Genomic DNA, 112,969 nt, shown 5'->3' with positions numbered 1-112,969 from the left:
AAGCCACGCGAGAAGGGTATCACCGAGATCCGCGGCCCGTACTACGACCCGATGGGACCCCGGGAACTCCGGGACATCCTCGAGACGATGGGTCGCTACGTGGACATCTACAAGTTCTCCGGCGGGTCGTTCGCGCTGATGCCCGAGGACGCCGTCGAGGAACTCATCGACGTCTGCCACGAGTTCGACGTGAAGGTCTCCACGGGCGGGTTCATCGAGAACGTGCTCGTGAAGGACAACGACAAGGTCGAGGAGTACGTCGCCGAGTGCGCCAACCTCGGCTTCGACATCGTGGAGATCTCCTCGGGGTTCCTCGCCATCGACACCGACGACATGGTGGCGATGACCGAACTGGTCGCCGAGCACGACGGCGTCGAACCGAAACCAGAGATCAACGTTCAGTTCGGCGCGGGCGGCGCGTCGAGCCCCGAGGACCTCGAAGCCGAGGGACAGCAGGACCCCGAAATGGCCGTCGAGGAGGGCAGGCGCCACCTCGAGGCCGGCGCGGAGTTGCTCATGGTCGAGGCCGAGGGCATCACCGAGGAGGTCCACGAGTGGCGCACCGACGTCGTCTACACCATCGCGAACGAACTCGGGATGGAGAACTGCGTGTTCGAGGCGCCCGGTCCCGAGATGTTCGAGTGGTACGTCAAGAACTTCGGGCCGAACGTCAACCTGTTCGTGGACAACTCCCAGATCGTGGAACTGGAGTGCATGCGCTCGGGCCTCTGGGGGAAGAAGTCCAGTTGGGGGCGCATCGTCACGTACAGGGAGTGAGCCACGCAGCCGCCCCAAGCTTATATTCGCCAAACGCCTATCTCTGTCCAACGTGAGCACCCGTACGAGTGCCCTCGACGCCCTCGTCTTCGGCGTCGACGTGCAGAGCGGTGACGTGCGCGGGGACGCACCATCCTACGCGCTCGTCGTCTTCGACGGAGAGACGGTCGAACGTGACGTCGTGACCCGCCGGAAGCTCCTGCGGCGCGTGGAGAGCGAGGAGCCGGCCATCGTCGCGACGGACAACATGTACGAACTCGCCGCGGACAAGGACCAGCTGGTCCACCTCCTTCGCGGGCTGCCGGCGGAGACGAAACTCGTCCAGGTGACCGGCGACGAGCGCCCGGAACCCCTCTCCCGGGTCGCGAAGCGCCACGGCGTGCCCTACGGGAAGCCCGCGATGGAGGAGGCCGAGGCGTCGGCGCGCCTCGCCGCGCAGAACGTCGGCTACGAGGTGTCGGCGTTCACGAACGAGACGACGGTGAAGGTCTCCCGCGGCCGCTCCACGGGCGGCGGTGGCGGATGGAGCGAGGACCGCTTCACGCGGCGCATTCACGGCTCCGTGAAGCGCGCGAGCCGCGAGGTCGAGTCGAAACTCGACGACGCCGGCCTCGACTACGAGGTGGACGTCACGGAGAAGTACGGCGGCTACGCGAACGCCGTGTTCACGGTGGAAGCGCGCGCCGAGGACATCCCGGTTTCCTCGCGGCGCTCCGGAGACACCCGCGTCGAGGTCGAACCGGTGCGCCGCGACGGCATCGAGTTCCGGGCGCTCGCGCGCCGCCGGGACCGCGTGTTCGTCGGCGTCGACCCCGGCACGACGACAGCGGTCGCACTCGTCGCGCTCGACGGCCGCGTCCTCGACGTGACGAGCACGCGAACCGCCGACACCGCGGACGTCATCGAGTGGATCATCGAACGCGGGCGGCCCGTCATAGTGGCCGCGGACGTCACGCCGATGCCGAACACCGTAGAGAAGATCCGCGCGAGCTTCGACGCCGCGGGCTGGGCGCCCGACAGCGACCTGCCGGTCGACGAGAAACAACACCGCACCCGCGAGGAGGGGTACGACGACGACCACCAGCGGGACGCGATGGCGGCGGCGCTGTACGCCCACGACGCGCACGCCGACCAGATCCAGCGCGTCACCGAGCAGACGCCGCCGAACGTCGAGCGCGGCGAAGTGGTGGCTCGCGTGCTCGGCGGTGAGGAGTCCGTCGAGGGCGTGCTCGCGGACCTCACAGCGGACGACCCCGAACCCGAGACGACGGTCGAACACGAGCCCCGTGAGCTCACCGACGAGGAACAGCGCATCCGCGACCTCGAAGCCCAGGTCGAGCGCCTCGAATCCCACGTCGCGGACCTCGAGGCCACCGTCGAGGAGAAAGACGAGGAGATCGAGCACTACGAGGAGGAGCTCTCCGAGGCCCGCCGAGAGGAACGCCAGCAGGCCCGCGAGCGCCGCGAAGTGACGAAACTCGAGTGGGAGAACGACCGCCTCACGACGGAGCGCGACGAGGCTGTCGAGCGCGCCGAGGAACTCGACGCGAAACTCGAGCGGCTCAAGGACCTCTGGAAGCTCGACCACTCGAACTTCGCGGACGTCGACACCGAGGGCGACCTGGTCGCGGTCAAGCCCGTCGAGCAGTTCACCGTCGACGCCATCGAGGCCGCGGACGACGAGTACGGCATCGCGTCCGGGGATGTGGTCTACCTCCGCGACGCGTCGGGAGCGGGCGAGCGCACCGCGGAGCTGCTCGCCGAGTTCGAACCCCGCGTCGTCCTGCGGTCGGGCGGCATCTCGGACGCCGCCGACGAGGTGCTGTTCGAGCACGAGATTCCGGTGGGGCCCGCGGACGACGTGCCGATTCGCGAAGTCGACGAACTCGCGGTCGCCGAGGAGGCGGACGTGCAGGCCGTCCTCGAAGACTGGCGGAAACGCCGCGACGAGCGCGAGCGCGAACAGAAGGAGAGCATGGTCGATTCCATCATCAGCGAGCACCGCGCTGACCGAACGTAGCGCGCCCGAAAGCACCGTTTCGCGTGGAGTTGTCGGGCCGTCTGGGCGACCGTAGCGGCGTGGGGCGCCGGACTCCCGTCCCCCGCAGCCGCGTCTGGCATCGACTCTCAAAACCGCAGTACTGCGTCGACTCGAACGGGGAAAGCTGGCCGGTAGGTCGCGATGACGGCGTCGCTATCGTCGCCGATTCCAGCGCGCGTACCGGCCGCTGACGCACCCGAAACCCTCGGGTTCGCTGGAAAGGGCGTGACACGCATCCAGAACGCATAACCCCCCGCGCCGACTCTCCCCGGACATGGACGCCTACGAACTCGTCACTCGGAACGCGACGGAAGTCGTGACCGAGGAGGAGGTGCAGGAGCTAGCCGACGACCCCCAGGGCAAGCGGGCGTACGTCGGCTACGAGCCCTCCGGCGTGCTCCACCTCGGCCACCTCCTCGCCGCGAACAAGCTCATCGACCTCCAGGACGCGGGCATGGACGTCGTCGTCCTGCTCGCCGACGTCCACGCCTACCTCAACGACAAGGGTACGTTCGAGGAAATCCGGGAGACCGCAGAGCAGATGAAGGCCCAGTTCCTCGCGTTCGGCCTCGACGAAGACGCCACGGAGTTCGTGCTCGGCTCGGACTACCAGCTAGACGAGGAGTACGAACTCGACCTTCACGCCCTCCAGGTGGAGACGTCGCTGAAGCGAGCCCAGCGCGCGATGGCGGAAATCCAGGGCGGAGACACCGCGAAGGTGAGCCACGTCGTCTACCCCCTGATGCAGGCCCTCGACATCGAGTACCTCGACGTCGACCTCGCCATCGGCGGGATGGACCAGCGGAAGGTCCACATGCTCGCCCGCGAGGAGCTCCCGAGCGTCGGCTACGAGAAGCGGCCCGCGCTCCACACGCCCATCATCGGCGACCTCACCACGGGCGAGGGGAAGATGAGTTCAAGTTCGGGCGTCACCATCTCTCTCGAGGACTCCACTGAGGACCTCGAGGAGAAGGTAAACTCGGCGTTCTGCCCGCCGGAGCGCGACCCCGAGGGCGACCTCGTGAACCCGGTGCTGGAGCTGTTCCAGTACCACGTCTTCCCGCGCTTCGAGGCGGTGGTCGTCGAGCGCCCCGAGGAGTACGGCGGCGACCTGGAGTACGACGACTACGAGGACCTCGCGTCGGACTTGGAGTCCGGCGAACTCCACCCCGCGGACGCGAAGAGCGCGCTCGCTGACTACCTGGATCGGCTCATCGCGCCGGGACGGGAACGCCTCCGAGAGATCCGCGACGAGTAGCGTTCTCGGAGAGTTCCCGTCGGGTTCGTCCTGGGAGCGGGTGACGTTGGCCGTCCGACTTTTCCGCCTTCCGTCGAAAGACCCGTTCCCCATGGTCGAATACTGCGACAAATGCGGCACGGAACTCGACCCGGAGCAGCCGCGCCACCAGCGCTACGCGTTCGAGGCCGCGAGCGACGGCACCGAGACCACGACCGGGCGGCTCTGTTCGGACTGTTTCTTCGAGTTCGAGGAGTGGCTCGAGACCAAGTCCATCACCGAAACGACGTGAGGCGTTCGCGCCGTCCCAGTGAGACACGGGAAGCGTTGGTTGGCGTTCGGACAGTCGTTGCGTCGCGCGGGGGTGACTGTCGCGTTCCGATTCCGAATCCCGCGCGCTCGCTCTCAGCGCACGAGGCGGGTTGGTCCCGTTCTCTTACTTGAATCTTCGTCGGAGCGTCAGGGGTAGCAGAATCAGCCAGCAGCGACGTCGTCAGTTGCCCGTCCACCGGAGCAGCGCGAGCGTCCCCTCGAACAGGACGATCATCGTGATGGCGACGAGCACGGGGACGACGCCGGTCGGGTCGATGCTCCCGAACGCGAAGGAGATGCCGGCGAACGCGCCCCAGAAGAGCAGGCGGCGACCCTCGAGCCACTGCCGGGTGACGACGCCGAGCATGATGGCGAGCATGATGAACAGCGGAATCTGGAAGACGATGGCGAGGTACCCCATCACCATCAGGATGAGGTTGAACGTGGTGCCGAGCGCGAACGCGACGTTAGCGGTGCCCGTCGTGTACCCCTGGAAGTAGCTCATCGTGTACGGGAGCACGACGAAGTAGGAGAACGTCACACCGAGCACCGCGAGCACCAGGCTCGTCGGGACGGCGGCGAGGTAGTAGCGGCGTTCCTGCTTGTACAGACCCGGGCGCATGAACACGTAGGATTGGTAGACGAGAACGGGGAGCGCGATGACGAGGCCGGCGAGGCTGGCGACCTTGATCTGCGTGATGATGAGTTCGAGCGGGTGGTAGATGCGGGGGTCGATGGCCTCCACCCCGGGGAGAACGTGGTCCCAGATGGTGGTCACGAGTCCCTCGGTGACCGGGAAGACGGCGACGCTGACGAGGCCGGCGACGGCGATGACGATGGCGAGGCGCTTGACCATCTCCTCGACGTGCACGGCGAGTGGCTGTTCGACGTCCGAGTCGGGCGCACCGCCGCCGAGGCCCGTCGTCGGGTCGGGCATCTCCTCGGTGTCGAGCACCGTCGCGTCTTCCGACTCTGCGGTCGGCCCGGCGGAGTCCCCAGGACCCGTTGCCGGTTCCACGGGGGCGACGGAGTCTGCCGGTTCCGCGGAATCGGTGGCGTCCGCTGGTTCCTCGGTGGCGCCGTCGACACCCGCGCCCTGCTCGAGGGACGTGGGGCCGACGCTCTCGAAGTCGTCGTCGCTCCACTCCCACTCGTCGCCGGTGTCGCCGTCCGAATCGTCTGTCGAGTCGTCGCCCGGACTGTCGGTCGAACCGTCATCGACCGCTCGCTGGTCGGCCGCCTCGTCGACCGTCTGGTCGTCCGAGGAGTCGCCGTCGCGCTGGTCGTCACCGGCGCTGTCGGCGGGCGCGAGACCCGAACTGTCGCCGTCCTCGCTGGCGCGTCGAACGGCGGGAGTGAGGTCCCCCCACTCGTCGTCTCGCTCGGCGGGTTCGCCGGCCGTGTTCCGCCCGCCGTCCGGTTCCTCGGGCATTCCTACCCATCATTTGGCGATGGGGTCGTTATAGGCTTTCTTTTGGCAATCGACGAGAAGATTGATAACCGCGAGCGGGTTACCCCGCACCAATGAGTGGCTCCGGTTCGGGTATCGTGGACCCCAGCACGGCCCGCACCATCGACACCGGACGGGAGACCATCGGCGTACTGCTTCGGTCCGCGCAAAAGCGCCTCCAGCACGTCTTCATCGCGTTCGTGGTCGGTCTGCTGGTCGGCGTCTACGGAATGCGGGAGGTCATCTGGCCGCAACTCAGAGCGGACCTCCTCGTGCAGGCGGCCTCGGTCATCGCGAAGACGCCCTTCGACGTCATCCTGATGCAGGTGAAAATCGGGCTGTTCACGGGCGTCGCGTTCGCGGTTCCCGTCCTGCTCTACCACGCCCGGCAACCGCTCGAGGAGCGCGACATCATCCCCGAGGTGCACGTTTCGCGCCTCCAGATCGCGGGGTTCGTCGTGCTCGGAGCGGGACTCGGGCTGATCGGCATCGCGTACGCGTACCTCCTGTTCTTCCCGCTGATGTTCGACTTCCTCGCCGCGAACGCGGTCGGCGCGGGCATCGCGCCGAAGTACTCCATCGTGAAGTGGACGGAGTTCATCCTCTTCCTCGCGCTCTCGTTCGCGCTCGCCGCACAGCTCCCGCTCGTGATGTCCGCGCTCTCGTACTCGGGCATCGTGTCCTACGAGACGTTCCGCGACCGGTGGAAGGTCGCGGTCATCGCCATCTTCACGTTCGGCGCGTTCTTCTCGCCGCCCGACCCGTTCACGCAGATTCTGTGGGCAGCGCCGCTCATCCTCCTCTACGGCCTCTCGCTGTACCTCTCGAAGATCGTCGTGACGATGAAGCGAGGGCGCGAGCACGTCGACGTGCGCGGCGTGTTCCGGGAGCGCTGGAACCGCGTGCTCGGCGTCGGCGTGCTCGGGTTCGCCGCCGGGTACGCGGCCGGGAAGTACGGCGCCGTCGCGGCGTTCAACGAGGGACTCGAGTTCGTCGGTTCGTCGTTCCGGGTGCCGACGGTGGCAGAAGCCGTCGGCGTGCCGCCCGAGACCGGCTACCTGCTGCTCGCCGGTCTGTTCGCGGCGCTCGCGCTCGCCGCGGCGCTGTTCTACTACGTCTACGTCGCCATCGAACGCGCCGCACAGGCGGTCGCCGCCCGCGGCGGCGGCGACCCCGCGGACATCGACCTGGAGATGCTCGACGCCAACGGCGTCCGGGCGGCGCCACCGGAGACGTTCGCGTCGATGAGCGAGGACGACGCGCTCGTCGCCGCAAAGCACGCGATGGACGAGGACGACGACGAGAAGGCCCAGGCCATCCTCGACCGCTACGACGAGGTCCAGGAACGCCTGGACGAGCAGGCTGAAGGGGAGGCGGACGACGAGGAGTCCAACACCGTCCAGAGCACGGCAGCGGGCATGATGGACGCGTTCACGGAGGACGAAACCACTGAAGACGACATCGGCGGCTACTACCACGACATCCGGTTCATCTTCGACAGCCTGCGCTCGCGGGCGTTCCACATCGTGGGGTCGTTCATGGCGATGCTCGTCGCCATCTTCGGGTGGCTCTACTACGGCGGGTTCGCGCAGTTGCGCGACGACTTCATTGCGCGCATCCCCCAGAACGTCCAGCCCACGGGCGCCGTCGACTGGCCGATCGCACAGCACCCGGTGGAGGCGCTCGTCTTCCAGGTGAAACTCTCGACGGTGCTGGCCGCCATCGGCGTGCTCCCCATCGTGGTCTACTACGCGTGGCCGCCGCTTTCCGAGCGCGGGTTCGTGACGGGCGACCGCCGCACCATCGGAGTGTGGGGTGGCGGTATCGTCGGCGGCCTCGCGCTCGGGAGCTACGTCGGCTACGCGTTCATCGCCCCCGAGGTCATCTCCTATCTGGTGTACGACGCGCATCGCGCGGACATGGTCATCAGTTACACCATCAGCAACTTCGCGTGGACGGTGTTCCTGCTGACCGGGGGTATCGGCCTGCTCGCGGACATCCCGGTGACGATGGTGCTGTTCCACCTCGGCGGCATCGTCTCCTACGACACGATGCGCCGGCGCTGGCGCGTGCCCGTGCTCTCGATGTTCGCGTTCGGCGCGCTCGTCACGCCCGACAGCCTCTACACGATGCTCGTCATCGCCATCCCGATGGTGGTGATGTACGGCATCGGCCTCGCGTTGCTGTTCCTGGTCACACTCGGCGGACGCCGCGGCGGGTCCGGGACCGCCGTGGGCGAGTAACGCGGTCGCTTTCACGGCCGGTTCCGCGGCGCCGTCACGGCGGGACGAACGAGTTAAGGTATTCGCACAGTATTCTCGTCGTATGCCCAAGATAAGCGTCGAGATTCCCGGGGAGCTCCTCGGTGACCTCGACGACCACGTCGGCGACGACGGCAAGTTCGTGAACCGGAGCGACGCCGTCCGCGCGTCCGTCCGGAAGACCCTGGACCTGCTCGACGACATCGACGACCGCCACGGGAGGTTAGACGATGGTGAGGAGTGACGCCCGCACCGAGACGGGCCGGGTCGCTCTCGTCGGCCTGTTCGTCACCGCGCTGGTGACCGCCCAGTTGACCGCGTCGAAACTCCTCATGTTCGACGTGCCGTTCGGCCTCACGCTCCCGCTCACGGGGTCTGCGCTGGTGCTCCCAGGCGCCGCGCTGGCGTACGCCCTGACGTTCTTCGCGTCGGACTGCTACTCGGAGTTGTACGGCCGGCGGGCCGCCCAGGTAATGGTGAACGTCGGGTTCGCGATGACGCTCGTGATGCTCGGCCTCGTCTACACCACCATCGAAGCGCCCATCGCGCCCTTTTCGGGCGTCGGTCAGGACGCGTTCGCCCGCGTGCTGTGGTCGAGCGCGAACATCGTCGTCGGGAGCCTGCTCGCGTACGTCGTGAGCCAGAACTGGGACGTGCTCGCGTTCCACGCCATCCGCGAGCGCACCGACGGCGAGATGCTGTGGCTCCGGAACGTCGGCTCCACCGCGACCAGCCAGGCCATCGACACGGTCATCTTCGTCACCGTCGCGTTCGCCATCGCGCCCGCCGTGCTGGGCGTCGGTACCGTCTACTCGACCGACCAGATCCTCTCGCTCGTCGTCGGCCAGTATCTCCTGAAACTCGCCATCGCGGTCGTCGACACGCCGTTCGTCTACGCCGTGGTGGGGGCGTTCCGCGAGCGCGACCCCGCGGCCGTCTCGACGGCGGACTAAGCGCGCCCGTTCGGCCACGCCCACACCCATTCCCGTCAACGAGCTGAAATCGAGGTTTATTATCTGACGCTGCACACGGTTCGAAAATGACAGACGTCAGATCCCTCGTGCTCGTCCTTCTCGTCGCGCTCGCCGGCTGTAACGGCGCGCTTGGACCGATTGCCAGTGATAACGGTGGTGACGCCGACGGCGGCAACCCCTCGCTTCCCCCAGGCGTCACCGATGACAGCGTAAACGCCACGACCCTCATGGACGCGCACGTCGAATCGCTCGACGGGGAGAGTTTTACGCTCGAGTACAACCTCTCCGCGAGTAGCGCACAGGCCGACGTCGTCGCGACCATCGGGCCGAACCGCGAACGCGCAGCGATTCACATCGAGAAGTCCCACCAGACGGAGGCGTACTTCTTCGTGGACGGCGTGCAGTACGAACTCGACGAGCGCGACGGCGAGACCCAGTACCGCGTCGTGAACCGCTCCGGCGCCGACGGCGCGCCGTTCGCCGACCGGTACGTCCGGCCGCACGAACTTCGCATCCTGCTCGCGGCCGGAGAGTGGAAGACGAGTGGCACCACGGACTGTCGCGCCGGCACGTGCTGGGTGCTCGACGCCACAAGTGTCAACGAGTCCAGCCAGCTTTCTGACGCGAGCCGCTTCGACGGGCGTGCAGTCGTCGCACCGTCCGGCCGCGTCGAGAAGATCAGCGTCACCATCGAACGGCCGAACGACACCGGCAACGTCACTATCACCATCTCTGACGTCGGCGCGACCACAGTGACCCGTCCGGAGTGGGTCGACGAAGCCAACGAATCGGGGACGCGCGTCGGGTTCGAGTAAGCTCGACGTCCGAACCCGTACGTGTCAGTATTGCTGACTGGGAGTTTATCACACAGCGGCGCGCACAGCCCGAATATGACAGGAAGAAGAGTTCTCGTGATCACAGCACTCGTGGTACTCGCCGGCTGTAGCGGCCCGCTCGGGCCGTTCTTCGGAGGGAATGACGGCTCACCGTCACTCCCCCCGGGTGTCACCGAGGACGGCGTGAACGGGACGCGACTCCTCGAGGCGCACAGAGCGGCGCTCGCCAACCAGTCGTTCACCGTCGAGACCAGCGGCAGCGTCGCGGGCGCCGAGACCGGCCAGCAGGTGCGGGTCGGCGCGAACGACACCGCCGTCGTCGGAACGATCACGCCCAGCGTGACTATCATCGTCGTCGACGGCCGGCAATACGAGCGCATCGACGGTCCCCGCGGCGTCGAGTACACAGTCACGAACTGGTCGAGGGGCGGACAGACCGTCCACGAGGCGTACGCCGAACCGACTGCGCTACGGATTGCACTCGACCCATCGAGCGGGGTCACGGGCAACCTGACACTGAACGGTACCGTGGAGCGCGACGGACGCACCCTGTGGCGACTCACCGTCGAACCGCGCGGCGTCACCGAGGGGGACGCCCCCAACGGCACCGTGCTCGTCACGCCGGCAGGCCGCGTCGTCAGCGCCCAGCGGACGCTCGTGACTGGTGGGAACCGAGTGGCCGTCTCGGCCACGTTCTCCGCGGTCGGCGGGACCACCGTCACGACCCCGGACTGGGTGGCCGACGCACGCCGCCACGGCGAGTACGAGGGGTTCAGGGACGACCAGCGCCGCGTCACCGACCCCGTTCCCCTGGGGTACTCCGGCGACTCCCGCGGCCTCGTGACGCTCGTCGGCGTGCCGGGACACGCCGACAGCAGCGACCTCGATGTCGGACCCATCGCCACCGCCGACGACCCGCTCTCCGACGCCATCGTCGGCTGGTACGCGTACGTCGAGACGTCGACCGACCACGACCACGCGTACGTCACGCTCGGGTACAACGAATCGCGACTTCCGGCGAACGCCAGCGAGTCCGAACTCGCGCTCTACCGACTCGGACAGAACAGCGACACCTTCGAGCGCCTCGACGGGAGCGCCGACGCCGACGAGAACGAGGTCTCGGCGCGCGTCGACGACGCCGCCGGTATCTACGTCGTGTTCCACACACCGACGTTCGAACGTCTCCGAGACGAACTGGAGACGGAGAACTGAGAACTCAGACCTGCTCAGCGAACCCGAAGTTCGGCTTCACGTCCGTGACCTCGACGTCGACGGTGTCGCCCTCCTCGGTGTCCGCCACGAACAGCGTGTAGCCATCGACTTTCGCGATGCCGTCGCCCTCGTCGCCCTCGCCGACGATTTCGACCGCGAGCGTGTCGCCTTCTTCGACCGGCGCGTTCAGGAAGTTCTTCGCAACGACGTACAGTTCAGAGGAGGAGTCCCGAGACGCGTCGGGGCTGGTGACGCGCGTGAACGCGAACTCCTCCTCCACGTCGGCGAGGAAGTCCTCGAAGTCCTGGCCGTCGAACACCTTCACCGCGAAGTGGCCGCCGTCGACCAGCACCTCGCGAGCGGTGTCCAGCGCCATCCGCGCGAGGTGGACGGAGCGCGCGTGGTCGGTGCTGTACTCGCCGGTCATGTTCGGCGCCATGTCCGAGAGCACGACGTCCACGCCGCTCGGTCCGGCGACCTCCCGTATCTCCTCGCGGGTGTCCGCCTCGGTCATGTCCCCGCGGAGCGTCGTGACCGACGCCTTCGGGTCCTCGAGGTCGTCGATGCGCTGGAAGTCCACGCCGACGACCTTCCCGTGTTCGTTCGCCTCCTCGGCGGCGACCTGCAGCCAGCCGCCCGGCGCGGCGCCGAGGTCAACGACCGTCGCGCCGCCGAACAGCAACCCGAGTTCGTCGTCGAGTTGCTTGAGCTTGTACGCGGCCCGCGACCGGTAGCCCTCTTGCTTGGACTTGTTGTAGTAGTGGTCCTTTCCGTTTCCCATGGTCAGTTACTCGAAACGAGGAGTCGAAACCTGAAAATCCCGTCGCTCCAGCGCCAGCCACCCGGAACGCGGCGCTACTTCGGGCGGACACAGTCACCGACGACGGACAGGGTTACCGCCGGACGGACACGGTCACCGCCGGACGAACACCGGCGTTCCGGGGTTACCCCCGTCCCGGTAGCCCAGCGAGCGCAGCGCGTACACGAGGTCTGCGAGCGCGTAGTCAGCCGAGTCGGTGGCTGGCCGGCCGTCGTCCGTGTGCGCGGTGGTGCGCTCGCGAAGGTCGTCGAGCGCGATTCGGTCGCGGCCCTCGCGTTCGGCCTCGTCCAGCGCGGCGCGCACAGGGTCGTCAGAGCCGTCGAGAGCGTACGCCTCGCGTTTCCCGTCGACGCGCTCGCGGAGGTCGCGGAGGGTGCACTCGGCGGACCTGTCGGGATCGCGGACGCGTTCGACGTGGGCGACTAGCCGCCGGTTCGCGTCGACCGCATCCTGCCAGTTCTCGACCGCCTCGACGGCGACGTCCGCGAGGTCGTTGAGACCGCCGACGAGCGGGTAGTCCTCGGGTACGCAGTCGTAGATCCAGAGTTCGTCGCGGAGCACGAGCACCTGCCCGCTGGCGGCCTGCTCGAAGGGCGTTCGGGCCATCGTCTCGTACTCGCTCGCGCAGACCGTGAGGTCGCCGCGGTCCAGTGCGGCCTCGTACGTCCCCCGGTCGGCCTCGGGGTGGGCTGTCACCCAGTCGCGGTCGGCGTACGCGTCAGGAATCGGGTCCATGCTCGTCAGAATGGTCTCGATTCCGAACTCCGCGTGGAGGTGCTCCCCGACCGCGAGCAGTTCGTCGACGCCCTTCTTCTCCCACATCGACCCCGCGAGATGGAGAAACCGGGGTTCCTCGCGGTAGCGCTCCTCGAACGCCAAGAAGTCTATAGGACTCCCGGTTTCGAGTGCGCCGTCGAGCGTCTCGTCGACGACCTCCTCGCGAAGAATCTCGGTCGCGTGCTCGCGGAACTGGCGGGCGTCGGCGCCAGCCTTGAACCAGACGCCGTCGGCGAACGCTGCGCTCGCGAGTTCCATCTGGCTCTGGAACGCGCCGCGGTACGCGCAGTAGCGGTACTTGAACGGCACCTGGAGGTCGTGGACGTTCGCGACGACGTCGAAGGGGGTTACGTCGGCGGCCCACCGGTCGGTCTGCCAGCAGAGCCACTTGTGGAGCGTGAACCGGCCAGTTCGGCGCTGGTCGACGACGCAGTCGAGATACGCGCCGCGGTCGTAGACCTCGCGCTCGATGGCCCGCAGTTCGTCCCAGGTGTACCCGCCCTCGGTGAAAATGTCCGGCGCGTCCGAGTGGCCAGGCCCATCCGAGTCGTCAGTCGCGTCCGGGTCACCAGCAGCGAACGGGTCGGCCCGGATTGCGGTGACGCGCTCTCGTCCCGCCAGAAGCGCGTCGTCGGGGACGTTGGGAGCCACCAGCCAGTAGACGTGGAGCGAGTCGTCGCGGTCGAGCCACCCGCGCACCCACGCCGCGGCGTCGCCGAGCGTGCCGTTCGCGCTCGGGTCGTCGGGCCGGTAGAGCTCCGGTATCAGGAGAACGCGCATCGCCGTCGGTCGGACAGAGAAACGGCGGCGAAGGCCTTCAACGTCCCGGGCGGAGCGGTCAGCGAGGTGCGGCCGCTGGTCAGTCAACGGTGGCCACTGGACGGTCAGTCTGCCGTCGCGGCCGCCTCCGTCCCGCCGCCCGACCACACGCCCGTCGTGAAGTCGATGGCGTCGTTGTACTTCGCGGCGACCGTCGACACCGCGAGGTCACCGGTGACGTTGTTCATCGTCGCGACCGCCCCCAGAAGCGGGTCCACGCCGGCGACGAACCCGACGACCGTGAGCGGGAGACCGAGCGACTCGAGGATGATGGTGAGCATCACCAGCCCCGCACCGGGCACGCCCGCCGTGCCGATGGAGACGAACACGACCGTCGCGAGCAGCGTCACCTGTTCGCCGAGACCGAGCGGGACGCCGAAGAGGTTCGCCGCGAACACCGCCGTCACGGCCTGTCGGATGGCCGCGCCGTCCATGTTCACGGTCGCGCCCAGCGGCAGCGAGAAGCCGTACAGGCTCTCGTCGATGCCGAACGCCTCGTCCGCGCGCTGCATCGTCACCGGCAGCGTCCCCGACGAGGAGCGCGTGGCGAACGCCGTCACCATCGCGTCCTTCGCGCCGGCGAGGAACTCTACGGGCGAGCGCCCGAGCACGCCGACCGTGATGATGCCGAGGTACGTGACGGTGATGTGGACGACGACGCCGAGCGTCACCGTGAACACCAGCGTTCCGAGGGTCGCCACCGCGTCGAGTCCGAGTCCAGCAACGGAGGTCGCGGCGAGCGCGAACACCCCGACGACGCCGTACTCCATCACCGCCCACACGACGTTGAACAGCGCCTCCGTGAGCGCCGCAGCGCCCGCGAAGATGGCCTCCGCGTACGTCTCGACCTCCTCGCTGTCCGCGCGGTCGCGGGCAATCACGAGTCCGAGACCGAGGGCCGTCACGAAGAAGATGACCGACAGCACGTCCCCGGACGCCATCGCGTTCACAGGGTTCGTCGGCACGATGCCGAGGAACACGTCGACGAGACTCGGCGCCTCCGCGGACACCGCCTCGCCGCCCGTGAACTCCACGCCCGTTCCCGGCTGAACCAGGTTCGCCACCGCGATGCCGATGACGGCAGCGACAGCCGTCGTCGCGAGGTACAGCGCCACCACGGACCCCCCGATGCGACCCATCCGAGACGGCGTCAGGCGCCGGATACCCGACAGCAGTGTGAACACCACGAGGGGCAACACGAGCATCTTCAGGAGGCGCACGAACAGCTCGCCGAGCGGCGCTATCGCCTCGATGGGCGGCCCGACCGCGAGTCCGGCCACCACACCGAGCGCGAACGCGGCGGCGAGACGGTACACCAGCGGCACGTCACGGTACGCGCTCCACGCGCTCCGAGCGGCACGAACAGCACTCATACTGCTCGGCTACACACTGCGCGAACTCAAGAAGGAGGGCCGCGTCGGTCGCCGCCGGTACTCCGGCCACACCGTCCCGGATGACGGCAGGTATCGCCGGCAGAAATCCGCGGTCGGCGTCTGGAGTGGTGGCGACGCCGATTCGTCGCCCGCGCCAGCCCCACACACCCTGGAGTTGGCCAGTATGATTCGCTTACTCGTGGAAACGACCGCTTTCTACCCTCTCGATCGGTGCAATTGAGGTAATTACTCTGTAATCGATTGGCCTGTTCAACGTAACCAATCTCAGTGTGTCTCCGTGTAGCTGGTAATCGGCTGGTATGCAGTTCGTCAATATCCTCTTGAGGTAGGTCTGTCCTACCCGAAGTGACGATGATTAACGCTTCCAGCGCGGACCGTTTGGTAACGATTACTCGACGCCGCGGCCCGGCGTCGACGACCGACCAACAGACCGTTTCGACTCGCTTCAGCACACCGCCATCTAGCGGTCGGTGGTAAGTAGATGCCGACTAGACGGAGTTACCTTCAGGGGGTGGCGGCACTCGGGGGCATCGGGAGTCTCAGCTACGTAGCCGACCGCGGTAGCGGGGCGACAAAGACGTTCTCCAGTTTCGTCGACCGGGACGGGACTCAGTTCACGCTCGACGGGGCGCCGTTCTACTTCAACGGCGCGAACGCGCCGTGGCTCACCCACACCTACCCGTCGAAGGACACCGTCGACGCGGTGATGGCGTTCGCCAACGACCTCGACATCGACGTGCTCCGAACGGGCATCCACTCCGTCGACGTCGGCGGCGTCGTCCACTCACCGGAACCCGGCGAGCTCGGTGAGGAGGCGTTCCAGCACGTCGACTACATCTTGCAGCAGGCCGAACAGCACGGCATCCGCATGGTGTTCTCGCTGGTGGACAACTGGGACTACTACGGCGGAATGGCCGCGTACGTCTCGAACTCGCCGACGGCGAGCCAGCACGACGACTTCTACACCGACGCCCAGTGCCGCGAGTGGTATCGAACGTACGTCGAGAAGGTGCTCACTCGGAAGAACACGCTGACGGGCCGCGTCTACCGCGACGACCCGACGGTGTTGATGTGGGAACTCGCGAACGAGGCGGAAGCCAAGCAGGCAGGTATAGACCCACTCCAGTCGTGGACCGAGGAGATGGCGGCCCACTTCAAATCCCTCGACGGGAACCATCTGGTCTCGACGGGGAGCGGTGGGAACTTCAACAGGGACAGCAACGTCTGGGAGTACAGCGGCGGCAACGGCGTGGACTTCGTGCAGAACCACTCGATTCCAGAGGTCGACGTGTGCTCGTTCCACCTCTACCCCGAGTGGCTCAACGAGAACACGAACGCGTACGGCAAGCAGTGGATTCGCGACCACGTCACCGACGCCCACGACACCATCGGGAAGCCGGTGTTCATGGGCGAGTTCGGGTGGGCCGCGGGCCGGAGTCCGGACCGCGCGTCCGTGTATTCGGACTGGTTCGGCCTGCTAGACGAACACGACGCCGCGGGCGCCGCGACGTGGCAACTCGTCAAGGAGAACCGCTCGGAGACCAGCAAACACGACATCCGTCGGAACGACACGGCGACGACGAACGTGCTCGATGACTTCTCCGCCACGCAGACAGCGAAGCGCGGGTCGTCGAGCAGCGGTGGAGGGAGTGGTGGCACGGCCACCGATACGTCCTCGCTCGCGGGTGAACGACTCGACGTCACCGGCGCGGGCGCAGACATCTGGAACCAGTACGACGAGTTCCACTACGCCCACGAGCGGGTGTCCGGTGACGCCACGCTCGCGGCGAACGTCACCGCCCAGGACGACACCCATTGGTGGGCGAAAGCGGGTCTGATGGTGCGTGGTTCGACCGCGCCGGACGCTGCCCACGCGATGATCGTCGTCACACCCGACAACGGCGTCGCGTTCCAGTACCGGACGGACGCCGGCGGCTGGAGTTCGAGTACGGGAGCCAGTGGGTCGGTGCCACAGCGCCTGAAACTCGAACGGCGCGGCGACACCGTCACCGGGTACGCCGAGCGGAACGGCTCCTGGACCGAGGTCGGCAGCGCGACGATTCCGGTGACCGAACCCCACCTCGGCCTCGCCGTCACCAGCCACCGGGCCGGTACCGCGTCCACTGCGCGCTTCGAGAACATCACGGGACAGACTGACTCCCGGCTCTCGGCGTGGACGAACGAGGACGTCGGCAGCGTCGACGTCGCGGGCAGCGTCAGTTCCGTCGACGCCGCCGGCCCCACCGTCGAGGCTGGCAACGCGACGGTCGACGATACGTCGGCCACCCTCACCGGGGACCTCTCAGCCCTCGGCGGCGCCGACAGCGCCACGGTGTACTTCGAGTGGGGGCCCGTCGGAGACGGCTTCCCGAACGTCACCGCCACCCGGGCCCTCGACGCAACCGGGAGCTTCAACGAGACGGTTTCGGGGCTCGCGACCGGCACCCGGTACGAGTTCCGTGCGGTCGCCGAGACAGCGGCGGGCAGCGACCGGAGCGCTGCCACACAGTTCCAGGCAGCCACGTCGCCGCCGGTGGTCGACGACCTAGTGGCGGCCGGCTACGAGTCGTCGAGCGGCGGCCAGTACTGGGTGTCGTGGTCGGTGACGGACCCCAGCGGCGACCTCTCGGTGGTCACCGTCGAGTTGCTCGACGGGAACGGTAGCGTCGTCGCAGACGCGACTACGCAGGTGAACGGCGCGAACCACGGAGGCAGCGACGCGTTCAGCACCTCCGGGAGCGTCAGCCAGTACCGGCTGACTGTCGTCGACGCCGCCGGCAACGAGACGACTGATACCCGGGACATCACGCAGTAGGTGGTAGCTGGTAGACCGGGCTGACGTCGCGAGCGGTCAGCCGAGTGAGACTCGGACCTCGGCGGCCGTCTCCCTCGACGGGTCGGTGACCAGGACTCGGTCCACGTAGCTCTCGCCCGCCACGGAGACAACGAGTTCGTGTTCACCGAGGAAGACGGACGTCTCGAACCGCCCCTCGCTGTCGGTTCGGCCCGACTCGGTCGTCCACCACTCGTCGAAGACGAGCGACCGGTAAACGTCGCACGCGGGCTTCGCCGACCAGTCCTCCCGGAAGAACGGCGCGTTGTCCGCCCAGTGCGCGCCGTCCCAGAACCCCCACGTCAGGAACCCCGTGGTCGCCGGGTGCGCGAACACTGCCGGGAGGAACTGCTCCAGGTGGGTCGCCGCCTCGGACTCAGTCCACTCGTCGCCGTACGTGTCGTACTCCGTCACCTTCAACTCGAGACCGAGGTCGGCGTACCTGTCGAATCGCTCGCGGACAGTGGCCGGCGAGATGGTCTCCCCGGGGGTCTTGTAATGGCCTTGAACGCCGATTCCGCCGAGGTCCGCGCCCTCGTTCAGGAGGAATCGTGCGAGTGTCTCGTAGTCCTCCCGGACGCCGGGGTGGTCGTCAGTGAGCACGTCGTGTTCGTTGAGGTAGAGCGTCGCATCGCCCGCGGCCTCGCGGGCCAGTTCGAACCACTCTACGAGCGCCTGGGCGCGCGTCGGCGGCGCGTCCGGATTCAACACGTCCGTCAGTTCGTGGACGTGGATTTGTTCGTTCACCACGTCCCACTCCGCGACGTCGCCAGCGTAGTGCCCGACGATGTCCGAGACGTGTTCGCGGCTCCGCCGAGCGACGTACGCGGCACGGTTCTCGTCGTCCGAGCGTACTTTTGCCACCACGTCCTTCGGGACGACCGGCTGGTCGAACCGCTGCCAGATGACTGCGTGGCCGCGCAGTCTGAATCCCTGGGAAAGGAGCCACGTCGTCGCGTCGAGCGCGTACTGACGCTCGCTCGACTGCTCCCACGGCCGCCACTTGTTCCGGTGTTCAACCACGGCCGTGTTGAACAGGTTGCGGAGTTGCTCCCGGTACGGGCCGCCCGGGCCTGCTTCGTCGACGAGATAGTACGCGTCGACGGACGACCCGAAATCGAACGCGTGGGCCTGCATCGTCACGGACACTCGGGCGTCCGATACCGGGTCGCCGTTCTCGTCCCGGGTAGTCACCACCAGCCGCCCCGTCCGGTTGGCTTCGATGCGGTCCGACGTCTCCGAATCCGGGTCGCTGACTCGCGTCGTCGACCCGCCGCCCGCGTCGTCCGCTTGCTCCTCGCTCGCGTCCCGAGTGCCGGGCCAGAGTTCGGAGCAGCCAGCGAGCAGAACGCCGCTGGTGCCGGCGACGCCGGCACGCAGGAACCGGCGCCGACTCGTCGGGCGGTCACTCATTCGCCGGCACCTCCACACGACCCCGCGCTTACGCCGGGGAACTCGGCGGCGTAGGGGTCAGTGGGCCACGTTACGGGGGGCGATGGGGCGCGTTCCAGGCGGTAGACGTACATCGGGCCGTAGTCGCGGACGAGCGTGATGGAGTGGGTCTCCCGGAGCGTGGACAGCAGGCGGTTGGCCGCCGACGGCTGGTACTGGAACAGCCACACTTGGTCGTGGTCGGCAGCCGCCGCCCGGACCTGCGTCAGGTTGAGGGCGTACTCGCGGTTCGCCGTCGGCTCGTCCGGGGATAACACGCCGCGTTTCGTCACCCCGGGAGACTGCTGGTAGTACTCGACGTAGTTCTGCGTCCAGAACGTCTGGTACAGTACCAGATCACCTGGTTCGGTCCCCTCGGTGAGGCACTCACCGCTGGCAGCCCAGTCGGCCTCCGTACTCGTCGTGTGATACTGGCCGACGAGCACCCCCGAACACGCCACGATGACGACCAACACGGCAATCTGGTGTTTGCGGGCGGAGATGTTCGTAATTCCCGCTGCGACCAACAGGAACAGGGCCAGACTCGCCGGAATAGTGAACCGCGGGAAATAGACGGGCGTCACCAGATAGGAGACGAGGAACGGCACCACGATCGGGACGGCGAGGAGCACCGAAAGCTGGCCGACGGCGGAGATGTCCGCGAACTGCCACTCCCGGTCGTCGGTGTACGTCGCGACTGCAAGGACAGCACACACGACGTACACGACCACGAGAACTGCAGCGACTAGCCGCGACCACCCGGACTCCACGAGCAGCGGGAAATTGTGCGGCCACCCGACGTACCGCAGGACGGTGTTCGTCACGATGCCGATGCGTGGCGGCGGCACCCACGAGATGATGCCCCCCTCGCGGACCCCGGTCAGCAGCGCCCACACGTGGAAGGTCAGTCGGGCTACCCACGGTGCCGTCAGCACGCCGACGGCGGCCTGTACGCCCGCCCAGCGCCGCCAGTCGAGGCCCGCGTTCGTCTCCGAGAGGAGGACGTACACGTACTGGGCGGCGACGACGAACAACCCAAACACGTGAGTGTACACCAGCAACGCCGTCGAGACGACGTACACCACCGAGGCGCTGGTCGAGCGAGTGCGGAGTCGGGTGAATCCGTACCAGGACGCCAATGCCAGTAGGACGAACAGGCTGTACATGCGGGCGACGCGGCTGTAGTGGATGTGGAACGTGGAGATGGCGAGAAGGAACGCCGCGAGCAGGCCGGTCCGTGAATCGTACAGTTCGGTGCCGAGGGCGTACATTATCAGTATCGCGCCCGCCCCCAGGAGGACCGACATCGAGCGTATACTCGCCACCGAGTTCCCGAACAGGTCCATCCAGTAGTGCAACAGCAGGTAGTAAAGCGGCGGGTGGGAGTCAAGGGGTAACGGGACCATGAGCAGTTCCCGGACGGGGAGTGCTGCTCGCGATGTGACGGAGTACAGTTCGTCCCCATACAGGCTCCAGTCCGTGAGGCCGTAGATTCGCAGGCCAACGCCAACGAAGACGACGCTGGCGAGGGCGAGCAAGTGTTCGGTGTTCACCCACCCTGAGTTTTCCGCGTCGGCGGTCGGTTCGCCGTCGGCCGGGTACGCTGTCGTTCCCGAGATTGCCGTGGCGTCCGGGTCGACGTTCCGCCCGAAGTGGGTCGTCTTCGCCCAGTGGAGTTCGCCAGCGTACGTCTGTCTGAGTGCGCGAACGTCCGCCACCCACTGCATGAACCAGTACATCGGCAGCGTCAACGCCACCACCGTCGAGCGCCGCAGCCGCATCGGCCACGGCTTCTCCGACACCGTCCAGTAGCCGTACGCGTACAGTGCGACGACCACCGTGGCCATCAGAAACCCGGCGATGAGTACGGTGCTCGTGATGGGGTGGAGTGGGTATCCGAGCAAGTTTGCGCCAAGCAAGAGGACCGCCGTCGCGACGAGACTGACGGGACCGAGGTGGGGGACGGCGGACTGCGTGTACACGTGGAACTTCCCCTCGGTGGTATCGGGTGGGTATCGGAGGTACTGGAAGAACGTGTAGATCTTCCCCTTCTTCCAGCGCGTTCGCTGTCGCACCCACGCGTGCATCGACAGCGGAGACTCCTCGTCGGTTGGCGTGTCCCTCAGGTAGCCCGCGTTGTACCCCTCCTGCCAGAGGAACAGCCCCAGTTCGAAGTCCTCGGTGACGTTCTGGGGGTCCCAGGGGCGGTATCCCTGGAGGGCGTGGTCCTCGACCCACGCCCAGTCCGTCTCCGACCAGGGGTCTTCGTACTTCTCGAGGCGGCGCTCGCTCATCGTCTCTAGGAGTTCCCGGGGGAAGAAACACGTCGTTCCACCCAGCGGGATGGGATAACGGCGTTTGTACTTCGCCCACGTGTTCACGAGATACCAGTAGCCGTACTCCGCGCGGAACAGGAGGTTCATCCAGCCGTCGTTCTCGTTCACCATATCGAGGCGACCCTGGACGTAGTCGTGGCCGGCGGCCAGTTTCTCCGCGACGCCCCGGTAGAGTTTCGGGTGGACGACGTCCTCAGCGTCGGTGATGCTGACGACGTCACCACTGATTTTCTCGAAGCCGTAGTTGAGTGCGCGGGGTTTGTTCTGGTCGCCAGGGTACTCTGGAGGGACAGTGAGGGCGTCGAACTCGTAGTCGTCCTCGATGCGGTCAAGCACCTCGGTCGTCTCGTCGTCGTCAGGTTCCAGGAGGACGGTGACGGTCAATTTGTCCTGTGGGTAGTCCGCCTCCCGGATAGACCCGATAGAGTGTTCGATGACGCTCCCCTCCCGGTAGGCGGGGAGCAGCACGTCGATGGACGGGAGTTCCTGCTCGGGAATCGTCAGTGTGAGACTGTCGGGACTGGCTGGTTGGCTTCCGTTGGCGACGAGGTCCTGACCCGTCGACGCCGGTCCCGTGGCGCGTTGAAGGAGTGACTCCAGGGCGGTGACGACCATCGGGTAGTAATGATAGGAGTTGACCCAGATCCAACTGAGGCAGATGAGAATAGCAACCCCCTCGAACACCATCGACACCACTGTCGCATCCATGGAAGTACAGACAGGGTGATTGCATCCTTTGTTATAATTGAGATATTGTCATAAATGGTAGCTTGTGCTTCAGGTGGTTTATCCCCGGCGTCAGCGACAACGTGGCGACCTATACATTCTGACAGTTACTGCCGATTACACGCCACCGCCGCCGCAGAAGGCGCGCCGGCTTGGCTCCCCGTCCCGGGTGGGTTCTCATCGCGACAAGGCGAGATTACTCGCCGTTCGACCCCTGGCGGACTGCCAGGTACGCCGCCAACCCGGCCACCCCACTGAGCAAGAACGCCCCCGCGGCCCGATCGATACTCGAACCACCTCCGGACTCGTCGCCGGTACCACCCGGCCCACCGCCTGCCGTGGTTCGTCGCCCAGTCCCGCTGGAAGACGCGCTCGTCGCCGTCGTCTCCTCTAGACCGCCCGGCGGTTCGATGCGATGGATGGCCCCGGTGTCCCCGTTCGGGCCGCCCGTCTCGTTCGTCAACACGTACAGTTCGCCGTCGCCGCCACGCCCTAGCGAGAACACGAACCGTCCGAGGCGGCCGTCTGGTTCGTTCTCCACTACGAGTTTCTCCACCGACCACAACCCATCGCCGTCAGGCGGCGTCGCGACCAGCAACGACCCAGACGCCCGCCGGTAATCCCTGCTAAAGTCCCCGAACACGTACTTGTCTGCGAGCGCGTCCACCGACCCCGACTCCGACACGTAGCCGCCGATGGCAGCCGTCCCCACGGGGTTGCCGAAGTCGTCCCAGTGGGGATACTCAATGATAGGGTCGAGCAACGGCTCTCCGCCCCGAACGTCATCGGGCGTCGAAGATGGACACTCTGCGGGTGGCTCGCCAGGGTTCTCGGCGTCGAAGCAGTGGGTTCCCTCCCGCACGTTCCACCCGTAGTTCCCGCCCTTCTCCACGATGTTTATCTCCTCGAAGCGCTGCACGCCGGGGTCGCTCACGAACAACCGACCCTCGCTGTCGAAGGACAAACGCCAGGGGTTCCGCAATCCCCACGCGAAGAACTCGTCGTGCCCAGGCTTCCCCACGAGCGGGTTGTCGTCGGGAATCGCGTAGCCTTTCTCACCCTCCCGGCCGTCCACGTCGATGCGCAACACCCCGCCGAGCCGGTTCGCACGCACGTTTTGCGCGTTTCCGCCGGCGTTCCCCTCGTACCAGTCCTCTACGTGTCCCGGGCCGACATCGTTCGTGCTGCTCCCGTCTGACAGCCCTATGTAGAGATAGCCATCCGGCCCGAATCCCATGCCGCCACCGTTGTGTACCGGCCCCGGCATCGGCTCCTCGAGTACGATTCTCTCGCTCTCCGGATCGCCGTGTAGCCCGTCCTCGGTCACCTCGAACTCCGACACGACTGCCGTGTGGCCATAGTCCTGGAACGGCGCACCCTCTCGGGGCGGTGCGCTGTACCGTAGATAGAACCGCCCGTTCTGTTCGAACGCTGGGTGAAACGAGAGCGCGAGCAGTCCTCGTTCGTCGTAATCCGCCCACGTTCCCTCTCCGATGGCCACGAGGCGGTCCCGAACGTCCAGAAACGGGTCGTCGGCCAACCCGTCCTCGAGGCGGTACGCGACCCCGACCTGATCGAGCACCACCTCCAGTCTGCTTCCCCCTGGCGCCGCCTCCAGCCCCACTGGCGACGTCAGACCGCCAGCAACCTGCTCTAGGTGTACCGATTGTCCCATCGGGATGGCGCGCTGCTCACCGAGCGGTTCGTCCCCGCTACTAGTTTCGTTGTGGCCACTCGTGGTCACCTCGCCCCGCATCGACGACGGGTGGACCTCGCAGTAGTACGTCGACATCGCGTCGGTCGCAGTGAACTCGACGGTCTGAGTCGCGCCTTGCTCAGAGACGATGTCGCTCCGCACGAGCACGCCCCCTTCACCGTCCTCGATGGTCACGTTGTGCGGCGCACCGTCGCTGTTCTCCCAGACGATAGCGTACTTCGTCCCCGACTCGAGCGTGAGCGTCGGATTCCGCTCGCTCTCGATAGACGCCGGCGATCGACCCACCCAGCCGTCGGCTGCACCCAGGAGTTCGATGGTCTTCTGACGCTCTGCGCGGGCGGTTCGTACTGCGAACGGTCCGGAAAGTGCCGCGCCGAGGAACGCACGACGGCCGATTCCTCTGGACGCCGATGCGTCCGGCGTCCGCTGTTCGTACGACGGCATCGATACACACGAGCGGGGCTGCTCTATTTAGTATAGGCCGCTTATCCAGTGGCTACTTCAGCCCATCACGCTGGCCGGCACCGCCGCGGGGCGACAGACCCCGCAGCCTGACGGACTATCACAGGTCTCGCCACGACTCACGATTCGTGGACGCGCCAGGTGACCAGCGACTCGAGCGTGTAGTTGAACAAAAACCCTACTCCGATACCCACGATGTTCGCGGCGACGTACCAGATGCCGGCCCACTGGTAACACGCGTATAGCGTCGCCACCTCGACGACCGCTCCGATAGACCGCACGGCGTTCGACTTCACCAGCCGCCACACTACCTCCCCGATGTCGCCGTCGTCGTAGCCGACAAACGTCCACCGCTCGTTTAAACCAAACATGAACAGAATCGACGCCTCCTTCGCGAGCAGCGCCGCTACCACCGGCCCGAGCACCGTCAGTTCTACGAGGCCCACTAGGACGATGTTATCGAGGACGGCGCCGACAGCGCCGACCGAGAGAAACTGTCCGAACCGGGTTGGTGCGAGCAGCGTCCGGTAGCTCATCTCCCCGTGAGGGAATTGCGCTCCCTTCCGGTCCACACGACTGACGGTATCAGCCCGTGGTTACAGTCGAGTCGGAGCGCTGCCCACACCTCTACCTTGACAACCCAATACACGGGGCAAAAGTTGTGTAGACTACACGTTACTCGTTTCGACCAGTTACCTACGAAACCCCGGAGGAGCTCGCGAAAAAGCCGGTCACCACGGCCGACTGGCTACTTCAAGCCGCCAGTTCAGTGAATCAGTTCGCTGCCGCGACGGTGCCGGCCGAGAGCGTCACCCGCTCGCCGTCTGCGGTCACGACCAGTTCGGAGTCCAGACTCACGTCCGCCGTTCCGTCGAGAGTCAGTTCGCCGCCCGCGTTCGTCTCGCCGACGACCGTCCCGTCGACGGTGACGGTCGCGTTCTCGACCGGGTCGCCGTCGCCGTCCGTCACGAGGATGGTCGCGTGCTTCTCGGTAGCGAGCGAACCCTCGATGGCGACCGCGAGGTCGGCGGACGCGTTACCGCTCGCGTCGCCGCCGTTGTCTGCATCGTCGCTCTCACCGCCGGCCGCCGCGCCAGCGCCAATCTCGACCTCCAGTTCGCCGTCGAGAACGGCACCGTCGCCGTTCTCGCCAGCGTTACCGCTGGCACTCGCGTTCGCGGTCGCCTCGAGTTCCAGTTCGCCGTCCGCGGGAACGTGCACCTGCGCGGTGCCGTTCGCGTTCGTCGTGGCGACGACCTCATCGTCCGCGAGCAGTTTCGCGTTCGCGACCGCGTCGCCCTGGTGAGTTACCTTCACGGTGGCGTTCTCGCCGGCGGACGCGTTCCCGAGCACGCTCACGTCGAGTTCCGCGTTCGCCGCGGCGCCCGCAGCGCCAACGGCCTCGATCTCGACGTCGGTGCCGGACTCGCTCGCGACCGGCTTCAGGATGTACTTCCCGCTCTTGCCGGCCTCGACGACCGTGATGTCGAAGACGAAGTCCACGCTCCCCGACGCGTTAGTCGCGAAGCCTTTCTTCACGTGGAGTTTCTGGCTCGGGAGTTTGACGTTCACCGACTCGCCGTTCTGCAGCGTGGCGTTGACCTCGCTCACGTGCACGAACACCTTCTCGTACTCGCCAGCGGGCACGCTGACGTTCCCGAGCAGGGTCGCGTTCGCGCCCTGGAGGGTCGTCAGGTCCACGGTGCGGTCCTCGACGTCCCGCGTGACGAGGCCCGCCTCGGCCTCCGCAGAGGCTTCAGCGTCCGCGTCAGCCGACGCCGTTCCCGCAGCGCCGCTGGTTCCGTTCGTGCTCGCGTTCCCGGACGCGGTCGCCGAAGCGTTCGCCGTGGCGTTGGCCCCGACGGACGCGTTCTCGACGCCGGCGAACGCGACCTCCGTCACTGTGACGTTCAGGTGGCTGAACTGCTCGATCGCGTTCTGCTCGTCGCTCACGTAGAACGCTACTGTGCCACTGTCCGACGCCTGCGTGCCGCCGGGGCCGCCGATGGCGCCCGCGCAACCCGCGAGCACCACCAGCGAGGCCACCAGCAGACTAGATGCGATTCGGCTCATTGCACTCGACCTCCACGTCCCACCACCTCCTAAAAGGGGGAAGTCCTCAACCCGGCTTTCGGGCTCGAGAACCCCAATTAAGCCCAATTAACCCGGGTGCTTCGGGGACCCCACGCGGTAACCAGCCTGCAACCTTGCTGTCGAACCTCCCACCAGGCGGTCTCCGGTTGCGCGCGACAAACTACCCCCGCTAGACCGTCTACACTAACTGGCCACACTAGACTGATCACACCAAACTCCCGCATCAGACCGCGCGCACCAAACTGGCCCAAACAGCCCACCAAAACGCTGCGATTGCCGCTGGCAGTCACCAGTCGAGGACACGAACCCGCCCGTCGAGAACCACCGGACGAAGGCGTCCACGCCAAGCCGGCTCGCGCGCACGCGTACCGCAGGGGTTTTTATTCCCGGATTTCGTAGCGATTGGCAACATGTTCAAGGCGATTGTAGACGCCGACACGCTCCGGACCGCACTCGACTCCGTGAGCGTTCTGGTGGACGAATGCAAGATCCACCTCGACGAGGACGGCATCTCCATTCTCGCCGTCGACCCCGCGAACGTCGGCATGGTCGAACTCGACCTCGGAGCTGCTGCGTTCGAATCCTACGAGGCCGACGGCGGCGTCATCGGCGTCAATCTCTCCCGACTCGAGGACATCGCCGGGATGGCCGACGCCGGCCAGCTCGTCCAGCTCGAACTCGACGAGGAGACCCGCAAACTCCACATCCAGATCGAGGGCCTCGAGTACACGCTCGCGCTCATCGACCCCGACTCCATCCGCCAGGAACCCGAGATTCCCGACCTCGGCGACGACCTCTCCGCGCACGTCGTCCTCGAAGGCGCCGACCTCGACCGCGCCGTCCGCGCCGCCGACATGGTCTCGGACCACATCGCGCTCGGCGTCGACACCGACGCCGAGGAGTTCTACGTCGAGGCCGAAGGCGATACCGACGACGTCCACCTCGAACTCGGCCGCGACGACCTCATCGACCTCGACGTCAGCCCCGCCAACAGCCTGTTCAGCCTCGACTACCTCAAGGACATGAACAAGGCCATCCCGAAGGACGCCGAAGTCGAACTCGACCTCGGCGAGGAGTTCCCCGTCAAGCTCCACTTCGATATTGCGGAGGCCCAGGGCCGGGTCACCTACATGCTCGCGCCGCGCATCCAGTCCGACTAGGTACCTTTTGCTGCGAGCGCGCCTACGGCGCGCTCTGGCAAAAGCTACGATAAAAACACTCCTCCTTCGGTCCGTTCGTTTCACTCACTCCCCTCAGTCGTCGGCCTCTGCTCACTCGCTCACGGCACTTCGTGCCGCTCGCGCATTCCGAGGCGCGTAGCGCCTCGCGACGTTCCCAGAGTGAATCGCGTGCCTCGGGTTCTACCGAACCGCTCGGCCCGCGAATGCTGGTGGCTACCGGCTAATTCGACTGCCGACCACTACCGGCTGCGTAGATTCAAATAGGAGGACGGAACCAACCCCGGTCATGCGTTGACTGCTTGTCTAGGTCGGCCGAGGCGGGAGCGCGACGACCCGGCCTGAAGAACGGATACCGTCGTCTGTTCGCAACTATGTGAGTCCGAGCAAGCGTTTCGGTCGGTGAAACCGACCGAGCTACTTCGAGCCGTACCACTCCGCCTCGAAGCGCTCGACGAACTCCTCGAGGAAGGCGTGGCGCTCCGCAGCAATCTCCCGTCCGGTCTCCGTGTTCATGTTCTCGTGGAGGCGGAGGAGTTTCGAGTGGAAGTGGTGAAGCGTGCTGGCCGGCTGGTCAGAGTCGGCGAAACCCTCCTTCTCGTAGGCATCGTCGTCGGGGAACGGGCGGTCGGGGTCCCAGAGGAGGTTGCCGTGCGAGCCGCTGAACTGGAACGCGCGAGCGACGCCGATGGCACCGATGGCATCCAGATTGTCGGCGTCCTGGAGTACCTCGGCCTCCACGGTTTCGGCGGCCATCGGGTCGTCCTCGAAACCGTACTCCTCGTGGACGGCCACACAGTGGCACGCCGGGTCGACGAGTTCCTCGGGCACGTCTGCCGCGGCGAAGATGTCGCGGACCTCGGGGATGGTCTCCTCGGGGTGCGTGAAGTCGTCGCCACGCACGCGGTGAAGGTCGTGGACGAGCGCAGCAACGCCGACGATTCGTGAGTCCGCGCCCTCCGCCTCCGCGATGCGCGTGCCGACGCGGCAGACGCGCCACACGTGGTGCATGTCGTGGCCGGTGCCGTCGTCAGCGAGGTGCGCCGCCATCTCGTCTGCGACCCGGTCGAACACCGGGTCGTCGGGTCGAGTCATGGCACAGCGTCTAGCGCCCCGGTACAAAGTTTACTCGCCCGGACAGCGCAGCGTCCCACCGGCAACGTTCCGGACGCCATCCTGCACGCGCCGGCACACGAACTCGTCACGACGCCTTTCGGCGACGGACCCGTCAATCCGGGCGTTCACTATGCCTCCAGACGACGACACCATCAGTCCGTCACTGTCCCGCCGAGCGGCCGTGCAGGCGGGTGCGCTCACCGCCGCGGCGCTCGCGTTCGGACTGCCGGGCGTTCGGGGCGCCTCGACCGAACAGGAAGCCGACGCGCTGGCGCGGATCTACGCCAGTGACTTCCACCCGGACGCGCGCTTCGAGGTGGTATCGAACCCGCTCGACTACACGCCCGAAACGCCCATCCAGGAGGGAGAAGCGTTTCTCGTGGACCGCTACTGGCGGGGGTACGAGACGCGCGTCATCCGGTACGGAAACACGAACGAGCGCGTGCTGTTCTTCGTCCCGGAGTCTGCGGACGTCGAACCCGGACAGACCTACGAGACGGGCGAGATCCGGTCGACGGACGAGCTCGCGGAGGGTATCGTCGGCGTGACGTTCGTGTGACCGCGTCGGTGACGGGACGCGGACCAGCACTCACGCCTCGCGTTGTGCGAGACAGGTTTCGCCCGCGGTGACCGAGTCACCGTCCTCGACGAGTACGTCCGCGCGGTCGTAGCGCTCGGGCAGAACGACGTCGGCGCGACTCCCGAAGGAGATGTGCGAGATCCGGTCCCCGCGCGCAACGGTGTCGCCCGACTCGACGTAGGGGTGGATGCGACGGGCGAACGCGCCCGCGATGAGCACGACCGCGAAGCCGTCGAACTCGACGCGGACGCGCTCGTTGTGTTCGGACTCCTTGTCGAAGGCGGGGCGGTGGCCGCCGGCGCGGTGGTCGACGGCTTCGACGGTGCCGTCGAGCGGTGCGCGGTTGACGTGCACGTCGTGGACGTTCATGAACACGCCGACGCGCACGCGGCCGTCCTCCTCGCGGATCACGGACACCTTGCCGTCCGCTGGCGCGACGACGCCCGCCTCGACCGGGGTGGTGCGCTCGGGGTCGCGGTGGAACCAGACCACGAACCCCGCGAGCGCGAGCACCGGCACCCCCCACAGTGAGGAGAGGCCGAGCAGCGCCAACCCGACGACTGCGAGCGGGAGCGCGTACGTGTACCTCCAGGACCCGCGGGCGAACATACGCGACGTGACGGCGCCCAGGTGGGATAACGCTTCGGTCGGCGCAGACCCGGGGCGTTTATCGGCGTCCGCTCGCAAACGTGCGAGCGATGAACGCGCGCCACGCTCGATATCCGTTCCTCGGTGAGTCCCGCGCGGCCGTCCAGGAGGCCGGCGTGGACCTCGGACGCGTCGTCGCGGAAGACGACGCCGTCGTCGAACGCGCGCGAGAGCGCGTGGTCGGCGCGCTCACCGCTGGCGACATCGGCGAGCGCGCGCGCTCGGACCGCGTGGAACTGCTCTCCTATCCGGTTGCGCGCGTGCTCGTCTCCGTCGTCGACGAACACGTACTCGTGCGGAAGTACGCCGACGCGGAGGCAGATGCAGCCCACGACCGATTCACGACGGACGAGACTGACGAGACGGAGCTCAAGAGCGTCGGGAGTGACGCGAGTCTCTCGCGTGCGGCGTTGCTCCGCGAGTTCGACCTTACGGACCACGTCCACGCGACCGACCGCGGGTACAACGTGGACGTGCCGACGTACCTGCTGTTGGCGTCGTCGCTGCGCGCGGACGGCTGGCGACTCGTCAATCGCGCGCTGGACGGGGGACGCGTCCCGGTCACGGAGAACGAACTCGACGCGCTCCTCGAGCAGGCGGTGCGGGACCGCGTCGCCGAGGACCTGCCGCTGTCGGTGCCCGAGGGCATCGAGGAACCACTGGAGACGGAGGCGAACGCCATCCGTGACGTGCTCTCGGACATGGACCTCACGCGGGAGATTGACACCGTCGTTCCGGACCTGTTCCCGCCGTGCATGCAACACCTCCTCGACCAGGTGCAGCGCGGCGAACATCTCCCCCATCACTCCCGGTTCGCCATCACGGCGTTCCTCGCGAACGTCGGCTTGACGACCGACGAGATCGTCGAAATTTACTCCGTGAATCCGGGGTTCGGCGAGGAGATGACGCGTTACCAGACCGACCACATCCGCGGCGAATCCAGTCCGACGGAGTACACCGCGCCGTCGTGTGCGACGATGAAGGCCTACGGGGACTGTACGAACCCGGACGACCTGTGTGACGCTATCAGCCACCCGCTGTCGTACTACGAGGCGAAACTGGACGACGCCGACGGCGAGGAACTGGAAGATTGGCGGGACAGCGACGAACGGGCGGAAAGCGAGGCCGACGACTGAGCGCAGCGAAGGAGTGAGCCTCGAGGTGGAAAAGCAGGCGCCAGAAGAGTTCTATAGCCATCCATGATGATAATTTTATATAGAACATTTATCTGTACTAAGGTCGTTTCGCGTACGAAGTTCGGGAGTCGGTTGCCCTCAAAGCACTATGTCCACGTCGACACTGGAGAACTACGAAGAACTGCTCGCGACAGTAGACCTGAGCGACACCGAACGGTACAGGTTGCTGTCGGCGAAGCGGCGGCGGATCGTCTGTGGCGTTCTCGCGGACGCAGACGGCCCGGTCCGGTTCGAACGACTCGCTGAAGCAGTCGCCACCCGTGAGGCCGCCCCGGATGGCCGGGAGGAAGCAGACGACGTTGCGGTTGCGCTCCACCACGTTCACCTGCCGCGGTTGGCCGAGGTCGGCGTCATCGAGTACGACCCCGAGACGAAGCAGGTGGGGACGGACCAGACGGACCTGGAGCGTCTCAGAGACGGCCGCTCCGTCGACAGAACAGAGTGAGGCGTTCGGAAGCCGGAGTCACTCCTTCGTAGAGATCCAGTAGCCGACGCCGGCCATCAGCAGGATGAACGCGACGATGCCGCCGACGACGGTGAACGCGCCCGTCTCCGTGAGGCCGTTGTCGCCCATCGTGCCGGCGACGGAGAGGATAGCGACGAAGACGGCCACGGCACCCACGGCGATACCCGCCTCGGTGAGGGCGGACAGCGACTCGGACATACCCCGGGATTTCCGCGGCCCGGGCAAAAGCGCTTCGAAGCCGTACCCGCCGTTCGCCGGAGTGATAGCCGGGGGAGGTTGACGAGAGCTGATCGTCTCTTCAGGCCTTCTACGGCAGGTTTTCGACGCCCTCTCGGCCTTAAGCATCTTCCGAATTTGGGGTCTTTAGGGCGCTCGAGGGCGTACAGTGGAGTATGAGTGAGACGGGAGCGCGCAATCGATCGACCGACGAGCGCGCCCGACGCGCGCGCCAGGAGCCCATCCGGGTCACCGCCATCGGGGGCGGTATCTACGAGGTGTCGACGCCCTCGGGACACGAGTACACGGTCGACCTCGAGGAGGGGCGGTGTACGTGCCCGGACCACCAGTACCGGGGGACGCGCTGCAAGCATCTTCGCCGGGTCGCCATCGAGGTGACCGCAGGCCGCGTTCCCGCGCCCGGCCAGCGCGAAGCCACCTGCGCGGACTGCGGCCGGCAGTTCTTCGCGCCCGAGAACAGCCCCGACCCCGTCTACTGTGGGCGGTGTACGCTCCGGACGGGTGAGACGGTCGTGGACCGCGAGACGGATAGCCTGCTCGTGGTCGTCGAGAGCACCGACGACCGCGCGAACGAGGTCCGGATTCCCGAGCGCGGGTGGTCGGTCGCGGACCACTTCTCGAACCAGAGCTACGACCCCGAGGACGTCGTCGTGGACGTGCTCTACCCGCTCCGCCGGGGCGTGTCACCCGACGACGTCTCGCCGGGCGACCTGAAGCGGTACTCGTTCCCTCGCGGCCGGCTCCGGCGCGCCGGCCAGTAGCGCGACGCCCGAGCAGGTAGCGGCGCCGGTCAGTAGTCGTCGAGGTCCGCCTTCTCCGGCCCGCCGGTGAGTTCCTCCATGTCCGTACCGTCCGCGAGCGCCGTCTCCTTCTTGACGCGGTAGTTCCCGCCGTCTGTGACGTGGAGGTCCGCAGGGTGGAAGAAGTACCAGCCCTCGCGGTCGAAGCGCACGCCGATGCGGGGTTTCGCGCCGAAGTTCCGTGAGAAGTAGACGAGCGCCTCGACCTCCTCGCCCGTGAGGTAGATCGGGTCGCCCGAACTGGATTTCGCCTCGATGGCGTAGAACCGGTCGGCGTTCCCCGCGAGCACGTCCGGGAGTTCGCGGTCCGTGGCGCTGCCGCTGGCGGGCGCGCGCATCACCGCAAAGTCGCGGTCGTCGAGTTCGTTCACGAGTTCCCGCTCCCTGCGGTCGCCCTTGGCGTTCGAATTAGCCATCGCTACCCCATCCGTTGGCGGGTTCGCGCACCGCGTGCGCTCGAGGCCGGCGTCGCCGCGAGCGTGGAGTCGGCAGACGAGTCGTCCGGCAGTGGTCCGTCGCGTCGGTCACACGTGGACTCGGCTCTTCGGCGTGTTAAGTGCCGCGCAAGCGCAGTGGAAGTGAAGCTGCCGGCGGGTCACGCGCGCAACATCAGGTGCTCGAATGCGGTTCCGGGTGCGCGAGGGCGAACTGGAGACTGCCGCGCCGCTTTTCCGCAAACACGTAGACTGTTGGGGTAGTGGCCAAAGAAGAACTCAACGAACGCATCGGCGGTGAATCCACCGGGGGTGGCCAGAAATCGAAACAGGAGATTCTCGCCGAGGAGATCGAGGAGGGACTGGAGGAACTCGAGCGGCGGTCCAGCGGGCTCTTTCTGTCCGGACTGTCGGCGGGACTCGACATCGGGTTCGGGCCGTTCTTCATGGCGGTCCTGTTGACACTCGTCGGGGGTGCGTGGGGAGAGCCGCTGACCCGCATCGTCCTGGCCAACGCGTACGCGGTCGGCTTCATCTTCGTCATCGGCGGTCGCTCGGAGTTGTTCACGGAGCACACGACGCGCGCCAGTTTGCCGGCGATCGACGGACGGGCGAGCGTCGGACAGGTCGGTCGGCTGTGGGTGCTCGTGTACGCGGGGAACATCCTCGGCGGGTCGATATTTGCCGTCGCGATGGTGTTCCTCGCCCCGGCCTACGGCACCGTCGACCCGGCGGTGTTCGCGGACATCGCCACAGATCTCGTGGATCACCGGGCGTGGATCCTGTTCGCCGGGGCCGTCCTCGCGGGGTGGATGATGGGATTGCTCTCGTGGCTCCTCACCGCCGCCCAGGAGACGCTCGCGCGCATCTTCCTCGTCTGGCTGGTGACGTTCGGCATCGGCATCGCACACCTCCCGCACTCCATCGCCGGGAACGTCGAGGTGCTGGCCGGCGCGCTCGTCTCGCCGAGCATCACGTTCGCCGAGTACGCTGGGTTCCTCGCGCTCTCGACGGTCGGCAACGCGGTCGGCGGGACGGTGTTCGTCGCCCTTCTGAAGTACGGCCACACGGTTCGCGGCAGCGACTAGCCAGCCAACGGTTTTCCGGCGCCCGGCCGTATCTGCGCCCGCGTATGACTGCCTCCGACCTCACTGAGCGCGTCGAGGGCATCGTCCACGAGGACACCCAGGTACACGAGCGCGGCCTCGACCTCACGGTCGCTGACGTCTACGAGGCCCGGAAACCAGGGCGCGTGGACTTCGGCGGCGGCGAACTCGAGCCCACGGACATCGACGCCGTCGACACCGAGCTCCACAACGAGGACGACGACTACGAGTGGTGGAATCTCGACGGCGGTACGTACCTCCTCGAGTACAACGAGTCCCTGACCGAGGGTGACCCGCTCCGCGTTCAGACTCGCGACGAACTCCGTCACCGCGGCGCCTTCCACCCCGGTGTCTACACGGCCACGCTCGACCCGATGCCGCTCACCGTCGCCGACGGCGGCATCCGACTCAAAGAGAACGCGCGCGTCTCTACGGTTTTCGAGGAGTGAAACAACCGGCAGCCACCAGCATCCGCGAGCGAGCGGTTCGGTAGAACCCGAGCGAAGCGGTTCACTCTGGGAACGTCGCGAGGCGCTACGCGCCTCGGAATGCGCGAGCGGCACGAAGTGCCGTGAGCGAGTGAGCAGAGGCCGACGACTGAGGGGAGTGAGTGAAACGGACGGACCGAAGGAGGAGTGCTTTTGGCCGAGCTTTTACCGAGCGAGCGGCGCTTCGGGCCGCGAGCGCAGCGTAAACGGTCGCTAGGTGCCGTGTTGCCAGGAGTTCACGTATTCGGCCTGTTCGTCGGTGAGTTCGTCGAGTTCGACGCCTTCCGCGTCCAGTTTGATGGCGGCGAGTTCGCGGTCGAGTTCGTCCGGGACTTCGTGGACGCCCGGGCCGTACTGGTCGCCGTTCTCGACGAGTTCGCGCACGCAGACCGCCTGCACGCCGAAGGACTGGTCCATGACTTCGACGGGGTGGCCGAGGCTGACGGGGGTGGCGAGGTTGACGAGGCGGCCTTCCGCGAGTACGTTGATGCGGGTGCCGTCCGCAAGTTCGTACTCTCGGACGCCGTCCCGGACCTCCTGTTCGGCGTCGGCGAGGTCGGAGAGGGCATCGAGGTCGATCTCGACGTCGAAGTGGCCGGCGTTCGCGAGCACGACGCCGTCCTGCATCGACTCGAAGTGGTCGGCGGTGATGATGTCTCGGTTGCCGGTGGTGGTGACGAAGACGTCGCCTTTCTCGGCGGCCTCGTCCATGGGGAGCACCTCGTAGCCCTCCATGTGGGCTTCGAGCGCGCGGCGTTCGTCGATCTCGGTGACGATGACGTGGGCGTTCTGGCCGGCGGCCTTCTTCGCGACGCCCTGCCCGCAGTAGCCGTAGCCGGCGACGACGACGTTCTTGCCGGCCCACGAGAGGTTCGTGGTCATGGCGATGCTCGCGAGGGAGGATTCGCCGGTGCCGTGGACGTTGTCGAAGAGGCGCTTCATCGGCGTGTCGTTGACGGCGAACACGGGGTAGTCGAGCGCGCCGTCGTCGTCCATCGCGCGGAGGCGGTGGACGCCCGTGGTGGTCTCCTCGGTGCCGCCTACGATGGTGTCGATGAGGTCGGGGTGTTCCTCGTGGATGCGGAAGACGAGGTCGCCGCCGTCGTCCACGGTGACAGTGGGTTCGTGGGCGATGACGGCTTCGATGGCCTCGTAGTAGGCGTCGTCGTCGACGCCGTGCTTGGCGTAGGAGGTGATGTTCGGGTGCGCGTCGAGCGCGGCGCTGACGTCGTCGTGCGTCGACAGCGGGTTGCAGCCGGTGATGGCGACCTCGGCGCCGGCGTCGGCCATCAGTTCGACGAGCGCTGCGGTCTTCGCTTCGACGTGGAGCGCCATCCCGACCGTCTCGCCGGACAGGGGCTGGTCGGCCTCGAACTCCTCGCGGAGCGCGGTGAGGATCGGCATGTGTTCGAACGCCCAGTCGATCTTCTTGCGCCCCGACTCCCGCGCTGTCTCGGGGTCCTCGAGGCGGTCGCTGAGTGGCGACGCGGTGTCCATACCGGAGGAAGGCGGAGCGGCTTGAAAACGCTACCGAAGGTGTCAGAGCGTGCGGCGAGCGAGCAGACCACCGTTACTCGGAGCGGGAGGGCGACCGCGAGAGCAACCCGTCGAACACCTTCTTCTGGGCCTTCCTGAGGTGCTGGTGGAACGTCGGCGGCGCGACGCCGAGTGACTCGGCGACATCCTCCCCGGAGGCGTCGCGGGGCCACTCGAAGAACCCCGCGTGGTAGGCCGCCTCCAGCGTGGTTCGCTGGCGGTCCGTGAGGTCCGACGCGAGGCGTCGCTGTGCGTCGATGGCGTCGTCGCGTGCGAGGCTGACCTGCTGTCGGCGTCGCATCTGTACCCCCGGATAGGTCCGCTCGACGGTGTCGATGACGTGGCGGACGTCGACGGTCGGCGCGAGGTGGATCGTCAACTGGCAGTCGCCGCTGGCGAAGACGGCGCTGTCGACGTAGCCGCCCAGCGACGCGACCGTGGAGAGCACCGGCGGGTCGTTCAACCGGAGTTCGAACGACACCGGGTCGCCCTCCGAGCGGACGGTCACCGCCGTCCAGTGTGGGATCGCCTCGACGAGGGCGGTGACGGTGTCGACGGCGTCCGGCGTCGCGGTGCCGTAGACGAGGAACTCGCCGTCGCCGACCGGGATGGCTTGGTCGAGCGTGACGTTCCCGTCCTTCGGCGCCGGCACGTCGAGCGCCTCGAAGAGGTCCGGGATGTGGAACGCGAGTTCGACGACCTCGTCGCTCATGAGCGCACGCTTGCGCTCGGTCGCGGCGATGGCGTGCCCGACGATCTCGCCGAGTTGTCCGACCACGGTTCGCTCCTCGCCGACGAACGCCGCCGGCCGTTCCGAGTAGACGCCCAGCACGCCGTACAGGGTGCCCTCGTGGACGATGGGGATGGCCGCCGACGTCTGGTAGCCGTACTCCTGAGCGTGCTCGCGCCACGGCTCGAAGTCGGCGTCCTCGAACGCGTTCGCGACCTGTATCTTCCGCGTCCGGATGGCGGTCGCGGCGGGGCCCTGTCCGGTCGAGTCGTCCGGGTTCAACGAGAGCGAGATGTCGTCGAGATACCCCTCTACGCCGGCCTCCGCGCGTTCGACGATCGACTCCGTCCGCGGGTCGACCTCGCAGATCCACGCAAACTGGTAGGAGTCCGACGCGGCCAGTCGCTCGCAGACGACGGTCTCGATCTGCTCGCGGGTGGACTGGTCGATGACCGCGTCGGTGACGTCGCGGACGGCGTCGTTGACGTTGTTCAGCGCGGCGAGTTGCTCCCTGTGTCGCTCCAGTTCGAGTTCGGCCTGTTTCCGCTCCGTGATGTCGGTGATCGCGCCGGGGAACGAGACGGGGTCGCCATCGTCGGCCGCCACGTGTCCGCGAGCGACCACCCACCGGTACTCGCCGTCGATGTTCTCGACCCGGTACTCGGTGTGGTACTCGCCACAGGACTCGACTGCCGCCTCGATCTTGCGTTCGACGCGTTCCCGGTCGTCCGGGTGGATGGACGAGAGGAGGTCGTTGAGCGGGACGCCCTCGCGGGCGACCTCCGGGGCGAATCCGAACTGTTTGGCGAACGACGGCCCGCCGACCACCTCGTCGTCCCGGACGTTCCACTCGAAGGTGCCGACGGTTCCCGCCTCGGTCGCGGTCTCCAGTTGTGATTTGGCCTCCTGGAGGTGTCGCTCGTACTCCTTCTGGTTGGTGACGTCCTGAAGCATCACCATGCCGGCGAACACGTCGCCGCTGTCGCCGGTCACGGGGGCGACCTGTATCCGCAGAACGCGGCCGTTCCACTCGAACTCGAACCGACTGGTTTCACCGTCGAACGCGGTTCGGTAGTGCGATTTTATCGTCTCCCGGAGTTCCGCGTCGTCGACCACCGTCCCGACCGGGTCACCCATCATCTCCCCGGGGTCGACGTCGAACTGCTCGAAGAGGGTGCCGCCGGCGAGCGTGTACTCGAGCGTCTCGTCGAAGAGCGCGATGACCGCGTTCGGGAAGTGTTCGACGACCGCCCGGTATCGCTGCTCTGACTCCTCGAGTTCCTGTTCGCGCTGTTTGCGCCCGGTAACGTCACTGAAGTAGACCGAGAGCCCCGACTCCGAAGGGTACGCTCGCACCTCGAACCACGCCTCCAGTGGTTCGTAGTACTCCTCGAAGGAGACGGGTTCCTGGTGCTCCATCGCCCGCCTGTACGCGTCCTCGAAGGTCGAACCGACGGCCTCGGAGAACACGTCCCAGACGCGCTGCCCGAGGAGTTCCTCGCCCGGACGGTCGAGGAGCACCTCGGCCCGGTCGTTGACGTGCGTGAACCGCCAGTCCTCGTCGAGGGCGAAGAAGGCGTCGTCGATGCGTCGGTACACCTCGTCGAGTTCGGCGGCCAGTTCGTCGCGCTGGCGTTCGAGCTGTCGGGTCTGTGACTTGAGTCGGCTGACGTCCTGGCCCACCCCCGTGAGACCGATCGTCTGGCCTCCGCCGTCGGTGAGTGGCGCGGCGCTGAACTGGTAGGGGATGGTGTCTCCGTCGGCGGTCGCCAGCGGCAGTTCGACGGTGACGGTCTCCCCGTCCTCGAGCACCGCATCGATGGCGGCGGTCATCTCGTCGTTCGCGTCGTCCGTGATGAACTCGCGGGGACGCATGTCGGCGATCTCCTCGTCGCTGTAGCCGGTCACCTCGGAGAACTGGTCGTTCCACCGGAGAAACTCCCGCTCGGTGTTGTACGCGTACACGAGACCCGGTTGAGCGTCGAACAGGCTCTCCGTGAACGACTTCTCCGCCTGGAGTTCTCGTTCGCGCTCGCGGAGTTCCTGCTCGGCCGTCTTCTGCTCGGTGATGTCCGTGACGATGCCCTCGATGACCGGCGCGGAGCCGTCCGCGTCTGGGTCCACCCGCCCTCGCTCCCACACCCAGCGGTCGTCGCCCGCGGGCGTCCGAACGCGGTACTGGACGGTGAACTGTTCGCCCTCGTGGAGCCCTGACTGGACTTTCTCTCGGACGCGGTCGCGGTCACTCGGATGGATGACGTCCCCGCCCCAGCTGACCGTCCCCGACTCGACGGCGCCGGCGTCGTACCCCGTGAGGTCACGACAGCCGTCGCTGACGAACTCCATCGGCCACCCGGGTTCGTTCGTACACCGGTACACCACGCCCGGGATGTTGTCGACCAGTCGCTGGTACTGCGCGCGGTACTCCGTGCTCGCTCCACCTGATTCCCCCTGGTCTGCGTCGCTTCGGGGAGTGGGCTCGTCGGAGGCCGTCCCGGCAGTCGGTGCGTCTGGCGCCGGGGCGGACGCTGTCGACGGCCGCCACCACACGCGGGCGTTCGCCCCGACCTTCTTCGTCTCGAGTCGGTGCTGGTCGACAAGACGCTCCAGTCGCTCGTAGGTGCTCCGCCGCCCGAGGTCCAGAGAGTCCGCCACCTCGGGCGTGCTCAGCGGCGTCCCGGACGCCTCGAAGACGTCGAGCGCCTCCCGGAGCGCGTCGGTCAGTTCTCCGGAGGTCATTGACAACCGTACTGGCTGTCGAGCAACTAAACCTCCGTCGATGGAGGGGACGTACCAGGGAGTTGGTGGAAACGACCCGGCAGCTAGCTCGTGACTACCCAGTAGGTAACTGACTCTCGAATTCCGGTCTCCGGGCTAGCGCCGTCGACGACGACACCTAATCACTTACAGAGCAGCCTTAGGGGTGAGGAGCAACTTCGTCCCTACGTCTGGCTGGCAGACGCCAAACGAGAAACACAATGTCCCAATCTACTGCCGAAACGATGGAGGAGTGCGTTCGCACAGCCGACCTGTCAGCGAGTGACAAGCACCGCCTGCTGGCGGAGGAGCAACGCCGCCTGGCGCTCGCGCTCCTCGCACAACGGCGGGACACAGTCGAAGTCGAAGACCTGGCAGCGGAGATCGCACGCCAGGAAACGGGCGGCGAACCGGTCGGCGAGCAGGTCGTAGACCGCGTAGTGATATCGCTCCACCACAGCCACCTGCCGATGATGGACGGCCTGGGCGTCGTCGACTACGACGCCGACCTGTGTCAGGTCGACCCCGCCGGGATTCCCCGCGTCGTTCAGGACGGGCGACTAGAGTGGTAGAACCAGACCGCCTTCTGCTGCACCGCTAGCACCGTTCGGACGGCGTGTTTCGACAGCGTCGGTAGCGACGACTGGGACTACTTGTCGCCGGACTCGGTGCTGTTGCCGGGTGCGTTACCGTGGCCGTGGCCGTTGCCGTTGCCGTTGCCCGCGTCGTCGGGCTTCCCGTGGTCGCCGTCAGGGCCGCCATGGCCGTTACCAGAGGTTCCCTCGGGTTTGCCGTGGCCATTGCCGGGAGCCTCACCGGAACCGTCCTTCGGACCGGGGTTGGCGTTCTCCGAGCGGTGGTCGGCGCCGGGGTTGTTCGACGTGACGAAGTCCGCGATGGTCTGCCCGCTCATGTTGCTCTCGTTCTGGAGCACCTGGACGTAGTTCGACACCAGGAGGCCGAACGAATCCGACTGGTTGGCCGCGTCGTCGGTCTCGTTCCCCGTGGACGCGACGAGCGACAGCGTCGTCGTGTCGGAGGAGTTGTGCGCGAACGCGGTGAGTTCGACTGTGACGTTTCGCTCGGGCGCCGTCAGTCCCACCGTGCCGTTCTCGCCCGTGGTGTAGGTGCCGACGCCGGCGTAGGTGGTGTTGTTCAGCGCCTCGACCTCGACGGTCGCGTTCGACACTGCGGTGCCGTTCTGTGTGACGGTGACCGTCACCGTTCCGTCGTCTGCCTGTTCGCCGTCGACCGTCACCGCGCTCGCTGCCGCAGCGCCCCCGGAGACGGCAGCGATGCTCCCGACGACGACGAGAGCGACGACCAGTAACGTGTGCCTCTGTTCTGACATTGTAACCAGTTCATTACCAGACAATCCGAAATAAAGGTTTTGGCCAACGGATAGAGATATTTACGGAATGCTATCGCCGAAACAGAGAGCGGTCGGGCCGACTATCGCTCCTCGGCGCGGTCGACCACACCCGCGGCCTGTTCGGCGGCGCGCTTTCGGACGCGGGTCTCGTCCAGTGTCAGTACCTCGCGGTCCCGCATCAGCACGCGCCCGTCGCAGACCGTGTGGCGCACGTCGCCCCCGGTGACGGCGTACGCGAGGTGAGAGACGTGGTCGTGGACGGGCGTGAGGTGCGGCGCGGAGAAATCCACGACCGCGAGGTCGGCGTTCGCGCCCGGTTCGATGCGCCCGCTGTCGAAGCCAAGCGCCTCGGCGCCGCCCGCGGTCGCCATCTCCACGGCGGCCTCGGCGGGCACCGCGGCGGCGTCGTCTGCTGCGAGTTTCCCGAGCATCGCGGCGTCCCGGAGTTCGTCGAACAGGTCGAGGTCGTTGTTCGACGCCGCGCCGTCGGTGCCGAGCGCGACGGTCACGCCCGCCTCGCGCATCGCCTGCACGGGCGCCATCCCGGACGCGAGTTTCATGTTCGACGCCGGGCAGTGGACGACGCTCGTTCCGCGCTCGGCGAGCAACTCGATCTCCGTCTCGTCGGTGTGGACGCCGTGCGCGCAGAAGTCAGTCGCCGTCAGCATCCCCACATCGTCGGCGTACTCGAGCGGTCGCTCGCCGCGCTCTTCCAGAATGGGGTCGACCTCGTCGCGTGTCTCGTTCGCGTGGAAGTGCACACTCACGCCAGCCTCGCGGGCCTCCGCGACGTACTCGCGGAGGAGGTCCTCGTCGACGGTCGTGAGACTGTGGGGCATGTACGCTGTCTTGATGCGGCCGTCGGCCGCGCCGTCGAACTCCCGCGCTATCTCCAGGCTCTCCTCGTTGTCGAGTCGCGCCGCCTCCTCGTCTTTCCCCACAGTGACGACGCCGTGTCCGAGTTTCGCGCGCATCCCGGACTGCTCGACGGCGTTCGCGACCTCCGGGACGTGGAAGTACATGTCCGCGAACGCCGTCGTCCCCGACTTGATCAGTTCCACGAGCGCGAGTTCCGCGCCCGCTCGCACGTCCTCGGCGGTGAACTCGCCCTCCGCCGGCCAGATGTCCTCCTGGAGCCAGTCACCCAGCGGCTTGTCGTCGGCGTACCCGCGCAGCAGCGTCATCGCGGCGTGCCCGTGGGCGTTCACCAGCCCCGGCATCACGAGACAGCCGTCCGCGTCGAGCGTCTCGTCGCCCGCCTCGACCTCCCCGACGTCCAGAATCTCGCCGCTGTCCTGGTCGACGAGCACGTCGGCCTCTTCGACAGTCATGTCGGGGTGGAGGACGCGCCCGCCCGCGACTCGTAGCGTGGTCATGTACGGCCGTTCGGCGCTGCGGAGTGTGAATCTGTGGATTTGGCCCTGTTGAAACACTATTAATCATACACTACATCTGGTGAAATTCGGTAAGTAGGGTTGCGAACCAACCGCCGAGAGTTATATTCGCCTGGATCTCCTACTGGTGTACATGGCAGATGATAAACAGGGTCGAGATGAGCAAGCGGATCGTGAAGAGAATCGTCAGCGTGAGCGAGAATTAGAGGAGGCCCAGGCCCGCGGCGATGAAAAGGAACCGCTGTTTGATGACGAAAGCCGGCGGCTTGGTGATCTTGATGAAGCGCTCAAGTCGCACGACTATCCAGCCACGACAACTGAGTTGGTTGCGGCCTATGGCGAGTACGAACTTGAAACGCAGGGCGGCAAGAAACCCCTGCAGGACGTACTCTCTTCAACTGATGACCAAACATATGACTCGGCCGAGGACATTCGCAGACGGATACTGGAACTCATAGGCCGATAGCACAGTGCCCCAACACACTCATCTCGCGAATTAGACCGCCTGTACTGGCCGAAACCGGGGCAACATGTATCAATTGATGAGGGCTTCAACAGAGTCGCGGATTTCCAACCGACGGCGGAACACACCTAACGCGGCCGTCTATCCGTCATCGTGAACGTTTCAGCCGTCCGTTCCGGCCCGAACCGCGCAAGCCGCCCGTTCACGGATTGAGCCGCGTCAGCCGCCCGTCCGTGGCCCGGACTGCGGCGGTCCGGCGATAGCCCCCTCTTCACCGCCACCCTCCTCGCCACCGCCACCCTCCTCGCCACCGCCACCTTCGCCGCCTCCGTCGCCACCTTCCCCGCCGCCACCGTCCTCACCCTCACCGCCGCCGGGGAACCCACAGCCGGCGACGACGGCCGTCGTAGCAGTTGCGACCGCGGCGACGAACTGTCTCCGTTGCATGTGCCGTTCGTCGCTTCGCATCTCGTTAACCGTTGTTGCGGATACGCATCCGATACCTGCCGCTGGCCGCTCCCGCCGCGCTCGTTCGGCGCACGGTTTAACCCGGACGACGTGTTAGCAATCGTATGGAATGGCGGACGGACTGGGGGTTGCGGGCTCGGATGGCACTCACGATGTTCCTGCTGTTCGCGCTCTTCCTCGTGTTCGCAGCCGTCGTCACGGCGTACGCCGGCGGCGGTATACTGATGATAGCCGTGCTGATGGGCGGGTTCTCTGTGGCGCAGTGGTTTTTCAGCGACCGCCTGACGCTGCTGAGTATGGGTGCCGAGACGGTCAGTGAGAACGAGTACCCCGAGTTGCACGGGGCGGTGACGCGGCTCAGCCAGCAGGCCGACCTGCCGAAGCCGAAGGTCGCGGTCGTGGAGTCGAACAACCCGAACGCGTTCGCCACCGGGCGCTCCGCGGACCACGCCGCCGTCGCGGTGACCACCGGCCTGCTCGGATTGCTCACCCGGGAGGAACTCGAGGGCGTGCTCGCGCACGAACTCGCGCACGTGAAGAACCGCGATATGGCGGTGATGACGTTCGCGTCGCTGTTGTCGACGCTCGCGTTCATCGTCGTGCGCTGGGGGTGGCTGTTCGGCGGGCGGAACCGCCAGCAGGGGTCGTTCGCGGTGGCCATCGTGGCGAGCCTCGTCGTCTGGGTGCTGTCGTTCGTGTTGATCCGCGCGCTCTCCCGGTACCGCGAGTTCGCGGCGGACCGCGGCGGCGCGCTCATCACCGGGCGACCGTCGGCGCTCGCGTCCGCGCTCATGAAAATCGACGGGCGGATGGACCGGATTCCGGAGGAGGACCTGCGCAATCAGGCCGAGATGAACGCGTTCTTCGTCATCCCCGTCCGCCAGGGGTTCGTCGGCAGTCTGTTCCGCACGCACCCCACCACGGAGAAGCGCGTGGAGCGACTGCGCGACCTCGAGAAACAACTCGAAACCGTCGGATGAGCCTGCTCTCCCGCCTCCGCGAACTGCTCGCGGTCGCTGCCGAATCCGACGCCACGCGCCCCGGTGACCCCGAGGACCTCTTCCAGTTGGCGAGCGCCTCGGTGACGATGGAGGCCGACCTCGGGTTCCCGCCGATGCCGGTCGCGGGCCTCTGTTTCTCCGCGATGGACGCAACGGACTTTCGGGATGCGATCCGGGACGTGGAGGCCGTCCTGGAGGGCGACGGCTTCAGCGACGTGCGAGTCGACGGCCACGGCTACACGTGGGCGGTCGCGGAGCGCGAGGGGTTCGAGAGCCTCGTCACCGACATCTACGTCGCCGCCGACACCCTGGAGGAGCGTGGCTACGGTAACCGCGTGCTCGCCGCGGTGTTCGCGTTCGAGTCGGAAGGCGGAGGAACGGAGGGCAGCGACGGCGGCGAGAACGACGGCGAACGCGTCTACTGGGTGTACTCGTTCCGTCGCGGGACGTTCTACCCGTTCGCGCCGCGACCGGGCAACGAGCGGGACTCGACGCTCGAGGTGAAACTCCAGTCGGTGCTCGACGGTGAACTCGACGTGGAGGACGACACCGCGTACTGGTACCCGCTGTGGCCGGACCACGACGGCGGCCACCCCTGGGAGTGAGTCGGCTCCGTAGCCCGAGAGCCACCCCGAAGCAGCCACCGGCGACGCCCAGTTTCACTTTCACTTTGGTGTATACGAGTGTTTATACGGTGGTGGGGACAAGCCAGGTGTACATGCCCGAAGCTGACCTCGAAGAACTACCTGGAGTCGGTCCCGCGACAGCGGAGAAACTGCGGGAGAACGGGTTCGAGTCGTTCCAGAGCCTCGCCGTCGCGTCCGCCGGTGAACTGTCGAACACCGCGGACGTCGGCGACAGCACCGCTGCGGACATCGTCCAGGCGGCGCGCGACGCCGCCGACGTCGGCGGGTTCGAGACCGGTAGCACCGTCCTCGAACGACGCGAACAGATCGGGAAGCTCTCCTGGAACATCGACGAAGTCGACGAGATGCTCGGCGGCGGCGTCGAGACCCAGTCGATCACCGAGGTGTACGGCGAGTTCGGCGCCGGCAAGTCCCAGGTCACCCACCAGCTCTCCGTGAACGTCCAGCTCCCCAAGGAGCAGGGCGGCCTCCACGGCCGCGCCATCTTCGTCGACTCCGAGGACACGTTCCGCCCGGAGCGCATCGACGACATGGTCCGCGGCCTCGAGGACGAACAGCTGCAGGCCGCGATGGACGAGCGCGAAATCGAGGGAACGCCGGACGACGAGGACGCGATGGACGAACTCGTCCAGAGCTTCCTCGACATGATTCACGTCGCGAAGGGGTTCAACTCCAACCACCAGATGCTGCTCGCGGAGAAAGCCCAGGAGATCGCCGGCGAGTACGAGGAGGACGACTACCCCGTCCGACTGCTCTGTGTCGACTCACTGACCGCGCACTTCCGCGCGGAGTACGTCGGCCGCGGCGAGCTCGCGGACCGCCAGCAGAAACTCAACAAACACCTCCACGACCTCGACAAGGTCGGCAACCTCTACAACGCCGCTGTCGTCGTTACGAACCAGGTGCAGTCCAACCCGGACTCCTTCTTCGGCGACCCGACGAAGCCCATCGGTGGCAACATCCTCGGCCACAAGTCCACGTTCCGCATGTACCTGCGGAAGTCCAAGGCCGACAAGCGCATCGTGAAACTCGTCGACGCGCCGAACCTCGCGGACGGTGAATCCGTGATGCGGGTGCAGAACGCCGGCCTCAAGCCCGAGTGAGCACCCGCGACCGCCGTCAGTTTCGGGGCATCGACTCGTCCGGCCCGTACACCCGTATCTGGGGGTCGTCGGCGTCCAGCGAAGCGACCAGTTTCGCGTCCGGATGCCGAAGGATGACGGTGTCGTTGGCCCACTGCTCTCGGTCGGGGCCGCTGACTGCGACCCGGTAGACGCCGGTCTCCGGCAGGTCGGCGAGTTCGAATGGCCCTCTTCCCTCGCGCTGGACGGTGTTCCGGTAGACGAGTTCCCCCTGGTGGTGGACGACGATGGTCGTGGCGAAGTGGAGGTCGGAGTTCTTCCGGAAGCGCAGCGGTTCGTTCATCTCCTGGCGAGGAAGGCGAAGCGACCGGAACTCGATGCCGCGGTAGGTCACGTCCACGACCGTTTCGGTGCCGAGCGTACCGTTCACGCGGACGCGCTCGCTCATGTTCCCGCCACCCGCCGCGGGCAGCGTCGTGTTCACCGTCACCGTGTACGGCCCGGACTCGTTCAGCGACGAGAGGTCGACGTGGGTTCCCGTGCCGTCGCTCCCCACCTGTCGCTGGAGCAGTTGCGTGCCGTCTCTGGTGACGGTAACAGTCGCGTCGAACGATTTTCCGTCCGTGTCGGAGACGAACGTGAATCCGTGGAAGCCGGGGGCGTCGCGGGTCGTGGCCGGGGTTTCGGTTCCGCCGAGCATCGAGCACCCGGAGAGCAGGAGCATCGCTACGACCGCCAGCGCGGCTCGTCTGGAGGGCATACGTCCCCGCCCTTGTGAACAGATACCAAAAGTGTTTGGTCGGCCAGACGGCAGCCCAGGCCGGCGGGTTCGAGAGTGTGCGTCGGTGTTCCTCTCAGAGTGCTCGCGGCCGCTACGCACTCTGCACGGCGTCAATCGCCGCCCGGCGCTGCTCGACGACGGCGTCGATGCGCTCTTTCTTGTCCTCGGGGTCCTGGAGATCCCGGAGCCAGTACAGCGACGCGTAGAACTCCACGAGCGCCTCGACCTCGCGTTCAGAGAGGCGGCCGAGTTCGCCCGCGTTCGCCTCGTACACCACCGGCGTCTCGACTGCGGTGGTCACGCCCTCGTACGCGCCGGACTCGACGAGTTCGTCCAGATACTCGAGTGAGTCGAGTTCCTGAGCGAGCGCGACGCGCAGGTGTGACGTTTCGGCGCGCTGGCGCCGCCAGAACACGAAGTACGACCCCGCGGCGGTGGCGACGGCGCCGATGAGCGCGCCCACAACGAACCCCGTGACGGTCGTCGAGACGGCCATACTGGAGAAACGCGGGGAGAACAGAAAGGAAGCGTGGCCGTTAGTGTAAGACGGACAATCAACTGACCAGCATCCGCGAGTGAGCGTTAACGAGACGCCTGCGGCGTCTCGTTCGCACATCAGAAACGCGCAGCGTTTCTGAGGACGGCTCGAAAAGCCCGAGCGAAGCGGTTCACTGCGCGAACGGAGTGCGCGCAGGCCGACGACTGAGGGGAGCGATAGCGAGGTTCGAGCGAAGCGGACCGAAGGAGGAGTGCTTTTCCCCAAGTTTTTGCAAGCGAGCGGCCGGAGGCCGCGAGCGCTGGAAAAAGTGGGTCAGTCTTCAGTCGTCGTCTGGTCGACGTCCGCCTCGCCGCGGTAGATCTCCGCGCCGTCCTGGACGACCTTCTCGCCGAGCACCGCGCACTTGATGCGCATCGGCGTCACCTCGACGCCGAGCATCTCGAGGACGTCGTCGCGGTCCAGTTCCTCGATCTCGTCGAGGGTCATGCCCGGGAGTTCCTGGGAGAGCATGCTCGCCGAGGCCTGACTAATGGCGCAGCCGTCGCCGCTGAACGCCGCGCGTTCGACCGTCTCGCCGTCCTCGGCGAGTTCCACGTCGAACTCGAGTTCGTCGCCACACGACGGGTTGTACCCTTCGTGGCTGAACGTGGGGTCCTCGAGGTCGCCGTAGTTCCGGGGGTTCCGGTAGTGGTCGAGGATCTGCTGTCGGTACATGTCCGAGCCAGCGGTCATATCGATTCGATAGGGCAGAACGGCGTAAAAGGGTTCCGCGGAGACGCCCCACACCCTTTGAACCGGGGCGCCCGCAGTCAGTCTCGTGCACGTCGCGGCGACACTCGGGAACCTCGTCGTGAGCTACCTCGTCATCGAGGCCGTCGCCGCGAGCGCGGTCTCCTGGGTCGAATTCGCCGTCGTCGGCTTCCAGACCACGGCGACGTACAACCTCGTGTTGCTCGTCGAGGAGCGACTCGGGCACGCGCTCGGCTGAACCGCGGCGGTGGAACGAGCAGCAACGAAAGCGAGAGCGGAATGTGGCCACCGAAGTTTTCTGCGCGTTTGCCATCAGCACTCACCAGATGCCAAGCGAGGACTCAATGCGCACGCTCAGCAGTCGCATGGACACGCAGCGTGCGCACACCCAGATTCTGCAGGCCCAGATCGAGGAGGGGCTCCAGACCATCGACCGTCCGACGTCGGGGCAGTTCCTCTCCGGCCTCTCGTGTGGGCTCGACATCGGCTTCGGGCCGTTCATGATGGCCGCGATGTACGCCGTCACCGCGGGTACGATGGTGGCCGCGGGCACGAAGATCCTGATGTCCCTGATGTACACGCTCGGGTTCATGTTCGTCATCCTCGGGCAGTCCGAACTGTTCACCGAGCACACCACACTCGCGGTACTCCCCATACTGGAGGGCGAACGCAGCCTCCGTGACCTCGGCGGCCTCTGGGGGACCGTCTGGGTCGGGAACACCATCGGCGGCGTCGTCGTCGCGCTCGGCGCGGCCTACGTCGGGCCGGCGCTAAACCTTGTGCCGCCCTCGGCGTTCCGCCACCTCGGGAACACGTTCATCGGCCTGCCGGTCGGCGGCGTGTTCGGCGGCGCCGTCCTCGCCGGGTGGCTGATGGGGCTGCTCTCGTGGATTCTCACGGCCGCCGGGGACACCATCAGCCGCATCGCCGTCATCGTCGCGACGACGTTCGTCATCGGGTTCGGCCACCTCCCGCACTGCGTCGCGGGCAACATCGAGGTGCTCGCCGCGATGTTCTCCGGGGCGTCCATCTCCGTCGTCGAGTGGGCGCGCTTCCTCTCGATTACGACCGCGGGGAACGCGCTCGGCGGCGTCGTCTTCGTCTCCCTGCTGAAGCACGCGCACGTCCGGCGCGGCGGCCCGGAGACCACGTTCGAGATCGAGCAAAAGGAGGGCGTTGGCGTCGAGCGCTCCTAGTTGAAGATGTCGCGGGCAGCATCGATGGCGTCGACGAGCGCGTCCACTTCCTCGGTGGTGTTGTAGACGTAGAAGGAGGCGCGCACGGACGCCGCGATGCCGAGTTCCTGGTGGAGGGGCTGCGTACAGTGGTCGCCCGCGCGGATGGCGACGCCGTGGTCGTTCAGGATGGAGGAGACGTCGTGGGCGTGGATGCCCTCAACGTTGAACGACACGACGCCGCCGCGGTCGTCGCCCGGCGGCCCGTAGATGTCGACGTCGTCGAACTCGCTGAGTCGGTCGTAGGCGTACTCGGTGAGGCGGTCCTCGTGGGCCTGCACGGCGTCCATGCCGAGGTCCTCGAGGTAGTCGACGGCTTCGGCGAGCGCGATGCCCTGCGCGATGACGGGCGTGCCGGCCTCGAACTTCCAGGGCAGTTCGGCCCACGTCGAGTCCTCGTAGGTGACGCGCTCGATCATCATGCCGCCGTAGAGGTGCGGTTCCATCTCCTCGAGGAGGTGGCGCTTCCCGTACAGGCAGCCGATGCCGGTCGGGCCGAGCATCTTGTGGCCGGAGAACGCGTAGAAGTCGGCGTCGATCTCCTGGACGTCCACGGGGCGGTTGGGCACCGCCTGCGCGCCGTCGACGAAGAACAGCGCGTCGTGGTCGTGGGTGATGTCCGCGAGCTCCGAGACGGGGGCGATGGTGCCGAGCGTGTTCGAGACGTGCGCGACGTTGACGAGTTCGGTGTCGTCGGTGATCAGTTCGGCGGCGGCCTCCATGTCGAGGTAGCCGTCCTCGGTGACGGGGATGTACTTCACCTCTGCGCCGGTCTTCTTCGCGACCTGCTGCCACGTCACGAGCGAGGCGTGGTGTTCCAGTTGCGTGAGCACGACTTCGTCACCGGGGCCAAGTTCGTTCAGTCCCCACGCGAACGCGACGAGGTTCTCTGCCTCCGTGGTATTCTTCGTGAACACCATCTCCTCACGGCCGTGTTCGGCGCCCACGAACTCCGCGAGACGGTCGTGGGCGTCCTCGTAGGCGACGGAGGCCTCCTGGCTCAGCGTGTGGATGCCGCGGTGGACGTTCGAGTTGTACCGCCGGTAGTAGTCCGCGATGGCCTCGACCACGGGCTCTGGCGTGTGCGTGGTCGCGGCGTTGTCGAGGTAGACGAGTGGCTCGCCACCGACCTCGCGCTCGAGGATGGGGAAGTCCTCGCGGACGCGCTCGACGTCGAGGGACTGCTGCTCGGTCGCTTCCATTGGGGGCGTCTAGGGAGTGTGGCCACAACTGTCCTTCGGTGGCGCGAGAACCCGCCGGGGCGTGGTGTAGCCGGGAGCCGAATGTGGCCGGGGCGTGGTTCGAGCGCGCGCCCGTTCGATGCAACGACCGGGACACGACCAGTCGGCGACGACGAGCCGACCAGTTCCCGTCATCGAACCCCATCGAAGGAGGCGAGAAACATCAGGTATAGCGCCCGAGACGCCATCAGACGACGGAAAGCCGTATGAGAACGAGGAGCAATGGCACACACATGGGCGACCAAGGAGGCACGTCAGGAACCGGGTCCAGAACCCGGGTCATCGCGGCCGTCGTCGTAAGCGTCCTCGTCACCGTGTCGGCGGCGGGGGCCGTCGGCGCCGTCGCAGAGCTGTCCGACCCGGAGACGTCCGTCGTCGACCAGCTCGCGACTCCCGCGTCGGAGGAGACGCCGCCGCCGGAGTTCCCGCCGGGGACGAACGAGAGTGGCGTCACGAACGCGACGGCGCTCCTCGCGGCGAACAGTCACGCACTGAAGAACACGACGTACACCACGCGTCTATCGGTCGAGGGCGCGACGGCGACGACCATCGGAGGAACGCCGGCGACCACCGGAAACGACAGCGAGGCCGAGCGCAACGCGTCGGCGCTCACCGTCACCGTCGAGAAAGGCGCGACGGGGACGAGTGTCAACGTCGTCTCGGCGGGGGGCAGCGCCGAGTACTGGATCACCGGGAACGTGACGGCGACGCGCAGCGTGCAGGCGACGGGGAACGCCACCGCGGCAACCTACCTCTACGAGGAGCGCGGGGACGGACTACCAGACCGCCGCGGCGGCCCCGATGTGACGCCGACGGACGTGATAGCGCCGTACGTGTCGACCCTCGACTTCGACTACCAGGGCACAGTCACGCGCGGTAACGACACCCTCCACAGGTTCACCGCGACGGGCGTCGACCGACGCACCGACGCTGTCACGGGCGAGCTCCCCGGCGTCGTCGAGAACACGTCGGCGACGCTTCTCGTCAGCGAACGCGGCGTCATCCGCCACCTCGACGTGTCGATGCAGTACACCCGGAACAACCAGACGGTGGCGACGCAACTGCGCTACTCGGTCGACAACCTGGGCAACACCACCACGACCGAGCCGGCGTGGCTCGCGGACCAACTGCCGCGCTTCAACGCGTCGCTCACCGAGAACGGGAGCGTCGTCGCGCTAGAGTACACCGACGGCCCCGACCTGTCGAACGGAACGCAGTCCCCGACCGGCGTGCTCGTATCGACGCCGTCCGGAGACGCGTACACCACGTTCAACGCGTCGCTCGAACCCGGGGACACGGTGTACCTCTGGAACGCGAGCGGCGGCCCGGAACTGAACAGCAGCGTCAACGATCCGCCAGCGGTCGACGAGTCGTTCACCGCGTTCAGTGGTGAGCGCGTGTCGGTGGCCGTCGCCCGCCTTCAGCCCGCGCTGGGCGTCGACGGCGACACGAAGTCCCTGATAGTGCTCGACGTGCGCGTGGCGAACGGGACGGTGACGAACAGCGGCGAGACGGCGGAGAACGGCAAGACGACAGCAGCGAGCGACGGAACGACGACGGCGACCAGCGGCGGAGCGACGACCAGCAGCGAGACAGCGACGAGTAGCGGCGAGTAGCGATAGAACAGCGGGGCCAGCGACAGGACAGTGGCGACCAGCGGCAGAACAGCGGCGAGCAGCAGTCCGTAGCCGGGACGGCGAGTCGAGCGGTCTCGTCGCGAGCGACGGCCCACCCGCTACAGTCGCATGAACTGCGCGTGCACCGTGCCCTCGAGGTCGAGGACGTTCGCCTCCTCGACGAACCCCGCGTCGATGGCGAGTTCCACGACGTCGCTCCCCACGAGGTTCGCGATGTTCGCGCGAGCGAGCGAGTCGCGCACGGCCTCCTCCTCGGCCTCTTCGCCGCCGTAGAACTCCTCGTTGACGGTGAACTCCACGTCACCGTTCTCGAAGGTCTCCCCCAGCACGTCGGGGTCGCAGACGGCGACGAGCAGTCCGCGGTCGGTCTGACGCTCCGAGAGTATCATTCCTGGACGAGGTCCTGTTCCTGTTCCTCGCGGAGTTCCTCGGCGTGCTCGGCGACGTCGGCGGCCTCCTCGTCGCGCCCGAGTTCCTCGAGCGCGCGAGCCTTCTCCTCGTAGACGTCGACCTGCTGGAAGCCCAGGCGGATGGCGTTGTCCAGGGCGTCCAGGGCCTGCTCGTGGCGTCCGCGCTCGTTCTCGATGTAGCCGAGGTTGTACCAGCCCTGCGGGAGGCGCTTGTCCTCGCGGACGGCCTCCTCGGCGTGCTCGAAGGCGTCCTCGTCCTCGCCGTGCCGCCAGAGCGAGTACGCCAGGTTGGTGTGCGCCTCCGCCTCGAAGTCGCCGTCCTCGGCGACGAACAGCGCCTCCTGGTGGGCGCCCACGGCGTCGTCCCACTCTTCCATCTCGCCGTGCGCGATACCCTTGTTCACCCACGCCTCCTGTTCAATGTTCTCGTCGTCGGTGAACTGGGCGGCGCGCTCGAAGGCGTCTGCGGCCTGCTCGTGGCGCTTGATGCCCATGTAGCTCATGCCCACTTCGATGAGTTCGTCGGCGTCCACGTCATCGTTCGAGGTGTTGCGCTCGTCGAGCGTGTCGGTGACGACGCGGGAGTCGACGGGGTCGACCTCGGACGGGTCGACGGCCAGCTCTGGCGGGTCGAGGTCGAAGCCCTCGTAGGGTTCGTCGAACCCTTCTCCCTCCGAGAAGTCGTGGTCGCGCTCGGGGTCGACTGGCGGGTCGTCGCCCTCGGCGTCCTCTCGATCGGTCATGCGTTCGGCTATGTGAGGCGTGGGGTTAAGGGCACCGCACGGCGAATCACCGGGTATGCGACTGTTCGTCAGCGTCGACCTGCCCGACGACCTCGCGGACGCAGTGGCCGCCGTGCAAGACGAGTTTCGGGACGCCTCCGGCCTGAACTTCGTCGACCCGGGGCAGGCCCACGTCACGCTGAAGTTCCTCGGCGACGTCGACGACTCGCGCGAGTCCGAGCTCGCGGACGCCCTGGAGTCGGCGGTCGGCGCGGCCAGCACCGATGCCGGGAGCGTCGGCCCGTTCGACGCCGTGCTCGCGGGACTCGGCGTGTTTCCAGACCTCGACTACATCTCGGTCGTCTGGCTGGGCGTCGAGGAGGGAAGCGAGGAACTCACCGCGCTCCACGACGCGGTCGAGCACGAGTTCGTCCAGGAGCGGGGCTTCGACCCCGAGGACCACGAGTTCACGCCCCACGTAACGCTCGCCCGGATGGAACACGCGGGCGGCAAGGAACACGTCCAGGACGTCGTGCGCTCTCAGCATCCCGAGGTCGGAACGATGCGCGTCACCGAGGTGCGCCTCACGGAGAGCCACCTGACGAGCGAGGGGCCGGAGTACGAGACGGTGCACGCCGTCGAGTTGTGAACGCAGTCGAGCCGCGACACAGACCAACCCGGGTACAGGCGGAGAAGAACAACGTTTTAACGTCGGCGAAGGTAGAAACGGGCACTATGGGTAAGAAATCGAAGGCACAGAAGAAGCGACTCGGGAAGCTCGAGCGCCAGAACAGCCGCGTTCCCTCCTGGGTCATGATGAAGACGAACCGCGACGTCCAGCGCAACCCGAAGCGCCGCAACTGGCGGCGTAACGACACCGACGAATAATGAGCGCCAACGACTTCGAGGAGCGCATCGTCACCGTGCCGCTCCGCGACGTGACGAAGGTCCCGAATCACGAGCGCGCCGGGCAGGCGATGACCATCGTGCGCGAGCACCTCGCCAAGCAGTTCGCGGTCGACGAGGACGAGGTCCGCCTCGACCCCTCCATCAACGAGATCGCGTGGGACGGCGGCCAGAAGAACCCGCCGCGGAAGATCCGCGTGCACGCTGCTCGCTTCGTCGAGGACGGCGAAACCGTCGTCGAAGCAGAGTACGAAGCGTAAACCGTTGCTACGCGCTGCCTTCTTCGGGTCGCCGTACGTCGGCGTCTTCGCCCGCGCGACCCCGGAGTGCGTCGTGCTGCGTCGGGACCTCGAGGACGGGTTGACCGACGACGTCAGCGACGAGCTCGGCGTGCCCGCCGTCCGCACCACGGTCGGTGGCTCCTCGACTGTCGGATCGCTCGTCGCTGGGAACGGAAACGGCCTGCTCGTGAGCGGACGCATCCGGCAGCGCGAGCGCGACCGTATCAGCGACGAGGTCGGCGTCGCTGTCGGCACGCTCCCCGGCCGCATCAACGCCGCCGGGAACGTCGTCGTGGCGAACGACGAGGGCGCGTACGTCCACGCCGACCTCTCCAGGGACGCTGTCCAGGCCGTGAAGGACGCTCTCGACGTGCCCGTCACCCGGGGCACGCTCGCGGACGTGAACACGGTCGGCACCGCCGCCGTCGCGACGAACGACGGCGTGCTATGCCACCCGAAGTCGACGGACGCGGAACTCGACGCCATCGAGGACGCCCTCGGCGTCCCCGCGGACGTCGGCACCATCAACTACGGCGCGCCGCTGGTCGGCTCCGGCCTCATCGCGAACGACGACGGCTACGTCGTCGGCGAGGACACCACCGGCCCCGAGCTGGGCCGCATCGAGGACGCGCTCGGCTTCATCGACTGACTGCTGCGTCGGCGAATTCCGGTGACGGATTTTTCTGCGAAACACCACGAACACCCGTAACGACAGCCGACCAACCACCCAGTACCATAGCCCGACCAACCACCCGGTGGCCTGGTGGTCGCCGGAAGAGCGTAGCTCTTCCGAGACGCCGAAAATCGCTTCGCGATTTTCGGAAGAATCTCCAAGGGCGACCGAGCGAGCGAACGGCGTAAGCGAGGGAGGGAGGGCTTGGAAGTGAGAAGATACTTCCCGCTCGCAGCCGGAGTTCTGGGTATGAGTCTTGGAGGCGGCGGTCAACAGCAGCTGCAGCAGTTGTCCCAGGAGATTCAGGAACTCGACGAGGAGATCGAGGAGCTCGAGGCGGAGGTCGAGGACCTCCAGAACGAGAAGACCGAGATCGACGAGGCGATGGAGGCCCTGGACGTACTCGAGACGGGGTCGACCGTGCAGGTCCCGCTCGGCGGCGACGCGTACGTGCGTGCCGAAGTCCAGGACATCGACGAGGTCGTCGTCAGTCTCGGCGGTGGGTACGCCGCAGAGCAGACGAGCGACGACGCGACGGACGTCCTCGAGGAGAAACAGGACATGGTCGACGACCGCATCGACGATGTCCGAAGCGAGATCTCGGAGGTCGAGGAGGAGCAGTCCCAGCTGGAACAGCAGGCCCAGCAGGCCCAGCAACAGATGATGCAACAGCAGATGCAGCAACAGCAGGCCCAGCAGCAGGACGAAGAGTAACGGTATGTTCGACGGGCTGAAGGACAAGCTCTCGCAGTTCCGCGAGGACGCCGAGGAGGTCGCCGACGAGAACGCCGAAGCGCTCGACGAGGAGGAAGTCGAGGGCGAAGACGGGACGGCGGGCGGCGAAGCGGCGACCCCACGCGACGAACCAGCGGACGCGGCGACCGGCGAGGAGCCACCAGCCGGAGACGCCACGGAGTCGACGGCCGACGACGGCGTCGACTCCGACGAGGAAGCGACCGAGTCCGCGGACGCCGATTCTTCCGACACCGACTCGAACAACGGCGGGTTCGTGAACAGGGCGACGTCGTTCGCTCGCGGTCGCGTCGTCATCGACGAGGACGACCTCGAAGACCCGCTGTGGAATCTGGAGATGGCGCTCCTAGAGAGCGACGTGGAGATGAGCGTCGCGGACGAGATACTCGACACCATCCGCGACGATCTCGTCGGCGAGGAGCGCAAGTTCACGGAGAGCACGGGCGCGCTCGTCGAGGACGCGCTCCGCGACGCGCTGCTTTCGGTCATCGACGTCGGCCAGTTCGACTTCGACGAGACCATCGCGGCTTCGGAGAAGCCGGTGACCATCGTGTTCACGGGCGTCAACGGCGTCGGGAAGACGACGAGCATCGCGAAACTCGCGAAGTACCTCGAGGACCGGGGCTACTCGACGGTGCTGGCGAACGGCGACACGTACCGCGCCGGCGCGAACGAGCAGATCCAGGAGCACGCCGACAACCTCGGGCTGAAACTCATCAGCCACGAGCAGGGCGGCGACCCGACCGCGGTGGTCTACGACGCCGTGGAGTACGCGGAGGCCAACGACGTCGACGTGGTTCTGGGCGACACCGCGGGTCGCCTGCACACGTCGAACGACCTGATGGCGCAACTGGAGAAACTTCACCGCACCGTCGGACCCGACATGACGCTGTTCGTTGACGAGGCGGTGGCAGGCCAGGACGCCGTGAATCGCGCCCGCGAGTTCGACGACGCGGCGGCCATCGACGGCACCATCCTCACGATGGCGGACGCCGACAGCAACGGCGGTGCGGCGGTTTCGGTGTCCTACGTGACCGGGAAGCCGATTCTGTTCCTCGGCACCGGTCAGGGGTACGACGACCTCCAGTCGTTCGACCCCGAGACGCTGGTCGACGACCTGCTCGACGCCGACGAATAACCAGCCCTCGGTTTCCGATTCGGAGGGACCCTCTTCTCAGAAGTTCGGCGCGTCCTCCGACGGCGTCGTGGCGTCGACGAGCACGAGCGACTGGCGCGTGCCGTTGCGGTCGTACGCCCGGAGGTGGTCGGGGTTCCACGGCGGCACGGCGACGAGAAGTCGCACGTGCAGGTCGTCGGCGAGCGACACCTCGTACTCGCCTTTCGGGTGGGAGACGAAGCGGCCGGCGGTCTGGCCGGCGGGCGTGGCGAGGTCCATCCCGAAGACGCTCGTGATGGCGTCGGCGGCGTCCGGAAAGTAAAAATCCGAGAGAACGTCGGTTTTGTTGTCTACGGCGGTGAGCGCGCCGCTTACCGGTTCGAGTTCGTTCGCCGGCGTCGCCGCGAGCGGCACCGAGACCGAGTCGGGGTCGGCGTCCGCCGCGAGTTCGCAGAGCACGGAGGCGAGCGCTCGCGTGGCGTAGACAGTCGGCACAGTTGTTGTACGCGGTCGAAGCGGTTGAACGTACCGCTGGTGGCGACTCGGACTGTCGGTGTCGCTCCGGAACGCCGTCACGACAGGGAACAAGGCTCTTAGGTGGCGGCCACCTACGCCCGCACAACAATGGTACTCGACGACCTCGGGAGTTCCCTGCGGGGGACGCTGGACACCCTCCGCGGGAAGTCCCGCATCTCCGAGGAGGACGTCGACGAGGTCGTCAAGGAGATTCAGCGCTCCTTGTTCCAGGCCGACGTCGACACCAGTCTCGTGATGGAGCTCTCGGACTCCATCAAGGAGCGCTCGCTGGAGGAGGAACCGCCGAGCGGCACGTCTGCGCGGGACCACGTACTCCGCATCGTCTACGAGGAACTCGTGGAGCTCGTCGGCGACTCGACCGACCTCCCGCTGGAGTCCCAGACCATCCTGCTCGCGGGCCTCCAGGGGTCCGGGAAGACGACGACCGCGGCGAAGATGGCGTGGTGGTTCTCGAAGAAGGGGCTACGTCCCGCGGTCATCCAGACGGACACGTTCCGGCCGGGCGCGTACGACCAGGCCAAGCAGATGACCGAGCGCGCGGAAGTGGAGTTCTACGGCGACCCGGACGGCGAGGACCCCGTGCAGATCGCCCGCGACGGCCTCGAGGCCACCGCAGACGCGGACGTCCACATCGTGGACACGGCGGGCCGGCACGCACTCGAGGACGACCTCATCAGCGAGATCGAGGAGATCGAGAACGCGGTCGACCCCGACCGGAGTCTGCTCGTGCTGGACGCCGCCATCGGGCAGGGCGCGAAAGACCAGGCCCAGCAGTTCGACGAGTCAATCGGCATCGACGGCGTCGCCATCACGAAACTCGACGGGACGGCGAAGGGTGGTGGGGCGCTGACCGCCGTCAACGAGACCGACTCGACGATCGCGTTCCTCGGGACCGGCGAGACCGTCCAGGACATCGAGCGCTTCGAGCCGGACAGCTTCATCAGTCGGCTGCTCGGGATGGGCGATCTGAAGCAGCTCACCGAGCGCGTGGAGCGCGCGATGGAGGAGACCCAGGACGAAGAGGACGACTGGGACCCCGAGGACCTGATGAAGGGGGAGTTCACGCTCCACGACATGCGCAAGCAGATGTCCGCGATGAACAACATGGGGCCGCTCGACCAGGTGATGGACATGATTCCGGGGATGGGTGGTGGCCTGATGGACGAACTCCCGGACGACGCGATGGACGTCACCCAGGACCGGATGCGGAACTTCGAGGTCGTGATGGACTCGATGACCGAGGAGGAGATGGCGAACCCGCGCTCCATCGGCGCGAGTCAGGTGCGCCGCATCGCCAAAGGGTCGGGACAGGACGAGGACACCGTCCGCGACCTGCTTGACCAGCACAAGATGATGGCCCGGACGATGAAGCAGTTCCAGGGGATGGGCGACGGCGACATGCAGCGCATGATGAAGCAGATGCAACAGCAGGGCGGCGGCGGAGGCGGTGGCGGCGGCTTCGGCGGGATGTTCTAGAGGTAGTTGGGTCTATTGAAGCGGCTCTGTTGAAAGCCTATCAGTTAGACGCTGACCATAGTGAAACAGGCGTTAGATAGGTGTGCGACCCTAGAACTGCAGGCCATACCATTTCATGACGCAAATAATGGACCAAAGGAGAACGGCTGCTCCCGCTCTACTTGGGAGCACATTCAATTGGCTGATGACTACGACACCAAGCGCCCAGTAAATGAGAAGGTCAATTGGGATTGCTAGGTCAACGGAACCGACAAACTCGGCTAGTTTCTCTCTGAGCCTACCCGACAGTCCCATGCTTTCCGCCAGTAGCCGTCTGTTTGTAAATTCATATGGTTGGTAACAGTACCGCTGGCAGGGTTTCGGAGCGCGGGCCTTGCTCAGAACTACCGAAGGAGCTACGGAGCGATGTCGACGCTCGTCTTAACCTCGTAGCGCAACTGCATCGTCCGAGTACTCAGATTCTCCGCGAGCTCGGGTGTCATATCAGGGTGAGCTAGCGCCTCCTCCTTTGCCCGGCAGTCCTGGCGGACGACGCCGGCGACGAGATCGCGCTCGCTGGGTTCGACCTGGCCGTGGTCGAGGGCCGCGAAGTACGTCGTGTGTATCTAACGAGCGGAGTGACTGGTCGAGGTTGTGAGCGACCGCGAGCGCGCTGGGGATTTCGAGCGGAATCGAACTCCCAGCGGGTTTTTTCTCGCGGCCGCTCGTTCCTCCGGCAATGAGTGTCCGCGCGGTCGCCGCAGACGCCTACCAGGAGGCCGCGCCGGCGCTCGCCGTGAGCGTCGTCGGCGGCCTGTTCGCGGGCGTCGTGCTCGGCGGGATGCGCGCGGAACTGCGGGCCGTGGAGGGACTGCTCGTACTCGTGCCCGCGCTGCTCGCGACGCGCGGGAACGTGTACGGCGCGTTCGGCGCGCGACTCTCGACCGGGCTCCACCAGGGGGTCGTGGAACCGCGCGTCGGCGCAGGCGACGAACGCCTGCGCGCGGCGGCCGCGGCGGCGCTGGCCAACGGCCTGCTGGCGAGCGTGTTCGCGGCGGTCGCGGCGTTCGCCGCGCTCGTGGCGCTCGGAAACGGGGTCGCTGGGCTCGGCACGCTGGTCGGCATCGCCGCGGTCGCGGGGCTGCTCTCCGGGCTCGCGCTGACCGTCGCGGTGGTCGTCGTGGTGTTCGCAGGGTTCCGGCGCGGCCACGACCCGGACACGTTCGTCGGCCCGCTCGTGACGACCACCGGGGACGTGTTCGGCCTCGCGTTTCTCGTGCTCGCGGTGCGACTCGTCGTGGGGGTGGGGTGAGTGCGCAGCGAGTGGACCGTCGCGGCGATAACGCGCGCGATGCTCCCGGTCTTGCTCGCGCTGACCGTCGTGGAGATTGGGAGCGGGCTCGTCCTCCAGACGTTCGAGGCCCAACTGCTCGCCCACCCCTCGCTGCTCGTGCTCGTCCCCGTGACCATCGGCACCGCCGGGAACCTCGGGAGCATCCTCGCGTCCCGACTCTCGACGGCGTTCCACCTCGGCACGCTCTCCTTCGACCCGACGGACGACGAACTCGCGGGGAACGCGCTCGCCGTCGTCGCACTTGCGCTCACGCTGTTCCCGGTGGTCGGCGCCGGGGCGTGGGCGCTCACCGCGGTCACGCAGGGCACCGACCTCGGGGTCGGAACGGTCGTCCTCGTCGCGTTTCTCTCGGGCGCCGTGCTCGCGGCGCTCGCGGTCGCTGTCACCGTCGGCGCGACGTACGCCGCCTACCACTTCGGCCTCGACCCCGACGACGTCGTGATCCCCGTCGTGACGAACGTCTGTGACGTGCTCGGCGTGCTCGTGCTGTTCGGCGCCGTCCGCCTCGTGCTTTAAGTGTCGGCGGGCCGAGGTGAGCGCATGGCAGACGACAGCACGCCCGACCAGCCGGGACCCAGCCGACAGGTCGAGGTGTACATGCAGGGGATGGCGGACATCACGCCCGACCTCCCAGTCGGCTTCGAGGAACTGGAGGCCCGTGCGCTGGAGGAACTGGACGAGCAGGCCTACGACTACGTCGCAGGGGCGGCGGGCGCGGAGCGAACGAAGCGCGCGAACGACGCCGCCTTCGAGGACTACCGCATCCTTCCGCGGATGATGGGCGGCGTCGGCGAGCGCGACCTCTCAATCGAGTTGTTCGGCGAAACGTACGACTACCCCGTGTTGCTCGCGCCCATCGGCGTCCAGTCTATCCTCCACGAGGACGGCGAGCGCGGCACCGCCGAGGCCGCCCGCGACCTCGGGATTCCGCTCGTCGTGAGCTCCGCCTCCGACACGACGCTCGAGGACCTCGCCGACGAGTTGGGTGACGCGCCGAAGTGGTTCCAGTTGTACTGGAGCGCCGACCCCGACGTCGCCGACTCGTTCGTCACTCGGGCCGAGGACGCGGGCTACGACGCGCTCGTCGTTACGCTCGACACGCCGCTGTTGAGTTGGCGCGAGCGAGACGTGGACAGCGCGTATCTCCCGTTCCTCGACGGCGAGGGAATCGCGAACTACCTCGCGGACCCCGCGTTCCGCGACCGCCTCTCGGCCCCGCCGGAGGAGAACGAACTCGCCGCCATCAAGGAGTTCGTGGACGTGTTCGGCAACCCGAACCTGACGTGGGACGACCTCGCGGACCTCTGCGAGCGGACCGACCTCCCGGTCGTCCCGAAGGGCGTCCTCCATCCGGACGACGCGCGGGCCGCCGTCAACGCCGGCGCCGACGCCGTCGTCGTCTCGAACCACGGCGGGCGGCAGGTCGACAACGCCGTGCCAGCCCTCGAAATGCTGCCCGAAGTCGTCGCAGAGGTCGGCGGCGACGTCCCAGTGCTGTTCGATTCTGGCGTCCGCCGCGGCGCGGACGTGCTCGTCGCGATGGCGCTCGGCGCGGACGCCGTGCTGTTCGGTCGTCCGTACGCCTACGGACTCGCGCTCGACGGCGCAGATGGCGTGCACGAGGTGTGCGAGAACCTGCTCGCGGACCTCGACCTGACTCTCGGTCTCTGTGGCCTCGACGACGTTGAGGATGTCGACCGTTCGCTCCTCCGGGAACGAAGCGGCCGGTGATTCCGGGGCCGCCGTCAGCGCCGTCCCAGCGCACCGCCACAGGGCACCACCGCCAACGCTCCGTCCCAGCACGCCACCCCAACGCGCCACGGTCGAGTCGCTCGCGAGGGTCCGCTACTGGTTCGGACTACTGGAGTGCTCGGACTCCCCGTACTTCAGGACGAAGAAGGCGTAGACGAGCGAGACGATCATCATCAACACGGTGACGATGCCGACGTAGTGCGGGCGGAGGGGCACGCCCATCTCCTCGGGGTTTATCTCCTGTTCGGCGCCACCGCCGCCGCCCGTCCCGCCGCCGCCGAGTTCGATGTCCCCAACCATCGTGGTTGGGTGGATGGTACAGATGTACTGGGCCATCTGTTCGGAGGCGGTGAACGTGAACGTGAGCGTCGCGCCCTCCTCTGACGTCGTCGCGGTGCTCGCGAGGTTGCTCCCGCTCGAATCCTGTATCGTGAAGTTGTGGGCGACGCCGTCGAGGTTCTCCCACGTCACCCGGTAGGTCTGCCCGGCTTCGAGGTTCAGCGTGGGGTTGGTCGAATCGGCGATGGTCTCTGGTTCCCGCCCCTGCCAGGCGGACACGCGACCGCCGAACCGGTAGTGGACTGCGGGCTCACTGTCGCCGTCGCTACCGGTCGTTCCCTCGCCGCCAGCAGTCCCACCTGCTCCGGTTGTTCCGCCACCGCCCGTCGTTCCGCCAGTACCCGTGCCACCAGCACCGGTCGTCGTGGTACCCTCCTGTGCGCTTACAGTTCCGGTTGCGCCCGCCGCCGCTGTCATCCCGCCGAGCGTTCGAACGAATGCGCGGCGTGTACACCGTTCACTCACCACGATCCCCCGGTAATCAGTAGTCCGCGTGACCGCATGGGCATTGTGGCCAGTCAGTCGAGAGACGGTTACGGACTGGTGAAACCACGGCTGAACGGGGTCACCCAGCGGCAGAGTAAGCGCCGGCAACGTAGTGGCCAGTAGGCTTAGCTGCCTCTCCGACAAATCGTGGTGTATGTCCGACACGAAGGAGAAGGTTCCCAGCGACGAAGTCGACGAGACGCAGTTACAGCTCGCGGAGAAGATGGGCGAGGCATTCATGGAAGGCGTCGAGTACATGATAACCGAGGTCGCCCACACCGGCGACACGAAGGAAGCGGGCGAGTACGTCGTCGGATTCGCCCAGGAGGAAGCCGAGGGGCTCTGGGCGCTCGAGGACGGCGAGTTCTCCTGGCATGAACCCGGGGACGCGAACTGCCACGTCGAGGTCGTCGTCGTGGACGCCGCCGACGAACGCCTGGTTCCGAGGTGTGACGTCTCGTTCAGCCTCGAGGGCGATAGCGGCGAACACGGCCCGTTCGACGCGGAACTGCTCTGGCACCCCGGCATCTACCATTACGGCGCGAACGTCGAACTCCCCGAGTCGGGTACCTACGACCTCCACGTCACCGTCGACCCGCCGACGTTCCACCGCCACGACGAGAAGAACGGCGACCGGTTCGGCGAGCGCACCGAGGTGACGTTCAGCGGCGTCGACATCGAGACCGGCCAGGACTGAGCACAGCGCCGGTCACCGGCCGACGGTGCGACAGCGGCCGAAGACGAGGTGACTCGTCACTCGTCGGCGTCGTCGACTCCCTCGTCAGCATCGTCGGGCGCCTCATCAGCATCCCCAGAGTCGCCCGACTGGTCGGAATCGTCCGCCACGTCGTCGGCGGTCACCGGTTCGCCCTCCTCGGTTTCGGGCGTGAGATGCGCGACGAACTCCTCGACCGACGGCTCGACGACCGTTACGTCGACGTGCACGTCGCCGAGTTCGTCCGGATTCCCGACCGCGAAGTTCACCTTCCCGTTGAACGCCGCCTGCTTCTTCAGGTCGAACGCGAAGCCGTCGTCCGTGCGATTTCGGTGGAGTTCCTTCCGCGCGGTGTCGAGGATGCGCTGCTCGAACAACTGCTCGCGGAACCGCTCGAGGTCGTGTCCCGTCGCCGTCACGCGGTCGGCGTGCGTCTCCACGTCCGCCGACGGGAACAGATTCCGGACGGCGTCCGCCACGCGGTCGGTCACCTCGGTCGGATGCACCGGTGCGGTCACCCGCACCTCGACGCGGTAGATCACGCTTCACCCTCCGGCGACTCGCCAGCGAGTAGCTCCGCGACGCGGTCGTGGAACGCCGACAGCGACCCCGTGTTCTCGATGGTGACGTCCGCCGCCTCGATGGCGTCGCCCATCCCGAACCCGAGTTCGCGCTCGTCCCGGGACTCCACGCTCTCCCCGTCGCTGTCCCCCGGCCGCCCGCGACCTTCCACGCGCTCCCGGCGCACGTCCAGCGGTGCGTGCACTTCGACGAGCGTGAACGCGTCGCCAAACGCCTCCCGGAACTGCTCGACCTCCACGTCCGAGCGGAGACCGTCCACGAGCACGGTGTCGCTGTCCTTCAGGCGATCCTCGATGATGGGCAGCGAGCGCTCCGCGATGGCCGCCGGCCCCTTCTCCTCCCGCAGCGCCTGCGCGATTCGTCCGTGGTGCTGGGCCGGGTCGAGTCCGCGGTCCCGGCACTCCTGGCGGACGACGTCGCCCATCGTCACCACCGGAATGCCGAGTTCCTCGGCGACCGTGGCGGCCTCGCTCTTGCCGCTCCCCGGCATCCCCACAGTACCGATGACTCTCATTACGAGAACCGAGTCGGTGGCGATACCTATGTCGTTCGGTCTGCAGACCCGTCGGTTTTTACCCGCTCCTCCTGTACCCCACGGCAAGGGCACGTAGCTCAGTTCGGACAGAGCGTCTGGCTTCTAACCAGACGGCCGGGGGTTCGAATCCCCTCGTGCCCGCTTCTGCGAGGAGCGAACGCGACGAGCGAAGCGGGCAGAGATTCGAAGTAGAGAACACCGAGCGCTAGCGAGGTGTTTGCGTAGTTCGAATCCCCTCGTGCCCGCGTACCTTTTTACTTCGGCGGGTTCGCGCTGCGCGCGAACCTCGCCTCGCAAAAAGCTACGCTAAAAACTCCCTGCGCTCACTTCGTTCGCGCAGTGAACCTCGCGCGAAGCGCGAGGATGCTTGACAGCACGCGCGTCTATGCCAGAAAATCAGCAGCAGCTACGCATCAGGGCGAACTCGGCCGGAGCGAGCTACATCAACTGCTTCACTTCGTCGAAGTCCGTGTGGCAGAACGGGCAGCGGTAACTCGTCTCGAATCCCGTGGCCTGGGCAACCGTTCGCGTTTCGAGTTCGTGCATCGCGATGCCTCGACCACAGTCCGGGCAATCGAGCTTGGGCACGTGGGACTCTAACGCACGCCATTGCCTTAAAACACCGGATGGCATACGTTAGCATCCCCGGGCAGGAGGGAGGCGGTATCGCCCGGGAGCGCTGGATGCGTGGTTTTGAACGGGATATGCTCCCGTTATACGCCTTGTGGCCAACACAGAACGCGGCGAAGAACGCCGCTATCTGTCGAAGATTGTAGAATAACCGCCGCTCCCGTTATTCTTCGAACCCGTCCTCGAATCGGAACGTGCCGTTGCGCTGCACGACCTCCCCGTCGACCTCGATGTACGAATCCTCCGCCATGTCCACGATCATGTCCACGTGCTTCGCGGAGTCGTTCTGTTCGACGCCCTCGCCGACCGTCGCGGGGTACGCGCGACCGAGGGCCATGTGGACGGTGTCGCCCATCTTCTCGTCGAACAGCATGTTGTACGTGAACCGGTCGATGTCGCGGTTCATCCCGATGCCGAGTTCGCCGAGGCGGTTCGACCCCTCGTCCGTCGTGAGGATGCCCTCGAGGACGTCCTCGTTCTGCTCGGCCGAGAAGTCCACAACCTCGCCGTCCTCGAATTTCAGCCACGCACCCTGGATCTCGCGTGCCTGGTGGTAGACCGGCTTGTCGAAGGTGACCTCACCCTCGACGCTGTCGGGGACGGGCGCAGTGAACACCTCGCCCGCGGGCAGGTTGTTGGTGCCCCAGTCGTTGAGCGTCACCATGTCCTCGACGCTCATCGTCACGTCCGTCGTATCCCCGGAGACGATACGGACCTCCTCTGCGGGATCGAGAATCTCGACCATCTGGGCCTGGTGTTCGCGCACGGCGTCCCAGTCCTTGTTCATCGCGCCGAAGACGAAGTCCTCGTAGGCTTCCGTGGACATCTCCGCGCTCTGGGCGTCCGCGGGCGCGGGATAGTGCGTGAGACACCACTTGGTCTCGAGGCGCGCGTTCAACACGTCGCGGTACGCGGCGGCGAACGCCGCGCCCGTCTCCGTGTCCACGTCGCTCTGCTCGGAGACGTTCTCGTGGGGGCGCGCGACGACGGCGGCGTCGGTGTGCTCGAACAGCTTCAGGAGGTGCTCGGGCTCCGAGATGTCGTCCTCGTCGACCGCCCGGAGGTACGCGCGAGCGGCGCGGTCCGTGCCGATGCCGCGGTCGCCGCGCGCGAGCATCACGGGGTTCGCGCCGACCTTCCCGATCTCCTCGTAGAGCGCGACCCTGAGGTCCTCGGCGACCGGCGGCATGCTCACGACCACGTTCTCCCCTGGCTGTAGGTCGATTGCCTGCTGGACGATGATTTCGGCGTGCCTCCGAATGCGGGAGTCCATGCGGTAGTTTCACGAAAACTCGCTGAAGGGTCTTTCGAAAGCAAATTCTGCCGGTTGGTCGTCGCTCGCCCGGGTGACGGTCACCGATACTCCGAGAATCGCCGGCGAGAGCGGACGATAGAAGACCTAGTGGCGAGAGCAGGCGATAGGACATACGGCGGAATCGAGCACCCGGGACGCCCGTACTTTTGTACGCCGAGTACGGAGTCGGAGTGTGCTCGACCTGCGAAGCGACACCGTGACGAAACCAGGTGAGGAGATGCGGGAGGCGGCCAGCAACGCCGACGTCGGCGACGACGTGTACGGCGAGGATCCCGCCGTGAACGAACTCGAGGCGCGCGCCGCCGACGCCGTCGGCATGGACGCCGCGCTGTACGTGCCGAGTGGCACGATGGGCAACCAGATCGCCGCGCGCGTCCACACCGACCGCGGCCAGGAGGCGCTCGTAGAACACGAGAGCCACGTCTACCGGTACGAACTCGGCGGGTTCGCCCAGCACTCCCAGCTGCAGGTGCGGACGTACGACGGCGGCGAGAACGGCTGTCCGACGCCCGAGCAGGTCCGCGAGGGGTACGTCGAGACGGAACTCCACCGACCTGGCACGGGACTGCTCTGCGTGGAGAACACGCACAACGTGAAAGGCGGCGTTGCGGTTCCGGGCGACGAACTCGCCGCCGCGGCGGACGCTGCCCACGACCTCGGGGTGCCGGTACACGTCGACGGCGCGCGCGTGTTCAACGCCGCGACCGCGCTCGACGCCGACCCGGCGAACCTGCTCGCGCCCGCGGACTCCGTGATGTTCTGCCTCTCGAAGGGCCTGGGCGCGCCCGTCGGGTCGATGCTCGCGGGTTCGACCGAGTTCGTGGAGCGCGCCCGCCGCATCCGGAAACTGCTGGGCGGCGGGATGCGGCAGGCGGGGATGATCGCCGCGCCCGGTCTGCTCGCGCTCGAGAACCGCGAGCGCCTGGACGAAGACCACGCGAACGCGTCGCGTCTCGCCGGCGCGCTCGACGACCTGCCCGGGCTCGCTGTGCCCGACCCGGAGACGAACATCGTGCTCGCGGACACCACCGGCGCGGACCTCACTGCCGCCGAGTTCCTCGAGCGCTGCGAGGACGAGGGCGTGCTCGCCTCCGAGTTCGGGGAGCATACGGCGCGCTTTTGCACCCACCTCGACGTGAGCGAGGGCGACGTCCCGGACGTCGTCGCTGCGGTCGAGCGGGCGCTCTGACACCGCCCGCGTTCGCCGAACCACCGGTGTCGTCCGTCTCGCGCCCTCTCCGCGGACCGACGCTACTTCCGTTCGTCCCGGCTACTGTCCATCCCCTCCCGGAAGCCGGTTATCGTGCGGCGGACGAACAGGAACAGGAAGAAGACGAACAGCAACACCGCGCCCGCGATGACGTAGAACTCGGGACCGAACTGGACCATACGCGGTGGTTCTCGCCCGACACATTAGGGGTTTCGGGGGTCGACAGGCGAGCGTCGTCGCGTTCGCCCGGGAGAGAGTGGCGTGGCAAGATAAAACTCATACCACTCCGTCTCAAAGGAGCGGTTATGTCCGGTCTGCTACCCTCCCGCTCGGAGGTCGACGCCTCCGAGGGTGAACCCCGCGTGGTCGGCGTCGACTCCGAGGGCGCCGACCAGTTGCTGTCGGCGCTCTCCTCGGAGACTGCGCGGAGTCTGTACGCCGCCCTCCACGACGACCCCGCCACGCCCTCCGAACTCGCCGAGGCGGCCGACACGTCCCTTCAGAACGCCCAGTACCACCTCGGCAACCTTGAGGACGCGGACCTCATCGAGGAGTGTGACACCCGGTACTCCGCGAAGGGCCGCGAGATGAGCGTGTACGCGCCCTCGGACGCGCCGGTGGTGCTGTTCGCGGGCAGCGAGGAGGAGGGCGAGAGTGTCCAAACCGCGCTCGCGAGCCTCCTCGGCGGCGTCGGCGTGCTCGGCGTGGCGAGTCTCGTCGTCCAGCGCCTGTTCGGCAGCGGCCTCCAGGCCCCGGAGAGCGGCGGTGGCAGCGCCGGCGCGCAGGCGACGAGCGAGTACTCGGGGCTCGTGGCGCAGAACGAACCGGGTCACGCGGCGGCAGTCGCGGGGGACGCCGCCGGCCAGTCCGCGGGCGTGCTCCCGCTCGGCCTGGTGTTCTTCCTCGGCGGTCTGCTCGTGCTGTCGATGGTCGCGGGCGTCTGGTATCTCCGCCGGTAGGCCTGCTTCCTGCGGTTTCGCCGTGGCTAAAACGCGTATTTGAGTTTACATTGCCTACTTGACAACGTGTCCCGTACCTCGTGGTACAGGCCGCGTCGGCTCCGCTCCGACCGCGACGCCTGCTCCGTCAGGCCCTGACGGCCCGCTCCGCTGACGCTACCGGCCCTCCACCCGGACTTCTCTGCGAACATCCCCGTTGATTCCACGGAGTTGAACGGTCACGCCGTCGTCCGTAGGGAGTAGCTCCGCGTAGCCCGCCTCGTTGCCGCGTGGGTCGGCGTGACTGCCCGGATTCAACAGCGTCACGTCCCCGGTTTCGACCACCGCTGGCCGGTGGGTGTGCCCGAACACGACGAGGTCGGCGCCGCGTTCGCGCCCGAACAGGGACAGCCCCGTGGTGCCGCCGCGCCGGTGGTGGGTCACCGCCACGCGCACGCCGGCGACGTCGAGCGTCCGCGCCGCCGGGAGTCGGTCGGTGACCGCATCGTCGTCGGCGTTGCCGTGGACCGCGAGCAACTGCTCGCTCGCGTCGTGGAACGCGTCTAAGGCCGACTCGCTCGTGAGATCTCCGGCGTGCACGACGCGGTCGGCGTCCTCGACGGCGTCCAGCACCGGTCCGTCGAGCGCGTGTCCGTTCTCGCTGTGGGTGTCGGACAGCACCGCTATCATGTCCGTCGGTAGGCGCCTCCGCCCCCTGATTGTTCCGCCTCGGGGCGGTGACTGTTCCGCCTCGGGGCGGTGACCGTTCCGCCTCGGAGCCGAGACTACGTCGGCCCCAGCGGGCGACCGCCGGCCCGAGACGGCGGGAATACCTTTGTGTTACCGGAGTGAATTGTTCGGTGATGGCCGGAAGCAAGTCGGTCGTGATCGCCGCGCTGATCGCCAACGGCGCCATCGCGGTGCTGAAGTTCCTGGGCTTTCTCGTGACCGGGAGTCCCGCGATGCTCTCCGAGGTGTACCACTCCATCTCGGACACCGGCAATCAGGTGTTCCTGCTCATTGGGCTGCGGTACGGCGAACGAGAGGCGACACGCTCGCACCCGTTCGGCTACGGGAAAGCGCAGTTCTTCTACTCGTTTCTCGTGAGCGTGATGCTGTTCGGCATCGCGGGGTGGGAGTCCGCGAAACACGGCTACAACGCGCTCACGCACCACGGCGGCGCGGTAACGACGACGGTGTCGCGGTTCGGGTTCACGTTCCCCGGCGTCTGGGTGAACTACGCCGTACTACTCAGTGCGGTTGCCTTCGAATCCTACGCGTTCACGAAGGCCTACAAGGAGATGCAGAGCCAGATCAAGGAGAACGACTGGAGCGGGTTGCGAGAAGCGTTCCGGCGTACGAGCGACACCACGACGCTCACGGCGCTCACCGAGGACACGGTCGCGCTGGCAGGGCTGGTGCTCGCGCTCGTCGGCATCTTCCTCACCCAGCAAACCGGCAACCCGGTGTACGACGCGGCGGCCGCGCTCCTCATCGGCCTGCTGTTGATGGTGTTCGCGGTAGCGCTCGCGCTGGAGAACAAGCGCCTCCTGCTCGGCGAGAGCATCTCGAAGACCGACGAGAACCAGTTGCGGGAAGTCGTCCGCAACTGGGAGGGCGTCGACTCGCTCGTCGAGTTCCGCTCCGTCTACTTCGGACCGAGGCAAGTGCTCGTAACGGCCGACGTGGAGTTCGAGCAGGACCTCGAGACCGAGGAACTGGAGGGGAAGATCGCCGACATCGTCGCCGCGTTGAAGGAGACGAACTCGGACGTCAAGAAGGCGTACGTCGAACCCCAGAACGGCCCGGCGGGCGACGGTGAGTCGTCGGCGTCGGGCAGCGGCGGCCCGTCGCCGTCAGGCGGCGATGGCCCGCCGTCAGGTGGGGGCGCGTAGGCCCAGATTTTTACGGCGTGGCGACCAACTGCCGCCCATCGTGGCAGCGAGCGACTCCCCCGACTATCTTCGGTTCTTCCCGAAGCCCTCGCCGTACGACAACCAGCGAGAGGCGATGGACGAGATCCGGGACGCCCTCGATACCGGCACCGACGTGCTGTTCGAGGGCGCCTGCGGGACGGGGAAGACGCTCGCGGCACTCGCGCCCGCGCTCGACCACGCCCGCGAGACGAACAAGACGGTGGTCATCACGACGAACGTCCACCAGCAGATGCGCCAGTTCGTCCGCGAGGCCCGCGAGATACACGACGGCGAGCCGATACGCGCGGTCGTGTTCAAGGGGAAGGGGTCGATGTGCCACATCGACGTGGACTACGAGGAGTGCCAGGTGCTCCGGGACAACACCCGGGAACTCGTGGACGTCGAGCGCGACAAGCGCGAACTCGAAGAACGCCAGGAGGCGCTCTTAGAAGAGGCACAGGACGGCGACGACGAAGCAGTGGAAGCCCGGCAGGCGGTGATGGACGAACTCGAGGCGGTGGAAGCGGACCTCGAGGACCTTCAGGAGGGGAACGTCTGCGAGCGCTACTACGAGAACCTCGCAGGCGACAACGACGATTTCTACCAGTGGCTGTACGACGGCGTGCGGACGCCCGAGGACATCTACGACTACGCCCACGAGCGGAACCTGTGTGGCTACGAACTCCTGAAGGAAGGTATCGAGGGCGTCGACCTCGCGGTGTGTAACTATCACCACCTGCTCGACCCCGGCATCCGGGCGCAGTTCTTCCGGTGGTTGGGCCGCGACCCGGAGGACGTCGTCGTGGTGTTCGACGAGGCGCACAACGTCGAGGACGCGGCCCGCGACCACGCCTCGAAGGAGCTCACGGAGAACACGCTGGACAGCGCGCTCGCGGAACTGGAGGACGTGGACGACGACCGAGCGGGCGCCGCGGAGAACGTCGTCTCCGCGTTCCGGGACGCGCTCACCGAGACGTACGAGGACGCGTTCGGCTTCGGCGGGAGCGGCCCGCCGCGGGCGAAGTCCGAGGTCGGGTCGAACTGGGAGGACGTGCCGGTAGCCAACGACGACCGGCGCGACGACCTCACGCTGGCGTTCCTCCAGGCGTACACGGGGCCGGGCATCGACCCCGACCTGGACGACGCGCTCGCGCTCGGCGAGCACCTGGACGAGGAGTACGACGAGGCGTACCGGAACGGCGAGACGACGACGCGCCAGGAGTGCCACGTCCTCCAGGCCGCCGAGTTCGTGGAAGGGTACGTGAACGAGAGCGGCGAGCTCGGCCAGTATCCGACCGCGGCGGTGCGCCGTGACGAGGGCACCGAGGAGGTGTACGGTCGCGCCGAGTTGTACACCTGCATCCCCCGCGAGGTGACGACCGAACTGTTCGACTCGGTGCACGCGAGCGTGCTGATGTCCGCGACGCTCCGGCCGTTCGACGTGGTCAGCGACGTGCTCGGTCTGGACGACCCGGTGACGATGGCGTACGGCCTGCAGTTCCCCGAGGAGAACCGGCGCACGTTCGCGGTGGACACGGAACCGCTGTTCTCGTCGAACCGGAGCGACGAGGCCGTCCAGCAGGAGGTCGCCGGGGCGCTCCGGGACGCCGTCGAGTTCACGCCCGGGAACTGCTTGTTTTTCTTCCCGAGTTACTCGGAGGCCGAACGCTACCACGCGTTGCTCGACGACGTCGGGGCGACGCGCTACCTCGACGAACCCGGGGAGGCCGCCGAGGACCTCCGGCAGGAGTTCACCGCCGACGAGAACGGCGTGCTGTTCACGTCGCTGTGGGGGACGCTCGCGGAGGGCGTGAGCTTCGACGGTGACGACGCGCGCACGGTGGCCGTCGTCGGCGTGCCGTACCCACATCTCGACGCGCGAGCGGAGGCCGTCCAGGACGCGTACGCCCGGGCGTTCGGCGACCGGGAGGGCGACCGCGGCGGCGGCCGAGGGGCGCGGGACGGCAACGACGCAGGGTGGCGGTACGCCGTGGAGATTCCGACCGTGCGCAAGACCCGGCAGGCCATCGGGCGCGTGCTCCGGTCGCCCGAGGACTTCGGTGTGCGGATGCTGGTCGACCGCCGGTACACGAAACAGAGCCGCCAGGAGATGCGCAAGTTCAGCGTGAATCCGACGTTCCCGCCGGAGGAGCGCAGCGAACTCGTGGACATCGACCCGAAGAAACTGCGGTTCGCGACGCTGAACTTCTACACCGACCAGGACGCCTACGACGGCGACCCGCCACAGCCCTGAGTGGGGCGTGTGCCGTTCGGACTACGCCGGGAGCGAGATGGCGTCGACTGGTTCGTAGTGGTTCGCGTCGTACAACTCGAGTTCGGTGACCGTCCACGTCACGGGGTCGACGTCGCGCTCGAGGAGGTCGGCGATGGCGCGGCGGCCGCGGAGGCCGTCGGCGCCCCGGCCGAGGGTGACGTGGGGATCGTAGTCGTCACCGCCTTCGAGTTGCTCTACGGGGTCGAACACCGAGCAGAGTCGCGCGTGGACGTCGTGGATGCCGGGGCTCTCGACGGCGAGGTAGGCGACAGGGCTGCTGGTGCCGGCGGGCGGGTCGTCGAACGTGTCGATGCCCGCAATGCGGGCTTCGAACGCCGGCGCGCCCTCGAGTGCGCGCTTGGCGGTCCGCCAGTCGTCGCGGAGTTCGCGGCGGTTCTCGGCGGGCACGCGCTTGACGAGGAGCGTGCGCTGACCGCGCTCTCGCACCCGGTCGAACCCCGTGAGCGCGGGCCGCAGGTCGTCTGCGACGTCGTGGACGGCCGGCGGCACCGGGACGTTCACGCTGTACACGCCCCGTGTTCGGGGCGCGAGCGCCAAATCAGATGCGGTCGAGCAGCCAGAGAACGAGCAGTGCGAGCACGACGAGTCCGACGACTGGCGTCGCGAGGTGCAGGATGCCGGCGAGCGTGCCGACGATGGCCTCCAGCACCTCGAGTGCGAGCCAGATGATGACCAGAACGAGGACGATCTTGAGCAGGTCGTCGACGTCTAGGTTGCCTCGTGACATGGTCGGTCGTAGCCACACCACCGACATGAGCGTTCGGGCCGCTCGTGACAATCCTCGGGCGATGAGCAACTCTTAAGGCGTCGTGGGAGGGTTGTGGTAGTAACGATGCAGTCGCTCGCGCTCGCCGTGGGTTCGCCGTCCACCAGCGCAGCGGCTCTCCTCCGAACGCCGCGACGACCGGGGTCCGCCTAGACCCCACACTACCTACTCCCTCGTTTTCGGTCGGCTGTGTCGGCTTTCAAGCGTCGCGGCAATCACAACACATGACAGGAGGAACCGTCGCGCTCGCCTTCTCGGGCGGGCTCGACACGACAGTCTGCGTACCGCTGCTGAAAGAAGAGTACGGCTACGACGACGTCGTCGGTGTCACGGTCGACGTCGGCCAGCCAGAGGCCGAGTTCGCCGACGCCCACGAGACGGCGGCCGCGCTCGGCGTCGAGCATTACGTCGTGGACGCGAAGGCGGAGTTCGCGGAGCGCTGCTTCGACGCGGTGCAGGCGAACGCGACGTACCAGGGCTACCCCCTGGGGACCGCGCTCGCGCGCCCCGTAATCGCGGAGGCGATTCTGGAGGTCGCCGAGGAACAGGGCTGTGCGGCGCTCGCACACGGCTGCACCGGGAAGGGCAACGACCAGTTGCGCTTCGAGGCGGTGTGGCGCGCGAGCGACCTCGACGTGCTCGCACCCGTTCGCGAACTCGGGCTGACCCGTGAGTGGGAGATCGAGTACGCCGCGGAGAAGGGACTCCCCGTCGAGGCGGGCAACGACGGCGAGTGGAGCATCGACACGAACCTCTGGAGTCGCTCCGTGGAGGGCGGCGACCTGGAGGACCCCGGCTACCAGCCGAGTGAGGACATCTACGACTGGACCGACGCCCCGTCGGGGGAGACCGAAACCGTCGACGTCGGTTTCGAACAGGGCGTTCCCGTCTCCGTCGACGGCGAGGAGATGGAGCCGGTCCACCTCGTCGAGTACCTGAACGACCTCGCCGGGAGCTACGGCGTGGGGCGCACCGACCTGATGGAAGACCGCATGCTCGGGCTGAAGGTGCGCGAGAACTACGAGCACCCCGCGGCGACGACGCTGCTCGCGGCCCACGAGGCCCTCGAAGGGCTCGTCCTGACGAAGGACGAACGCGACTTCAAACAGCAGGTTGACCAGCAGTGGGCCCAGAAGGCCTACGAGGGACTCGCCGACCACCCGCTCGTCGCGGCCCTCGACTCGTTCGTCGAGGAGACCCAGCAGACGGTGACGGGGACGGTGACAGTGAAGTTCGAGGGCGGACAGGCCCGCCCCGTGGCCCGCGAGAGCGAGCACGCCGTCTACTCCGCCGACGCCGCATCCTTCGACACGGAGACGGTGGCGGGCATCGAGCAGGAGGACGCGACGGGCGTGGCGAAGTACCACGGCTTCCAGTCGCGTCTCGCGAACGCCTCGAAGCCCGAACTCGCGCCCGACGGCGGGAACACGACCACCGTCGACGCCGTAGACGCGGGCAGCGACGGCGCTACTGAGACGAGCACGGAGGAGGACGCGGAATGAGCGGAGAGGACGACGGCACGGTGGTTCGCCGCGAGCGCTTCAGCGGCGGCCCCGCGCGGTCGTTCCTCTCCTCGATGAGCGACGACGAGCGCATCTTCGCAGCGGACCTCGCGGTCGACCGCGCGCACGTCGTGATGCTCGCGGAGCAGGGCGTCGTGGGCGGCGACGACACCGGCACCATCCTCGGCGCGCTGGACGACGTCGAGGCGGCTGGCTTCGACGCGCTGCCCGACGGCGAGGACGTCCACGAGGCCATCGAGACGGCCGTCGTGGAGCGCGTGGGACGGGTCGGTGGCAAGATGCACACGGCGCGCTCTCGCAACGACGAGGTGGCGACCTGTATCCGGTACCGCCTGCGCGAGGACCTGCTTTCGGCCCTCGACTCGGTGCGTTCGCTGCGCGAGGCGCTGGCCGACGTCGCCGCCGCGGAGGCGGAGACGGTGATGCCCGGATACACGCACCTCCAGCCCGCACAACCCACGACCGTCGCGCACTGGGCGCTCTCCTACGAGGGGACGCTCGCGCGCGACGCCGACCGGTTGCTCGACGCGTACGACCGCGCGAACGAGTCGCCGCTCGGCGCGGCCGCGTTCGGGGGCACGACGTTCGACGTCGACCGCGAGCGCACGGCCGAACTGCTCGGCTTCGACGACGTGGTGACGAACTCGATGGACGCGGCGGCGAGCCGCGACTTCCTGCTGGAGGCGGTTGCAGCGCTGTCCTCGGTCGCCGTGACGTGTTCGGGGCTGGCCGAGGACCTCGTGGTGTTCGCCAACCGCGGGTTCGTCGACCTCGCGGACGACTACTCGTCGACGTCCTCCATCATGCCCCAGAAGAAGAACCCCGACACGCTGGAGCTGGTGCGCGCGACGGCGGGCGACGCGCTCGGCGCGTACCAGGGGCTAGCGACGACGCTGAAGGGGCTTCCACGCGCCTACAACCGCGACCTGCAGCGCGCGACGCCCCACGCGTGGCACGCTGCGGACGCGGTGACGGACGCGGCAGCGGTGGCCGCGGGCGCCGTGGCGACCGCAGACTGGCCCGCCGAGGCGCTCGAGTCGGCGGCCGGTGAAGGGTTCGCCACGGCGACGGGCGTGGCCGACGCGCTCGCCGCTGCGGGCCTGCCGTTCCGCACGGCGCACGAGATCGTTTCTCTCGCTTCGGAGCGCAGCGACACCACGGATGGAGGAGCGGACCTCGGCGCGGTGGACGCCGCCGCCCGTGACGTCACTGGCGAGTCGCTGGCGGACCTCGCAGACCCCGAGGTAGTGGCGGCCGCGCTCGACCCGGTCGAGAGCGCCGCGCAACGCGACTCCCTGGGCGGCCCAGCGCCCGACGCGGTCGGTGACGCGCTCGTTGCCGTGCTCGACGGTATCGACGCCGACGAGAACGCCGTCGCGGCACGCCGCGAGACGCTGTCCGAGGCGGCGGACAAACTGGAGACGGAGGTGGTGTCGTATGTCTGAGAGCGCCACCGTTCGTCCGTTCGGGGCAGTCACTGGGTGCGCTGGAACCGCCGACTGTCTCGCTCCGACCCGACCGCCGCGACCGCCCCTCCCAGGGCAAATAGACAATTCTCTTACCATGGAAACGGTTTCGGTGTTCGTTCGTTTTGGGCGTCTCCGTCCCGTTAGCCCCGCCCATAGTTAGTTTAACTTCTTTGACAGGTTCGGTTAGCTTAAGTGGTGTGACTCTGTAGCTGGAGGTGTAATGACCACGTGTACCGAATGTGGGGCCGACGTGACGCTCCACGACGACGCGGAAGTTGGCGAAATCGTCGACTGTGCGACCTGTGGGACCGAACTGGAAGTCACGGACGTCTCACCCCCAGTTCTCGCGCGAGCCCCCGAACTCGCGGAGGACTGGGGGGAGTAAGTTGCAGGTGGGCATCCTCTACTCGCGCATCCGGAAGGACGAGAAGCTCCTCCTGGACGAACTGCGCGAGCGCGGCCACGACGTGACGAAAGTGGACGTGCGCGACCACGGCTTCGGGCTCGACGACACCGACGCGCCACTCGCGGACTGCGACGTCGTCGTCGACCGCTGTCTGGCCACGAGCAGGAGCGTCTACCTCACGCGCTTCTGCGAGTCGTACGACATCCGCGGGAGCGAAGTGACCGCGGGCTCGTCGGACGAGCGAAGCGAGTCCGGCGGTGTTCCCGTGGTGAACAGCGCCGAGACGGCCGCGGTCTGTGCGGACAAGGCGAAGACGAGCCTCGCGCTCGCTGACGCCGGCGTCCCCACGCCGGACACCACCGTCGCGTTCACCACCGACAGCGCGCTCGACGCCATCGAGTCCTACGGCTACCCCTGCGTCCTGAAGCCAGTCGTCGGCTCCTGGGGCCGCCTCATGGCGAAAATCGAGTCGAAGAGCGCCGCCGAAGCCATTCTGGAGCACAAGGCGACGCTCGGCCACTACGAGCACAGCGTCTTCTACGTCCAGGAGTTCGTCCCGAAACCCGACCGCGACATCCGCGTGGTCGCCGTCGACGGCGAACCCGTCGCGGCGATGACGCGCTCGGGCGACCACTGGCTCACGAACGCCGCGAAGGGCAGCGAGACGGCGGCGTTCGGGATCGACGACGAGGTGGCCGACCTCGTCGCGGCGGCGAGTGACGCCGTTGGCGGCGGGCTACTCGGCATCGACCTGATGGAGACGGGAGACGGGTACACCGTCCACGAGGTCAACCACACGGTCGAGTTCAAGGCACTCGACGAGGCGACCGACGTGGACGTCCCAGCGGCAGTCGCCGACTGGCTGGAGACGAAGGCAGCCACGCAGGTGGAGGTGACCGCCTGATGGCGGCCACCGGAAGCGAGAACGAGAGCGACGCGAACGGCGTGGCCACCACCGCGGCAGTCGTCGGCGCGAGCGGGTTCGCGGGCGGCGAACTCCTGCGCCTGCTCGCAGGCCACCCCGAGTTCGACGTGACGCAGGCGACCAGTCGCGAGTACGCGAACAAGACGGTCGGCAGCGTCCACCCAAACCTCCGGGGACAGAACCTCCGGTTCACGGAACCGACGGACCTCGAGTCCGTGGACGTGCTGTTCGCGGCGGCGCCCCACGGCGTCGCGATGGAACACGTCGACGAGTGGCGGGACATCGCGGACACCGTCGTCGACCTGAGCGCGGACTTCCGCCTCCAGACCGAAGCGCAGTACGAGGAGTGGTACGACGGGCACAGCGCACCTGAACACCTCGAAGGCTCGGTGTACGCGCTTCCCGAAGTGTCGCGGGAGAAGCTCCCGGGGGCGAATCTCCTCGCCGGCGGTGGCTGTAACGCCACCGCGACGATTCTCGGCCTGCTGCCGCTGTACGAGGCCGGTCTGCTGGACGACGCCGAGATCGTTGTCGACGTGAAGGTCGGCTCCTCGGAAGGCGGGACCGGCGGCGGCCCCGCCGCGTCCCACGCCGAGCGCTCGGGCGTCGTCCGCCCGTACGCGGCGACCGGCCACCGCCACGAGGCCGAAATCGAGCAGTTGTTCGGCCGCTCCGTGTCGTTCACGGCCCACGCCGTCGACATGGTTCGGGGCGCGAGCGCGACCAGCCACGTCCTCTTCGAGGAGACGCCCTCGAAGGCCGACCTCTGGAGCGCGTACCGTGAGGCGTACGACGACGAACCGTTCGTGCGCACGGTCGCGGGCGGGGGCGGCGTCTACCGCTACCCCGAGCCGAAAGCGGTCGCGGGCACGAACCACGCGGAAGTCGGCTTCGAACTGGACGAGGCGAACGGCCGCGTCGTCACCTTCAGCGCCATCGACAACGTGACGAAGGGGTCGGCAGGACAGGCCGTCCACGCGGCGAACGTCGCGCTCGGCTTCGAGGAGACCGCCGGCCTCGAGTTCGCGGGGCTCCACCCCGTGGGGGCGCCATGAGTTCGCAGAGCGAACTCGAACGTCGCTTGCTCGCTCCGCTCGCGAGCGACGGTTCGACTACCGCGAGACGGTCGCGCGGAGCGCGCTGCGACTCGCGTAGTCACCCTCACCACGCGGGGTGGTTCGCGTGACGGTCGTGGTCAAAATCGGCGGCGCGCGCGCCGTCGACCCGCAGGGCGCGGTGACCGACGTCGCGCACCTCACCGTCAACGACGAAGACGTGGTGGTCGTGCACGGCGGTTCGACGGCAGTCGACGACGCGCTCGACGACTACGGGAAGGAACCGGAGTACGTCGAGTCGCCCTCGGGCATGACCGGCCGGTTCACCGACGAGGAGACGATGGACGTGTTCACGATGGCGATGGGGAAGGTGAACACCGACCTCGTCGCGGCGTTCGAGAACGCTGGCGTCCCCGCCGTCGGCCTCAACGGCATCGACGGCGGACTGCTCACTGGACCGCGCAAGTCCGCGGTGAAGGTCGTCGAGGACGGCACGAAGAAGATCCGTCGCGGCGACCACTCCGGGAAGATCGAGTCCGTGAACACGGACCTCCTCCAGACCCAACTCGACGCGGGCTACGTCCCGGTCGTGTCGGTGCCGATGCTCGCGGAAGACGGGGTGGCGGTGAACGCGGACGCGGACCGCGCGGCCGCCGCCGTCGCCGGCGCACTCGACGCGACGCTCGTCGTGTTGACGGACGTCGACGGCGTCTTCGAGAACCCCAACGACCCGGAGTCGGTCATCGAGGAGGTGGTGACGCCCGACGACCTCGCGGCCGCCGAAGACGCCGCGGAGGGATTCATGTCGAAGAAGGTGCTCGCCGCCACGGAAGCCCTGAAGGGCGGCGCAGCGGGCGTCGTCGTCGCGGACGCGAACAGCCGTGACCCGGTCGTCCGGGCGCTCGCCGGCGCTGGCACGCGCTTCGACCCGGAGGCAATATGAACGGAGCCGTCAGCGACGCGGTGGTGGCTGGCACCGTCGGCGGCGTGGAGGCAGCATGAGCGGATTCGTCTTCGGTGAGAAACCGATTGAGATCGAGTCGGGAGACGGCGTCCACCTGTACGATTCGGGCGGGAGCGAGTACCTCGACTTCGGGGCGTCGTACGCGTGCGCCCCGGTCGGCCACTCCCACCCCGACGTGGTTTCGGCCGTCGAACAGCAGGCCAGCGACCTGCTGTTCGTGCAGGGCTCGTACCCCACCGAGACGCGGACGGCGCTGTACGACCGCCTCGCAGCGCTCGCGCCGGGTGCGCTCTCGAACGTCTGGCTCTGTAACTCCGGCACGGAGGCCAACGAGGCGGCGCTGAAGTTCGCGCGCCACGCCACCGACCGGGAGACGGTGGTGGCGACCAAGCGCGCGTTCCACGGGCGCACGCTCGGGTCGCTCGCGGCCACCTGGAAGCAGAAGTACCGCGACGGCTTCGCGGTGCCCGACAACGTGGAGTTCGTGGACTACGGCGACGCGGACGCGCTCGCGGACGCCGTGGACGAGGACACCGCCGCCGTGCTGCTCGAGCCAGTGCAGGGCGAGGGCGGCGTCCGCCCCGCACCGGACGGCTACCTGGCCGCGGCCCGCGAGGCCTGCGACGAGACGGGCGCGGCGCTCGTGCTCGACGAGATCCAGACGGGACTCGGCCGCACCGGAGCGCTGTGGGCGTGCGAGCGCGCCGGCGTCGAACCCGACGTGCTCACCGTCGCGAAGGGACTTGGCAGCGGTCTCCCCATTGGCGCGACGGTGTGCGCGGACTGGATTGCCGACGACGCGGGCGACCACGGGTCGACGTTCTCCGGCGGTCCCGTTCCGTGTGCGGCGGCGCTCGCCACGCTCGACGTGCTCGAACGCGAGAGCCTGGCGACCCACGCTGGAGACCTCGGCGGCTACCTCCAGTCCGAACTGTCCGAACTGCCGGTTCGCGACGTTCGCGGCGCCGGGTTGCTAGTCGGGGTCGAGGTGAAACGGGGGGCGATGCGCGCGCTCCGCGCGCTCGCGATGGACCACCAGTTGCTCGCGCTCCCGGCGGGGCGAACGACCCTCAGGTTCCTCCCCCCGCTGTCGATTACGGAGGCTGACATTGACCGCGCCGTCGGGGCGCTGGAGGGGGTGCTGTGACCCCCCGAGAGCTGCTGTGGGAACTCGTCTCCACCCCCTCCGTTTCGGGTGGAGAGAGCGACGCTGCCGGCGTTCTCGTCGACTACTTCGAGGACGCAGGCCGCAACGCGTGGCTCGACGACGCGGGGAACGTTCGCGCCCCCGGCGACGACGGCGTGTTGCTCACGAGCCACATCGACACCGTCCCCGGCCACATCGACGTGCGCGAGGAGAGAGCGACGTCGGAGACACCGCAGGGAGACGGCGAAACCGTCGTACGCGAACTGTGGGGGCGCGGGAGCGTCGACGCCACCGGCCCGCTCGCCGCGATGGCGGCCGCGAGCGTGGCGACGGGCGCGTCGTTCGCGGGCGTCGTGGAAGAGGAGACGACCTCGTCCGGCGCGCGCCACCTCGTCGAGGACCGCACCGAACCCGACGCCGTGGTGAACGGCGAACCCTCCGGCTGGGACGCCGTGACGCTCGGCTACCGCGGGTTCCTCACGGGCACCTACACCGTCGCCACCGAGAGCGCGCACTCCTCGCGCCCGGACCCGAACGCCGTCCAGCACGCCGTCGCGTGGACGGAGCGCGTGCAATCGGCCTTCGACGACGATGACCCCGTCTTCGAGTCGGTGACGGTGAAACCCGTCGACTTCGACGGCGGCCTCGCTGAAGACGGCCGCAGCGTCACGGCGACCGTCGAGACGCAGTTCCGCCTGCCGCCCGGCACTACCGCGAGCGACGTGCGGGCGGCCGTCGCGGACTGCACGGAGGTCGGCGCGGTGGCGTGGAGCGACGACTCGGTTCCGCCCGTGATGGTGAGCCCGCGGACAACCGTCGCGGGCGCGCTCCGGGCCGGCATCCGTGACGCGGGCGGCGACCCGGCGCACCTCCGGAAAACCGGGACGAGCGACGCGAACCTCTACGCCGCCGCGTGGGACTGCCCGGTGGCGACGTACGGCCCGGGCGACTCGGCGCTCGACCACGCGCCCGACGAACGCATCGACCTCGCCGACTTCGACCGCGGCGTGGACGTACTGACGACGACAGCACAACGGCTATGCACTTCCTGAAAATCGACGACCTCACACCGGACGAACTCGCGAGCGTGCTCGACGACGCGGCCGCGCTGAAGCGCGCGCAGGCCGACGGCATCCCCCACGAGGCGCTCGGCGGCCGAACCCTCGCAATGCTGTTCGAGAAGCCGTCGACGCGAACGCGAGTGAGCTTCGAGGTCGGAATGACGCAACTCGGCGGCCACGCCGTCTTCCTCAGCGCCGACGACATCCAACTCGGCCGCGGCGAACCGGTCGCGGACACCGCGCGCGTGCTCGGCCGGTACGCCGACGCCGTGATGGCGCGGGTCTCCGACCACGGCGACCTGGAGACGCTCGCCGCGCACTCCGCGAGCCCAGTCGTCAACGGCCTCTCGGACAGCCATCACCCCGCGCAGACGCTCGCCGACCTGCTGACGCTCCGCGAGGTAGTCGGGGAGACGGGAACGGTCGCGTGGGTCGGCGACGGCAACAACGTCGGCGCCTCGTTCCTCGTCGGTGCGGCGATGGCCGGCTACGACGTGCGCGCCGCGACACCGCCGGAGTACGGCTTCGACGACGACGTGCTCGCCCGCGCTCGCGAGTTCGGTTCCGTGTCGGTCGGCACCGACCCCGAGGCGGCGACCGCCGGTGCGGACGTCGTGTACACGGACGTCTGGGTGAGCATGGGCGACGAGACCGAACGCGAGGAGCGCCTCTCCGCCTTCGAGGGGTTCCAGGTCGACCAGGAACTCCTCGGAGACGCGCAGTTCATGCACTGCTTGCCCGTTCACCGCGGCGAGGAGGTGACAGCTGACGTCGTCGACGGCCCGCAGTCGGTCTCGTGGGAGCAAGCGGAAAACCGCCTGCACGCACAGAAGGCGCTGCTCGTCGCGCTGCTCACGCAGACGAGTCACAGTTCTTCGTTCGCAGAAGCACAGAGAACGTGAGCGCGCTCGCTACCGGAGGTAGGGAAACGTTCCGCCGAGTACGAACCCGTACGTGAGGTAGACGACGAACCCCGCCGCCGTGAGGAAGGGGAACGCGAGTTCCGCGCCGCCGACGACCTCGAGCCACGCGGGTATCGCGAGCGCCATCACGACGACCCAGAGCACGACGCCGTAGGCCGCCCCGAGGGACGCGACCACCGAGGGGTTGTCGAGGTAGCGCTCGAGGGCCGGCACCTCGGTCATCAGGGCGGCGAAGACGACGCCGAAGACGGCCGCGATGGACATCTGGACGAACCACCCGACGATGCCGCCGTCGAGTCCGACCACGGCGGCGATCGCGTTCTCGAGGACGTCCGCCATCGTGAACGTCATGACGACGGCCATCGCGATGCCGCCGAGTATCCCGGCGGCGACGCCGGCGCGCCAGGCACTCCCTCGAATCCCTCGCCGCCTGCGCGCCTCGGTCTCCGTCTGGGTTTCGGCCATGGTGGATGCCTCTGCCGGAGGGACGGCGCACACGACAAAAGACGTACTTACGGAAAGCCGACGTTACGCTCCCCGAACACCAGGCTTACCGGGCGACCGAATCGTCGCGGTGATCGAACGGTCGGTGGGGCCGTCCTCTGCTGTGACGCCGGCGAGGCACAGGCTTGTTCGGGTCGCAAGTACGGCAGGGACCAGCCACTTCTTGTACGAGCGTCCCGCACCACCGACAATGACAGACCTGCGCCTGGGCGGGGACGCGCCCGCGTGCGCCGACGACGGGACGTGGCTGGCGTGCGTCGAGTGCGGCGCGACGCTCGCGCCCTTCGACGGCATCGTCTACCGGTGCTCGGAGTGTGGCGGACTGCTGGAGGCGAGATACGCCGACTATCCGACGTTCGAGAAGTTCTCGGGCGAGGGCGTGTGGCGCTACCGCGCGGCGCTCCCGTTCGACGCCGGCGTCTCGATTCGGGAGGGGAACACGCCGCTGTACGAGGTGCCCGGCATCGAGACCGAGGCGGGCGTCGCGGACCTCCACGTGAAACACGAGGGCGCGAACCCGACGGGGAGTTTCAAGGACCGCGGGATGACCGTCGGCGTGCGCGTCGCCGAGGAACTCGGCGTCGACCGCCTCGCCTGTGCTTCCACCGGGAACACGAGCGCGGCGCTCGCGGCGTACGGCGCGCGAGCCGATACGCCCGTGCTCGTCCTGTTGCCCGCCGGGAAGGTGGCCGCGGGGAAGGTGGCCCAGGCGGCGCTCCACGGCGCGCGCATCTGCGAAGTGGACGGTAACTTCGACGACTGCCTCGACGTCGTCGCGGAGCTCGCGGACAGGGGGGAGGCGTACCTGCTGAACAGCCTCAACCCGTTCCGACTAGAGGGCCAGAAGACCATCGGCCTCGAAATCCTGGAGCAGTCCCGCGCTGCAACCGGCGAGTGGCCCGACCGGATCGTGCTCCCGGTCGGGAACGCGGGGAACACGGCGGCGCTGTACAAGTGCTTCCGAGAACTCGTCGCCGCGGGCGAGATGGACGAGAGCGAGATGCCGGCGCTCACGGGCGTGCAGGCCGAGGGCGCGGCGCCGATGGTCGAGGCCGTCGAGGCGGGCGCAGACGAGGTCGAGCGCTGGGACGACGTGGAGACGCGTGCGACCGCCATCCGCATCGGCAACCCCGTGAACGCGCCGAAGGCCCTGCCCGGCATCTACGACACGGGCGGCACGGCGGTCGCGGTCTCCGACGACGCCATCACCGACGCCCAGCGACTGCTCGCCGAGGACGGCGTCGGCGTCGAACCCGCCTCCGCCGCGTCGGTGGCGGGGCTGCTCGAACTCCGGGAACGCGGCGAGATCGGTTCCGGCGAGCGCGTCGTCTGTCTGACGACCGGTCACCTGCTGAAGGATCCGGACGCGGCGGCCGCGGCCGGTGGGAAGCCGGTCTCCGTCCCTGCCGACGCCGACGGCGTTCTGGACGCGATCCGGGACTGAGTCGCCGTTCTCAGCGGGCTACGGGTCCGCGACGACGATTCCCGCGCAGATGAGTAGCGCCACGACGAGGCCGAGGAACGCGGCCTGGTAGCCCACGTACGTCGCGGTAGCGCCGACGTACGTCGGGCCGAGCGCACCGAGGCCGACGTAGATCGAGCGCATCGCGCCGAGATCACCGCCCGCCGAGTCGTCGGGGAAAGCGTCCATGAGGCGGGCCTGCATCACGGGCGGGAACGACATCAGACCCGCGGCGAACACGACGACGGCGACGATGGCGGCGAGCGGAGAGTCGACGAGCACGACGCCCACGAGGGCCGCCGCGGCGACGAGGACGCTCGCGGCAGTGAGCGTCCGACGGGAGACGCGGTCCGAGAGCGCGCCCGCGGTGGGTTTCACGACCGCGCCGACGCCGAACAGCACCGCGAACGCGGCCTGCGCGACGCCGGGCGCGAACTGCTTGCCGGCCTCCAGGTACGTCGGCAGGAACGCCGCGACGGCCTGCCAGGTGAACGCGTACAGCGCGTACGCGGTGAGCAGCCACCGGAACCGCGGCGCGCCGAGCAGGCGGGAGAGGGTCTGCCGGACGTGTAGCGGGCGGCGCTCGAAGACGTAAGGTTCGCGGCTCCAGAGGTGGAGCGCGAGCAGGACGGCGGCCACGACGAGCACGACGGGGAGGAACGCGGCGCGCCACGTCGCGGCGGAGAGCGCGACCGCGGCGAGGCCGGCGGCGGCCACGCCCCCGATGTCGCCCGAGGCGGTGTGCAGGCCGAACGCGCGGCCGCGCTTGGCGGTGTAGAGGTCCGAGACGAGCGCCCGGGCGGCGGTCGGGTAGAGGCCGGCGCCGGCGCCGACGACCGCCGCGCCCGCCAGGAACAACAGGTACGACGGCGCGCTGGCGAGCGCGGTGAACCCGACCGCCGCGAGCGCGAGACCCGCCGTGAGCAGCGTCTTCCGGGAGAGCGCGTCCGAGAGGCGGCCGCTCGGGTACTGGAGGAGCGCGTACAACCCCCAGAGCGTCGTGAACGCGACGCCGGCCTGCGCGTTCGTGATGTGGAGGTCGGCCTTCACGGCGGTCAGCGTCGTCGAGAGCACGAGCCGGCCGCCCTGGATGGCGAGCCACCCGACCGACGCGCCGACGAACAGGCGGCCCGCGTACCCCGTCACCAGTCGCTCCTCGGTCGCCGTCTCTGTCACTACCAGTGGGAGGGTGGGGGCGTATTTGAGGCGCACGGAAGCGGCTAAACGCCCCTGAATTGATGCGCTCGCTCGGTGAGGGACGACTAGTCGGAGGATTCACGCTCGCCGGCGAGCGCCGACTGCTCGAGTCGTCGGTCGCGCTCCGTCTCGACGACGAGGTCGGGAACCGGCTTCGGCTTCATCTCCTCGTCAACCGCGACGAAGACGAAGTAGGAACTCGTCGTCTGCTCGACGTCACCCGTCCGCGGGTCCTCGCGGAACGCGCGAAGTCGCACCCGGATGCTGCTGGTTCCCGTCGCGTACGCGTAGGACTCGATGACGCAGATGTCGCCGCGCGGAATCGGCTGCTCGAAGTCGAGGCTGTTGATGCGCGCGGTCACGCAGGTCTCGCCCGCGAGCCGCATCGCGGACATCGCGCCCACCTCGTCCATCCACTTGACGACGTTGCCCCCGTGCGCCGAGGCGTAGTTGTTGGTGTCGTCTGGCTGGACGCGCACGCGGTTCTCGATGAACGTGTCGGTGACGCTTGGCACGGCGGACGAACGGACGGGGCCGACAAAACTGCTCGCCTACTCGCCGTTCAGTTCGATGCTCCGGACGTCGGTGATGCGGTCGTCCGCGAGCAGTTCCTCGAGGGCGTCCTCTGGGACGGGTTCGTCGAGGTTGTAGACGGTGAGCGCCTCGCCACCGATGGTCTCTCGGGCGTTGAACATCCCCGCGATGTTCACGCCGGCGTCGCCGAGAACGGTCCCGACGAACCCGATGACGCCGGGTTCGTCGCGGTTGCGCGCGGCGAGCATGTGGCCGTGCGGGATGGCGTCCACGCGGTAGCCGTCGATTTTCACGAGACGGGGGTCGTCGCCCGCGTACAGCGTGCCCGAGACGGTGAGGTCGTTCTCACTATCCCCGACCGTCACGGAGACGAGGCTCTGGAAGTCCTCGCTCTGGCGGGTCTTCGATTCGGTCACCTCGATGCCGCGCTCCTCGGCGACCCGGGGCGCGTTCACCGCGTTGACGTTCCACTCCAGGGGGGCGAAGACGCCTTGCTGGGCGCTCGCGGTGACCAACTCGACGTTCTCCTCCGCGACGTCGCCCTCGTAGCGGACGTCGATGCGTTCGACCCGGCCGTCGAACAGTTGCGCGGCGACCTTCCCCGCAGTTTCGGCGAGGTCAACGTACGGTCGGATGCGGTCGAACGCGCTCTCTTCGACGCTCGGCGCGTTCAGCGCGTTCACCACGGGTTCCTCGTGGAGCGCGGCGACGACCTGGTCGGCGGTGGCGGTGGCGACGTGCTCCTGTGCGGCCCGCGTGGACGCCCCGAGGTGCGGAGTGACGATGACGTTCTCGGCGTCGAGCAGCGGCGAGTCGGCGGGCAGCGGTTCCTCCTCGAACACGTCGAGTGCGGCCCCGGCGAGCGTGCCGTCGTCGGCGGCCTCGGCGAGCGCGTCCTCGTCGACGACGCCGCCCCGCGCGACGTTCACGACGTAGCCGCCCGCCATCTCCCGGAGTTCCGACTCGCCGATCAGGCCCGCCGTCTCGTCCGTGAGCGGGACGTGGACGGTGAGGAAGTCCGCGCGCTCGACGCACTCGTCGAACTCGACGAGTTCCGCGCCGAGTTGTTCGGCTCGCTCCTCGCCGATGTAGGGGTCGTAGGCGACGAGGTCCATGCCGAACGCGCCGAGTCGTCTGGCGACCTCCTGGCCGACGCGCCCGAGGCCGACGACGCCGAGGGTCTTGCCGTCGAGTTCCGCGCCGAGGAACTCGCCTTTCGCCCACTCGCCGTCGCGGAGGCGGGCGTGGGCTTGCGGGACCGAGCGCGCCGCGGCGAACGCCAGCGCGACGGTGTGCTCGGCGGCGGCGCGAACGTTCCCCTCTGGGGCGTTCGCGACAATCACGCCGTGGTCGGTGGCGGCGTCGATGTCGATGTTGTCCACGCCGATGCCGGCGCGGCCGACGATGGCGAGGTCGGGCGCGGCCTCGAACACTTCGCGAGTGACCTCGGTCCCGGACCGCACGACGAGCGCGTCGGCGCCGGCGACCGCCTCCAGTAAGTCGTCGCCGTCCGCCTCGTAGGCCGTCTGTACGTCGAACCCGGTATCGCGGAGGCGTTCGAGGCCGGCGTCCGCGATTGGGTCCGTGACGAGTACCTTCATGCAATGTGGGTCGGCGGGAGCGAGGATAAGCGTTTGCGCAGGTGCACGTATTGACGGGAGTTCGATTCCCGCCCGTCGTTGCACGTTCTCGCATTTCGTCGTGAGGGAGGCGCCGGAATTGACCACGGCCACGCCCGGTTCCGGCAGAGATTGCCTCGCTACTCGGCGCCGGCGTCACGGTCGGTGTCGCTCCCCGCAACGTCGCCGATCACGGCGGCCTCGGCCCTCCGGAGGAGTTCGCCCGCCGTACTCGACGCGCAACCGAGAGCCTCGGCGACGTCCTCGACGGACGCCGCCCGGGGCACCTCGTAGTAGCCGAGGTCGACGGCGGCGTCGAGCGCGGCGCGCTGGCGGTCCGTGAGCGCCGCGGGCGTGCCGTCGCGGCGGACGTCCCGGACGGACGCTACCGTGACGTCGAGTCGGGCCGAGAGGTCGTCGTAGAACGCGCCGAGCGCCGCGGACGGGCCGACGGCCTCGAAGCGCGCGGTGCGGTTGCCGCGGAACGTGAGCGGCGGGAGGAACGCGACGTCCGCGCTGGCGACCAACTCGAGGAGTTCGGCCGCGAACCCGTACTCGGACTGCCGCGTGAACGCGTACGTGCCGTCGTCGCCCGCGACGAGCGTGGCCCCGGTGACGGGCGGGACGGCGTCGAGGAGCGCGCCGACCGTCTCGCGGTCCGCGTCGAACCACGTCAGCGTGGTGGCGCTCCCGACCGGCCCCCACGTCAGGACGTCGGCGCGCGAGACGGCGTCCCGTTCAACCACCTCGCGGTGGACCGGATGCGTGAGGTCGGGCGGGTACGACGCGGTGAGCGTGGCGCGTTTCACAGCCACGCTGAGCAGCCGCCATGTCATAAAAGGCCGCATGTGTCCGGCGGAACTGGCTCGCCGTAGGGGCGGTAACGCGGAGGTATGAGCGCCACGCAGCCAGCCGATTCGAGCGACGGACCCCCGCCCGGAACGAGCGAGACGCCTGCGGGCATACGGACTGTGGAAGTCGACGGTGAGCCGGTCGCCTACGCGGCGTTCGGCGACCCGGCGGGCGAACCGGTGGTGTTCTTCCACGGCACCCCTGGGTCGCGACGCCTCGCCGAACTGTACGACGACGCGGCCCGCGAGCAACGGGTTCGCGTGCTCGCATTCGACAGACCAGGGTACGGCCGGTCGCCTACACGGCCGGGGTACGAGCCGGCCGACACCGCCGACGTGCTCGCAGCAGTGCTCGCGGACGCGAGCGTCGAGCGCGCGGGCGTCGTGGCGTTCTCCGGCGGCGCACCTCACGCGCTCGCGGCGGCCGCGGAGTCCGGTGACCGCGTCCGCGGTGTCGACGTGGTGTCCGGCAGCGTGCCGGCGCCGCTCCGCGAGGAGACGCCGACCCCGCAGCGCGTGCTCGGCGGGCTGGCGGGCAGTACGCCGCGCCTGCTGGCCGGCCTGCTACGCGGACAGGCGTGGCTGGCGCGCCGGCTCTCGCCGTCGTTCGTCCTCGCGCAGTACACCACCGAGGACGGGCGCGACGCGCTCCCCGGGGACGTCGAAAACGTCGTGAAACAGGACTTCCTCGAGGCCTTCGCCCGGAGTCGAGCCGGCGCAGTCCGAGAGTTCCGGCACGCTCGCGACGACTGGGACGTCTCGCTTGCGTCGGTCGACTGCCGGGTGCGGTGGTGGCACGGCGGGGACGACGAGAATGTCCCGCTGGCGGGTGCGCGCCGCGTCGCCGACGCGCTCCCGGACTGTGACCTCCGCGTGCTCGGGGACGCCGACCACCTGGGTGCGCTCGTCCGGAGCCGGGAGGGCGTCCTCTCGCAGTACGCGCCCGACGAGTAGCGTGGGCAACGGCCCCCGGTTCGCCCGGGCATCGTTCAAGTGCCGGGCGCTCGAACGTCGATGCGACCGCATGCAGACTGCTCCGGTTCCCCCTCGCATCGACGACGCGCCCGAACTGCTCGACGGCGGCCATCTCTGGCTCCAGGAGTTCGTCGACGGCCACCCGTTCAGGTTCCGACTGCGTGCCGATGCTAGTCTCCGATTCGGGGACGACAGGCGTGAGTTCGCGGGCGACGACGCGCCGCGGGCGTACCGCCACGCCGTCCACCACGTCCAGCGCGCGCTCGACCGCGGCGCACTCCGGAACGCCGTCGGTGACACGGAAGCCGTGACGTTCCTCGGCCTCGCTACCCACCGGAACCGTCTCGACTACGGCTGGGAGCGCCTGCCCTCGGTGCTCGTCACGGACGTCCACGACGCGGACGCTGGTGGCGACGACGGCGAGGACGCGAGCGTCGGCCAGTTCCTTCCACTCGCGCGCGTCGAACAGGTCGCCGAATCCCTCGGACTCACACCGGTAAACGCCGTCGCGAAGGAGGTTCGCGCGGTCGACTTCGACCCCGCGGGCTACGAGTTCCCCGACTCCGCGTGGCGCGACGGCCCGGTCGCCGGCGTCGTCCTCCGGAACAAGACCGGCCAACAGGCCGTCCTCGAGAACGACGCCGTGCTCGACGCAGCGGCCGGTGACGCCGCGAGCAACTCCGGCGAGGGTGATTCCGTCGAGGACGCCGTCGCCGAGTACGCGCCCGAGTCGCGATACCGGCGGGCCGAGCAGGCGCTCGAGGCGGACGGGAAGTCGGTCTCGTTCGACGCCGTGCGGGAGCGCGTGCTCGACGGTGTGTACCGCGAGCACGCGCCGACGTTCTGCGACGGACGGCCGCCCGTCGATGTCGAGGCGTTCGAGCGGGGCGTCGGCCAGCGGACGAGCGAGTTCCTCGCGGACCCCTGAGCCGCGTCGCTCGGAACACTTGCTGCGGACGCAATTCGTTAAGGCGCTCGCTCCGTAGCACCCGGCGATGGGGCTCGTCGCGTTCGACTTCGACGGTACGCTCGCAGACTCCGAGATGCTCGACCGTCTCGCCGCCCGGCACGGCGTCGGGAGCGAAGTAGCGGCTATCACCGAGCGCGCGATGAACGGCGAGTTGTCGTACGCCGAGAGCCTGCGCGAGCGCGCCGACCTGGTCGAGGGGTTGTCCAGCGACGAGGCGCGCGACGTCTACGAGAACGTCCGACTGCGCGAGGGTGCGGGCGACTTGCTCGCCGACCTCCGCGGCGCGGGCGTCCGCGTGGTCGTGTTCACCGGCGGGTTCGAACCGGGTGTTGAGGCCGCGCTCGAGGCCTCGGGCGTGGACGTGGACCGCGTCGTCGGCAACCGACTCCCGGAGGCCGACGGGGAGCTCGCGGGCGCCGTCAGCGGGCCGCTCGTCGACGGCACGAAGGACGACGCGCTCGCCGATGCCTGCGAGGCGTTCGACGTTGCGGTGGACGAGGCGGTGGCGGTGGGCGACGGCGCGAACGACGTGCCGATGCTGGAGGCAGCGGCCCTCGGCGTCGGGTTCGACCCGAAACCGGCGGTGCGCGAGCACTGCGACGTCGCCGTCTCGTCGATGGCGGAACTGGACGAACTACTGCGCGAACGCGGCGTGCTCGACTGAGCGATTCGAGTGCCGCACTCGACGAGTCGGCGCCACGGAACCGCCCCGCAGTCATCGAATCAGGTGGACAGCGCCGGACGGAATCACGATTCTAACGGGCGCGCCGGACTCCGCAGGTAGCGCGTCGAAGGTCCGAGGTCGAACGGTGGCGACGAGCGAGAGCGGTGCGTCGTCGACGTCGACGACCACCCGGTACTCGGTACCCTCGTTGAGCCACCGGCGGATGGTCCCGGAGAGCGCGTTCTCGCGGTTCGAATGGCCGTCCTCGCTCGGCGCTCGCAACTGCACACGCGACGGGTGGACGCAGGCCGTGACGGAGGAGGCGCCGACGCTCGACGCGTCTGTCTGGAGCACGACCCCGCCGATTTCGAGGGTCGTGCCTGATTCGGAGTGGTCGGCCACGTCCGCCTCGAAGATGTTCTCGTTCCCCGTGAACTGGGCGACGAACCGGGTCTGCGGGCGGTCGAGCACGTCGTCGGGCGTGCCGACCTGCTCGACGGCGCCGTCCCGGAGGATGGCGATTCGGTCGCCGAGCGCCGTCGCGGTCCGCTGGTCGTGCGTGACGTAGACGACGGGGATGTCGAGGGACGCGAACAGGGAGTGGAGTTCGTCCCGCAGGCGCCGGCGAATCGGCGCGTCGAGACTGGATAGCGGTTCGTCGAGCAGCAGTGCAGCGGGGTCTGCTGCCAGCGTGCGAGCGAGGGCCACCCGCTGTCGTTCGCCCCCAGAGAGCGTCGACGGCCGGCGGTCGAGGACATCCGTTATCTCGAGACGCTCGGCGAGTTCGTCGACGCACGACGGGTCAGTCGCTGCGTACGCGACGTTCTCGCGGGCGGTCATGTGCGGGAAGAGCGCGCCGTCCTGGAACACGAGGCCCGTTCGTCGCGCCTCGACGGGGCGTCCGACGAGCGGGCGGCCGTCGAGTGAGATGTCGCCCGCGTCGGGGGTGACGAGTCCCGCGACGAGCGAGAGCAGCGTCGTCTTGCCGCTCCCCGACGGCCCGAGCACGGAGAGCACTTCGTCGCCGAGCGAGAGGTCTAGCGGGCCGAAGTCGAATCCGTCGTACGTCTTGGAGAGGGCAGTCAGTTCGAGCATGGTCACTCCAGGGGGTTCGTGCCGAGGGCGTTGAGAACGAGCAGGGTCGCGACGGCGATGCCGACGAGGATGACCGCGACGGGGAACGCGTTCTCCAGGCCGAGTGTGGTGAACGAGACCCAGATCTGCACCGGCATCGTTCGCGGGTAGTACGCGAGCATGAGCGTCGCGCCGAACTCGCCGATGGCGCGGGCGAACGCCAGCGTGATGCCGGCGAGAATACCCGGCCATGCGATTGGGAGTGTCACCCGGCGGAACGTCGCGAGTCGGCTCTTGCCGAGGGAACGCGACGCGTACTCGAGGCTCCCGTCGACGCTCTCGAAGGCCGCTTTGGCGGTGACCACCAGAAACGGCGACGAGACGAACGTCTGTGCGAGTACGACGCCCGCAGTCGAACGCGTCAGCGGCAGGCCGCTGGACGCGGCGAACTCCCCGAGGAGCGTCTCCGGGCCGACGACGGTGAGCAGCACCATCCCGCTGACGATGGGCGGGAGGACGAGCGGTAACACGACCAGCGCGGTCACGAGCGTCTTCGCCTCGCTGTCAGTCCGCGCCAGCCAGTACGCGAGCGGCAGGCCGAACACCGTCGCTATCGCCGCACTCGCGAGCGACGCGGTGAGCGACGTCGTCGCGGCGGAGACGACGTCCGGCGCAGTGACGCGGCGGAGGACGACGCCGGGCGGTTGGCTGACGACGAGCGAGAGGAGCGGCACGAGGTAGTAACAGAGCAACACCGCACCGAGCAGGAACGTGACTGACAACCAGTCGAAGCGCCCGGTGGCGCCGTCAGTTCGTGACTCTGTCGGGAACATTGCCAGTGAATCGTGGATAGTCGTCCGGGACGGTGAAGCCGAAGTCGGTCAAGTAGTCGCCCGTGACGTGGGCGTCGAACACGTCGAACACTGCCGGTGACTCGTGGCGGACGGTCGAAGCGTAGTTCACGACGCCGCCCTCGACGACCATCCCACTCGGCAACTCGTAGGTGGCCGTCGCGTAGTTGTCGGCGTACGCGGGGTCACTGAGGTCGATTTCGGCGGGCAACTCGACGTAGTCGTACCCCCGCTCGACGGCCATGTTCCGGTACGTGATCGCCGCGTCGATGGCGCCCGTCTCGAACTGGCTGACGAGTTGCGTTTCCGGGTACACCTGCCGCCGGCGGGGAATCGCGTCCCGGAGGTCGGCGTCCGCGTCGTAGAACCGGGACGCGAGTTCGAGGACGAACAGCGTTCGGTAGCCCAACGGGTCGAGGTCGGGGTCCGTCCGCCCGAGTGCGACCTCACCGCCGAGTAGTGGGCGGTACCAGCCGTCTCTGCCGGCATCTGCGATTCGCTGACCGCCCTCCGTGTCGGCGTTGTACGCCACGACGATGGCGTTCGTCGCGAACTCGGCGAACCACGGCGGTTGCAGTGGCGAGGCAAACAACGCGAGGTCAGAAACGGAGACCACGTCGGGGTCCTTCTGGCCCGCCGCGACGAGGCGCGCGACTTCGGCGGAGCCGTGGGCTTCGACCTGCAGCGTCGCGTCGACGCGCGGCTTCAGGCCGTTCTCCAGCGCGTTGTTCAGACTTCCGGCGGCGAGCATCGAGACCGGGGTCGACCCGCGTGTACCCAGGGTCGTGGTGCAGCCGGCGATACCACCGAGGACGGCGGTCGTTCCGGTGAGCACCTCCCGGCGAGAAATCGACGCATCGCCAGCGGCCATACACTACGTTTCCGTGAGTGACGTATAAGAGTGACTCCGAACAGCGTTCGAGACTGGTGGTACGACGCCCGCGTCCACCGTTCAGACTACTACTGCCGCGGGCGTGCGCCCCCGGTCGTCGACGGCGCCACCCGGAGCGCGGCGAACGGCACGATGAACCCCAGACAGTAGCCCAGCAGGTGCGCGTAGACGTTCAGCACGCCACCGCGCACCGCGATGTCCTGGGGGAACGCGACGAACGGGAACAGCACGACGAGGACTACGCCGACCGCCGCGAACTCCGCGTCGCCGACGCTGGCGGCGGCGCGCCGGAAACCACTCGCGCCGAGCGCGCGCCACAGTGACGCGCCGTAGAGTGCGACCCCCGCGGCGGACGCGGTGAGCGCCGTGAGCGTGAGCGCGGACGGTGAGCCCGCGGTCGCGACGAGCGCGGTGGTGACGCCAACCCCGACGAAGAACAGCAGCGGCGCGTGGTCGAGTGTCACCGCCGGCGCGACGCGCTCGCCGGCGTACAACGCGAGCGCGACCGGGAGGAAGCCGACGAACGCTATCGCCAGCCCGGAGAAGCCGTAGCCGACGCGGGGCCGGACGAGCGCGACGTTCAGCGCGGAGAGCGCGAACGGGAACGCCGTCAGGACGACGACGAACGCCGCGAAGAAGTCGTTTCGTCGGCCGGCGAGCACGCAGTAGCAGTACGCAGGCACCGCCGCGAGCGCGTACACCGCGAGATTCGTGGCGAGATGCGCGACCGAGAAGTGAACGAAGTGCGAGGCGTACATCGAAGCGATGGTCGGCGACTCGTAGTCGAGCACGAGGCCGACCCGGGTCGCCTCGGGGAGCGCGAACGCGGCGAGTAACAGCGCGGGAACGACCGCAAGCGCGGCGGCGTCAGCCGGCCTGCCGGCGGCCGCGAGCGCCGCACGGAGCCGCGATTCTCGTTCCACGCCGGTCGCCATGCGCTCGGGTTCACGACCCGCGTAGAAAGAGGTGGCGAGAAAGTCAGTGGCGAGAAAGTCAGTGGCGAGAAAGTCAGTGGCGAGAAAGTCAGTGGCGAGAAAGTCAGTGGCGAGAAAGTCAGTGGCGAGAAAGTCAGTGGCGAGAAAGTCAGTGGCGAGAAGAGCAGTGGCGAGAGCCGGGTTATGGCTCACCCCGCGGCGGCAGTCAGGCCCGCCGACGGGCGAGCAGGAACAGCCCGAGCACCGCCGCGACGATGAGACCAACCGCCGCGACGCTCGTCGCCGAGAAGCCACTCGGCTCCCTAGTCGGGCCGGTCGGTGGCCCGTCGGGTTGGTCCTGGTTGTCCGGTGCCGCCGTGGTCGACTGGTCGTCCGGCGCGTCGGTCGTCCCCGCCGCGGTGACGTCGAGCGTCCCCGCGGAGACATTGCCGACGCGTACGTCGTACGTGCCCTCGCTCCCGGGCGTGTACGTGACCGAGACGGTGCGCTCGCCGTTCGCGGGCACCATGACCGTTCGTTCAGTGATGGTCTCCCCGTCCACGACGAACGGCACGGTGGCGCTCCCGTTCGCGGCGCCGTCGTTGACGAGCGTGGCGGACACCGCCACGCTGTCGCCGACGGTCACCGAGGAGTCGCCGAGGTCCGCGCTCTCGACGGACACGTCGGCGGAGGCGGCGCGCACCGCGAACACCGAGAGCCCGGGCGACGTCGCGTTGAACCGGTAGGCGTCTCCGGTCTGTCCCGCGACCTGCGTGTCGAGTTGCGCCCACTCGCCGTCGTGGTAGCGCCACAGCGACACCTCACTCGGGTCGGCGTTCGCGGCGGCGAGGCGTTTCTCGCTCACCGTGAAGCCGAACGTGACCTCGCCGAGCGCGTCCTCCGAAACGGACTCCGAGACGTTCAGGTAGAGCAGGGAGCCCGACCCGACGGCCGGCGTTCCCGCCGGAACCGACTCGCTCGCGCTCACGTCGAGCGTGACGTTCGTCTCGCGGGTCGTCGACAGCGTCAGTTCGTTCAGCGAGACGCCGTTCGCGCTCGTCGCGGCCGTGTTCGCGAACACCGCCGTCGCTGGCGTGTCCGCGGGCAGTTCGGTGAACGCGACGTTCACCGCGTTCTCGCCGACGACCACGTCGGGCGCGTGCTCACTGGTATCGTCTGCTGGCGACGAGTCGTCGGACCCACCGGGGTCCGAGTCACCGGCGTTCGAGCCGCCGTTCCCGGCGTCCGTGACCGTGATAGACGCCGCCGTCGTCTCGGTGTTCCCCGCGGCGTCCGTCACCGCGATGGAGACCGTGTATTCGCCGGCCTGCTCGAAGGTCACGTCGGCGGTCGTTCCCGCAACCGTCGTGCCGTCCGGCAGCGTCCACTCGTAGTCCACGACGCCGACGTCGTCGGTCGACCCCGTGGCGTCGAAGCGGACCGTCGTGCCGGCGGGAACGCTGTCGGGTGCGCTCACCGCCGGCGTCGGCGCGGCGCCGTCCGTCACCGAGAGGGAGACCTGTTCGTGCGCGCCGGACTCCCACGCGACGGTCTTCACCGCATGGTCGCCGACACGGAACGTCACGTTCTCGCCTGCAGTACCCTCGACGACGAGTTTCTCGTCGAACGCTCCGGCGCCGCCGAGCGCGCCGCCCTCGGACGTCGTCAGCGACGCACGAACCTCGCCGTCGACGACCGCCTCGACGGTGACGCCCGCGGGCGCCGATTCGCCGTTCACCGTGACATCGCCGTAGTACGCGGCGGGCGGCGACGGCGGCGTCGCTGCCGCGCCCGTCGCCGCCAGCGGCGCGAGCACCAGCCCGATCACCACGACGATGGCGACGCGGCGGGACATCTACGCCGACCCTCCGGTGGTCGTCAGCGCGTCGATCATCTCGCTGTACGCCATGCCGGGGTACGTCACGCCCGCGAGCGAGCCGTCGTCGCTCGCGTACACCCAGTAGCCGCCGTACGGCGACACGGTCGGCGTGGCCGCGGACGCCTGCCCGGACTGGTCGAAGGTGTACGTCCCGAAGCCGTCACCGTTCCAGCCGTACGGCGCACTCGCGGCCGTCTCGTACTGGGAGATGACGCGGACCACGTCGCCGCCAGCGGTCGCGGCGAACGCCGTCTCCGCGGAGCCGTGCTGGGGCGCCGCGACGAAGTTCCAGCCCGCCTCGAGGTTCTTCTCGCCGGGCGTCGTCAGTTCGTCGCTCGCTGCGTCCTCGTAGTCGACCGTGACCTCTATCCGCTCGTCGGCCACGACGACCACGGCATCCATCGGGTCGACCTGCCTCTCCGCGTCGACCTGCTGCCACGCCTCGTCCTCGGCGTCGAAGATGTAGACGACGCCGTTGCAGTCGGCGAACAGTTCACCGTAGGTCGCGTCCACGTCCGCCGGGAAGCCGACGGCGTGCGGCACGCCGTCGCCCGGAACGGTGAAGTCGTGACCGTACTGCTGGAGTGCCTGGCTCGTCTCGCCCGGCGGCGCAGTGAGGAACGAGTCGTAGGTGACGTCGCTCCCCATCTCGCTTGCATCCGGGCCGCTCGCCTCGCCGAACCAGTTGAACCGCGCGTTGATGGTGCCGGCCGCGCTGGCACCGGCGTCTGCGTAGATGGCGTACGTCGACATGTTCCGGAACGCGTTCCGGTGCACGTCGACCTCGTCGAGGTCCGCGAGGTTCGAGCCGGTCAGCACCGCAGCCTGCACGTACTTCGTGTCGGCGTCGCCAGCGTCATCGAACGTGTTCCCGACGATGCTGACGTTCGCCGTGGTCGCGTCGAAGGCGTCCATGAACGCCCCATCGACGTAAACGCCTGCCTTCGTCGTGTCCACGAACTCGTTGTCCGTGACAGTCGCGCCGTCGACCGCGATCAGGGAGACCGCGCTCCCCGAGAGGTTCTGGAAGTGGTTGTCGACGACCGTGACGTCGCCCGTGTTCCAGAGGCGGAAGCCTGTCTCGACGTCGCTCACGTCGTTATCTGCGAGAACCCAGCCAGTCTTCACGTCGCTCTGGCCGCCGTCCTCCCCACCCTGAACCAGGGCGTTCGTCACGCCGTCGAACTCGTTGTCCACGACGGTGAGGTCGTCGCCAGCATTGTTCGCGTTGATCGCCGTGTCCGTGTCCGCGAACGTGAACCCGGCGATGGTGACGTTGTCCGGGTACGCAGGCTTCTGGAAGCCGATGCCGCTCGTGACAGTTGCGTCACCGACGCCGGCCACCGTGACGTTGGACGTCCCGATGGTGATGCCGTCCGTGACAGTGTCCGTGACGAGCACCGTGTCGCCGGACGACGCCGCGTCGATGCCCGCCTGCGCGCTCCCGTACACCGTCAGGTTGGCGGTCGGCGTCACGCGCGAAGTCACGTCGAACGCGTTCGCGTCGACGAGCGTCTGCGCGTCGAGCGTTCCGGTCGTGTCCGCGACGTGCACGTCGTTCCCGCTGAACGTCGTGTCGGTCACGGTCACCGGGCCGTTCTCGCCGTAGCCGGACGCGGCTTTCATCTTGATGCCGAGCGCGTTGTCGGCGATGGTGCTGTCCGTCACGGCGAGGTTCTTCACGCCGACCAGTTCGAGCGCGCCCTGGTCTGCGGTCGAGACGCCGGTGACGGTCACGTTGTCGAGCGTCGCGTCCTTCGAGGACATCAGCCCGACACCGAGCGCGTCCGTGCCGTCGATGGCGACGTTCCGGACGGTCAGGTTGGTCGTGTCGTAGTCGCTGCTGTGGATCTCGGAGTACGCGGCGACGCCGAACGCGCCGTCCGCGGCGTCAACGGAGAAGCCGTCGATGGTGACGTCGTCGGCCGACTCGCCGCTGGCGGGCGTGTGACCCGCGACGAGCAGGCCGGTGCCGCTGTCGGGCGCGATGACCGACTCACCGACGCCAGCGCCGAGCAGCGTCACGTCGTCCGTGTCGATGGTGACGGATTCGTTGTACGTGCCTAGACCGACGCGGACGGTCGCGCCCGCGTCAGTTGCATCGACGGCCGTCTGGATGCTCATACTGTCGCCACCCTGCGTGCCGACGACGTACGTCGACCCAAGGTCGATCTCGCCGTTGGCGTTCGCGGTGAGCGTCTGCACCGTCGAACTGCTGTTGTTCGCCAGGCCGAGCGCGAGCGACACCGCGTCGGACTTCGTCTGGGAGTAGAACACGAAGTCCTCGCCGCGCGTGCGGTGGTCGGGGTTCTCGACCGCGTAGTCGTACTCGGGCGCATATAGGGCGCCGAGTTCGCCGCCGTACGCCTGGTCGGAGTACAGCGGGACGGCCTCCGAGAGGCCGCTCTCGGTGGTGACAGTCACGTCCGAGGTGTTCTGCAGGAGCGTCCAGCCGTCCGGTGCGGTGACGTCGTCGGCGGTGTCGTACAGTCCGACGCCGCCCCAGGTGTTCCCGGACGTGTCGACGTCGTCGAGGGTCGCGTTCTGAACAGCAGTGAGCGCGACGCCGACGCCGCCGGTGCCGTTGCCGTTCGCGTCGACGTGCCGGAGCGTCGCGTTCACGACGTTGTTCAGGTCGATCTCGTTGCCGGCGGAGCCGTTGACGGCGACGTTCTCGATGGTGAGGCCGTCGGTGAACGCGGCCTTGATGGAGTCGTCAGAGTCGCCCTGTTCTGTGCCCTCCAACGTGAAGTTCCGGAGCGTGACGTCGCTCTGATTGTGGACGTAGATCGGCCACGGTGCGTCCGAGCCGTCGAGTGTCACGCCGCTCATCGACTCGCCCTCGATGGTGATGCCGTCGGTCGTCACGTCGAGACGGTCACTACCGAGGTCGTACGTGCCGTCCGAGAGGTGGACCGTGTCGCCGGACGACGCAGCGTCGACTGCCGCCTGCACGCTGTGGTAGTACGTGCCGTCGATGGACACGTCCCGCGCGTAGTGGTGGCTGTTCGCGTTCCAGGCGACGGTTTCGACGCCCGAGTTCGCGGCGAGCAGCGCGTTCGACGCCGCCACCTCGTTCGCCGTCGTCGTGTAGACGCGGATGCCGGGCGCGTCGCTGGCTGTGCTGACGTCGTTTCCGGAGACATCGTAGTTCGTGCCCGCCAGGCCGATGCCCTCGAGCGTCGCGCCGGTGATGGTGTTGTCCGTCGCGGTGTCGTTCCCGCTCTGCAGCGAGATGCCGACGTTCGCACCCGTGACGGTGCTCTCGGTCACCAGCACGCCGTTCGTTCCGGAGCCGTCGTAGCCGGTCTGCGTCTGGATGCCGGTGACGTTGGCGTCACCCTGGATTGTGACACCGCTGATGGTGACGTTGTCCGCGGACACCGAAATGCCGGTCGTGTAGTCAGACTGTCCGCTCGCGTCCACAGTGAGTCCGGCGATGGTCGCGTTGTCCGCGTCGCCCCCGGTGTCACGGAACGCGACGACGCCGTCGTTCGTAACACCTTCATCGGCGTCGACGACCGCGTCTGCGCCGTCTGCTTCGGTGACCGTCACGTCCGTCTTCACCATGAAGCCGGCGTACGTACCGTTCTCGACGGTGATGGTGTCGCCTGCAGACGCCGCGTCGATGGCGGTCTGAATCGACATCCCGTCACCGACGAGGTAGTCGCCGGCGCCGCTCGTGAGAGTCGCCCCCTGTGTGTCTGCCCCCCAGTCGAGTGCAGCCGACTGGCTCTTGAAGCGGACTTCGCCGTTCGCGCCGTCGGCCGTGCCGATGTAGTCGGCGTTGTCGAGCGTGACGTTCGAGACTGTACCGTTCGGTTCTCCGAGCACGAGCCCCCGAACGTCGTTCCCGGAGAGCGTGTTCCCGTCGAACAGCGTGTCCTCGACGCTGCCACCGTAGGCCGCGGCCGCGGAGAGTGCCCCCTCGAATCCAGAGACGTTGTTGTCGATGACGCGGACGTTCGTGACGGTCTCGCCGGACGCGTCACCGCTCTCGTCGTCGATGACCATGATGCCGGCGTTCGACGCGTGGTCGAAGCCAACGCCGGTGACCTTGTTGTCCGTGACCGTCGCGTTCGGCGTGGACACGCGCACACCCTGCGCGAACGGCGTCCCGCCTCCGGAACCGCGGTCGTCCGCGGCGATACGTTCGACGATGAATCCGTTGAGTGTCGGCCCGCCGAAGTCCCCGTCATCCGCGATCTTCACGGTCGGTTGCCCCGTCGAGCTGTCAGGCGCGTACCGAATGGTCGCCTCGCCATCGTCGGCGGCCTTGACGGTGATGTCCTGCTGAATCACGATGGATTCGGTGTAGGTGCCGTCGTGGACGAGGACCGTGTCACCGTTGGACGCGTTGTCGATCGCCGCCTGTATCGTGGCGGTGGCGTTCGTGCCGATGACGTAGCCAGCACTCGTCTTGTTGCCGTCTTCTTTGTCTGCCCAGTCGTCGTCTACGTGAATCGTTGCGTTCTCGCCGTCGTAGCCGGCCGCCGCGGGCGCAGTGAGTGCTGCGAGCGCGACGAGCGCGACCAGAACGCCTGCGAGGACCGCGCGTCCTCCAGACGTCCGACGTGTGTCTGTCGTGCGCATCGGAAGACTCCACGTCTCCCCCATCCTTACTTAATGGCAGCACCAGTCCGCTTAACGTCCGGTTAGTGGCCAGTTAGCTGCAATCTACTTGCTGAATTTGCATCCTTAGTACCACCAGTATATACCCTACCTATTGGGTACTCTTATACGTATCATTTGACAATAAGGCGGTAGTCAATCTGCAATGACGGTGACTCAGCGCGCCCGGGGTGGAGGAGACGACACGGAGCCAGACCTCCCGGCCGCCGACATCCACGACGTCCTGCGGAACGACCGGCGACGGATGGTCCTCGAACTGCTTGGTGAGTCGGAGGACCCCGTGACCGTACGCGAACTCTCGGAGGTCATCGCCGCCCAGGAAGCCGACACCGACCCGGCACCGCGGAACGTCCGGCAGAGCGTCTACATCTCACTACAGCAGACCCACCTCCCGAAGCTCTCGGACCTCGGCATCGTGGCGTACGACGAGAACGCGAAGACCGTCGCCCCAGCCGAGAACGCCGCCGAAGTCGGCGTCTACATGGAGGTCGTTCCGAAGTACGGCCTCGCGTGGAGCGAGTACTACGCCGCGCTCGGCATCCTCGGCACGCTGGTCGTCGTGGCTGCAACCATCGACGTACCCGTACTCCGGGTTCTCTCACCGGGTTCGTGGGCGCTGTTTCTCTTCCTCGCCGTCGTCGCGTCCGCCGCCTACCAGACCACCCACCAGCGCAGTTCACTCGTGCATCGCCTGCGTGACTGAGAGTCCCGTTCCGGTCTCTCGCCGGAGTTACCGCGACGCCGCCTCGATCGCGTGCTCGAGGTCCGCGACGACGTCAGCGGGGTCCTCGATGCCGACGCTCAATCGGACCATGTCGTCGCGAACACCCGCGTCCGCCTGTTCCTCCGCGGTGAGTTGCTGGTGGGTCGTGCTCGCGGGGTGGATGATGAGCGTCTTCGCGTCACCGACGTTCGCGAGGAGACTCGCTAGCTCGGTGTTCTCCGTGGTCGCCCGGGCGGCGTCGTAGCCGCCCTCGAGCCCGAACGTGAGCATTCCGCCGTAGCCGTCCAGGTACTCGCTGGCGTTGTCGTGCGTCGGGTGTCCCTCCAGTCCCGGGTACGTCACCCACGCGACGTCGTCGTGGCGCTGCAGGTACTCGGCGACTTTCCGGGCGTTCTCGCAGTGTTTCTCCATGCGGAGCCCGAGGGTCTCGAGTTTCTCGAGGGTCTGCCACGCGTCGAACGGCGACTGCTGGTTCCCGAGGTCGCGGAGGCCGCGCGCGATACCGGCGTACGTGAACGCCGCGTCACCGAACGCCTCCGCGAAGTTCACGCCGTGATAGGCGGGGTTCTCGGTCGCAATCTCCGGATACTTGTCCGCGTGCTCCGCCCACGGGAAGGTCCCGCCGTCGACGAGCACGCCGCCGACCGTCGTGCCCGCGCCGTGAATCCACTTCGTCGTGGAGTGCCAGACGACGTCCGCGCCGTGCTCGATAGGGTTGCAGAGATACGGCGTGGCGAACGTGTTGTCGACGATGAGCGGAACGCCGCGCTCGTGAGCGACGTCGCTGAGGCGCTCGAAGTCCGGCGTGGTGAGACTCGGATTCCCGATGGTTTCGACGAGTACGTACGCGGTATCCTCGTCGATGGCGTCGGCGTACGCGTCGTAGTCCAGTGCGTCCACGAATCGCGTGGAGATGCCGCGGCGCTCCACGCTGTGCGTGAGGTAGGTCCGCGTGCCACCGTAGAGGTCACTGGCTGCCACGACGTTGTCGCCCGCGCTCGCGAGGAGGAACGTGGCCAGGTCGAGACCCGCCATGCCCGACGACGTCGCGACCGCACCGACGCCGCCTTCGAGCGCTGCGAGGCGCTCCTGGAGCGTCTCGACGGTCGGGTTCATCAGCCGAGAGTAGATGTACCCGGGTTTCTCCAGTGCGAACTGGTCGGCCGCGTCCTCGGCGTCCTCGAAGACGTACGACGTCGTCTGGTGGATCGGCGGCGCGCGCGAACCGGTGGCCTCGTCCGGTTCCTGGCCCGCGTGAACGCTGTTCGTGTCGAAGCCGTAATCGTCTGCCATACGCACAACAAGTGCCCCCGAGGGGTTAAGACCGGCAGCTACCTGCAGTTCCTGCCGGACTTCCGGACAACGGGCGGAAAGACCCGGGGTTCCGACGCACGAAGCGCCGGGGTTGCCGTGGGAGAGACTACTGTGAACTGGAAGAGGCTGTTGTAAACCGGAGGAGACTGCTGTGAACGGATGCGTGACTCACTCGGCGGCCTCGTCGCGTTCGACGGTGTCCGTGACGGCGCGCCCGTCGACGCCGTCCGCGAGGAAGTCCCGGAGTGGCGGCCCTACCGACTCGGGTTCGACGAGGAAGGCGTCGTGCCCGTGGTCGGACTCGACGACGTGGTGGGAGACCGGTACGCCGCTCTCGCGGAACGCCTCGGCGAGTTCCTCGCTCTGGTCGACGGTGAAGTGCCAGTCCCCCGTGAACGAGAGGACGAGCGCCTCGCCGGGGAACGCGGCGACGGCGCTGGCGTCCGAGGCGTACCCCTCGCTCAGGTCGTAGTTGTCCATCGCCCGCGTGAGGTAGAGGTAGCTGTTGGCGTCGAATCGGTCGGTGAACGTCGCTGCCTGGTGGTCGAGGTAGGACTCCACGTCGCGGTACGGGAAGAACGCGGCCGCCGGGTCGGCCGGGAACCCGTCGTCGCCGGCCTCGCGGCCCGCGGTCCGGCGGCCGAACCTGTCCCCCATAGAGTCCTTCGAGAGGTACATCAGGTGGCCGATCTGGCGGGCGAGCGCGAGGCCGCGGTCGGGGTGTCCGTCACCGTGTCCGTCCGACCGCCCGCCGCCTGCATCGTTCGCGGAGTCGCCGTAGTAGTCGCCCTCGTTCCAGTTCGGGTCGCCGCGGATGGCGCGCCGCGCGACCGCGTTCAGTCCGAGACACTGCGCGTCGAGTCGGGGCGACGCCGCGACGGCGGCGACGCGGTCCACGTCCTCGGGGAACCGGCGTATCCAGTCGAGCGCGTTCATTCCGCCGACGCTCCCGCCGAGGACGGCGTGCAGGCGCTCGACGCCGAGTTCGTCGAGGAGGCGGCGCTGGGTGCGCGTCCAGTCCGCAACCGTCACGGCCGGGAAGTCAGTTCCCCACGGCTCGCCGTTCGCGCGCTCGGTGCTCGGCCCGTCGGTGCCGTAACACGACCCAGGGACGTTCGCGCAGACGACGAAGTACTCGTTCGTGTCGATGGCCTGCCCGGGACCGACGACGTCGTCCCACCACCCACGGCCCTGTCCGCGGTCCGCACCGCGGACGTGCTGGCTCCCGGTGAGCGCGTGGCAGACGAGCACCGCGTTGTCTCCCGTGAACTCGCCGTACGTGTCGTAGGCGACCGTGAGTTCCTCGATTGTGCGGCCGCACTCGAACTCGAAGCGGCCGAGGCTCTGCGCGGGCATCAGTGCGCCTCCCCGAGCGCGCGGTCGAAGTCCGCGAGCACGTCGTCCGTCTCCTCGATGCCGACCGAGACGCGGACCATGTCGGGCGCGACGCCCGCCGCGCGCTGTTCCTCGGCGGACAACTGGGCGTGCGTGGTGCTCGCCGGGTGGACGACGAGCGTCTTCGCGTCCCCGACGTTCGCCAGGAACGACGCGAGTTCGACCTCCTCGCAGACGGCCTTCGCGGCGTCGAACCCGCCCTCGGGCCCGAACGTGAGCATCCCGCCGTACCCGCCGGCTGCGTCGCCCGGGTCGCCGAAGTACTGGCTCGCGTTGTCGTGCGTCGGGTGGTCCTCGAAGCCGGGGTAGGACACCCACGCGACGTCCGGGTGGTCGCGCAGGAACTCCGCGAGCGCGAGCGCGTTCCCGCAGTGGCGGTCCACCCGCAGCCCCAGCGTTTCGAGGCCCTGGAGGGTCTGCCACGCGTCGAACGGCGTCTGCCCGGTGCCGGTGGAGCGCACGGCGCGCTGGCGCACCGCGGCGGCGAGCGCGCGCTCCCCGAAGCGTTCGGTGAAGTCGAAGCCGAACGCGGGGTTCTCGCCCGACAGTTCGGGGAAGTCGGCGTCCGGATGGTCCCACGGGAACGCGCCGCCGTCGACGAGTACGCCGCCGAGAGTGGTGCCCGAGCCGTGGATCCATTTCGTCGTGGACTCCCAGACGGCGTCAGCACCGTGCTCGACCGGGCGGCACAGGTGGGGCGTGGCGAACGTGTTGTCGACGACCAGCGGCACCGCGCGCTCGTGGGCGACGGCCGCGAGTTCGGCGAGGTCGGGCGTGACGAGCGACGGGTTGGCGATGGTCTCTGTGTGGACGAACGCCGTGTCGTCGTCGACGGCGTCCGCGACGGCGTTCGGGTCGAGCGCGTCCACGGTCCGGACGTCGACGCCGCGCTTGCCCGCGATGTTCGCGAAGTACGAGGCAGTGCCGCCGTACATCTCCTTGCCCGCGACGACGTTCCGGCCGGCCTCCGCGAGCGTGGTCGTGAGCGCATCGATGGCGCCCAGCCCGGCGTTCGTCGCGACCGCGCCCGCCCCACCTTCGAGCGCAGCGAGTCGCTCCTCCAGGACGGACACGGTGGGGTTGGAGATGCGCGAGTAGACGTGGGCCTCGGAGTCGAGCGCGTACCGCGCGGCGGCGTCGTCGGCGTCCTCGAAGACGTAGGACGTCGTCTGGTGGATCGGCGGCGCGCGCGAACCGGTCGCCTCGTCCGGTTCCTGGCCCGCGTGAACGCTCAGGGTGCGCCGCCCGTGACTCCCGTCAGTCATGTACTGAAGTAATAGAACTGGACGTGATTATGCACACCAGTTACGGCAACGCTTGCCCGGACGTGCGCCGACGCGGTCGGAGAGCGACTGGTCCGGCAGCCGTCGACTCCGGGGCGTTCTTGGCCCCTCAGCGCCAACCCGTGGCCGTGACCCAGCCGAGGCCAGGGAGGGAATCGCGGTGACCGGAACGGATCGCGAGCGCGCCGCGCTCGCCGGCGTGGTGTTCGCGGTGCTGTTCGCGCAGGTGCTCGTCTACCCGGGCGCGGCCGACCTCGTCGCCGCGTACGGCGCGGCCGACCCGGAGACCGCGAGCCGCTGGTTCCTCGCCACGGAGTTCGGCGCGTTCGTCGCGTTCGCGGGCGTCTGGGGCGCGGCGAGCGACCGTGCGGGGCGCCGCGTGCCGTTCATCGCCGCGGGCGCGCTCGCCGGGTCGCTCGGCTACGCCGCGCTCGCCGTCGCGGACGTCGGCTTCGCCGGCGCCCTCGCGCTCCGCGCGCTCCAGGGCGCGCTCACCATCGGCGCGTTCTCGCTCGCCATCACGATGCTGATGGACCTCTCCGACGACCACGGGAAGAACATGGGCGCGGCGGGCATCGCCATCGGCCTCGGCACCGCGCTCGGCGCGCCGGTGGGCGGCCAGCTTACCGAGGTTGCGCCGCGCGCGCCGCTCTACGGCGGCGCCGTCGTGCTCGCGGCCGCCGGTCTGTTCGCGCTCCGCGTCCCCGACCGCGCGCCGTCGGGCCACGGCGACTCCGCGCGCGCCGCCGTCCGGAGTCTCGCGGCGAAGCCCGCGCTCGCCGTCCCGTTCGCGTTCGGCTTCATCGACCGGTTCACCGCCGGGTTCTTCGCGCTCGTCGGCACGCTGTACTTCCGGCAGGCGTTCGGCCTCGACGCCGGCGCCACGGGCCTGACGCTCGCGCTGTTCTTCGCGCCGTTCGCGCTCCTCCAGTACCCCTTCGGGAAGCTCTCGGACCGGGTCGGCCGCACGCTCCCCATCGCCGTCGGCTCCGCGACCTACGGGCTCGCGGTAGTGGGCGTTGGGTTCGCACCGAGCCTGCGGTTCGCGCAGGCGGGCATGGTCGTCGTCGGCGTGCTCGGCGCGGTGATGGCGCCCGCGACGATGGCGCTCGTCACCGACCTCGCGGACGCGGGCGAGCGCGGCGTCAGCATGGCCGGCTTCAACGTCGCGGGGAGCCTGGGCTTCCTCACGGGCATCGTCGGCGGCGGCGCCGTCGCGGAGCGATACGGCTTCGCCGACGCGTTCCTGCTCGCGGGTGGCGCGGAACTCGTACTCGCGGCGCTCGCGCTCCCCGCGCTGCTCAAACTGAATCCGAAAACGATCGGTGTGGACGCCCGCTCGAGCGACGACTAGCAGCAGTTCTCAATACGGTTTTGCCCGGTGTAGGAGCCGAAAATAGTTGAACGCATCCTACCTGTTCACTCCTTCAGAGATTATTTACGGGCTCTGGGCTTGGTGACCGACGTGAACCGCCGTCAAGCCCTCACAGTCCTCGGTACGACAGCCCTCACGTCGGTAGCAGGATGTGCGACTCTTGAAGCCGAGCTCGGGATGCGATCAGATACACTCGGAGCGGTTACACTGGCAAACAGTATCGCAGAGCCGTTCGAAGTCTCGCTCGAAGTCCTTCGTGACGGCACCCTCGTGCATCAAGCATCGTATCAGCTTGACCCGGGTTCAGAGCGAGAACGGGCGCAGTATACCATCAATGAGTGGGAAGAGAATCCGGATGCACGGCAGTGGACTGTTCGGGCGAAGACTCCCGAGAGCGAGTGGAGAGACGCCACAATTGACGCTGCCAAGGGTTCCGAGGGCGAATGTTACAGCGTCACTGTTGTGACTGGTGATTGGCCAGAAACATCGCTGCTCGTCCTGCTCGGAGGATGCGAACCCAACAACCGCTAGCAATAGCTGTTACACTCGCAGAACTGCCTCTCAATCTGACCGCTGCCGATTCAGTCCGAGTGGTGAACAAAGAACTCGCGCTAGCAACTACTGCTAGCCCTGCAGGGATTCCTGGGCCGCCACGACGCCGGCGTCCGCGTCCACGTCGACGCCGATTTCGGTGAACGCGTCGCCGACCGTACGCACGCCCCGGAGCACCTGCTCGGGCGAGAGGTGGCCCATGTTCGACACGCGGAAGATGTCGCCGCCGAGGTGGGCCTGGCCGCCGCTGATGGAGACGCCGCGGGCCGACACCGCGTCCTGGAAGTCGCTCGCGCGCTCGCCGCGAGCGCCCTCCGGCAGTTCGATCGCGGTCACCGTGTTCGAGTAGTCGCTGGCTTCGTTCAGTTCCGGGAACGACTCCAGGCCCATCGCCCGGAACCCCTCTCGGAACGCGCGTGCCTGCCGGCGGTGGCGGTGGATTCTGGCCGACATCCCCTCCCGCCGGATGTCCGAGACGGCTTCCGCGAGACCCCGGAACAGGGGGACGGCGCTCGTGAACGGCGTCTGGTGTTGCTCGGCCTTCCGCAGATGCCAGTCGAGGTCCTCGTAGAACGGCGCGCGGTCGCCGTCGAGGTGTTTCTCTGCGCGCTCGGTGACGTACACGGCGCTGATACCCGGCGGCGCCGCGAGGCACTTCTGGCCGTCGGTCACCGCCACATCCACGTTCCACTCGTCGATGCGGAACTCGTCGCCGCCGATGCTCGTCACGCCGTCCACGACGTACCGCGCGTCGTGCTCCGCCGCGAGTTCGCCAACCGCCTCGACGGGGTTCAGGAGGCCCGTGCTGGTCTCGTTGTGGACCATCGTCACCGCGTCCGTGTCGTCGGTGATAGCGTCCTCAACGCGGTCCACGTCGACCGGTTCACCCCACTCGAACTCGACGTTCGTGACGCGAGCGTGGCGGTCCGCGATGCGCGCGAAGCGCCGCCCGAACTTCCCGTTGTGGACGGCGACGACGTCGCTGTCATCGTCGACGAGATTCGCCACCGCGGCCTCCATCCCCATCGTCGCGGTGCCGTTCAGAATCAGCGACGTCCCGCCCGCGGAGGTCGACGTTCCGCTCGGCGTGGAGTGCTCGAACACGTAGTCCAGGTGGTCCTGCGCTCGCTCGTAGACGGCCTCGAACGCCCCGGAGCGGTGCGAGACCATAGGTTCACTCATCGCCTCGCGAACGTCGCGGGACACCGGAACGGGACCCGGATTCAGGAGGAGAAAGTCATCGCGCATACTCCAGGATTGCCTCGCGAGCGGATAAGGTAGCGGGGTCGATGCAACGTCTGCCGGACTCCACCCGACACCGGCTGGGTTAGGCGGGCCTACGACCGGCCGTCACTCGAACACCCAGACGGCGTCCGAGTGGTTGCCGGCCTCGAACGTCAGCGACTGGGAGCGCTGGCTACCGTCGTCGGCCTCCCACCGGTAGATGACTTGATAGGTCGTGTTCGCCTCCAGGTCGTCGATGGTCACCATCTCGGCCTCGTACGCGCCAAGAGTCTCGGAGACGCTCCCGTCCTGCCGGCGGGCACTGTCGGCGTTCTCGATGACCTGCATCCGGACGCCGCGAGCGCTGTCCGCGGCGTTCACGAGGAGGAGCCGCTGGACCGGTCGCTCCGGGGGTTCCTCGCGGACCGCCGCGTCGTGGGGTATCCGGACGGCGCGCTGCTCGGTGACGTGGTAGAACGCCCGAGACGTGCCGTCGGCAGTCGGATACTCGACGTCGAAGCAGAACGCGTCCTCGCAGATGTAGAACGACGCGGTCGCGTTGCCCGTCGCCGGAGCGCCGACCACGTCGCCCTCGGTTTCGACGGCGAACGCCTTCGCGCGGTCGAAACTCTCCTCGTGGATGTCGATCCCATCGGGGGACGTGAGGTTCGCCGGCGGGTCGTACGTCTGCGAGCCGTCGTCTCCCGTCAGTTCACCGTACGCGACGTAGCCGCCGACAGCGACCACGGCGACGGCGAGGACGACTGCGAGCACGCGTCTGGAGGGCATTGCTCCGAGACTTACGTCAGATGACTTTACTGTTCGGGTGGTAGCGTACTGGCGCCGGGCGGGCGCGGTGTGTCGCACCGCTTACGACCCCCGGCCTCGTAGCCAGGCGCATGTCAGCAGCCGGCGAGCCGACGGACAACCCCTACGTCCGCGACCCGGACACCGACTTCGCGCCGGTCGAGGCGTTGAGCGAGCGTGAAGCGCGCGAGCAGGCGGCCGCGCTCCGCGAGGCAATCCGCCACCACGACACCCGGTACTACGTGGACAACGACCCCATCATCGGCGACCGGACGTACGACGCGCTGTTCTCCCGCCTGCAGGACCTGGAAGATGCGTTCGACGTCGCCGCCGAGAACAGCCCCACCCAGCGGGTCGGCGGCGAACCGCTCGACGAACTCGGCACCGCAGAACACGTCGCCCCGATGCTCTCCATCGACTCCAGTGGCGACCCCGACGAGGTGCGGGAGTTCGACGAGCGCGTGCGCCGCGAAGTCGGGGACGTCGACTACGTCTGCGAGCCGAAGTTCGACGGCCTCTCCATCGAGGTCGTCTACGAGGACGGCGAGTACGTCCGCGCCGCCACCCGGGGGGACGGCGAGACCGGCGAGGACGTCACCGAGAACGTACGCACCATCCCCAGCGTCCCCCAGAAGCTCCGGGGCGACCCGCCGTCGTTCCTGGTGGTGCGCGGCGAGATCTTCATCCCGCGGGACGCCTTCCAGGCGTTCAACCGCGAGCGCGTCGAAAACGACGAGGAGCCGTTCGCGAACCCGCGGAACGCCGCCGCCGGCACGCTCCGGCAACTCGACCCGAGCGTGACCGCACAGCGGCCGCTCGACTGTTTCTTCTACGAAGTACTGGCAGCCGGAGATTCTGCTGAGGACGTCGACGGCGACGCCTCGCGCGGCGGCCTCGGCGCGGGCTTCGAGACCCACTGGGCGGAACACGAGACGCTCCCTGATTGGGGGTTGCAGGTCAACGACCGCGCCGAGCGCGTCGACGATGTCGAGGGCGCCATCGACTACCGGGACCGCCTCGTCGACGAGCGCGAGGACCTGAACTACGAGATAGACGGCGTCGTGGTGAAGGTCAACGACCGCGCGAAGTGCGTCGAACTCGGCGTGACGAGCCGTCACTACCGGTGGGCGTTCGCGTACAAGTTCCCGGCGCGCTCGGAGGTCACGACCGTCTCCGACGTCGTCGTGCAGGTCGGGCGCACCGGCCGCCTCACGCCGGTCGCGCTGCTCGAACCCGTGGAGGTCGGCGGCGTCACCGTCTCACGGGCGAGCCTCCACAACGCCGAGGAGATCGCCGAGATGGGGGTCGGCGTGGGCGACGAGGTGCGCGTCGAGCGCGCCGGCGACGTGATTCCGTACGTCGCTGAAGTGGTCGAATCCCACTCCGAGGGCCACTACGAGATGCCGGACACCTGCCCGCGCTGCGGGAGTGAAGTGGAGTACGACGGTCCCATCGCGCGCTGTACGGGTGGCCTCACCTGCCCTGCCCAGCTCGTACGCGCGCTGGGCTACTTCACGAGCGTGCTCGACGTGGAGGGCGTCGGCGAGGAGGCCGCCGAACAGTTCGTCGAGGCGGGACTCGTCGAGCAGGACGTCGCGGACCTCTACGACCGCTCCGTCGAGGATATCGCGGCCCTCGAGGGCTGGGGGGAGACGAGCGCGCGGAACCTCCGCGAGGAACTCGAGGCGGCGCGCCATCCGCCGCTCGGCCAGTTCCTCGCCGCCATCGGCATCCCCGAGGTCGGGCCGACGGTCGCACGGGACAT

General features: G+C 67.8%; 106 protein-coding genes and 1 tRNA gene (2 of these 107 cut by a window edge). 58 read left to right on the top strand and 49 right to left on the bottom strand.

Annotated elements, in window-relative coordinates; all coding sequences use genetic code 11:
• The 4 genes from LT970_RS13060 to LT970_RS13045 form a co-directional block, all read left to right on the top strand.
• Window positions 1–777, top strand: partial view of a phosphosulfolactate synthase gene (locus tag LT970_RS13060; RefSeq protein WP_232686918.1) — the 3' portion only. Its footprint begins 51 nt before the window's first position; only the last 777 of its 828 coding nucleotides appear in the window; its start codon lies beyond the left edge, outside the window; it ends in the stop codon at window positions 775–777.
• A 52-nt stretch (window positions 778–829) separates the two neighbouring features.
• Window positions 830–2,797, top strand: a complete 1,968-nt coding sequence (locus tag LT970_RS13055) for a DUF460 domain-containing protein (protein ID WP_232686917.1) — start codon at window positions 830–832, stop codon at window positions 2,795–2,797.
• Between the two features lie 295 nt (window positions 2,798–3,092).
• Entirely contained in the window at window positions 3,093–4,076 is a 984-nt protein-coding gene (locus tag LT970_RS13050; protein ID WP_232686916.1) for a tyrosine--tRNA ligase, read from the top strand.
• A 91-nt stretch (window positions 4,077–4,167) separates the two neighbouring features.
• The gene (locus tag LT970_RS13045) at window positions 4,168–4,347 is read left to right on the top strand and encodes a hypothetical protein (protein WP_232686915.1); all 180 of its coding nucleotides are present in this window, start codon (window positions 4,168–4,170) and stop codon (window positions 4,345–4,347) included.
• 201 nt (window positions 4,348–4,548) lie between these two features.
• Here the strand turns inward: LT970_RS13045 and tatC (LT970_RS13040) are convergent, their stop codons facing one another.
• Window positions 4,549–5,799, bottom strand: a complete 1,251-nt coding sequence (gene tatC / locus LT970_RS13040) for a twin-arginine translocase subunit TatC (RefSeq protein WP_232686914.1) — start codon at window positions 5,797–5,799, stop codon at window positions 4,549–4,551.
• A 92-nt stretch (window positions 5,800–5,891) separates the two neighbouring features.
• Here tatC (LT970_RS13040) and tatC (LT970_RS13035) point away from each other — a divergent pair, with 92 nt between their 5' ends.
• The 5 genes from tatC (LT970_RS13035) to LT970_RS13015 all read left to right on the top strand — a co-directional run bounded on the left by tatC (LT970_RS13035) (window position 5,892) and on the right by LT970_RS13015 (window position 11,100).
• Window positions 5,892–8,060: a Sec-independent protein translocase TatC gene (gene tatC / locus LT970_RS13035; protein WP_232686913.1), complete on the top strand. Its 2,169-nt coding sequence runs from the start codon at window positions 5,892–5,894 to the stop codon at window positions 8,058–8,060.
• Window positions 8,061–8,142: 82 nt separating this feature from the next.
• A complete protein-coding gene (locus LT970_RS13030; protein WP_232686912.1) occupies window positions 8,143–8,322 on the top strand; it encodes a ribbon-helix-helix domain-containing protein in 180 nt (59 codons plus the stop codon).
• The gene (locus tag LT970_RS13025; RefSeq protein WP_232686911.1) at window positions 8,309–9,031 is read left to right on the top strand and encodes a queuosine precursor transporter; all 723 of its coding nucleotides are present in this window, start codon (window positions 8,309–8,311) and stop codon (window positions 9,029–9,031) included. The genes LT970_RS13030 and LT970_RS13025 overlap by 14 nt, the downstream gene beginning before the upstream one ends.
• Window positions 9,032–9,117: 86 nt before the next feature.
• A complete protein-coding gene (locus LT970_RS13020) occupies window positions 9,118–9,867 on the top strand; it encodes a DUF7537 family lipoprotein (protein WP_232686910.1) in 750 nt (249 codons plus the stop codon).
• Between the two features lie 75 nt (window positions 9,868–9,942).
• On the top strand, window positions 9,943–11,100 hold the full coding sequence (locus LT970_RS13015; protein WP_232686909.1) for a hypothetical protein: 1,158 nt from the start codon (window positions 9,943–9,945) through the stop codon (window positions 11,098–11,100).
• A 4-nt stretch (window positions 11,101–11,104) separates the two neighbouring features.
• On the opposite strand, the gene LT970_RS13010 is transcribed toward LT970_RS13015, so the two are convergent.
• The 3 genes from LT970_RS13010 to LT970_RS13000 form a co-directional block, all read right to left on the bottom strand.
• Complete coding sequence (locus LT970_RS13010) at window positions 11,105–11,881, bottom strand: 23S rRNA (uridine(2552)-2'-O)-methyltransferase (RefSeq protein ID WP_232686908.1); 777 nt, start codon at window positions 11,879–11,881, stop codon at window positions 11,105–11,107.
• 132 nt (window positions 11,882–12,013) lie between these two features.
• Complete coding sequence (locus LT970_RS13005) at window positions 12,014–13,477, bottom strand: hypothetical protein (protein ID WP_232686907.1); 1,464 nt, start codon at window positions 13,475–13,477, stop codon at window positions 12,014–12,016.
• 104 nt (window positions 13,478–13,581) lie between these two features.
• Window positions 13,582–14,889, bottom strand: a complete 1,308-nt coding sequence (locus LT970_RS13000) for a dicarboxylate/amino acid:cation symporter (RefSeq protein ID WP_232686906.1) — start codon at window positions 14,887–14,889, stop codon at window positions 13,582–13,584.
• Between the two features lie 502 nt (window positions 14,890–15,391).
• Here LT970_RS13000 and LT970_RS12995 point away from each other — a divergent pair.
• Window positions 15,392–17,725, top strand: a complete 2,334-nt coding sequence (locus LT970_RS12995) for a glycoside hydrolase family 2 TIM barrel-domain containing protein (RefSeq protein WP_232686905.1) — start codon at window positions 15,392–15,394, stop codon at window positions 17,723–17,725.
• Between the two features lie 36 nt (window positions 17,726–17,761).
• Here LT970_RS12995 and LT970_RS12990 read toward each other — a convergent pair whose 3' ends face one another.
• The 5 genes from LT970_RS12990 to LT970_RS12970 all read right to left on the bottom strand — a co-directional run bounded on the left by LT970_RS12990 (window position 17,762) and on the right by LT970_RS12970 (window position 26,488).
• Window positions 17,762–19,156, bottom strand: coding sequence for an endo-1,4-beta-xylanase (locus LT970_RS12990; protein WP_232686904.1), 1,395 nt, complete (start codon window positions 19,154–19,156; stop codon window positions 17,762–17,764).
• Window positions 19,153–22,218: a glycosyltransferase gene (locus LT970_RS12985; RefSeq protein ID WP_232686903.1), complete on the bottom strand. Its 3,066-nt coding sequence runs from the start codon at window positions 22,216–22,218 to the stop codon at window positions 19,153–19,155. Before LT970_RS12985 ends, LT970_RS12990 begins: the two co-directional genes overlap by 4 nt.
• A gap of 214 nt (window positions 22,219–22,432) precedes the next feature.
• A complete protein-coding gene (locus LT970_RS12980) occupies window positions 22,433–24,397 on the bottom strand; it encodes a PQQ-dependent sugar dehydrogenase (RefSeq protein ID WP_232686902.1) in 1,965 nt (654 codons plus the stop codon).
• 137 nt (window positions 24,398–24,534) lie between these two features.
• A complete protein-coding gene (locus LT970_RS12975) occupies window positions 24,535–24,951 on the bottom strand; it encodes a GtrA family protein (protein WP_232686901.1) in 417 nt (138 codons plus the stop codon).
• Window positions 24,952–25,189: 238 nt separating this feature from the next.
• Complete coding sequence (locus LT970_RS12970; RefSeq protein ID WP_232686900.1) at window positions 25,190–26,488, bottom strand: DUF4382 domain-containing protein; 1,299 nt, start codon at window positions 26,486–26,488, stop codon at window positions 25,190–25,192.
• 431 nt (window positions 26,489–26,919) lie between these two features.
• On the opposite strand from LT970_RS12970, the gene LT970_RS12965 reads away from it, so the two are divergent.
• Window positions 26,920–27,669 (top strand): DNA polymerase sliding clamp, encoded by a 750-nt coding sequence (locus LT970_RS12965; RefSeq protein WP_232686899.1) that lies wholly within the window; start codon window positions 26,920–26,922, stop codon window positions 27,667–27,669.
• 435 nt (window positions 27,670–28,104) lie between these two features.
• Here the strand turns inward: LT970_RS12965 and LT970_RS12960 are convergent, their stop codons facing one another.
• Window positions 28,105–28,782, bottom strand: a complete 678-nt coding sequence (locus LT970_RS12960; protein ID WP_232686898.1) for an HD domain-containing protein — start codon at window positions 28,780–28,782, stop codon at window positions 28,105–28,107.
• Between the two features lie 151 nt (window positions 28,783–28,933).
• On the opposite strand from LT970_RS12960, the gene LT970_RS12955 reads away from it, so the two are divergent.
• The gene (locus LT970_RS12955) at window positions 28,934–29,362 is read left to right on the top strand and encodes a hypothetical protein (RefSeq protein WP_232686897.1); all 429 of its coding nucleotides are present in this window, start codon (window positions 28,934–28,936) and stop codon (window positions 29,360–29,362) included.
• A gap of 30 nt (window positions 29,363–29,392) precedes the next feature.
• Here the strand turns inward: LT970_RS12955 and LT970_RS12950 are convergent, their stop codons facing one another.
• Window positions 29,393–29,992, bottom strand: a complete 600-nt coding sequence (locus tag LT970_RS12950) for a protein sorting system archaetidylserine decarboxylase (RefSeq protein WP_232686896.1) — start codon at window positions 29,990–29,992, stop codon at window positions 29,393–29,395.
• Between the two features lie 89 nt (window positions 29,993–30,081).
• Between LT970_RS12950 and priL the strand changes: the two genes are divergently transcribed.
• The gene (priL, locus tag LT970_RS12945) at window positions 30,082–31,167 is read left to right on the top strand and encodes a DNA primase regulatory subunit PriL (protein ID WP_232686895.1); all 1,086 of its coding nucleotides are present in this window, start codon (window positions 30,082–30,084) and stop codon (window positions 31,165–31,167) included.
• Window positions 31,168–31,315: 148 nt separating this feature from the next.
• Complete coding sequence (locus LT970_RS12940; protein WP_232686894.1) at window positions 31,316–31,672, top strand: DUF7344 domain-containing protein; 357 nt, start codon at window positions 31,316–31,318, stop codon at window positions 31,670–31,672.
• An 18-nt stretch (window positions 31,673–31,690) separates the two neighbouring features.
• On the opposite strand, the gene LT970_RS12935 is transcribed toward LT970_RS12940, so the two are convergent.
• The gene (locus tag LT970_RS12935; protein WP_232686893.1) at window positions 31,691–31,891 is read right to left on the bottom strand and encodes a DUF7472 family protein; all 201 of its coding nucleotides are present in this window, start codon (window positions 31,889–31,891) and stop codon (window positions 31,691–31,693) included.
• Window positions 31,892–32,085: 194 nt separating this feature from the next.
• Between LT970_RS12935 and LT970_RS12930 the strand changes: the two genes are divergently transcribed.
• On the top strand, window positions 32,086–32,691 hold the full coding sequence (locus LT970_RS12930; protein ID WP_232686892.1) for an SWIM zinc finger family protein: 606 nt from the start codon (window positions 32,086–32,088) through the stop codon (window positions 32,689–32,691).
• Window positions 32,692–32,720: 29 nt separating this feature from the next.
• Here LT970_RS12930 and hjc read toward each other — a convergent pair whose 3' ends face one another.
• Window positions 32,721–33,146: a Holliday junction resolvase Hjc gene (gene hjc, locus LT970_RS12925; RefSeq protein ID WP_232686891.1), complete on the bottom strand. Its 426-nt coding sequence runs from the start codon at window positions 33,144–33,146 to the stop codon at window positions 32,721–32,723.
• A 281-nt stretch (window positions 33,147–33,427) separates the two neighbouring features.
• Here hjc and LT970_RS12920 point away from each other — a divergent pair, with 281 nt between their 5' ends.
• Together LT970_RS12920 and LT970_RS12915 are read left to right on the top strand one after the other, a co-directional pair.
• Window positions 33,428–34,252, top strand: a complete 825-nt coding sequence (locus LT970_RS12920) for a formate/nitrite transporter family protein (protein ID WP_232686890.1) — start codon at window positions 33,428–33,430, stop codon at window positions 34,250–34,252.
• Window positions 34,253–34,296: 44 nt separating this feature from the next.
• On the top strand, window positions 34,297–34,719 hold the full coding sequence (locus LT970_RS12915) for a dCTP deaminase/dUTPase family protein (RefSeq protein WP_232686889.1): 423 nt from the start codon (window positions 34,297–34,299) through the stop codon (window positions 34,717–34,719).
• A gap of 252 nt (window positions 34,720–34,971) precedes the next feature.
• On the opposite strand, the gene LT970_RS12910 is transcribed toward LT970_RS12915, so the two are convergent.
• A complete protein-coding gene (locus LT970_RS12910) occupies window positions 34,972–36,255 on the bottom strand; it encodes an adenosylhomocysteinase (RefSeq protein WP_232686888.1) in 1,284 nt (427 codons plus the stop codon).
• 73 nt (window positions 36,256–36,328) lie between these two features.
• Window positions 36,329–39,763, bottom strand: coding sequence for a PAS domain S-box protein (locus LT970_RS12905; protein WP_232686887.1), 3,435 nt, complete (start codon window positions 39,761–39,763; stop codon window positions 36,329–36,331).
• Between the two features lie 239 nt (window positions 39,764–40,002).
• Between LT970_RS12905 and LT970_RS12900 the strand changes: the two genes are divergently transcribed.
• Window positions 40,003–40,353, top strand: coding sequence for a DUF7344 domain-containing protein (locus LT970_RS12900; RefSeq protein WP_232686886.1), 351 nt, complete (start codon window positions 40,003–40,005; stop codon window positions 40,351–40,353).
• Between the two features lie 77 nt (window positions 40,354–40,430).
• Here the strand turns inward: LT970_RS12900 and LT970_RS12895 are convergent, their stop codons facing one another.
• Window positions 40,431–41,132: a hypothetical protein gene (locus LT970_RS12895; RefSeq protein ID WP_232686885.1), complete on the bottom strand. Its 702-nt coding sequence runs from the start codon at window positions 41,130–41,132 to the stop codon at window positions 40,431–40,433.
• Between the two features lie 101 nt (window positions 41,133–41,233).
• Window positions 41,234–42,529 (bottom strand): amidohydrolase, encoded by a 1,296-nt coding sequence (locus LT970_RS12890; RefSeq protein ID WP_232686884.1) that lies wholly within the window; start codon window positions 42,527–42,529, stop codon window positions 41,234–41,236.
• A 151-nt stretch (window positions 42,530–42,680) separates the two neighbouring features.
• On the opposite strand from LT970_RS12890, the gene LT970_RS12885 reads away from it, so the two are divergent.
• Complete coding sequence (locus LT970_RS12885; RefSeq protein ID WP_232686883.1) at window positions 42,681–43,013, top strand: DUF5789 family protein; 333 nt, start codon at window positions 42,681–42,683, stop codon at window positions 43,011–43,013.
• Between the two features lie 216 nt (window positions 43,014–43,229).
• Here LT970_RS12885 and LT970_RS12880 read toward each other — a convergent pair whose 3' ends face one another.
• A complete protein-coding gene (locus tag LT970_RS12880; RefSeq protein WP_232686882.1) occupies window positions 43,230–43,457 on the bottom strand; it encodes a hypothetical protein in 228 nt (75 codons plus the stop codon).
• A 125-nt stretch (window positions 43,458–43,582) separates the two neighbouring features.
• Here LT970_RS12880 and htpX point away from each other — a divergent pair, with 125 nt between their 5' ends.
• The 3 genes from htpX (at window position 43,583) to radA (ending at window position 46,229) form a co-directional block, all read left to right on the top strand.
• On the top strand, window positions 43,583–44,458 hold the full coding sequence (gene htpX / locus LT970_RS12875) for a zinc metalloprotease HtpX (protein ID WP_232686881.1): 876 nt from the start codon (window positions 43,583–43,585) through the stop codon (window positions 44,456–44,458).
• The gene (gene pspAB / locus LT970_RS12870) at window positions 44,455–45,084 is read left to right on the top strand and encodes a PspA-associated protein PspAB (RefSeq protein WP_232686880.1); all 630 of its coding nucleotides are present in this window, start codon (window positions 44,455–44,457) and stop codon (window positions 45,082–45,084) included. The genes htpX and pspAB overlap by 4 nt, the downstream gene beginning before the upstream one ends.
• A 113-nt stretch (window positions 45,085–45,197) precedes the next feature.
• Window positions 45,198–46,229 (top strand): DNA repair and recombination protein RadA, encoded by a 1,032-nt coding sequence (gene radA / locus LT970_RS12865; protein WP_232686879.1) that lies wholly within the window; start codon window positions 45,198–45,200, stop codon window positions 46,227–46,229.
• 16 nt (window positions 46,230–46,245) lie between these two features.
• Here radA and LT970_RS12860 read toward each other — a convergent pair whose 3' ends face one another.
• The 3 genes from LT970_RS12860 to LT970_RS12850 all read right to left on the bottom strand — a co-directional run bounded on the left by LT970_RS12860 (window position 46,246) and on the right by LT970_RS12850 (window position 48,220).
• A complete protein-coding gene (locus LT970_RS12860; protein WP_232686878.1) occupies window positions 46,246–46,968 on the bottom strand; it encodes a YdgH/BhsA/McbA family protein in 723 nt (240 codons plus the stop codon).
• Between the two features lie 112 nt (window positions 46,969–47,080).
• Window positions 47,081–47,485, bottom strand: coding sequence for a hypothetical protein (locus LT970_RS12855; RefSeq protein WP_232686877.1), 405 nt, complete (start codon window positions 47,483–47,485; stop codon window positions 47,081–47,083).
• 315 nt (window positions 47,486–47,800) lie between these two features.
• Entirely contained in the window at window positions 47,801–48,220 is a 420-nt protein-coding gene (locus LT970_RS12850; RefSeq protein ID WP_232686876.1) for an iron-sulfur cluster assembly scaffold protein, read from the bottom strand.
• A gap of 85 nt (window positions 48,221–48,305) precedes the next feature.
• Here LT970_RS12850 and LT970_RS12845 point away from each other — a divergent pair, with 85 nt between their 5' ends.
• Complete coding sequence (locus tag LT970_RS12845; protein WP_232686875.1) at window positions 48,306–48,476, top strand: hypothetical protein; 171 nt, start codon at window positions 48,306–48,308, stop codon at window positions 48,474–48,476.
• An 88-nt stretch (window positions 48,477–48,564) separates the two neighbouring features.
• Window positions 48,565–49,434 carry a formate/nitrite transporter family protein gene (locus LT970_RS12840; RefSeq protein ID WP_232686874.1) on the top strand — a complete coding sequence of 290 codons (870 nt, stop codon included), beginning with the start codon at window positions 48,565–48,567 and terminating at the stop codon, window positions 49,432–49,434.
• Here LT970_RS12840 and LT970_RS12835 read toward each other — a convergent pair.
• The gene (locus LT970_RS12835; protein ID WP_232686873.1) at window positions 49,431–50,675 is read right to left on the bottom strand and encodes an aminotransferase class V-fold PLP-dependent enzyme; all 1,245 of its coding nucleotides are present in this window, start codon (window positions 50,673–50,675) and stop codon (window positions 49,431–49,433) included. The two genes, LT970_RS12840 and LT970_RS12835, sit on opposite strands and share 4 nt — an antisense overlap.
• 272 nt (window positions 50,676–50,947) lie before the next feature.
• Here LT970_RS12835 and LT970_RS12830 point away from each other — a divergent pair, with 272 nt between their 5' ends.
• Window positions 50,948–52,330, top strand: coding sequence for a hypothetical protein (locus LT970_RS12830; protein ID WP_232686872.1), 1,383 nt, complete (start codon window positions 50,948–50,950; stop codon window positions 52,328–52,330).
• A gap of 119 nt (window positions 52,331–52,449) precedes the next feature.
• On the opposite strand, the gene LT970_RS12825 is transcribed toward LT970_RS12830, so the two are convergent.
• The gene (locus LT970_RS12825) at window positions 52,450–52,740 is read right to left on the bottom strand and encodes a DUF424 domain-containing protein (protein WP_232686871.1); all 291 of its coding nucleotides are present in this window, start codon (window positions 52,738–52,740) and stop codon (window positions 52,450–52,452) included.
• The gene (locus tag LT970_RS12820) at window positions 52,737–53,504 is read right to left on the bottom strand and encodes a tetratricopeptide repeat protein (protein WP_232686870.1); all 768 of its coding nucleotides are present in this window, start codon (window positions 53,502–53,504) and stop codon (window positions 52,737–52,739) included. Before LT970_RS12820 ends, LT970_RS12825 begins: the two co-directional genes overlap by 4 nt.
• A 55-nt stretch (window positions 53,505–53,559) precedes the next feature.
• On the opposite strand from LT970_RS12820, the gene thpR reads away from it, so the two are divergent.
• The 6 genes from thpR (at window position 53,560) to ftsY (ending at window position 57,234) form a co-directional block, all read left to right on the top strand.
• The gene (gene thpR, locus LT970_RS12815) at window positions 53,560–54,132 is read left to right on the top strand and encodes an RNA 2',3'-cyclic phosphodiesterase (RefSeq protein ID WP_232686869.1); all 573 of its coding nucleotides are present in this window, start codon (window positions 53,560–53,562) and stop codon (window positions 54,130–54,132) included.
• A gap of 86 nt (window positions 54,133–54,218) precedes the next feature.
• Window positions 54,219–54,371: a 50S ribosomal protein L39e gene (locus LT970_RS12810; protein WP_232686868.1), complete on the top strand. Its 153-nt coding sequence runs from the start codon at window positions 54,219–54,221 to the stop codon at window positions 54,369–54,371.
• A complete protein-coding gene (locus LT970_RS12805; RefSeq protein WP_232686867.1) occupies window positions 54,371–54,649 on the top strand; it encodes a 50S ribosomal protein L31e in 279 nt (92 codons plus the stop codon). The genes LT970_RS12810 and LT970_RS12805 overlap by 1 nt, the downstream gene beginning before the upstream one ends.
• 4 nt (window positions 54,650–54,653) lie before the next feature.
• A complete protein-coding gene (locus tag LT970_RS12800; protein WP_232686866.1) occupies window positions 54,654–55,319 on the top strand; it encodes a translation initiation factor IF-6 in 666 nt (221 codons plus the stop codon).
• A 273-nt stretch (window positions 55,320–55,592) separates the two neighbouring features.
• Window positions 55,593–56,057 carry a prefoldin subunit alpha gene (gene pfdA, locus LT970_RS12795; RefSeq protein WP_232686865.1) on the top strand — a complete coding sequence of 155 codons (465 nt, stop codon included), beginning with the start codon at window positions 55,593–55,595 and terminating at the stop codon, window positions 56,055–56,057.
• Window positions 56,058–56,061: 4 nt separating this feature from the next.
• Entirely contained in the window at window positions 56,062–57,234 is a 1,173-nt protein-coding gene (gene ftsY, locus LT970_RS12790; protein ID WP_232686864.1) for a signal recognition particle-docking protein FtsY, read from the top strand.
• Between the two features lie 36 nt (window positions 57,235–57,270).
• Here the strand turns inward: ftsY and LT970_RS12785 are convergent, their stop codons facing one another.
• A complete protein-coding gene (locus LT970_RS12785; RefSeq protein WP_232686863.1) occupies window positions 57,271–57,708 on the bottom strand; it encodes a JAB/MPN domain protein-containing protein in 438 nt (145 codons plus the stop codon).
• Window positions 57,709–57,837: 129 nt separating this feature from the next.
• On the opposite strand from LT970_RS12785, the gene LT970_RS12780 reads away from it, so the two are divergent.
• From LT970_RS12780 to LT970_RS12765, 4 genes are all read left to right on the top strand, one after another.
• Window positions 57,838–59,226 (top strand): signal recognition particle protein Srp54, encoded by a 1,389-nt coding sequence (locus LT970_RS12780; RefSeq protein ID WP_232686862.1) that lies wholly within the window; start codon window positions 57,838–57,840, stop codon window positions 59,224–59,226.
• Window positions 59,227–59,944: 718 nt separating this feature from the next.
• Window positions 59,945–60,517: a magnesium transporter gene (locus tag LT970_RS12775; protein WP_232686861.1), complete on the top strand. Its 573-nt coding sequence runs from the start codon at window positions 59,945–59,947 to the stop codon at window positions 60,515–60,517.
• The gene (locus tag LT970_RS12770; protein ID WP_232686860.1) at window positions 60,518–61,075 is read left to right on the top strand and encodes a magnesium transporter; all 558 of its coding nucleotides are present in this window, start codon (window positions 60,518–60,520) and stop codon (window positions 61,073–61,075) included.
• Between the two features lie 24 nt (window positions 61,076–61,099).
• Window positions 61,100–62,290, top strand: coding sequence for an alpha-hydroxy-acid oxidizing protein (locus LT970_RS12765; protein ID WP_232686859.1), 1,191 nt, complete (start codon window positions 61,100–61,102; stop codon window positions 62,288–62,290).
• Between the two features lie 114 nt (window positions 62,291–62,404).
• Here the strand turns inward: LT970_RS12765 and LT970_RS12760 are convergent, their stop codons facing one another.
• Complete coding sequence (locus LT970_RS12760) at window positions 62,405–63,115, bottom strand: cupredoxin domain-containing protein (RefSeq protein WP_232686858.1); 711 nt, start codon at window positions 63,113–63,115, stop codon at window positions 62,405–62,407.
• A 175-nt stretch (window positions 63,116–63,290) separates the two neighbouring features.
• On the opposite strand from LT970_RS12760, the gene LT970_RS12755 reads away from it, so the two are divergent.
• On the top strand, window positions 63,291–63,833 hold the full coding sequence (locus LT970_RS12755; protein WP_232686857.1) for an iron transporter: 543 nt from the start codon (window positions 63,291–63,293) through the stop codon (window positions 63,831–63,833).
• Window positions 63,834–63,889: 56 nt separating this feature from the next.
• On the opposite strand, the gene LT970_RS12750 is transcribed toward LT970_RS12755, so the two are convergent.
• The gene (locus tag LT970_RS12750; RefSeq protein ID WP_349292220.1) at window positions 63,890–64,393 is read right to left on the bottom strand and encodes an RNA-binding domain-containing protein; all 504 of its coding nucleotides are present in this window, start codon (window positions 64,391–64,393) and stop codon (window positions 63,890–63,892) included.
• Window positions 64,390–64,947, bottom strand: coding sequence for an AAA family ATPase (locus LT970_RS12745; RefSeq protein ID WP_232686856.1), 558 nt, complete (start codon window positions 64,945–64,947; stop codon window positions 64,390–64,392). The genes LT970_RS12750 and LT970_RS12745 overlap by 4 nt, the downstream gene beginning before the upstream one ends.
• A gap of 87 nt (window positions 64,948–65,034) precedes the next feature.
• On the opposite strand from LT970_RS12745, the gene LT970_RS12740 reads away from it, so the two are divergent.
• Window positions 65,035–65,109, top strand: a tRNA-Arg gene (locus tag LT970_RS12740).
• A 652-nt stretch (window positions 65,110–65,761) separates the two neighbouring features.
• Here the strand turns inward: LT970_RS12740 and LT970_RS12735 are convergent.
• Window positions 65,762–66,871: an aminopeptidase gene (locus LT970_RS12735; protein ID WP_232686855.1), complete on the bottom strand. Its 1,110-nt coding sequence runs from the start codon at window positions 66,869–66,871 to the stop codon at window positions 65,762–65,764.
• Window positions 66,872–67,085: 214 nt separating this feature from the next.
• On the opposite strand from LT970_RS12735, the gene LT970_RS12730 reads away from it, so the two are divergent.
• Window positions 67,086–68,102, top strand: coding sequence for a threonine aldolase family protein (locus LT970_RS12730; protein WP_232686854.1), 1,017 nt, complete (start codon window positions 67,086–67,088; stop codon window positions 68,100–68,102).
• Between the two features lie 62 nt (window positions 68,103–68,164).
• On the opposite strand, the gene LT970_RS12725 is transcribed toward LT970_RS12730, so the two are convergent.
• Window positions 68,165–68,302 carry a DUF7859 family protein gene (locus tag LT970_RS12725; RefSeq protein ID WP_232686853.1) on the bottom strand — a complete coding sequence of 46 codons (138 nt, stop codon included), beginning with the start codon at window positions 68,300–68,302 and terminating at the stop codon, window positions 68,165–68,167.
• A gap of 126 nt (window positions 68,303–68,428) precedes the next feature.
• On the opposite strand from LT970_RS12725, the gene LT970_RS12720 reads away from it, so the two are divergent.
• Window positions 68,429–69,082, top strand: a complete 654-nt coding sequence (locus LT970_RS12720) for an ArsR/SmtB family transcription factor (protein WP_232686852.1) — start codon at window positions 68,429–68,431, stop codon at window positions 69,080–69,082.
• A gap of 156 nt (window positions 69,083–69,238) precedes the next feature.
• Here LT970_RS12720 and LT970_RS12715 read toward each other — a convergent pair whose 3' ends face one another.
• The gene (locus LT970_RS12715; RefSeq protein ID WP_232686851.1) at window positions 69,239–69,751 is read right to left on the bottom strand and encodes a metallophosphoesterase; all 513 of its coding nucleotides are present in this window, start codon (window positions 69,749–69,751) and stop codon (window positions 69,239–69,241) included.
• A gap of 173 nt (window positions 69,752–69,924) precedes the next feature.
• On the opposite strand from LT970_RS12715, the gene LT970_RS12710 reads away from it, so the two are divergent.
• On the top strand, window positions 69,925–70,956 hold the full coding sequence (locus LT970_RS12710; protein WP_232686850.1) for a cation diffusion facilitator family transporter: 1,032 nt from the start codon (window positions 69,925–69,927) through the stop codon (window positions 70,954–70,956).
• Window positions 70,957–70,996: 40 nt separating this feature from the next.
• On the top strand, window positions 70,997–73,231 hold the full coding sequence (locus LT970_RS12705; protein WP_232686849.1) for an ATP-dependent DNA helicase: 2,235 nt from the start codon (window positions 70,997–70,999) through the stop codon (window positions 73,229–73,231).
• Window positions 73,232–73,252: 21 nt separating this feature from the next.
• On the opposite strand, the gene LT970_RS12700 is transcribed toward LT970_RS12705, so the two are convergent.
• Window positions 73,253–73,783: a 2'-5' RNA ligase family protein gene (locus LT970_RS12700; RefSeq protein WP_232686848.1), complete on the bottom strand. Its 531-nt coding sequence runs from the start codon at window positions 73,781–73,783 to the stop codon at window positions 73,253–73,255.
• A gap of 28 nt (window positions 73,784–73,811) precedes the next feature.
• Complete coding sequence (locus tag LT970_RS12695) at window positions 73,812–74,000, bottom strand: DUF7554 family protein (RefSeq protein ID WP_232686847.1); 189 nt, start codon at window positions 73,998–74,000, stop codon at window positions 73,812–73,814.
• A gap of 263 nt (window positions 74,001–74,263) precedes the next feature.
• On the opposite strand from LT970_RS12695, the gene LT970_RS12690 reads away from it, so the two are divergent.
• From LT970_RS12690 to argF, 9 genes are all read left to right on the top strand, one after another.
• A complete protein-coding gene (locus tag LT970_RS12690) occupies window positions 74,264–75,541 on the top strand; it encodes an argininosuccinate synthase (protein WP_232686846.1) in 1,278 nt (425 codons plus the stop codon).
• A complete protein-coding gene (argH, locus tag LT970_RS12685; RefSeq protein WP_232686845.1) occupies window positions 75,538–77,007 on the top strand; it encodes an argininosuccinate lyase in 1,470 nt (489 codons plus the stop codon). The genes LT970_RS12690 and argH overlap by 4 nt, the downstream gene beginning before the upstream one ends.
• A 244-nt stretch (window positions 77,008–77,251) precedes the next feature.
• Window positions 77,252–77,416: a lysine biosynthesis protein LysW gene (gene lysW, locus LT970_RS12680; RefSeq protein WP_232686844.1), complete on the top strand. Its 165-nt coding sequence runs from the start codon at window positions 77,252–77,254 to the stop codon at window positions 77,414–77,416.
• Window position 77,417: 1 nt separating this feature from the next.
• Window positions 77,418–78,341, top strand: a complete 924-nt coding sequence (locus LT970_RS12675) for a RimK family alpha-L-glutamate ligase (RefSeq protein ID WP_232686843.1) — start codon at window positions 77,418–77,420, stop codon at window positions 78,339–78,341.
• Window positions 78,341–79,417, top strand: a complete 1,077-nt coding sequence (gene argC, locus LT970_RS12670) for an N-acetyl-gamma-glutamyl-phosphate reductase (RefSeq protein ID WP_232686842.1) — start codon at window positions 78,341–78,343, stop codon at window positions 79,415–79,417. The genes LT970_RS12675 and argC overlap by 1 nt, the downstream gene beginning before the upstream one ends.
• Before the next feature lie 118 nt (window positions 79,418–79,535).
• Window positions 79,536–80,360 (top strand): acetylglutamate/acetylaminoadipate kinase, encoded by an 825-nt coding sequence (locus tag LT970_RS12665; protein ID WP_349292219.1) that lies wholly within the window; start codon window positions 79,536–79,538, stop codon window positions 80,358–80,360.
• Window positions 80,361–80,415: 55 nt separating this feature from the next.
• Window positions 80,416–81,528: an aspartate aminotransferase family protein gene (locus tag LT970_RS12660; protein WP_232686840.1), complete on the top strand. Its 1,113-nt coding sequence runs from the start codon at window positions 80,416–80,418 to the stop codon at window positions 81,526–81,528.
• Window positions 81,525–82,580 carry a [LysW]-lysine hydrolase gene (locus LT970_RS12655; protein WP_232686839.1) on the top strand — a complete coding sequence of 352 codons (1,056 nt, stop codon included), beginning with the start codon at window positions 81,525–81,527 and terminating at the stop codon, window positions 82,578–82,580. The genes LT970_RS12660 and LT970_RS12655 overlap by 4 nt, the downstream gene beginning before the upstream one ends.
• Window positions 82,568–83,491 (top strand): ornithine carbamoyltransferase, encoded by a 924-nt coding sequence (gene argF, locus LT970_RS12650; protein WP_232686838.1) that lies wholly within the window; start codon window positions 82,568–82,570, stop codon window positions 83,489–83,491. The genes LT970_RS12655 and argF overlap by 13 nt, the downstream gene beginning before the upstream one ends.
• A gap of 9 nt (window positions 83,492–83,500) precedes the next feature.
• Here argF and LT970_RS12645 read toward each other — a convergent pair whose 3' ends face one another.
• Window positions 83,501–83,977, bottom strand: a complete 477-nt coding sequence (locus tag LT970_RS12645) for a histidine kinase (RefSeq protein ID WP_232686837.1) — start codon at window positions 83,975–83,977, stop codon at window positions 83,501–83,503.
• Between the two features lie 229 nt (window positions 83,978–84,206).
• Between LT970_RS12645 and thrC the strand changes: the two genes are divergently transcribed.
• The gene (gene thrC, locus LT970_RS12640; RefSeq protein ID WP_232686836.1) at window positions 84,207–85,460 is read left to right on the top strand and encodes a threonine synthase; all 1,254 of its coding nucleotides are present in this window, start codon (window positions 84,207–84,209) and stop codon (window positions 85,458–85,460) included.
• Window positions 85,461–85,478: 18 nt separating this feature from the next.
• Here thrC and LT970_RS12635 read toward each other — a convergent pair whose 3' ends face one another.
• From LT970_RS12635 to LT970_RS12620, 4 genes are all read right to left on the bottom strand, one after another.
• Complete coding sequence (locus tag LT970_RS12635) at window positions 85,479–86,654, bottom strand: MFS transporter (RefSeq protein ID WP_232686835.1); 1,176 nt, start codon at window positions 86,652–86,654, stop codon at window positions 85,479–85,481.
• Between the two features lie 86 nt (window positions 86,655–86,740).
• The gene (locus LT970_RS12630; protein ID WP_232686834.1) at window positions 86,741–87,190 is read right to left on the bottom strand and encodes an acyl-CoA thioesterase; all 450 of its coding nucleotides are present in this window, start codon (window positions 87,188–87,190) and stop codon (window positions 86,741–86,743) included.
• 36 nt (window positions 87,191–87,226) lie between these two features.
• Entirely contained in the window at window positions 87,227–88,810 is a 1,584-nt protein-coding gene (gene serA / locus LT970_RS12625) for a phosphoglycerate dehydrogenase (RefSeq protein WP_232686833.1), read from the bottom strand.
• A gap of 158 nt (window positions 88,811–88,968) precedes the next feature.
• Complete coding sequence (locus tag LT970_RS12620) at window positions 88,969–89,637, bottom strand: helix-turn-helix domain-containing protein (RefSeq protein ID WP_232686832.1); 669 nt, start codon at window positions 89,635–89,637, stop codon at window positions 88,969–88,971.
• Between the two features lie 84 nt (window positions 89,638–89,721).
• Here LT970_RS12620 and LT970_RS12615 point away from each other — a divergent pair, with 84 nt between their 5' ends.
• From LT970_RS12615 to serB, 3 genes are all read left to right on the top strand, one after another.
• Window positions 89,722–90,633 carry an alpha/beta fold hydrolase gene (locus tag LT970_RS12615; RefSeq protein WP_232686831.1) on the top strand — a complete coding sequence of 304 codons (912 nt, stop codon included), beginning with the start codon at window positions 89,722–89,724 and terminating at the stop codon, window positions 90,631–90,633.
• 70 nt (window positions 90,634–90,703) lie between these two features.
• Window positions 90,704–91,582: a hypothetical protein gene (locus tag LT970_RS12610; protein WP_232686830.1), complete on the top strand. Its 879-nt coding sequence runs from the start codon at window positions 90,704–90,706 to the stop codon at window positions 91,580–91,582.
• Between the two features lie 67 nt (window positions 91,583–91,649).
• Entirely contained in the window at window positions 91,650–92,288 is a 639-nt protein-coding gene (gene serB / locus LT970_RS12605; RefSeq protein ID WP_232686829.1) for a phosphoserine phosphatase SerB, read from the top strand.
• Window positions 92,289–92,339: 51 nt separating this feature from the next.
• Here the strand turns inward: serB and LT970_RS12600 are convergent, their stop codons facing one another.
• The 6 genes from LT970_RS12600 to LT970_RS12575 form a co-directional block, all read right to left on the bottom strand.
• Complete coding sequence (locus tag LT970_RS12600; RefSeq protein WP_232686828.1) at window positions 92,340–93,383, bottom strand: ABC transporter ATP-binding protein; 1,044 nt, start codon at window positions 93,381–93,383, stop codon at window positions 92,340–92,342.
• Window positions 93,384–93,385: 2 nt separating this feature from the next.
• Window positions 93,386–94,195 (bottom strand): ABC transporter permease, encoded by an 810-nt coding sequence (locus LT970_RS12595; RefSeq protein ID WP_232686827.1) that lies wholly within the window; start codon window positions 94,193–94,195, stop codon window positions 93,386–93,388.
• Complete coding sequence (locus LT970_RS12590; protein WP_232686826.1) at window positions 94,170–95,084, bottom strand: extracellular solute-binding protein; 915 nt, start codon at window positions 95,082–95,084, stop codon at window positions 94,170–94,172. Before LT970_RS12590 ends, LT970_RS12595 begins: the two co-directional genes overlap by 26 nt.
• A gap of 89 nt (window positions 95,085–95,173) precedes the next feature.
• The gene (locus LT970_RS12585; RefSeq protein WP_232686825.1) at window positions 95,174–96,040 is read right to left on the bottom strand and encodes a hypothetical protein; all 867 of its coding nucleotides are present in this window, start codon (window positions 96,038–96,040) and stop codon (window positions 95,174–95,176) included.
• Between the two features lie 205 nt (window positions 96,041–96,245).
• Window positions 96,246–97,874, bottom strand: a complete 1,629-nt coding sequence (locus LT970_RS12580; RefSeq protein WP_232686824.1) for a PKD domain-containing protein — start codon at window positions 97,872–97,874, stop codon at window positions 96,246–96,248.
• A complete protein-coding gene (locus tag LT970_RS12575; protein WP_232686823.1) occupies window positions 97,875–102,491 on the bottom strand; it encodes a beta strand repeat-containing protein in 4,617 nt (1,538 codons plus the stop codon).
• A gap of 184 nt (window positions 102,492–102,675) precedes the next feature.
• Here LT970_RS12575 and LT970_RS12570 point away from each other — a divergent pair, with 184 nt between their 5' ends.
• Window positions 102,676–103,233 (top strand): DUF7344 domain-containing protein, encoded by a 558-nt coding sequence (locus LT970_RS12570; protein ID WP_232686822.1) that lies wholly within the window; start codon window positions 102,676–102,678, stop codon window positions 103,231–103,233.
• A gap of 27 nt (window positions 103,234–103,260) precedes the next feature.
• On the opposite strand, the gene LT970_RS12565 is transcribed toward LT970_RS12570, so the two are convergent.
• The 3 genes from LT970_RS12565 to LT970_RS12555 form a co-directional block, all read right to left on the bottom strand.
• Window positions 103,261–104,547, bottom strand: coding sequence for an O-acetylhomoserine aminocarboxypropyltransferase/cysteine synthase family protein (locus tag LT970_RS12565; RefSeq protein ID WP_232686821.1), 1,287 nt, complete (start codon window positions 104,545–104,547; stop codon window positions 103,261–103,263).
• A gap of 189 nt (window positions 104,548–104,736) precedes the next feature.
• Window positions 104,737–105,924: a homoserine O-acetyltransferase MetX gene (gene metX, locus LT970_RS12560; protein WP_232686820.1), complete on the bottom strand. Its 1,188-nt coding sequence runs from the start codon at window positions 105,922–105,924 to the stop codon at window positions 104,737–104,739.
• Complete coding sequence (locus LT970_RS12555) at window positions 105,924–107,228, bottom strand: O-acetylhomoserine aminocarboxypropyltransferase/cysteine synthase family protein (protein WP_232686819.1); 1,305 nt, start codon at window positions 107,226–107,228, stop codon at window positions 105,924–105,926. Before LT970_RS12555 ends, metX begins: the two co-directional genes overlap by 1 nt.
• Before the next feature lie 178 nt (window positions 107,229–107,406).
• Between LT970_RS12555 and LT970_RS12550 the strand changes: the two genes are divergently transcribed.
• Window positions 107,407–108,600, top strand: coding sequence for an MFS transporter (locus LT970_RS12550; protein ID WP_232686818.1), 1,194 nt, complete (start codon window positions 107,407–107,409; stop codon window positions 108,598–108,600).
• A 102-nt stretch (window positions 108,601–108,702) separates the two neighbouring features.
• Window positions 108,703–109,152, top strand: coding sequence for a hypothetical protein (locus tag LT970_RS12545; RefSeq protein WP_232686817.1), 450 nt, complete (start codon window positions 108,703–108,705; stop codon window positions 109,150–109,152).
• A gap of 93 nt (window positions 109,153–109,245) precedes the next feature.
• Here LT970_RS12545 and LT970_RS12540 read toward each other — a convergent pair whose 3' ends face one another.
• Together LT970_RS12540 and LT970_RS12535 are read right to left on the bottom strand one after the other, a co-directional pair.
• Window positions 109,246–110,421, bottom strand: a complete 1,176-nt coding sequence (locus tag LT970_RS12540) for a pyridoxal-phosphate-dependent aminotransferase family protein (protein ID WP_232686816.1) — start codon at window positions 110,419–110,421, stop codon at window positions 109,246–109,248.
• Between the two features lie 102 nt (window positions 110,422–110,523).
• On the bottom strand, window positions 110,524–111,186 hold the full coding sequence (locus LT970_RS12535; RefSeq protein WP_232686815.1) for a hypothetical protein: 663 nt from the start codon (window positions 111,184–111,186) through the stop codon (window positions 110,524–110,526).
• 110 nt (window positions 111,187–111,296) lie between these two features.
• Here LT970_RS12535 and ligA point away from each other — a divergent pair, with 110 nt between their 5' ends.
• Window positions 111,297–112,969, top strand: the 5' portion of a protein-coding gene (gene ligA, locus LT970_RS12530) for an NAD-dependent DNA ligase LigA (protein WP_232686814.1). It continues 454 nt past the right edge of the window; 1,673 of the gene's 2,127 nt are visible here — the first part of the coding sequence; it begins with the start codon at window positions 111,297–111,299; the stop codon falls past the right edge of the window.

Source organism: Halobacterium zhouii, assembly GCF_021249405.1.
Lineage (GTDB): Archaea > Halobacteriota > Halobacteria > Halobacteriales > Halobacteriaceae > Halobacterium > Halobacterium zhouii.
The sequence above is the reverse complement of the archived record's forward strand: the minus strand, read 5'-3'. Positions and strand labels throughout refer to the sequence as shown.

What these genes read in the sequence shown, in the direction of transcription:
- LT970_RS12725 (WP_232686853.1), bottom strand. Translation starts at nt 68,302, where the DNA reads ATGGTCCAGTTCGGTCCCGAGTTCTACGTCATCGCGGGCGCGGTGTTG.
- LT970_RS12825 (WP_232686871.1), bottom strand. Translation starts at nt 52,740, where the DNA reads ATGATACTCTCGGAGCGTCAGACCGACCGCGGACTGCTCGTCGCCGTC.
- LT970_RS12940 (WP_232686894.1), top strand. Translation starts at nt 31,316, where the DNA reads ATGTCCACGTCGACACTGGAGAACTACGAAGAACTGCTCGCGACAGTA.
- LT970_RS12755 (WP_232686857.1), top strand. Translation starts at nt 63,291, where the DNA reads ATGTCCGACACGAAGGAGAAGGTTCCCAGCGACGAAGTCGACGAGACG.
- LT970_RS12995 (WP_232686905.1), top strand. Translation starts at nt 15,392, where the DNA reads ATGCCGACTAGACGGAGTTACCTTCAGGGGGTGGCGGCACTCGGGGGC.
- LT970_RS12590 (WP_232686826.1), bottom strand. Translation starts at nt 95,084, where the DNA reads ATGGCCGCTGGCGATGCGTCGATTTCTCGCCGGGAGGTGCTCACCGGA.
- LT970_RS12765 (WP_232686859.1), top strand. Translation starts at nt 61,100, where the DNA reads ATGGCAGACGACAGCACGCCCGACCAGCCGGGACCCAGCCGACAGGTC.
- LT970_RS12660 (WP_232686840.1), top strand. Translation starts at nt 80,416, where the DNA reads ATGAGCGGATTCGTCTTCGGTGAGAAACCGATTGAGATCGAGTCGGGA.
- argH (WP_232686845.1), top strand. Translation starts at nt 75,538, where the DNA reads ATGAGCGGAGAGGACGACGGCACGGTGGTTCGCCGCGAGCGCTTCAGC.
- LT970_RS13015 (WP_232686909.1), top strand. Translation starts at nt 9,943, where the DNA reads ATGACAGGAAGAAGAGTTCTCGTGATCACAGCACTCGTGGTACTCGCC.
- LT970_RS12720 (WP_232686852.1), top strand. Translation starts at nt 68,429, where the DNA reads ATGTCCGGTCTGCTACCCTCCCGCTCGGAGGTCGACGCCTCCGAGGGT.
- LT970_RS12900 (WP_232686886.1), top strand. Translation starts at nt 40,003, where the DNA reads ATGTCCCAATCTACTGCCGAAACGATGGAGGAGTGCGTTCGCACAGCC.
- LT970_RS12645 (WP_232686837.1), bottom strand. Translation starts at nt 83,977, where the DNA reads ATGGCCGAAACCCAGACGGAGACCGAGGCGCGCAGGCGGCGAGGGATT.
- hjc (WP_232686891.1), bottom strand. Translation starts at nt 33,146, where the DNA reads ATGGCTAATTCGAACGCCAAGGGCGACCGCAGGGAGCGGGAACTCGTG.
- argC (WP_232686842.1), top strand. Translation starts at nt 78,341, where the DNA reads ATGGCGGCCACCGGAAGCGAGAACGAGAGCGACGCGAACGGCGTGGCC.
- LT970_RS12930 (WP_232686892.1), top strand. Translation starts at nt 32,086, where the DNA reads ATGAGTGAGACGGGAGCGCGCAATCGATCGACCGACGAGCGCGCCCGA.
- LT970_RS12975 (WP_232686901.1), bottom strand. Translation starts at nt 24,951, where the DNA reads ATGAGCTACCGGACGCTGCTCGCACCAACCCGGTTCGGACAGTTTCTC.
- LT970_RS12820 (WP_232686870.1), bottom strand. Translation starts at nt 53,504, where the DNA reads ATGACCGATCGAGAGGACGCCGAGGGCGACGACCCGCCAGTCGACCCC.
- LT970_RS12780 (WP_232686862.1), top strand. Translation starts at nt 57,838, where the DNA reads ATGGTACTCGACGACCTCGGGAGTTCCCTGCGGGGGACGCTGGACACC.
- argF (WP_232686838.1), top strand. Translation starts at nt 82,568, where the DNA reads ATGCACTTCCTGAAAATCGACGACCTCACACCGGACGAACTCGCGAGC.
- tatC (WP_232686913.1), top strand. Translation starts at nt 5,892, where the DNA reads ATGAGTGGCTCCGGTTCGGGTATCGTGGACCCCAGCACGGCCCGCACC.
- lysW (WP_232686844.1), top strand. Translation starts at nt 77,252, where the DNA reads ATGACCACGTGTACCGAATGTGGGGCCGACGTGACGCTCCACGACGAC.
- LT970_RS12595 (WP_232686827.1), bottom strand. Translation starts at nt 94,195, where the DNA reads ATGTTCCCGACAGAGTCACGAACTGACGGCGCCACCGGGCGCTTCGAC.
- LT970_RS12855 (WP_232686877.1), bottom strand. Translation starts at nt 47,485, where the DNA reads ATGGCCGTCTCGACGACCGTCACGGGGTTCGTTGTGGGCGCGCTCATC.
- serA (WP_232686833.1), bottom strand. Translation starts at nt 88,810, where the DNA reads ATGAAGGTACTCGTCACGGACCCAATCGCGGACGCCGGCCTCGAACGC.
- serB (WP_232686829.1), top strand. Translation starts at nt 91,650, where the DNA reads ATGGGGCTCGTCGCGTTCGACTTCGACGGTACGCTCGCAGACTCCGAG.
- LT970_RS13000 (WP_232686906.1), bottom strand. Translation starts at nt 14,889, where the DNA reads ATGAGTGCTGTTCGTGCCGCTCGGAGCGCGTGGAGCGCGTACCGTGAC.
- LT970_RS12565 (WP_232686821.1), bottom strand. Translation starts at nt 104,547, where the DNA reads ATGGCAGACGATTACGGCTTCGACACGAACAGCGTTCACGCGGGCCAG.
- radA (WP_232686879.1), top strand. Translation starts at nt 45,198, where the DNA reads ATGCCCGAAGCTGACCTCGAAGAACTACCTGGAGTCGGTCCCGCGACA.
- LT970_RS12810 (WP_232686868.1), top strand. Translation starts at nt 54,219, where the DNA reads ATGGGTAAGAAATCGAAGGCACAGAAGAAGCGACTCGGGAAGCTCGAG.
- LT970_RS12990 (WP_232686904.1), bottom strand. Translation starts at nt 19,156, where the DNA reads ATGAGTGACCGCCCGACGAGTCGGCGCCGGTTCCTGCGTGCCGGCGTC.
- LT970_RS12935 (WP_232686893.1), bottom strand. Translation starts at nt 31,891, where the DNA reads ATGTCCGAGTCGCTGTCCGCCCTCACCGAGGCGGGTATCGCCGTGGGT.
- LT970_RS12775 (WP_232686861.1), top strand. Translation starts at nt 59,945, where the DNA reads ATGAGTGTCCGCGCGGTCGCCGCAGACGCCTACCAGGAGGCCGCGCCG.
- LT970_RS12970 (WP_232686900.1), bottom strand. Translation starts at nt 26,488, where the DNA reads ATGAGCCGAATCGCATCTAGTCTGCTGGTGGCCTCGCTGGTGGTGCTC.
- LT970_RS12710 (WP_232686850.1), top strand. Translation starts at nt 69,925, where the DNA reads ATGGCCGGAAGCAAGTCGGTCGTGATCGCCGCGCTGATCGCCAACGGC.
- LT970_RS12580 (WP_232686824.1), bottom strand. Translation starts at nt 97,874, where the DNA reads ATGTCCCGCCGCGTCGCCATCGTCGTGGTGATCGGGCTGGTGCTCGCG.
- LT970_RS12690 (WP_232686846.1), top strand. Translation starts at nt 74,264, where the DNA reads ATGACAGGAGGAACCGTCGCGCTCGCCTTCTCGGGCGGGCTCGACACG.
- pspAB (WP_232686880.1), top strand. Translation starts at nt 44,455, where the DNA reads ATGAGCCTGCTCTCCCGCCTCCGCGAACTGCTCGCGGTCGCTGCCGAA.
- LT970_RS12830 (WP_232686872.1), top strand. Translation starts at nt 50,948, where the DNA reads ATGGGCGACCAAGGAGGCACGTCAGGAACCGGGTCCAGAACCCGGGTC.
- LT970_RS12950 (WP_232686896.1), bottom strand. Translation starts at nt 29,992, where the DNA reads ATGTTCGCCCGCGGGTCCTGGAGGTACACGTACGCGCTCCCGCTCGCA.
- LT970_RS13045 (WP_232686915.1), top strand. Translation starts at nt 4,168, where the DNA reads ATGGTCGAATACTGCGACAAATGCGGCACGGAACTCGACCCGGAGCAG.
- priL (WP_232686895.1), top strand. Translation starts at nt 30,082, where the DNA reads ATGAACGCGCGCCACGCTCGATATCCGTTCCTCGGTGAGTCCCGCGCG.
- LT970_RS12910 (WP_232686888.1), bottom strand. Translation starts at nt 36,255, where the DNA reads ATGGACACCGCGTCGCCACTCAGCGACCGCCTCGAGGACCCCGAGACA.
- LT970_RS12600 (WP_232686828.1), bottom strand. Translation starts at nt 93,383, where the DNA reads ATGCTCGAACTGACTGCCCTCTCCAAGACGTACGACGGATTCGACTTC.
- LT970_RS12805 (WP_232686867.1), top strand. Translation starts at nt 54,371, where the DNA reads ATGAGCGCCAACGACTTCGAGGAGCGCATCGTCACCGTGCCGCTCCGC.
- LT970_RS12895 (WP_232686885.1), bottom strand. Translation starts at nt 41,132, where the DNA reads ATGTCAGAACAGAGGCACACGTTACTGGTCGTCGCTCTCGTCGTCGTC.
- LT970_RS12535 (WP_232686815.1), bottom strand. Translation starts at nt 111,186, where the DNA reads ATGCCCTCCAGACGCGTGCTCGCAGTCGTCCTCGCCGTCGCCGTGGTC.
- LT970_RS12840 (WP_232686874.1), top strand. Translation starts at nt 48,565, where the DNA reads ATGCCAAGCGAGGACTCAATGCGCACGCTCAGCAGTCGCATGGACACG.
- thpR (WP_232686869.1), top strand. Translation starts at nt 53,560, where the DNA reads ATGCGACTGTTCGTCAGCGTCGACCTGCCCGACGACCTCGCGGACGCA.
- LT970_RS12585 (WP_232686825.1), bottom strand. Translation starts at nt 96,040, where the DNA reads ATGGCGACCGGCGTGGAACGAGAATCGCGGCTCCGTGCGGCGCTCGCG.
- LT970_RS12615 (WP_232686831.1), top strand. Translation starts at nt 89,722, where the DNA reads ATGAGCGCCACGCAGCCAGCCGATTCGAGCGACGGACCCCCGCCCGGA.
- LT970_RS12570 (WP_232686822.1), top strand. Translation starts at nt 102,676, where the DNA reads ATGACGGTGACTCAGCGCGCCCGGGGTGGAGGAGACGACACGGAGCCA.
- LT970_RS12540 (WP_232686816.1), bottom strand. Translation starts at nt 110,421, where the DNA reads ATGCGCGATGACTTTCTCCTCCTGAATCCGGGTCCCGTTCCGGTGTCC.
- LT970_RS12955 (WP_232686897.1), top strand. Translation starts at nt 28,934, where the DNA reads ATGCCTCCAGACGACGACACCATCAGTCCGTCACTGTCCCGCCGAGCG.
- LT970_RS12905 (WP_232686887.1), bottom strand. Translation starts at nt 39,763, where the DNA reads ATGACCTCCGGAGAACTGACCGACGCGCTCCGGGAGGCGCTCGACGTC.
- LT970_RS12985 (WP_232686903.1), bottom strand. Translation starts at nt 22,218, where the DNA reads ATGGATGCGACAGTGGTGTCGATGGTGTTCGAGGGGGTTGCTATTCTC.
- LT970_RS12735 (WP_232686855.1), bottom strand. Translation starts at nt 66,871, where the DNA reads ATGGACTCCCGCATTCGGAGGCACGCCGAAATCATCGTCCAGCAGGCA.
- LT970_RS12745 (WP_232686856.1), bottom strand. Translation starts at nt 64,947, where the DNA reads ATGAGAGTCATCGGTACTGTGGGGATGCCGGGGAGCGGCAAGAGCGAG.
- ftsY (WP_232686864.1), top strand. Translation starts at nt 56,062, where the DNA reads ATGTTCGACGGGCTGAAGGACAAGCTCTCGCAGTTCCGCGAGGACGCC.
- LT970_RS12850 (WP_232686876.1), bottom strand. Translation starts at nt 48,220, where the DNA reads ATGACCGCTGGCTCGGACATGTACCGACAGCAGATCCTCGACCACTAC.
- LT970_RS12885 (WP_232686883.1), top strand. Translation starts at nt 42,681, where the DNA reads ATGGCAGATGATAAACAGGGTCGAGATGAGCAAGCGGATCGTGAAGAG.
- LT970_RS12980 (WP_232686902.1), bottom strand. Translation starts at nt 24,397, where the DNA reads ATGCCGTCGTACGAACAGCGGACGCCGGACGCATCGGCGTCCAGAGGA.
- LT970_RS12695 (WP_232686847.1), bottom strand. Translation starts at nt 74,000, where the DNA reads ATGTCACGAGGCAACCTAGACGTCGACGACCTGCTCAAGATCGTCCTC.
- LT970_RS13020 (WP_232686910.1), top strand. Translation starts at nt 9,118, where the DNA reads ATGACAGACGTCAGATCCCTCGTGCTCGTCCTTCTCGTCGCGCTCGCC.
- LT970_RS12890 (WP_232686884.1), bottom strand. Translation starts at nt 42,529, where the DNA reads ATGACCACGCTACGAGTCGCGGGCGGGCGCGTCCTCCACCCCGACATG.
- pfdA (WP_232686865.1), top strand. Translation starts at nt 55,593, where the DNA reads ATGAGTCTTGGAGGCGGCGGTCAACAGCAGCTGCAGCAGTTGTCCCAG.
- LT970_RS12610 (WP_232686830.1), top strand. Translation starts at nt 90,704, where the DNA reads ATGCAGACTGCTCCGGTTCCCCCTCGCATCGACGACGCGCCCGAACTG.
- LT970_RS12860 (WP_232686878.1), bottom strand. Translation starts at nt 46,968, where the DNA reads ATGCCCTCCAGACGAGCCGCGCTGGCGGTCGTAGCGATGCTCCTGCTC.
- LT970_RS13030 (WP_232686912.1), top strand. Translation starts at nt 8,143, where the DNA reads ATGCCCAAGATAAGCGTCGAGATTCCCGGGGAGCTCCTCGGTGACCTC.
- LT970_RS12915 (WP_232686889.1), top strand. Translation starts at nt 34,297, where the DNA reads ATGACTGCCTCCGACCTCACTGAGCGCGTCGAGGGCATCGTCCACGAG.
- LT970_RS13025 (WP_232686911.1), top strand. Translation starts at nt 8,309, where the DNA reads ATGGTGAGGAGTGACGCCCGCACCGAGACGGGCCGGGTCGCTCTCGTC.
- LT970_RS12555 (WP_232686819.1), bottom strand. Translation starts at nt 107,228, where the DNA reads ATGACTGACGGGAGTCACGGGCGGCGCACCCTGAGCGTTCACGCGGGC.
- LT970_RS12715 (WP_232686851.1), bottom strand. Translation starts at nt 69,751, where the DNA reads ATGATAGCGGTGCTGTCCGACACCCACAGCGAGAACGGACACGCGCTC.
- LT970_RS12575 (WP_232686823.1), bottom strand. Translation starts at nt 102,491, where the DNA reads ATGCGCACGACAGACACACGTCGGACGTCTGGAGGACGCGCGGTCCTC.
- LT970_RS12960 (WP_232686898.1), bottom strand. Translation starts at nt 28,782, where the DNA reads ATGACTCGACCCGACGACCCGGTGTTCGACCGGGTCGCAGACGAGATG.
- LT970_RS12965 (WP_232686899.1), top strand. Translation starts at nt 26,920, where the DNA reads ATGTTCAAGGCGATTGTAGACGCCGACACGCTCCGGACCGCACTCGAC.
- LT970_RS12835 (WP_232686873.1), bottom strand. Translation starts at nt 50,675, where the DNA reads ATGGAAGCGACCGAGCAGCAGTCCCTCGACGTCGAGCGCGTCCGCGAG.
- htpX (WP_232686881.1), top strand. Translation starts at nt 43,583, where the DNA reads ATGGAATGGCGGACGGACTGGGGGTTGCGGGCTCGGATGGCACTCACG.
- LT970_RS13050 (WP_232686916.1), top strand. Translation starts at nt 3,093, where the DNA reads ATGGACGCCTACGAACTCGTCACTCGGAACGCGACGGAAGTCGTGACC.
- LT970_RS13010 (WP_232686908.1), bottom strand. Translation starts at nt 11,881, where the DNA reads ATGGGAAACGGAAAGGACCACTACTACAACAAGTCCAAGCAAGAGGGC.
- metX (WP_232686820.1), bottom strand. Translation starts at nt 105,924, where the DNA reads ATGCCCGCGCAGAGCCTCGGCCGCTTCGAGTTCGAGTGCGGCCGCACA.
- LT970_RS12880 (WP_232686882.1), bottom strand. Translation starts at nt 43,457, where the DNA reads ATGCAACGGAGACAGTTCGTCGCCGCGGTCGCAACTGCTACGACGGCC.
- LT970_RS13005 (WP_232686907.1), bottom strand. Translation starts at nt 13,477, where the DNA reads ATGCGCGTTCTCCTGATACCGGAGCTCTACCGGCCCGACGACCCGAGC.
- tatC (WP_232686914.1), bottom strand. Translation starts at nt 5,799, where the DNA reads ATGCCCGAGGAACCGGACGGCGGGCGGAACACGGCCGGCGAACCCGCC.
- thrC (WP_232686836.1), top strand. Translation starts at nt 84,207, where the DNA reads ATGACAGACCTGCGCCTGGGCGGGGACGCGCCCGCGTGCGCCGACGAC.